At 61.1% G+C, this 115,343-nt stretch carries 93 protein-coding genes and 3 pseudogenes (2 of these 96 only partly in view); 46 read left to right on the top strand and 50 right to left on the bottom strand.

The genetic code is table 11. The features are described 5' to 3' along the window. The 4 genes in view from ACR30Z_RS07725 to ACR30Z_RS07740 are tightly spaced (at most 27 nt apart) and all read right to left on the bottom strand, a layout consistent with a single transcriptional unit that may run on beyond the window. Positions 1-128 carry the 5' end (the start) of an ATP-binding cassette domain-containing protein gene (locus ACR30Z_RS07725; protein WP_434371929.1) on the bottom strand. It extends 1,474 nt beyond the left edge of the window, so only the first 128 of its 1,602 coding nucleotides appear in the window; it begins with the start codon at positions 126-128; its stop codon lies beyond the left edge, outside the window. Beyond that, positions 121-966 (bottom strand): ABC transporter permease, encoded by an 846-nt coding sequence (locus ACR30Z_RS07730; protein WP_434371930.1) that lies wholly within the window; start codon positions 964-966, stop codon positions 121-123. The genes ACR30Z_RS07725 and ACR30Z_RS07730 overlap by 8 nt, the downstream gene beginning before the upstream one ends. After that, entirely contained in the window at positions 950-1,891 is a 942-nt protein-coding gene (locus ACR30Z_RS07735) for an ABC transporter permease (protein WP_434371931.1), read from the bottom strand. The genes ACR30Z_RS07730 and ACR30Z_RS07735 overlap by 17 nt, the downstream gene beginning before the upstream one ends. Positions 1,892-1,918: 27 nt before the next feature. Then, positions 1,919-3,367, bottom strand: a complete 1,449-nt coding sequence (locus tag ACR30Z_RS07740) for an ABC transporter substrate-binding protein (RefSeq protein WP_144648129.1) — start codon at positions 3,365-3,367, stop codon at positions 1,919-1,921. A 288-nt stretch (positions 3,368-3,655) separates the two neighbouring features. Between ACR30Z_RS07740 and ACR30Z_RS07745 the strand changes: the two genes are divergently transcribed. Next, positions 3,656-3,850, top strand: a complete 195-nt coding sequence (locus ACR30Z_RS07745; protein WP_434372168.1) for a hypothetical protein — start codon at positions 3,656-3,658, stop codon at positions 3,848-3,850. Between the two features lie 45 nt (positions 3,851-3,895). On the opposite strand, the pseudogene ACR30Z_RS07750 reads toward ACR30Z_RS07745, so the two are convergent. Beyond that, positions 3,896-4,159 (bottom strand): annotated as a pseudogene (locus tag ACR30Z_RS07750) (SDR family NAD(P)-dependent oxidoreductase); the annotation flags it as partial. 77 nt (positions 4,160-4,236) lie between these two features. Here ACR30Z_RS07750 and mtr point away from each other — a divergent pair. Next, a complete protein-coding gene (mtr, locus tag ACR30Z_RS07755; RefSeq protein WP_144648113.1) occupies positions 4,237-5,688 on the top strand; it encodes a mycothione reductase in 1,452 nt (483 codons plus the stop codon). A 184-nt stretch (positions 5,689-5,872) separates the two neighbouring features. Next, complete coding sequence (locus ACR30Z_RS07760; protein WP_434371933.1) at positions 5,873-8,593, top strand: carboxypeptidase regulatory-like domain-containing protein; 2,721 nt, start codon at positions 5,873-5,875, stop codon at positions 8,591-8,593. 98 nt (positions 8,594-8,691) lie between these two features. Here the strand turns inward: ACR30Z_RS07760 and ACR30Z_RS07765 are convergent, their stop codons facing one another. Continuing rightward, positions 8,692-9,630 (bottom strand): LysR substrate-binding domain-containing protein, encoded by a 939-nt coding sequence (locus ACR30Z_RS07765; protein WP_434371935.1) that lies wholly within the window; start codon positions 9,628-9,630, stop codon positions 8,692-8,694. A 235-nt stretch (positions 9,631-9,865) separates the two neighbouring features. Between ACR30Z_RS07765 and ACR30Z_RS07770 the strand changes: the two genes are divergently transcribed. The 15 genes from ACR30Z_RS07770 to ACR30Z_RS07840 all read left to right on the top strand — a co-directional run bounded on the left by ACR30Z_RS07770 (position 9,866) and on the right by ACR30Z_RS07840 (position 24,393). Next, positions 9,866-10,978 (top strand): PrpF domain-containing protein, encoded by a 1,113-nt coding sequence (locus tag ACR30Z_RS07770; RefSeq protein ID WP_434371936.1) that lies wholly within the window; start codon positions 9,866-9,868, stop codon positions 10,976-10,978. 12 nt (positions 10,979-10,990) lie between these two features. Then, on the top strand, positions 10,991-12,439 hold the full coding sequence (locus tag ACR30Z_RS07775) for an SLC13 family permease (protein WP_144648109.1): 1,449 nt from the start codon (positions 10,991-10,993) through the stop codon (positions 12,437-12,439). A gap of 223 nt (positions 12,440-12,662) precedes the next feature. Continuing rightward, complete coding sequence (locus ACR30Z_RS07780; protein WP_144648108.1) at positions 12,663-13,355, top strand: MSMEG_4193 family putative phosphomutase; 693 nt, start codon at positions 12,663-12,665, stop codon at positions 13,353-13,355. A gap of 24 nt (positions 13,356-13,379) precedes the next feature. After that, positions 13,380-13,931, top strand: coding sequence for a DUF3090 domain-containing protein (locus ACR30Z_RS07785; protein WP_434371937.1), 552 nt, complete (start codon positions 13,380-13,382; stop codon positions 13,929-13,931). Further along, positions 13,931-14,698, top strand: a complete 768-nt coding sequence (locus ACR30Z_RS07790) for an SCO1664 family protein (protein WP_144648106.1) — start codon at positions 13,931-13,933, stop codon at positions 14,696-14,698. The genes ACR30Z_RS07785 and ACR30Z_RS07790 overlap by 1 nt, the downstream gene beginning before the upstream one ends. Positions 14,699-14,897: 199 nt before the next feature. Continuing rightward, on the top strand, positions 14,898-15,677 hold the full coding sequence (locus ACR30Z_RS07795) for an isocitrate lyase/PEP mutase family protein (protein WP_144648105.1): 780 nt from the start codon (positions 14,898-14,900) through the stop codon (positions 15,675-15,677). A gap of 4 nt (positions 15,678-15,681) precedes the next feature. Then, positions 15,682-15,831 (top strand): hypothetical protein, encoded by a 150-nt coding sequence (locus ACR30Z_RS07800; RefSeq protein WP_434371938.1) that lies wholly within the window; start codon positions 15,682-15,684, stop codon positions 15,829-15,831. Positions 15,832-15,900: 69 nt separating this feature from the next. Next, complete coding sequence (locus ACR30Z_RS07805; protein ID WP_144648104.1) at positions 15,901-16,179, top strand: hypothetical protein; 279 nt, start codon at positions 15,901-15,903, stop codon at positions 16,177-16,179. A 242-nt stretch (positions 16,180-16,421) separates the two neighbouring features. Then, a complete protein-coding gene (locus tag ACR30Z_RS07810) occupies positions 16,422-17,099 on the top strand; it encodes a GAF and ANTAR domain-containing protein (protein WP_434371939.1) in 678 nt (225 codons plus the stop codon). 9 nt (positions 17,100-17,108) lie between these two features. Continuing rightward, positions 17,109-17,822, top strand: coding sequence for a GAF and ANTAR domain-containing protein (locus ACR30Z_RS07815; protein ID WP_144648102.1), 714 nt, complete (start codon positions 17,109-17,111; stop codon positions 17,820-17,822). Between the two features lie 84 nt (positions 17,823-17,906). Continuing rightward, a complete protein-coding gene (locus ACR30Z_RS07820) occupies positions 17,907-19,277 on the top strand; it encodes an APC family permease (protein WP_434371941.1) in 1,371 nt (456 codons plus the stop codon). Between the two features lie 1,294 nt (positions 19,278-20,571). After that, positions 20,572-20,883, top strand: coding sequence for a hypothetical protein (locus ACR30Z_RS07825; RefSeq protein WP_434371943.1), 312 nt, complete (start codon positions 20,572-20,574; stop codon positions 20,881-20,883). A gap of 409 nt (positions 20,884-21,292) precedes the next feature. Next, positions 21,293-22,549, top strand: a complete 1,257-nt coding sequence (locus ACR30Z_RS07830) for an ABC transporter substrate-binding protein (protein WP_244296442.1) — start codon at positions 21,293-21,295, stop codon at positions 22,547-22,549. 144 nt (positions 22,550-22,693) lie between these two features. Then, positions 22,694-23,536 (top strand): carbohydrate ABC transporter permease, encoded by an 843-nt coding sequence (locus tag ACR30Z_RS07835; RefSeq protein WP_434371946.1) that lies wholly within the window; start codon positions 22,694-22,696, stop codon positions 23,534-23,536. A 302-nt stretch (positions 23,537-23,838) separates the two neighbouring features. Further along, positions 23,839-24,393: a carbohydrate ABC transporter permease gene (locus tag ACR30Z_RS07840; RefSeq protein WP_280115938.1), complete on the top strand. Its 555-nt coding sequence runs from the start codon at positions 23,839-23,841 to the stop codon at positions 24,391-24,393. Between the two features lie 437 nt (positions 24,394-24,830). Here ACR30Z_RS07840 and ACR30Z_RS07845 read toward each other — a convergent pair whose 3' ends face one another. From ACR30Z_RS07845 to ACR30Z_RS07885, 9 genes are all read right to left on the bottom strand, one after another. Beyond that, positions 24,831-25,304 (bottom strand): VOC family protein, encoded by a 474-nt coding sequence (locus ACR30Z_RS07845; protein ID WP_144648098.1) that lies wholly within the window; start codon positions 25,302-25,304, stop codon positions 24,831-24,833. Between the two features lie 50 nt (positions 25,305-25,354). Beyond that, a complete protein-coding gene (locus tag ACR30Z_RS07850; RefSeq protein WP_434371948.1) occupies positions 25,355-26,104 on the bottom strand; it encodes an SDR family NAD(P)-dependent oxidoreductase in 750 nt (249 codons plus the stop codon). A 136-nt stretch (positions 26,105-26,240) separates the two neighbouring features. Beyond that, on the bottom strand, positions 26,241-27,227 hold the full coding sequence (locus ACR30Z_RS07855) for a Gfo/Idh/MocA family protein (protein WP_144648096.1): 987 nt from the start codon (positions 27,225-27,227) through the stop codon (positions 26,241-26,243). Between the two features lie 132 nt (positions 27,228-27,359). Then, positions 27,360-28,727: an MFS transporter gene (locus ACR30Z_RS07860; protein ID WP_434371950.1), complete on the bottom strand. Its 1,368-nt coding sequence runs from the start codon at positions 28,725-28,727 to the stop codon at positions 27,360-27,362. 97 nt (positions 28,728-28,824) lie between these two features. Beyond that, a complete protein-coding gene (locus tag ACR30Z_RS07865; RefSeq protein WP_144648095.1) occupies positions 28,825-29,817 on the bottom strand; it encodes a Gfo/Idh/MocA family protein in 993 nt (330 codons plus the stop codon). Further along, positions 29,817-30,716 (bottom strand): sugar phosphate isomerase/epimerase family protein, encoded by a 900-nt coding sequence (locus ACR30Z_RS07870; protein ID WP_144648094.1) that lies wholly within the window; start codon positions 30,714-30,716, stop codon positions 29,817-29,819. The genes ACR30Z_RS07865 and ACR30Z_RS07870 overlap by 1 nt, the downstream gene beginning before the upstream one ends. A 4-nt stretch (positions 30,717-30,720) precedes the next feature. Beyond that, positions 30,721-31,287, bottom strand: a complete 567-nt coding sequence (locus tag ACR30Z_RS07875; RefSeq protein ID WP_144648093.1) for a VOC family protein — start codon at positions 31,285-31,287, stop codon at positions 30,721-30,723. Then, positions 31,284-32,279, bottom strand: coding sequence for a LacI family DNA-binding transcriptional regulator (locus ACR30Z_RS07880; protein WP_434371952.1), 996 nt, complete (start codon positions 32,277-32,279; stop codon positions 31,284-31,286). Before ACR30Z_RS07880 ends, ACR30Z_RS07875 begins: the two co-directional genes overlap by 4 nt. After that, positions 32,272-33,174, bottom strand: coding sequence for a Gfo/Idh/MocA family protein (locus ACR30Z_RS07885; RefSeq protein ID WP_434371954.1), 903 nt, complete (start codon positions 33,172-33,174; stop codon positions 32,272-32,274). The genes ACR30Z_RS07880 and ACR30Z_RS07885 overlap by 8 nt, the downstream gene beginning before the upstream one ends. 225 nt (positions 33,175-33,399) lie before the next feature. Between ACR30Z_RS07885 and ACR30Z_RS07890 the strand changes: the two genes are divergently transcribed. From ACR30Z_RS07890 to ACR30Z_RS07915, 6 genes are all read left to right on the top strand, one after another. Next, positions 33,400-34,047: a bifunctional 4-hydroxy-2-oxoglutarate aldolase/2-dehydro-3-deoxy-phosphogluconate aldolase gene (locus ACR30Z_RS07890; protein ID WP_144648090.1), complete on the top strand. Its 648-nt coding sequence runs from the start codon at positions 33,400-33,402 to the stop codon at positions 34,045-34,047. Beyond that, on the top strand, positions 34,047-34,589 hold the full coding sequence (locus tag ACR30Z_RS07895; RefSeq protein WP_144648089.1) for an AAA family ATPase: 543 nt from the start codon (positions 34,047-34,049) through the stop codon (positions 34,587-34,589). The genes ACR30Z_RS07890 and ACR30Z_RS07895 overlap by 1 nt, the downstream gene beginning before the upstream one ends. Positions 34,590-34,902: 313 nt before the next feature. Continuing rightward, positions 34,903-36,321, top strand: a complete 1,419-nt coding sequence (locus ACR30Z_RS07900; protein ID WP_434371956.1) for an MFS transporter — start codon at positions 34,903-34,905, stop codon at positions 36,319-36,321. 115 nt (positions 36,322-36,436) lie between these two features. Beyond that, the gene (locus tag ACR30Z_RS07905; protein WP_434372160.1) at positions 36,437-37,249 is read left to right on the top strand and encodes a sugar phosphate isomerase/epimerase family protein; all 813 of its coding nucleotides are present in this window, start codon (positions 36,437-36,439) and stop codon (positions 37,247-37,249) included. 112 nt (positions 37,250-37,361) lie between these two features. Continuing rightward, the gene (locus ACR30Z_RS07910) at positions 37,362-38,159 is read left to right on the top strand and encodes an SDR family NAD(P)-dependent oxidoreductase (protein WP_144648087.1); all 798 of its coding nucleotides are present in this window, start codon (positions 37,362-37,364) and stop codon (positions 38,157-38,159) included. Between the two features lie 225 nt (positions 38,160-38,384). Beyond that, complete coding sequence (locus ACR30Z_RS07915; protein ID WP_167510397.1) at positions 38,385-38,711, top strand: competence protein CoiA family protein; 327 nt, start codon at positions 38,385-38,387, stop codon at positions 38,709-38,711. A 252-nt stretch (positions 38,712-38,963) separates the two neighbouring features. On the opposite strand, the gene ACR30Z_RS07920 is transcribed toward ACR30Z_RS07915, so the two are convergent. The 3 genes from ACR30Z_RS07920 to ACR30Z_RS07930 all read right to left on the bottom strand — a co-directional run bounded on the left by ACR30Z_RS07920 (position 38,964) and on the right by ACR30Z_RS07930 (position 42,254). Further along, on the bottom strand, positions 38,964-39,191 hold the full coding sequence (locus ACR30Z_RS07920; RefSeq protein ID WP_434372162.1) for a hypothetical protein: 228 nt from the start codon (positions 39,189-39,191) through the stop codon (positions 38,964-38,966). Between the two features lie 353 nt (positions 39,192-39,544). Further along, positions 39,545-40,774, bottom strand: a complete 1,230-nt coding sequence (locus tag ACR30Z_RS07925) for an amidohydrolase (protein ID WP_434371958.1) — start codon at positions 40,772-40,774, stop codon at positions 39,545-39,547. A 25-nt stretch (positions 40,775-40,799) separates the two neighbouring features. Beyond that, complete coding sequence (locus ACR30Z_RS07930; RefSeq protein WP_144653364.1) at positions 40,800-42,254, bottom strand: MFS transporter; 1,455 nt, start codon at positions 42,252-42,254, stop codon at positions 40,800-40,802. A gap of 102 nt (positions 42,255-42,356) precedes the next feature. On the opposite strand from ACR30Z_RS07930, the gene ACR30Z_RS07935 reads away from it, so the two are divergent. The 3 genes from ACR30Z_RS07935 to ACR30Z_RS07945 all read left to right on the top strand — a co-directional run bounded on the left by ACR30Z_RS07935 (position 42,357) and on the right by ACR30Z_RS07945 (position 45,802). Then, complete coding sequence (locus tag ACR30Z_RS07935; protein ID WP_244296961.1) at positions 42,357-43,361, top strand: Lrp/AsnC family transcriptional regulator; 1,005 nt, start codon at positions 42,357-42,359, stop codon at positions 43,359-43,361. 45 nt (positions 43,362-43,406) lie between these two features. Then, positions 43,407-44,300, top strand: coding sequence for a LysR family transcriptional regulator (locus ACR30Z_RS07940; protein WP_144653362.1), 894 nt, complete (start codon positions 43,407-43,409; stop codon positions 44,298-44,300). Between the two features lie 131 nt (positions 44,301-44,431). Beyond that, positions 44,432-45,802, top strand: a complete 1,371-nt coding sequence (locus tag ACR30Z_RS07945; protein WP_434371961.1) for an L-serine ammonia-lyase — start codon at positions 44,432-44,434, stop codon at positions 45,800-45,802. Positions 45,803-46,321: 519 nt separating this feature from the next. On the opposite strand, the gene ACR30Z_RS07950 is transcribed toward ACR30Z_RS07945, so the two are convergent. Next, positions 46,322-46,618, bottom strand: a complete 297-nt coding sequence (locus ACR30Z_RS07950; protein WP_434371963.1) for a hypothetical protein — start codon at positions 46,616-46,618, stop codon at positions 46,322-46,324. Positions 46,619-46,812: 194 nt separating this feature from the next. After that, positions 46,813-47,043, bottom strand: a complete 231-nt coding sequence (locus ACR30Z_RS07955; RefSeq protein ID WP_434371965.1) for a helix-turn-helix domain-containing protein — start codon at positions 47,041-47,043, stop codon at positions 46,813-46,815. A gap of 98 nt (positions 47,044-47,141) precedes the next feature. On the opposite strand from ACR30Z_RS07955, the gene ACR30Z_RS07960 reads away from it, so the two are divergent. Both ACR30Z_RS07960 and ACR30Z_RS07965 read left to right on the top strand, forming a co-directional pair. Then, positions 47,142-49,163, top strand: coding sequence for an alpha/beta hydrolase (locus ACR30Z_RS07960; protein ID WP_434371967.1), 2,022 nt, complete (start codon positions 47,142-47,144; stop codon positions 49,161-49,163). Further along, the gene (locus ACR30Z_RS07965) at positions 49,160-49,675 is read left to right on the top strand and encodes a hypothetical protein (protein ID WP_434371968.1); all 516 of its coding nucleotides are present in this window, start codon (positions 49,160-49,162) and stop codon (positions 49,673-49,675) included. The genes ACR30Z_RS07960 and ACR30Z_RS07965 overlap by 4 nt, the downstream gene beginning before the upstream one ends. Before the next feature lie 637 nt (positions 49,676-50,312). Here ACR30Z_RS07965 and ACR30Z_RS07970 read toward each other — a convergent pair. Next, positions 50,313-54,806, bottom strand: a complete 4,494-nt coding sequence (locus tag ACR30Z_RS07970; protein WP_434371969.1) for an nSTAND1 domain-containing NTPase — start codon at positions 54,804-54,806, stop codon at positions 50,313-50,315. Positions 54,807-55,026: 220 nt separating this feature from the next. Next, positions 55,027-56,301: a hypothetical protein gene (locus tag ACR30Z_RS07975; RefSeq protein ID WP_434371970.1), complete on the bottom strand. Its 1,275-nt coding sequence runs from the start codon at positions 56,299-56,301 to the stop codon at positions 55,027-55,029. 341 nt (positions 56,302-56,642) lie between these two features. On the opposite strand from ACR30Z_RS07975, the gene ACR30Z_RS07980 reads away from it, so the two are divergent. Beyond that, on the top strand, positions 56,643-58,925 hold the full coding sequence (locus ACR30Z_RS07980) for a CHAT domain-containing protein (RefSeq protein ID WP_434371971.1): 2,283 nt from the start codon (positions 56,643-56,645) through the stop codon (positions 58,923-58,925). A 677-nt stretch (positions 58,926-59,602) separates the two neighbouring features. Then, positions 59,603-60,634 carry a DUF4192 domain-containing protein gene (locus ACR30Z_RS07985; RefSeq protein ID WP_434371973.1) on the top strand — a complete coding sequence of 344 codons (1,032 nt, stop codon included), beginning with the start codon at positions 59,603-59,605 and terminating at the stop codon, positions 60,632-60,634. Positions 60,635-60,674: 40 nt separating this feature from the next. Here the strand turns inward: ACR30Z_RS07985 and ACR30Z_RS07990 are convergent, their stop codons facing one another. Both ACR30Z_RS07990 and ACR30Z_RS07995 read right to left on the bottom strand, forming a co-directional pair. Next, positions 60,675-61,565, bottom strand: a complete 891-nt coding sequence (locus tag ACR30Z_RS07990; RefSeq protein ID WP_434371975.1) for a nucleoside hydrolase — start codon at positions 61,563-61,565, stop codon at positions 60,675-60,677. Positions 61,566-61,622: 57 nt separating this feature from the next. Then, on the bottom strand, positions 61,623-62,234 hold the full coding sequence (locus tag ACR30Z_RS07995) for a TetR/AcrR family transcriptional regulator (protein ID WP_434371977.1): 612 nt from the start codon (positions 62,232-62,234) through the stop codon (positions 61,623-61,625). Between the two features lie 188 nt (positions 62,235-62,422). Between ACR30Z_RS07995 and ACR30Z_RS08000 the strand changes: the two genes are divergently transcribed. The 4 genes from ACR30Z_RS08000 (at position 62,423) to ACR30Z_RS08015 (ending at position 68,560) form a co-directional block, all read left to right on the top strand. Continuing rightward, on the top strand, positions 62,423-63,757 hold the full coding sequence (locus tag ACR30Z_RS08000) for an MFS transporter (RefSeq protein ID WP_434371978.1): 1,335 nt from the start codon (positions 62,423-62,425) through the stop codon (positions 63,755-63,757). 39 nt (positions 63,758-63,796) lie between these two features. Beyond that, entirely contained in the window at positions 63,797-65,068 is a 1,272-nt protein-coding gene (locus tag ACR30Z_RS08005; RefSeq protein ID WP_434371980.1) for a glycoside hydrolase family 1 protein, read from the top strand. Between the two features lie 59 nt (positions 65,069-65,127). After that, on the top strand, positions 65,128-67,410 hold the full coding sequence (locus ACR30Z_RS08010; protein WP_434371982.1) for a family 78 glycoside hydrolase catalytic domain: 2,283 nt from the start codon (positions 65,128-65,130) through the stop codon (positions 67,408-67,410). 82 nt (positions 67,411-67,492) lie between these two features. Beyond that, positions 67,493-68,560: a quercetin 2,3-dioxygenase gene (locus tag ACR30Z_RS08015; RefSeq protein ID WP_434371983.1), complete on the top strand. Its 1,068-nt coding sequence runs from the start codon at positions 67,493-67,495 to the stop codon at positions 68,558-68,560. A gap of 119 nt (positions 68,561-68,679) precedes the next feature. Here the strand turns inward: ACR30Z_RS08015 and ACR30Z_RS08020 are convergent, their stop codons facing one another. The 10 genes from ACR30Z_RS08020 to ACR30Z_RS08065 all read right to left on the bottom strand — a co-directional run bounded on the left by ACR30Z_RS08020 (position 68,680) and on the right by ACR30Z_RS08065 (position 81,142). Beyond that, positions 68,680-69,936 carry a DUF3500 domain-containing protein gene (locus ACR30Z_RS08020; protein WP_434371985.1) on the bottom strand — a complete coding sequence of 419 codons (1,257 nt, stop codon included), beginning with the start codon at positions 69,934-69,936 and terminating at the stop codon, positions 68,680-68,682. Further along, positions 69,914-71,638 (bottom strand): FAD-dependent monooxygenase, encoded by a 1,725-nt coding sequence (locus ACR30Z_RS08025; protein ID WP_434371986.1) that lies wholly within the window; start codon positions 71,636-71,638, stop codon positions 69,914-69,916. The genes ACR30Z_RS08020 and ACR30Z_RS08025 overlap by 23 nt, the downstream gene beginning before the upstream one ends. After that, a complete protein-coding gene (locus ACR30Z_RS08030) occupies positions 71,638-72,495 on the bottom strand; it encodes a fumarylacetoacetate hydrolase family protein (RefSeq protein WP_434371987.1) in 858 nt (285 codons plus the stop codon). Before ACR30Z_RS08030 ends, ACR30Z_RS08025 begins: the two co-directional genes overlap by 1 nt. Positions 72,496-72,586: 91 nt before the next feature. Beyond that, the gene (locus ACR30Z_RS08035) at positions 72,587-73,444 is read right to left on the bottom strand and encodes an alpha/beta hydrolase fold domain-containing protein (protein ID WP_434371989.1); all 858 of its coding nucleotides are present in this window, start codon (positions 73,442-73,444) and stop codon (positions 72,587-72,589) included. 94 nt (positions 73,445-73,538) lie between these two features. Then, on the bottom strand, positions 73,539-74,528 hold the full coding sequence (locus ACR30Z_RS08040) for an alpha/beta hydrolase fold domain-containing protein (protein ID WP_434371990.1): 990 nt from the start codon (positions 74,526-74,528) through the stop codon (positions 73,539-73,541). After that, entirely contained in the window at positions 74,525-75,511 is a 987-nt protein-coding gene (locus ACR30Z_RS08045) for an alpha/beta hydrolase fold domain-containing protein (protein ID WP_434371991.1), read from the bottom strand. The genes ACR30Z_RS08040 and ACR30Z_RS08045 overlap by 4 nt, the downstream gene beginning before the upstream one ends. Positions 75,512-75,540: 29 nt before the next feature. Further along, positions 75,541-76,548: an oligopeptide/dipeptide ABC transporter ATP-binding protein gene (locus ACR30Z_RS08050; protein WP_434371992.1), complete on the bottom strand. Its 1,008-nt coding sequence runs from the start codon at positions 76,546-76,548 to the stop codon at positions 75,541-75,543. Next, a complete protein-coding gene (locus ACR30Z_RS08055; protein WP_434371993.1) occupies positions 76,545-78,584 on the bottom strand; it encodes a dipeptide/oligopeptide/nickel ABC transporter permease/ATP-binding protein in 2,040 nt (679 codons plus the stop codon). The genes ACR30Z_RS08050 and ACR30Z_RS08055 overlap by 4 nt, the downstream gene beginning before the upstream one ends. After that, the gene (locus ACR30Z_RS08060; protein WP_308196368.1) at positions 78,581-79,534 is read right to left on the bottom strand and encodes an ABC transporter permease; all 954 of its coding nucleotides are present in this window, start codon (positions 79,532-79,534) and stop codon (positions 78,581-78,583) included. The genes ACR30Z_RS08055 and ACR30Z_RS08060 overlap by 4 nt, the downstream gene beginning before the upstream one ends. Positions 79,535-79,585: 51 nt before the next feature. Beyond that, positions 79,586-81,142, bottom strand: a complete 1,557-nt coding sequence (locus ACR30Z_RS08065) for an ABC transporter substrate-binding protein (RefSeq protein WP_434371994.1) — start codon at positions 81,140-81,142, stop codon at positions 79,586-79,588. A 235-nt stretch (positions 81,143-81,377) separates the two neighbouring features. On the opposite strand from ACR30Z_RS08065, the gene ACR30Z_RS08070 reads away from it, so the two are divergent. After that, entirely contained in the window at positions 81,378-82,202 is an 825-nt protein-coding gene (locus ACR30Z_RS08070) for an IclR family transcriptional regulator (protein ID WP_434371996.1), read from the top strand. A gap of 559 nt (positions 82,203-82,761) precedes the next feature. Here ACR30Z_RS08070 and ACR30Z_RS08075 read toward each other — a convergent pair. Then, complete coding sequence (locus ACR30Z_RS08075; protein WP_434371997.1) at positions 82,762-83,382, bottom strand: TetR/AcrR family transcriptional regulator; 621 nt, start codon at positions 83,380-83,382, stop codon at positions 82,762-82,764. Positions 83,383-83,501: 119 nt separating this feature from the next. On the opposite strand from ACR30Z_RS08075, the gene ACR30Z_RS08080 reads away from it, so the two are divergent. From ACR30Z_RS08080 to ACR30Z_RS08095, 4 genes and pseudogenes are all read left to right on the top strand, one after another. Beyond that, the gene (locus tag ACR30Z_RS08080) at positions 83,502-86,276 is read left to right on the top strand and encodes a family 78 glycoside hydrolase catalytic domain (RefSeq protein WP_434371998.1); all 2,775 of its coding nucleotides are present in this window, start codon (positions 83,502-83,504) and stop codon (positions 86,274-86,276) included. Between the two features lie 63 nt (positions 86,277-86,339). Continuing rightward, positions 86,340-87,641 carry an MFS transporter gene (locus ACR30Z_RS08085; protein WP_434371999.1) on the top strand — a complete coding sequence of 434 codons (1,302 nt, stop codon included), beginning with the start codon at positions 86,340-86,342 and terminating at the stop codon, positions 87,639-87,641. Between the two features lie 43 nt (positions 87,642-87,684). Beyond that, positions 87,685-88,092 (top strand): annotated as a pseudogene (locus ACR30Z_RS08090) (family 43 glycosylhydrolase); the annotation flags it as partial. A gap of 182 nt (positions 88,093-88,274) precedes the next feature. Continuing rightward, positions 88,275-89,090 carry a DUF4192 family protein gene (locus ACR30Z_RS08095; protein ID WP_434372164.1) on the top strand — a complete coding sequence of 272 codons (816 nt, stop codon included), beginning with the start codon at positions 88,275-88,277 and terminating at the stop codon, positions 89,088-89,090. A 17-nt stretch (positions 89,091-89,107) separates the two neighbouring features. On the opposite strand, the gene ACR30Z_RS08100 is transcribed toward ACR30Z_RS08095, so the two are convergent. From ACR30Z_RS08100 to ACR30Z_RS08110, 3 genes are all read right to left on the bottom strand, one after another. Continuing rightward, complete coding sequence (locus ACR30Z_RS08100; RefSeq protein WP_434372000.1) at positions 89,108-90,562, bottom strand: MFS transporter; 1,455 nt, start codon at positions 90,560-90,562, stop codon at positions 89,108-89,110. A gap of 481 nt (positions 90,563-91,043) precedes the next feature. Then, entirely contained in the window at positions 91,044-92,414 is a 1,371-nt protein-coding gene (locus tag ACR30Z_RS08105; protein ID WP_434372001.1) for an MFS transporter, read from the bottom strand. 309 nt (positions 92,415-92,723) lie between these two features. Further along, positions 92,724-93,401 carry a GntR family transcriptional regulator gene (locus ACR30Z_RS08110; RefSeq protein ID WP_434372002.1) on the bottom strand — a complete coding sequence of 226 codons (678 nt, stop codon included), beginning with the start codon at positions 93,399-93,401 and terminating at the stop codon, positions 92,724-92,726. A 149-nt stretch (positions 93,402-93,550) separates the two neighbouring features. Here ACR30Z_RS08110 and ACR30Z_RS08115 point away from each other — a divergent pair, with 149 nt between their 5' ends. The 4 genes from ACR30Z_RS08115 to ACR30Z_RS08130 are packed head-to-tail and all read left to right on the top strand — an operon-like array spanning position 93,551 to position 100,408. Continuing rightward, positions 93,551-95,767: an alpha-ketoacid dehydrogenase subunit alpha/beta gene (locus ACR30Z_RS08115; protein WP_434372003.1), complete on the top strand. Its 2,217-nt coding sequence runs from the start codon at positions 93,551-93,553 to the stop codon at positions 95,765-95,767. Positions 95,768-95,793: 26 nt separating this feature from the next. Continuing rightward, positions 95,794-97,107, top strand: a complete 1,314-nt coding sequence (locus ACR30Z_RS08120; protein ID WP_434372005.1) for a dihydrolipoamide acetyltransferase family protein — start codon at positions 95,794-95,796, stop codon at positions 97,105-97,107. A 60-nt stretch (positions 97,108-97,167) separates the two neighbouring features. Then, complete coding sequence (locus ACR30Z_RS08125) at positions 97,168-98,853, top strand: thiamine pyrophosphate-dependent enzyme (RefSeq protein WP_434372007.1); 1,686 nt, start codon at positions 97,168-97,170, stop codon at positions 98,851-98,853. 52 nt (positions 98,854-98,905) lie between these two features. Then, complete coding sequence (locus ACR30Z_RS08130) at positions 98,906-100,408, top strand: NAD-dependent succinate-semialdehyde dehydrogenase (protein ID WP_434372008.1); 1,503 nt, start codon at positions 98,906-98,908, stop codon at positions 100,406-100,408. 93 nt (positions 100,409-100,501) lie between these two features. On the opposite strand, the gene ACR30Z_RS08135 is transcribed toward ACR30Z_RS08130, so the two are convergent. From ACR30Z_RS08135 to ACR30Z_RS08175, 9 genes and pseudogenes are all read right to left on the bottom strand, one after another. Then, a complete protein-coding gene (locus tag ACR30Z_RS08135; protein ID WP_434372010.1) occupies positions 100,502-101,041 on the bottom strand; it encodes a nuclear transport factor 2 family protein in 540 nt (179 codons plus the stop codon). A 148-nt stretch (positions 101,042-101,189) separates the two neighbouring features. Continuing rightward, a pseudogene (locus ACR30Z_RS08140) lies at positions 101,190-101,918 on the bottom strand (NADPH-dependent F420 reductase); the annotation flags it as partial. 99 nt (positions 101,919-102,017) lie between these two features. Then, positions 102,018-102,530 (bottom strand): NUDIX domain-containing protein, encoded by a 513-nt coding sequence (locus ACR30Z_RS08145; RefSeq protein WP_434372011.1) that lies wholly within the window; start codon positions 102,528-102,530, stop codon positions 102,018-102,020. A gap of 35 nt (positions 102,531-102,565) precedes the next feature. Further along, a complete protein-coding gene (locus ACR30Z_RS08150) occupies positions 102,566-103,105 on the bottom strand; it encodes a flavin reductase family protein (RefSeq protein ID WP_434372012.1) in 540 nt (179 codons plus the stop codon). Positions 103,106-103,119: 14 nt separating this feature from the next. After that, complete coding sequence (locus tag ACR30Z_RS08155) at positions 103,120-103,869, bottom strand: SDR family NAD(P)-dependent oxidoreductase (protein ID WP_434372014.1); 750 nt, start codon at positions 103,867-103,869, stop codon at positions 103,120-103,122. Positions 103,870-104,214: 345 nt separating this feature from the next. Next, positions 104,215-105,978: a flavin-containing monooxygenase gene (locus ACR30Z_RS08160; RefSeq protein ID WP_434372015.1), complete on the bottom strand. Its 1,764-nt coding sequence runs from the start codon at positions 105,976-105,978 to the stop codon at positions 104,215-104,217. A 96-nt stretch (positions 105,979-106,074) separates the two neighbouring features. Further along, positions 106,075-107,223 (bottom strand): FAS1-like dehydratase domain-containing protein, encoded by a 1,149-nt coding sequence (locus ACR30Z_RS08165; RefSeq protein ID WP_434372017.1) that lies wholly within the window; start codon positions 107,221-107,223, stop codon positions 106,075-106,077. After that, the gene (locus ACR30Z_RS08170; RefSeq protein WP_434372019.1) at positions 107,220-109,346 is read right to left on the bottom strand and encodes an acetate--CoA ligase family protein; all 2,127 of its coding nucleotides are present in this window, start codon (positions 109,344-109,346) and stop codon (positions 107,220-107,222) included. Before ACR30Z_RS08170 ends, ACR30Z_RS08165 begins: the two co-directional genes overlap by 4 nt. Next, positions 109,347-109,820, bottom strand: coding sequence for a VOC family protein (locus ACR30Z_RS08175; RefSeq protein ID WP_434372021.1), 474 nt, complete (start codon positions 109,818-109,820; stop codon positions 109,347-109,349). Between the two features lie 228 nt (positions 109,821-110,048). Here ACR30Z_RS08175 and ACR30Z_RS08180 point away from each other — a divergent pair, with 228 nt between their 5' ends. Then, positions 110,049-110,870, top strand: a complete 822-nt coding sequence (locus ACR30Z_RS08180) for an IclR family transcriptional regulator (protein ID WP_434372022.1) — start codon at positions 110,049-110,051, stop codon at positions 110,868-110,870. Here ACR30Z_RS08180 and ACR30Z_RS08185 read toward each other — a convergent pair. The 3 genes from ACR30Z_RS08185 to ACR30Z_RS08195 all read right to left on the bottom strand — a co-directional run bounded on the left by ACR30Z_RS08185 (position 110,856) and on the right by ACR30Z_RS08195 (position 114,812). Then, a complete protein-coding gene (locus ACR30Z_RS08185) occupies positions 110,856-112,421 on the bottom strand; it encodes a CocE/NonD family hydrolase (RefSeq protein WP_434372024.1) in 1,566 nt (521 codons plus the stop codon). The genes ACR30Z_RS08180 and ACR30Z_RS08185 overlap by 15 nt on opposite strands. A 42-nt stretch (positions 112,422-112,463) precedes the next feature. Next, positions 112,464-113,720, bottom strand: coding sequence for a M24 family metallopeptidase (locus ACR30Z_RS08190; protein WP_434372026.1), 1,257 nt, complete (start codon positions 113,718-113,720; stop codon positions 112,464-112,466). A 264-nt stretch (positions 113,721-113,984) separates the two neighbouring features. Then, the gene (locus ACR30Z_RS08195) at positions 113,985-114,812 is read right to left on the bottom strand and encodes a crotonase/enoyl-CoA hydratase family protein (RefSeq protein WP_434372028.1); all 828 of its coding nucleotides are present in this window, start codon (positions 114,810-114,812) and stop codon (positions 113,985-113,987) included. 173 nt (positions 114,813-114,985) lie between these two features. Here ACR30Z_RS08195 and ACR30Z_RS08200 point away from each other — a divergent pair, with 173 nt between their 5' ends. After that, positions 114,986-115,343: the start of an isocitrate lyase/PEP mutase family protein gene (locus ACR30Z_RS08200; protein ID WP_434372030.1), read on the top strand. 518 nt of this gene lie beyond the right edge of the window; the window shows 358 of its 876 coding nt (coding positions 1-358); its start codon is at positions 114,986-114,988; the stop codon falls past the right edge of the window.

Here is a 115,343-nt window from a genome sequence, read left to right on the forward strand (position 1 = left end):
CCGGACCCTGAACCACCCACCAATGCCACGAACTCGCCCTGTTGCACGGAAAGACTCACCCCGGCCAGGACCTCCCGCTGGGCGGCTGTGTTGCGAACGGTCAGGTCCTCGATGACGAGTTCAGGCATGCTGCCCCTCCATCACGAGGACGTCGACTGGATCGGCCGCCCTGCGGGATGCCCGCTGGCCAATGAGGGTCACGCACAGGGCAACCAGGAAGATGGCCAGCCCCGGGGCGATGATGCCCCACGGCGCCCGCTCAGCGTATGGCTGCGCCGCAGCAAGCATGGATCCCCAGTCGGATTGCGGGGGCTGGACGCCGAGCCCCAGGTAGGACAAAGCACCCACGCTGATCAGGAGCTGCCCGAAGCGAAGCGTCGCCTGCCCCAGCATCGGGGCGGCCAAGTGCGGCAGGATGTGCCGAAAAACAATGAACGACGGCGAACACCCCACCACACGTGCCGCTTCAATGAAGCCGCGCGAGGACACATCGTAGGCAAGAGTCCGGGCAAGCCGGGCAAAGGGCGTCCATCCCGTAACAGTCAGGGCCACCAGCAACGACGTGAAGCCAGTACCCATCGCCGCCACAATGAAGAGCGCCACCACCATCTCCGGCAGGGCCAGCAGGACGTCATTGGTTCGTGTAAAGAACTCATCCAGCCAACCCTTGCGGCGGGCACTGAGCACGCCGATCGCCAGCCCAAGGATTCCGGTCAGCACAGTTGCCAGTGCCGCCACCAGCAAAGAGAAGCGTCCGCCGTCGAGCAAGCGGCTGAGCGTGTCCCGTCCCAGGTGGTCCGTTCCCAGCCAGTGGCGGCCGCTGGGCGGCGCAAGGCGGTCGGCGAGGTTCTGGACATCAGGCGGGAAGGGCGCCAGCCAAGGGGCAGCCGCTATGGCGGCCACCATCAGGACAAGAACGACGACGGCGGCGTGGTCGATCGCTGACTTGTTACGCAAGGGAACCACTCACCTTAGGGCTGAGAATGCGGTGGAGGAAGTCCGCGAGGGTGGTAATGGCAACCGCGAGTGCAACCACAACCACCACGCCTCCCTGCGCCAAGGGGATGTCGCTGTTAACCACCGCGTCATACAGGAGGCGTCCCATTCCCGGGATGGCGAAAATGACCTCGACAATCACCGATCCCCCCAAGAGACCGGCGAACCATACGGCGAAAAGGGTGGACAACGGTACCAGTCCGTTGGGAACGACATGCCGCCACACGGTTTGTCCGCGACCCAGGCCCCGGGCCCTTGCAGCCTGGATGTGCTCCGCTTCGAGGGCGTCGATCATGCCTGCACGAACAGCCGACGTGAAAAAGCTGATGGGCCGTAACGCCAGCGTCAGGGCCGGCAAGACGATGGAGGACGGTGTGTTCCATCCTGCGGACGGGAGCAAGGACAGCTTGAGCGCAAAAACGAGGACCAGGAGCGGTGCGAGCCAGTATTCCGGCATGGCGATGAAGGACTGGGTAACAGTAGTGATGAGCTTGTCGGCTTTGCCGCCTTGCCTCAACGCCGCCACTGTTCCCAACGGGAGGGAAACCACCACGGCGATACCCAAGGCGACCAACACCAGGCTGAGGGTGATGCCCAGTGCAGGCATGACTTGGTCAACCACGGGCGTGCGGCTGATGTGCGAAAGTCCCATATCTCCGGTGAAGAAGTCCCCCAGCCAGCGCAGATACTGCACGGGAAGGGCGTCCTGGAGCCCAAGGCTCTCACTCAGTGCCTGGACGGTGGAATCGTCCACGATGTCCCCGGCGACGCGGGATCTGATGATCTTTCGGACAGGATCGCCAGGAGTCACGTAGGGAATAAGGAAAACGGCGAACGACGACAGCAGGACGGCGGCCACCAGGGTCGCCGTCCGCTTCGCAAGGAACGTGATCATGCGGGTTGGTTCGTTCGTCTCAGATCGCTAGGAACCGGATTTGGCTGTTTGGGCCGTCAGGACGTACCGGGACAGGGGATCCTGGGCGTAGGAGAGCACGTTGCTGCGGATGGCGTCCGTTGCTTGTTCGTTGACCAGCCAGAGGTTGACGGCCTGGTCGTCCAGGATCTCGCCCGCCTGGGCATACAGCTTGTAGCGTTCCTCGGTGGTGGAGGTCCGGGCCGCTTCGGCGATGAGTTGGTCGTACTTCTCGTTGCAGAAGTGGCTGAGGTTATACGTTCCCTTGCAGGTGTAATCGGCGGTGAGGAACCCGATCGGGTCTGCGATGTCGATCAGCCTGTTCCGCTGGCTCAGGATCATGTCGTAGTTCCCGGCAAGCACGTCCGGCTCGGCCGAGGCGTATTCCTTGGCCTGGATGCTCACCGGGACGCCGATGCCCTTCAGGTTGTCCTGGATGACTGTAGCGACGTCGGCGAACTCTGCCCGCTCCACAATGGCGATGATCTCCAGCGGGCGATCCGCGGAGTACCCGGCGTCAGCCAGGAGCTTCTTGGCTTCTTCCACGTTCTGCTTGGGTGAGCTTGCCCCGGCTGAGGCCCACGGTTCCGACGGCGCGAAGGGCCCAGCCGCGGGAACGGCAGCGCCCTCGTAAACGCTTGCTGCCAACGCTTGCAGGTCCAGTGCAGACCGAAGCGCCTTCCGGAAATCGACGTTGTTGAACGGCGCCCGGCCGTTGTTCATGTAAAGCGTCGCCGTGCGGGGAGAGTCGGCTTTGAGGACGGAAACCTCGGGCGCGCTCTGCAGGGAGGACAGAGAAGAGGCAGGGATGGAAAGTGAAATGTCGGCCTCGCCCGTTTGGACCTGGGCCGCACGCGTGGCGCCGTTGGTGATGAAGCGAACCTCGGCACCGGCAAGCTTCACCTCGCCGCCCCAATAGTTAGGGTTGCGGTCGAGAGTCAGGGACTGCTTGGCCTTCTCCGAGACCGGAGTGAACGGGCCGGTGCAGTGACCGAACGGGTCGACTGTTGCGCCCTGGTATGCGGCCGGCGCGAGGATGCCGGTGTTGACACTGGCAAGGCGGAACGGGACCAGTGGACTCTCCGTCGTCGTGGTCACACGGACGGACTTGGCGTCCGTGGCCTGGACGCTGCTCACAGTGCTCGGACCGAACGCCCTGGCAGGGACCTTCGCTTTGAGCACGGAATTCAAGGACGCTGCCACTGACTCCGCTGTGAGTTCAGTACCGTCCTGGAACTTGACCCCATCGCGGATAGTGAAGTCCCACTCGAGGGGTGAAACCTGCTTCCATTCGGTGGCGAGGAACGGCACCACTTTGCCTTGCGCGGCATCGTATTTGGTCAACGTTTCCAGGCAGCCGGACAGCGAGAGGATGTACGCGGCGTCGGACTCCAACGCCCAGTTGGCCACAGGGGCCCGGAAGTTGTCCACCACGATGCGCTGATTGGTATCTGCCACTTTTTCGGTGGCGCTGGGCTGGCTCCCGCTCAGACCGCAACCGGTAAGGGTAAGGAGGGCCGCAAGCCCTATCGCGGGGAATGGGCTGAGTTTGCGCAAAGGAACCGCCTGCTGAAAGTGCCCGAACGGGAGGGCTTGGGGAAAGTGAAGACCATTTAGGTTAGCCTTACCTCTTTGCGTGGAGAAAATGCTGCTCCAGAGTCCCCGTAATAATGTGTTCGGGCGCACAGGCCGCTGTTCAGAGCGTTGAAGCATCCATGGCGACGGCGACCGTGCCAGTATGGGTCCATGGCCTCGACTCCGGCGCATGAGTTCTTCCCAGCCCCGAACCTTGATCCGTGGACGAGCAACTTCATGTGTTGCTTGCGCGTCGCTGACGTGGATGAACTCTACGGCGCCATGCTCCGATCCGGCGTGCCGGTCGCCGCGGCCCAGCCCACACTGGTGGGTACCGAATGCGACGTGGCCGCAATCGGCGGCTAGAGAGAAGCGCCCCCGCAGATGACGTAGTTCTGGCCCCATCAGCGCGGCCTTGGTGGCCGCGTATTGGCTCTTTCCCGGCGACCCTGTGGAGGTGCGGCTGCCTAACAAAACGATCCTGCCGCCGTCGGGCATTGAGGGCGCCAGCGTGTTGGCCAGCATCGAAGCTGCCGCCACGTGCACGGCGAACATTCCAGCGAAGGCGTCAGGGTCCAACTCCCCCAGTGGCGCGGTCCATCGAAACCCCGCGGCGTGCACCAGGGCGTCCGCGGGCCGCAGCCCAGCGACGGCGGACGTCAAAGAACCTGGCACCGAAAGATACCTCCCGTCCTGTGGGGTCCCGCCCAGTTCAGTAGGGTTGGGAAAGACCCCGAGTAAGGACTGCCCCTATGGACATCACTGCCAGCAAAACCACCGTGGATCGGCACTACGACTTGGTCATCATCGGCACCGGGTCCGGAAATTCCATACCCGGACCGGAGTTCGAAGACCGGTCGATCGCGATCATCGAGGAGGCCTCCTTCGGCGGTACCTGCCTGAACGCCGGCTGTATCCCGTCGAAGATGTACGTACATACGGCCGACACCGCGCTGCACACCCGCAGGTCCGGACGGCTGGGTCTTGAAGCAGAAATCAACTCCGTGGACTGGCCGGGCATCGTCAGCCGAATCTTCGAGAACCGCGTCGACCCCATCGCCGCAGCCGGTGAGGAATACCGCCGCGGTCCACGGACCCCGAACATCGACGTCTACGACCAGCACGCCGTCTTCGTCGGCGAACGCACCTTACGCACCGGCCAAGCCGGCCGCCAAAGAATCATCTCCGGTGACCAGGTGGTCATCGCCGCTGGCTCCAGGCCGTCCATCCCCGAGGCCATCGCCGCCTCGGGCGTGCGCTATCACACCAACGAAGACATCATGCGCCTCCAGCAGCTGCCCAAATCCCTGGTAATCGTCGGTGGTGGCTACATCGCCATGGAGTTCGCGCACGTGTTCGACGCCTTGGGCGCGGAGGTCACGATCATTACCCGCTCCACGCTCCTGCGGAACCTCGACAATGACCTGCACGCCCCGTTCAACCACCTGGCCGCCGATCGCTTCGATGTCCGGTTCGGCCGGACCACCGTCGGCGCGGAACAGACAGACAAGGGCATCACCGTCCGGCTCGACGACGGCACCTCCGCTACAGGAGAGGTACTGCTGGTAGCTACCGGGCGCATCCCCAACGGGGACCTGTTGGACCTGCCCGCCGGCGGGATCGAGACAATCGGAAGCGGACGCATCAAAGTCGATGAGTACGGTCGGTCAACCACTGCCGCAGGCGTCTGGGCACTCGGCGATATCTCTTCGCCTTACATGCTCAAACACGTCGCCAACGCCGAAATGCGCGCCGTGCGCCACAACCTGCTGAACCCGGAAAACCTGCAGGGAATGCCACACGACCACGTCCCCGCCGCCACCTTCACCCATCCCCAGATCGCCACCGTCGGAATGACCGAAGCCCAAGCGCGCGAAAACGGCCACAACGTGACCACCAAAGTCCAGGAGTACGGGGACGTCGCCTACGGCTGGGCCATGGAAGACACCACCAGTATTTGCAAACTCGTCGCCGACAAAGACACCGGGAAGCTCCTCGGTGCCCACTACATGGGACCCCAAGCATCAACTCTGATCCAGCAAATGATCACCGTCCTGGCCTTCGACCTCGACGTTCGCCACTTCGCTGCCAAGCAGTACTGGATCCACCCGGCGCTACCCGAAGTCACCGAAAATGCCCTGCTCGGCCTCGCATTCAACCAGCCGGATCACCCCAAGAATGCTTCTGCGCACGCCCCGATGTAACCCACGCACACCCACAACATGTCGAGGTGACCACGGCCTTCAAGCGGGGTGCGGCCGGCATCGGTTCTTTTGGCGTTGATGGACAGGACAGAACTCCCCATGGCACTGATGACAGCCGCCACCTACGATGACAGAGGACCGCTCGGTCCCTTCAGTCACTTTTTTGGGGAAAAGGACCTTACCCATGCCGTTGCCACGACCCACTTCCGACCATCCGCTTCAACGTTCGTGGCGAGGGGCGTGGGCCATCCTGGCGGCCGCCGTCCTGGTGGCCGCGGGCTTGTTCGCCGGCGCCGCACCCGCCTCGGCGGCGACATACACCTTCAAGGGAGTTGTCAAAGGAAAACTGACAGCCACCGCAACGGCCACTGCGCTGGGCAACGTGTGGGTGGGGGCTTACACCAATGACGACCGGGCCTCCTACGTAGCCGGTGCATGGTCTGCGGCGGATGGATCCTACAGTTTCACCGTGCCGGCCGCCGGTAGCTACAAACTGTGGACCACCTGCAGCACCGGACCCTGCTCCGCCACCTATGCCGACGAGTGGAACGCGAACAAGTCCAGCTCCTATGGTTCGACGCCGGTGGCTGTCACCGACGCTGCCCCAGTTACGACCTACAACCCACAACTGGAAGCCTTCGGCAGCATGAGCGGCCGAGTCACCAACAAGGCCGGCCAAGCGCTGACAGCAGTGTCCATCTCGGCCTCACCCAGTGGCGGCGGACAAGTCAGCAGCACCAAACCCGATGCCAACGGCTACTTCACCCTTACCAAGATCCCGCCCAACCAGGCGTACATCAGTGTCAGGGACGAATCAGGCCAGCGCCTCTACCTGGAGCAATACTGGAACGGTACCGGCACCGTAGACGCCTACACAGCTGCCACCGTCCCGTCCGGAGTCAAGTGGACCAACGTGAACTTCGTCCTCAAGGATGAAACCATCATGGAAGCAACGGTGACCAACCCAGCGGGCGTACCGATCGCCGACGTCGGATACATCCCTTATGTGTATAACGACGCAACGGGAGCCTGGGACGGCCCGCAGATGGGCCCCCTCACCTCCGATACGCAAGGCAAGATCTACTGGCGTATGGCCGTGGGCAAGAAGTACAAACTCTGCGTGTCGGACACTTTCTACGAGGGCGCGCCACGCGAAAAGCGCTACAAGCCCGAGTGCTACGACAACACTCCCACCAAGGACACCGCCACTGTCCTGACGGCAACTGCGGCCGGCCAGCGCGTCAAGTTCACCATGCAGTTGGACGAGGCGGGCCTGTCCTTGGCGCCCGGCAGGCCTTACGTCTACGGCTCAGCCCAGGCAGGGAAAACCCTTACGGTTGATCCCGGCGTGTGGGGTCCAGCTCCCGTTGTCCTTGCCTACCAGTGGCAGCGTTCCACGGACGGTACAGAACTGCAGGACATCGCGGGTGCCACGGCCACTACCTACGTACCCACCGCTGCTGATGCCGGGTATGACATCTGGGCAAAAGTCACAGGTACCAAAGCCGGATACGCCCCGCATTACGACACGGTGCACGCCGGTAAGTCAGGTGCCGATGCGGTTACGGCCTCCAAGCCATTCACCATTCTGGGCACGCCAAGTGCCGGGAACACCCTGACCGTGGACCACGGCACTTTAACTCCCGCACCTGATTTCGGCCCCTACTACGACTGGTTCGTCAACGGCGTCCCTGACTACAGGTCCAATGGTCCAACTTTTCTCCTGCAAGCCTCGGACGCCGGCAAGAAAGTCACCGCCCGGCTCAGCGTCCATGACTGGCCGCTCCAGCCCTATTACGGACAGGCCTCTGTCACTGTTGCAGCGGGTACGTTGACCGCACCGGTTCCCACGGTTTCCGGAACAGCGAAGGTTGGTTCGGTGCTGACGGCTGTTCCAGGGGCTTGGGGTCCGGCTCCGGTGACGCTGGCGTATCAGTGGTTCCGGAGCGGTGTTGCCGTGACGGGTGCTACCTCGGCCACGTACACCTTGGTTGCGGCTGACCTCGGCAAGACCATGACGGTCCGGGTGACCGGCTCCAAGACCGGATTCACGACGGCGGCGAAAACCTCCGCTGCGACCGCCGCCGTGGCAGTGGGCACGTTGACTGCACCGGTTCCCACGGTTTCCGGAACAGCGAAGGTTGGTTCGGTGCTGACGGCTGTTCCAGGGGCTTGGGGTCCGGCTCCGGTGACGCTGGCGTATCAGTGGTTCCGGAGCGGTGTTGCCGTGACGGGTGCTACCTCGGCCACGTACACCTTGGTTGCGGCTGACCTCGGCAAGACCATGACGGTCCGGGTGACCGGCTCCAAGACCGGATTCACGACGGCGGCGAAAACCTCCGCTGCGACCGCCGCCGTGGCAGTGGGCACGTTGACTGCACCGGTTCCCACGGTTTCCGGAACAGCGAAGGTTGGTTCGGTGCTGACGGCTGTTCCGGGAGCTTGGGGTCCGGCTCCGGTGACGCTGGCGTATCAGTGGTTCCGGAGCGGTGTTGCCGTGACGGGTGCTACCTCGGCCACGTACACCTTGGTTGCGGCTGACCTGGGCAAGACCATGACGGTCCGGGTGACCGGCTCCAAGACCGGATTCACGACGGCGGCGAAAACCTCCGCGGCGACCGCCGCCGTGGCAGTGGGCACGTTGACTGCACCGACGCCCACGGTCTCTGGCACCAAAACGGTGGGCAGCACACTCACTGCGACCCCCGGAACGTGGGGGCCAGCTCCAGTCACGCTGACCTATCAGTGGTTCAGAGGCAACACAGCTATTTCGGGCGCCACCGCCCAGACGTACAAACTGGTCGCAGCAGACAAGGGAAGCGCCATCAAAGTGCGTGTCACGGGCACCAAAGCCGGGTACACCACCTTGGCCCGTTATTCCGCGGCCACTTCCCTGATCGGCTGACCGGCCAACGCGGGAAAGACGCCCAACAGCATTGATGGGAAACGCCGGCCCCCTTCCTGGACTCAGGTTGGGGGCCGGCGGCGTTTCGTGAACTTTCCCTATAGATAGTCAGCGGCCCTGTCTCGAGCGATCTCCAAAAGAGTGGTGTGGAAAGCGACTTCTGCGGGGGCGTAGACCTTGTCCTGGCGCTGTGCCAGCAGGACGCGCCGCAGTGGAGCTGCTGAACCAAGGCTCAACACACGCACGTCGGGATGCTGCAGGGCCACAGCCGTCTTTGGCACCATCGCAACGCCCATGCCGACACTCACCATGGCCTGGGCTTCCTGATAGTCGTTGGCCAGGAACCCGATACTCGGCTCAAAACCGGCATCGTGGGCAGAACGTTGCAGGACCTCCACCACCGGATGCGCCTCGGCGCGAACTATCCAGGATTCCTTCCGCAGTTCACTCATCGATACTTCGTCGCGGCCTGCCAGAGGGTGGCCTTTGGCGACGAGGATGACAGTGCTCTCTTGGAAGACCTCAGTGACACGGATGGCATCATCATGGAAGCGATTCCACGGATAGTCCCAGAGCAGGCACAACCCGGTAACGCCGGATGAAAGGTCCCACACCAGCTCGTCGAAACGGGCACTGCGCACCGACAGGCCAATGGCCGGGTAGCGCTTCTTGAAGGCCCTGATCACGATTGGCAGGAACGAGCCTGCAAGCGTGGGAAAGGTACCGACGGTCAGGGAGCCGCGCCGCAGCCCCGCAATCTGGTCCAGATCCGCTTGGGCTGCACGGATCTGTCCGACGATTTTGCGGGCATGCCCAGCCAGTACCTGACCGGCTTCAGTCGGTACGACTCCGCGGGAGCGCCGGTTGAGAAGGGGCTGTCCCACCTCCTGCTCCAATTTCCGCAACTGCTGCGAAACCGCTGACGGTGTGTACATCATGGTGTCGGCTGCTGCGGTGATGGATCCCTGCTCAACCACCTCCACCAGCAACGCAAGCCGACGTATGTCGTATAAATCCTGGGCTTCACTGTTAAGCAATGGTTTACCCTTCTGTGCCTTTGGTTCATTCTATATAAGCGCACGAATTTTTCGGTGATTCCAGGCCGATCGAAGCACGGCTCTGAGAGAAATAGGGGCCTTCTTGCGCTCATAAACACCCTGATTGAAGTATTCCTACATCCCCTCTCACTAATCCAACATTGTCTTCATATGTGATGCGGCTCATTCTGAATACAGGCCCCGAGGAATGAGCGGCAAAAGGAGATGTAGGGACATGAACATTGAGGCAGAGTGGATGCGCGGAGGCACCAGCAAGTGCTGGGTCTTTGAAACCCAACACCCACAACACAGCAGGACGAATTGGGACGAGCTGCTGCCGCGGCTTTTCGGCAGCCCGGACTCCCGCCAGATCGATGGTGTAGGTGGGGCCACCTCGACTACCAGCAAGGCCATGATCCTGAGCCGGCCGGAGGACGACGCCGTCGATGTCGAGTTCACCTTCGCGCAGGTTGGGATCGAAGAAGCCGCCGTGGACTGGGGAAGCAATTGCGGGAACTGCTCCGCCGTCGTCGGCCTTTACGCGATCGAGAAGGGGTGGGTTATTCCAGACGGAGACTCCACCCGCATCGTCACCCGAAATACCAACACGGGTCAGATCATCATCCAGCGGGTGGACACACCTGCCGGCGCCCTGCCGATCGTTCCGGACGCACAGATGCCTGGAGTCGTTTTTCCCGGTTACAAAGTCGGCCTGGGCTTCCAGGATCCGGCGGGCAAGACCACCGGACATCTGCTGCCCACTGGGGCGCCAGCCGATGTGATCGCAGCGGGCGGCACGCGCTGGAATGTTTCAATGATCGACGCCGGAGCGCCAGTCGTGATTGTCCGTGCCGAACAGTTGGGGCTGGACACCGCCCGCTACGACACGTGGAAACCCGGCGTCGAGCTGCAGTTGGAAACCCTGGATGTTATCCGCCGCGAGGCAGCGGTCCGCATGGGCATGGTTTCCACGCCCGGAGAGGCCGCGCGGGCGGTTCCGAAGCTCGCGATCGTTGGCCCGCCCACCGGACCGGAGTGCGATGTCAACGTGATGATGCTTTCGATGGGAAGGCCGCATCCGGCTCTTGCCATCACCGGCAGCATCGCCCTGACTCTCGCCGCCCGGACCCCCGGCACCATACTCAACGCCATCACCGGCAGCACATCAGAAGCAGTCCTGAAACTCAGGACGCCGGCTGGTGTCATCGAAACCTGGAGCGAGGAACACGAAGGAACCCTTCTGGTCGGCGTCGACCGAACGGCCCGCACCATCGCCACCAGCATCATTCACCTCCCGGAGACTCTCGGCAACGCCGTCGAAGCCTCTCTAGCCACAGCCACTCGATGAGGAGACACCACCATGGCTAAGACTATTTACCAACCAGCTCCCGAGGCAGAGGGCGACATCCAGGCAGAACGTTCCGCGCAGCCCAACAATCGCCGCCGTATCCTGCTGATTACGGTTGCCGCTTCCGTCATCCTGGGTCTGGTTGCCATCCTGTTCGGGGGTGCCATCTTCAACCCGACGGCAACCCCGGAATCGGAGCCGACCATGACCGCCACCCAGATCATCCCGCTGGTCATCCTCGTGGTGATGTTCGTCGTCGCCACCAAGTGGCCGCTGAACATCGGTGTCATGGGGCTGGTAGCCTCGTTCGGCGTCGGATACTTCATGCTCGGCATGACTGACAAGGAAATCCTTGCCGACTTCCCGGCCAACATTGTCATCACCATCATCGGCGTCACATACTTCTTCAGCATGGCCCAGCGAAACGGGACCGTCGACATCATCGTCCAAACCTGCGTCCGGCTTGTCCGGGGCAAGACCCTCCTCCTCCCCTGGGTGTTCTTCCTCCTCGCCGCGTCGCTGACAGCTCTGGGCACCTTCTCCCCCGCCGCCGTGGCCCTGTTGGCCCCCGCAGCGATTGGACTGGCCTACGAATCGCGCATCCACCCCGTCCTGATGGGCGCCTTCATCATCAACGGCGCCCACGCCGGCGGATTCTCCCCACTGTCCGTAGCCGGCGTCCTGGTTCACGACATCGCAGTGAAGAACGGCTTCCCCATTTCCCAAGGCGCGCTCTTCGGAGCAAGCTTCGCGCTGAACCTCATCCTGTCCGTCCTGACCGTTGTGCTGTTCGCCCTGCTCGGCAAACTCCGCGACGGCGCGGCCGGCCAGCACGCCGACCTTGACACCACGCGCACTACGCGCCCCCACGGCCAGCAGGTCCTCACGCTTGCACTGATTGCCGCCATGCTCGTCTGCGCCCTGGGTTTCCACATGCCCATCGGCTTCGTCGCCCTCTCCGCCGGACTCCTCCTGGCTCTGGTCAACATCAAGGAACATCGGACCTTCATTGGCGGAGTTTCCTGGTCCACCGTCCTGCTGGTCGCCGGCATGATCACCTACGTCTCCCTGCTCCAGCACGTCGGCGTCATCGATACCCTGGCCGAGCAGGCCCTCGCCCTTGGCGCACCACTGCTCATTGCCCTCGTCCTCTGCTACGTGATCGGCGTCGGATCAGCCTTCGCTTCCTCCACCGCACTGCTTACCGCGTTCATCCCCCTTGCCGGACCCCTGCTCGCAACAAGCTCACTCAGCGCCTCCGGCACCGTTGCTGCCCTCGCCATCGCCGCAACCGTCGTGGACGTATCGCCCTTCTCCACTGACGGCGCCCTTGTAGTAGCCAACGCCCGCGAAAATGACCGCCAACGCGTCTACAAGCAGCTCATGATGTACGCCGGCGGAGTAGTCCTCGTTGCACCCGCCCTCGCCTGGGCACTGCTGGTACCCACAGGCATCATGTAGATCTTGCGAGCACATCGACCGCCGACAAACAGTTCGGCCGCGTCAGGGTCGGAATCCTGCACTCCATCGCAACAGGAAGCCCGAAGGACGGGCGCAGGACCGGACCCACGCAACAACGGCAGGACCACCTTCAAGGTGGCCCTGCCGTTGTTTACGCTGATGAGGCAAGCAAACGATCCAGCACGGTGTCGGGCATCATTGAACAGGTGGTTAGGCTGGGTGGATGGCGACCCTTATTCTCGTGCGGCATGGCCGCACTACAGCCAATGCCACCGGGCTCCTGGCCGGACGGGCAGTCGGCGTCACCCTTGACCAACTCGGGCGCGATCAAGCAACTCTTGCCGGTGATCGGCTTGCGGTCGTACCGGTAGTTGGCGTGGTATCGAGCCCTCTCGAGCGTTGTCGGCAGACTGCCCAGCTCATCCTCGATCGCCAGGCCGGCACACCGCCCACGACTGTAGAGCCTGACCTCAACGAATGCGATTACGGCCAGTGGCAGGGGCGCAAGCTCAGTGATCTCGCCACCGAGGATCTGTGGCCTGTGGTCCAATCGCAACCATCCGCCGTCGTCTTTCCCGGCGGCGAATCCATGGCCGCCATGCAGGCGCGGGCGGTGGCGGCCATTCGCCGCCACGATGCAGCCTTCGAAGCCGAGTACGGGCCTGGGGCCGTGTGGGTAGCCGTGAGCCACGGTGACGTCATCAAGTCAATCCTCGCCGATGCGCTCGGAATGCACCTCGATCTGTTCCAGCGTATAAACGTGAGCCCCGCCTCCGTATCCATTGTCCAGTACAGCGCCACTCGGCCGAGCGTTTACGCGACCAACACCGAAGCGGGTGATCTGTCGTGGCTGTCGAAGGGCATCAGATCCGGGGATGCGCCGGTGGGAGGCGGTGCGGGGCAGGAGACGCCTTGAACCACGTGTGCCTAAGATACTGACATGCCCACACGCGTTCACGAATTTGCCTGGCCCGATCGGGTTGTCATCGGCACCATTGGCCTTCCAGGTAACCGCACGTTCTATCTGCAGGTGCGGGCAGGGGCACAAATCGTGAGTATCGCCCTTGAAAAGCAGCAGTCGGTTCTGCTCGCGGAGAAGATAGACGAAATGCTCGATGAACTCAGCACCGTCGAAGGCAACCCCTTCAGCGTTCCCACGGTTACTCCCATAGAGCTCGTCGACAATGACCCCATAGAGGCTCCTCAGGAACAGTTCCGCACCGGCGCCATGAGCCTGGGTTGGGATCCGACCACGGCCCAAGTTGTCGTCGAGGCTTATCCCCTTGCCGATATCGATACTGATGACAACGACGACCTCCAAGTACACGACGATGACGAGCCGGAAATGATGCTGGTCCGAATGCCGGTGGGTACTGCGCGCGCTTTCGCCAAGCGCACCCGTGAGATCGTGGATGCCGGACGGCCCATATGCCCTCTGTGCGGTTACCCCATAGATGCCGACGGACACACCTGCACCCTTCCCGGGGCCTAATGCCGGCTCCGGACTTAGTGACTGCCGAGCTTACGCTCACAGGCCGCATCACAACGGCTTCGAACGCTACCTTTCTGGGCAGCATCGGCGACGTACAGGTCGTCTACAAGCCGATAGCAGGCGAAAGCCCGTTGTGGGATTTCCCCGACGGCACTCTCGCCCACCGCGAAGTGGCCGCCTACCTGGTCTCGCAAGCCCTCGGCTGGGACATCGTGCCGCGCACCTGGCTGCGCGATGGGCCCCTGGGCGAAGGCATGGTGCAATTCTGGCAGGAACAAGACCCCACCCAAACCGCCGTGGACCTGGTCCCAACAGAGAATGTTCCAGAGTCAGGCTGGAAGCAAGTTCTTGAGGGACACGACGAGAACGGCCGGACGGTCGCCCTTGTCCACGAAGACTCACCAGCCTTGAGACGCATGGCTGTGTTCGACCTGCTCGTCAACAACGCTGACCGCAAGGGCAACCACATCCTGGCCATGACCGACGGACACCGGCACGGCGTTGACCATGGACTCACCTTTCACAGTGAGCACAAGCTGCGCACGGTCATATGGGGATGGGTTGGAGACGCCTTGACTGCGGACGAATGCGACGGAGTAGACCGTGTCAGCGAGGAATTGCACCGTGGGCTGGGCCGAGATCTGGCGAAACTGCTCACGTCCGAAGAAATCGCCGCACTCGGCGCTCGCTGCGCCCGGTTACGCCGCGAAGGACGCTTCCCGGCTCCGAGCGGGGCCGTGTCCGCCGTGCCATGGCCGCTGTTCTAAGGGAATCAGGGACACCGCCTCCAGAGGCTCTGCCACGGCATAATCGGCCGGCAGCGGGTTCCGGCAGGCATAGGGCTGCGCACTATGGCTTCTGGTGGCCGTCCCGTTACGCTTTTTTCACCCGCCTTGTCATGGAAGGGCACCATACGTCTAGGCTGACTTTAGCCAGTGATTTCAACCATGACCACGGAGGACAACCATGACCGATTCCAACATTCGTGCCCGGGCAGAGAAATTGAAGGCTCTGCATGAGGCACCGGAAATCCTGAGCGTGGTCAACGTATGGGACGCCATCAGCGCCTCGACCGTTGCAGCCCTTCCTGAGACGAAAGCCATTGCCACCGCCGGGCATTCGATTGCGGCTGCGTATGGCTACGCCGATGGAACCATGCCCCTGGATGTCGCGCTGGATGGCGTGAAAAGGATCGTCAATTCGGTTGAACTTCCGGTCACCGCAGACCTCGACGACGGCTATGAAGACCCAGCCGAAACCATCCGCCGGGCGATTGGTATCGGCGTCGTGGGCGCCAATGTCGAAGACCGCTTGCGTCCTTTCGATGAAGCTGTCGCCCGAGTGAAGGCGATCATCGACGCCGCCAACGGTGAGGGCATCGCGTTCCAGCTGAACGCACGCACCGACGCCATCGCGAAGGGCGGCGACCGTCCGATCAAGGACAGCATTGAGGACGCTATTGCTCGTGGTCGCGCCTTCCTGGATGCAGGCGCGGCCTTGGTCTTCGTCCCTGGCGCCCTGACACGCGACGTCATTGAGCCGCTCGTCGCAGGCCTCGGACACGGCAAATTGTCCGTGATCGGCGCCCCCGGAGCCCTTCCCGCAGCCGAACTCCAGGAACTGGGTGTTGCGCGTGTTTCCTACGGTCCCTTTACCCAGCGGGTCGCCTTGCGCGCCCTCCAGGATCTCGCGGCCGATCTCTACGGTTCCGGCGTCATCCCCAAGGACACCCCGGCCCTGAACTAAACCAATGAAGCCGGGCCTGCAGCAACGCGCCACGAAGTTCACCCTGTTCTTCGTCCCCGTCTTCACGACGTCCACGTCCTACAACATCAACTGCACCCGCTGCGGCCGGCCCTCGACCATCAGCACGCGGCAGAAGAACGCGCTATCACGCTAGCTAAAAGCGCCCCAGCCGAGCCTCGGATCAGGCATTGTGCCGCAGGGCGCCTACTTCTGGATTTGACCCATGACAGACAGCGAGCTGGAGGAAGGATTTGATCGCCTGAACCGGCTGATCACGTCGACCGATGACCTCAAGGGCTTCCTTCAGGGCATGGCTGGGCTCGCTTCGGAAAAGTTGTCCCAGGTCACGGGAACCACGATCAAATGCGCGGTAGCGCTGCACCGTCGCAAGCACCGCACCACAATCGCCGGCAGCAGCGACATCGCCGTCTGGTTGGATCAGATCGAACAGCGCCTCGGTGAAGGACCTTGCGTGGAAGCGCTGAGGTGGGACACGCCATGAAGTAGCCGAAAGGATAGTCCAGCGGGTCACCGCGGACCACACGTCAACCTCCTTCGAGAAATAGCGGTTCCCCGCGAAAGGGGGTGAGTGCACCGTGGTGAGAGCCGCCGTCGAGAGTCAACATGGCCGCCGGGCTTATGGTTGAGGAAGCAGTCAGGATCCGACTGCCTTGAAGAAACAGAAATGGTGGTCGTTGGTGCAGCCAAGCCATCGCGGGAGAGCTCTGATGAACGGTGCCTGAGGTGAGCGCAGCGGCCGCTTATGGTCCCCACGCCGATCTATGTGCTGCTTTCCTCCAGGAACTGCCCATCGATGGCGCAGCTGTTTCCATTTTCGGCGGCTCCGCGGCGGAAACGTTGATGTGCGCGTCCGACATCACAGCCGCCCGGCTCGATGAGCTCCAATACGATCTCGGCGACGGACCACGATGGGACGTTTTCCGCACCCACCTGCCGGTCACGATTCCCGATCTCAGCGCGGCCGGAGTCCGGTCATGGCCGGCCTTCGCCGAAGCCGCAGCCACGACAGACGCAGCTGCGTTCTTTGTGTTCCCATTGCTCGCAGGTGGCCTGGTCATCGGGGTAGCCGAACTCTACTGCACCTCACCGGGGGAACTCAGTGCCGCCCAAATCAGCCGGGCCGCGCAACTTGCCAGCCGGACCGCCTGGACCTTGCTGCGCGGATTGATGCCGGACAACGAAACCGGATCAGCCTTAATTCCGCTGGCCCGGCGTGAAATCCACCAAGCCACCGGCATGGTGCTGGTCCAAACCGACAGCACCGCCGACGAAGCGTTGCTGTTGCTGCGCGGCCATGCCTTCGCCAGCGGACGATCATTGCAGGACACTGCTCTGGACGTCGTCAGCCGCCGACTCGATTTCACCCCGGCCACGGGCGCCGCCGATACTGGATCACAGTAAAATGCAGACATGGTAAACAAAAGCAGGGCCGAACGTCTCAGCGATACGTTCGTGAAGCTTACCGACACCCTCGTTGCCGACTACGACGTCCTGGACCTGCTCCACACCCTCGTGGAGGATGCCGTCGATCTACTCGACGCCGCCCAAGCCGGCCTACTGCTCTCCGACGCCGACGGCAACCTGCAACTACTCGCCTCCACCAGTGAGCAAAGCCAACTCGTGGAACTGCTCCAACTCGAAGCCGGAGCCGGACCCTGCGTGGAGTGCTACCACACCGGAACGGTCATCACCGTTGATGACATCAGCGCCCTTGGTGACCGCTGGCCGGCATTCCAGCAGATTGCTTTGGACATGGGCTTCAGGTCAGTGCACGCTGTCCCCATGCGCGTCCACACCAGGGTCATCGGTGCCATGGGCCTGTTCGGCGCCGAAACCGGCGCCCTGACCCCCGAAGACGCCGCCATCGCCCAAGCCATGGCAGACGTCGCAACCATCAGCCTTCTCCAGGAACGCACCATCCGGGAAGCAGGCGTCCTCAACGACCAACTCCAACGCGCGCTCACCACCCGCGTGCTCATCGAGCAAGCCAAAGGCGTCATCGCCCAAACCAAGAACCTCGACATGGACAGCGCCTTCAACGTACTACGCGCACACGCCCGCTCGACCAGACAAAACCTCCACGACGTCGCCGAAAGCATCGTCACACGCACCCTAAAGATCTAGCACTGCCACCGAAGTGCCTCCACCGATTCCGCCAACGAACGTCCACAGTTAGTAAGGCTCCTTACTTCCTGTAGGGTTTCGTTCATGAGCACCCCTGCGAAACCCCAGAGTCCACGACTCAAACAGTCGATTACCGGGCCTCTCCTTTTCCTGTTCATCCTCGGGGATGTTCTTGGCGCCGGAATCTACGCACTGGTGGGCAAGGTTGCCGGCGAGGTAGGAGGGGCCATCTGGATCCCCCTGGCGTTGGCGCTCTTTCTGGCCATGCTGACAGCCGGCTCCTACGCTGAGTTGGTCACCAAGTATCCGAAGGCGGGCGGTGCAGCCGTCTTCGCTGAACGGGCCTTCAAAGTACCGCTGGTTTCATTCTTGGTAGGTTTCTGCATGTTGGCCGCTGGAGTCACCAGCGCCGCGGGGTTGAGCCTGGCGTTCGCCGGCGATTACCTCAAGCCTTTTCTGGACGTCCCTGCGACGCCTGCGGCTCTGGTGTTTTTGCTGCTGATCGCACTGCTGAACGCCCGCGGGGTCAAGGAATCCGTCAGGGCCAATGTCGTTATGACGGTGATTGAGGTATCCGGACTGGTGCTGGTCATCGTTCTGGTCGGCATGATGTTCGCCCGCGGCGACGGCGATGGATCCCGCGTCCTGGAGTTCAACCCGGAGGTCTCCCCCGGCGCTGGTATTCTCGCCGCATCGTTGCTGGCGTACTACTCGTTCGTCGGTTTCGAAACCTCCGCCAACGTAGCCGAGGAGGTACGGGACGTCCACCGCGTCTACCCCAAGGCCCTCTTCGGAGCCCTCCTTACTGCAGGAGGCATCTACGTCCTGATCGGCCTGGCATCATCGATTGCGCTGCCCCCGAGTGATCTCAGCAGTTCCTCCGGGCCCCTGCTTCAGGTTGTCCAAGCCAGCGGATTCGGAGTTCCGGATTGGCTCTTTGGTCTCATAGCCCTCATTGCGGTTGCCAACGGTGCACTGCTGACAATGATCATGGCGAGCCGCTTGGCCTTCGGCATGGCCGAACAATCCTTGCTGCCATCCGTCTTGGGCCGGGTCCTTCCCCAAAGGCGCACACCGTGGGTCGCCATCGTGGTGACCACCTTGGCCGCCATGGCACTGACCGCCAAGGGCGACCTCGGATCGCTCGCCGAAACAGTAGTCCTGCTGCTCCTGTTCGTCTTCATCAGCACCAACGTCGCCGTCTTGGTCCTTCGGAAAGACGATGTGGAGCACAAGCACTTCCGAGTACCCGTAATTATTCCGTGCCTCGCCTTGGTTTCCTGCGTCGTCCTGATGTTCCAACAAGGTGCGGACATCTGGATGCGTGCTGCCATCCTTCTGGGAATAGGACTGGTGCTCTACTTCGTCTCACGGTGGATCCGTGAGGGGAAACGATCCGCCACTCCTCCACACCATCAGGCGACACCGCCACAGAAGGAACCGCTGGAACGCTAAGCACCACGCTGCACGCCCCTGCACTGGCCCAGCGGAGACCCAACGGCAGCAAGTCAGCCAGCAGCAGCACACAGGCCCGTTCCTCCAGACTGAATCTCCACGAAGTTACCTGGAGCATCACGAAGCCCACATCGAAGACCAGCCCTTACGGGTGCACTGTTCATAAAGGAAAGTTCCGCGGGGACCCTTTCCTATGGACTAGCGGGGTGTTTCGTGCCTACGGTAGTGCTGTTGCCCCAGACCTCGGCAGCGCATTTCCGGCGCGCACGAGGAGGCAATATCTTGTCGCTCATCAACCAGCTCCCCACCGGTCGTGCCCATACGCAGGCCATGCCCTCCACTCCTACCGTGAAAGGAAGCCTGTCTTTCACGAAGCAGGACCGGTAACCGTCATGCCCAACGACCCTTCTCCCTCGGATGGGACGTCCCTGCCCCAAGGGGCGCCAATGTGGTGCCCGAAGTGCCGGACCGACGACTACTTGGTGCTGCACGCGATTGAAACAGCACAGGCCCACACAGTTGGCCTCACCGTAGATGTCTCCTACAGCTGCACCGGATGCGGTTCCATACTCTCCCACTACACGCCATTCCGTGATGTTGCCGCAAAACTGAACACGGCAACAAATCTAGAAGGGCTCATTCTCTTCGGCGACACCTACCTCCATTGCAGCGAGCCCATGGCCAAGGTCCCTCTGGAAGTGCGGCGAAGCATGAGCGCGAACACCGTTCTTGGAGACGACCTGGCTCAACTTCTCGACGTCCGGCTCAGAACCATAATTCTGCGCTGTGCGAGTTGCGGCTTCAGGCTGGAATTGCCAGCTTAAGGCGGCCACGCAAGACTAATTATGTTCCTACGTAAATACTCCCGCCCTGCAATGGGCCCTCTGCGAGCAGGCCAAGGACCGGCTAGCCCAGCCTCCTTGCCCAAGGAACGAGGCGATACCGTGTCCCAAACGGGGAAATTGAGTCCAGCCGCAGGACGCGGAGCCTCTTCACTGAGATCGACAGAGCCAATCGAAATTCCAGCTTCAGAAGCAATCAGGGGCTTACCGGCAACAGCAGTCTGCCAACCGCATTCGAGCTCGAAAGGAACACCGAAGCAGCACTTGTTCCCGGACGCGGCGGGCACCTGGTATATGGCAATGAGGCCGGGGAGCATTCCTTCGACCCAAGCACCGATCTGTGTCAGCGAATTCCCCATGAAAAGTTCTCCTCGTTGAGAATGCGACTACGCTGAGCCTATTCGATGCGGCTGCGCTAAAAACTGTAGACAACGACGAGACTTGCGTGCGGCGTGGTTCGATCCGACAAAGTGCTGTTCTCGCCGGCGGCCACGTCGGGCCGTGTATATGCCGAGCAAAGTAGGCTTCGGTCATCGAGAGTGGCCCTTAATTGGGCGGCCGAGGACGAGACCCGACAGCGTTTTGTCGCTCGGGCAATTTTGACCACCATCGGCCGCATCGACACCGACCCCGGCTACCGCTTCGCCCGCCTCGCCGACCACATGCTCGGCGCTGGCATCGTCGCGGGCTGGAGCACTGACAAGACCACCGCCTACAAAACCAACCTCGACATGCCCTGGGGGATTTTGCATAACGGCGTGTGATCTGGCCTGATCCGAAGGAGATACCCGTGCCTGATGATCAGCCCTGTGAGTGGCGATCACATCTGAAGACTCATCGTGATGCGTGCGGGCATAAACGAGTCTGTGGGAGCCACTTTAGATCCGGAGAGACGACAGGTGGACCACCTTAGCTCCTTGTCCAATGCCGAAATCCGGACGTCCAAACTGCCACATCAAAACTTTCCTTGACAGAGACATCCTTCGGCTCTAAATTTAGTGCAACCGATCTCAGCAACCGATCTCACTGCTATCTTCGATAATGCAACCGATCTCAAAGGAGAGACTCGATGACCAAAACGACTTCTCCTGACCGTCGGTGTCCCGCACTTAGCACGCGTCGCTTGAGCACGGCATGCTCCCGCATCAGCAAATCCGTTCACAGGAGAAATTCATGATCAAAAAGCGATGGGGCTTGGCGCTCGTAACAGCCGTCGTAGCCAGCCTTGCCCTCAGTGGCTGCTCACCCTCAGCTTCGGAACCCAAAGGGCCCGTGACTTTGAGCTACTGGGACTTCCTCGATCCCAGTCAGGCCAATCCGCGTTCAAAAGCCTTGAAGGAAAATATTGCCAAGTTCGAGGCGGCTAATCCGGACATCAAGATCAACCTCTCCGTTGTTTCGCTCGGTGACATGTTGAACAGACTGCCTCAGGCCGCGGCAGCAGGTCAGGCACCTGACGTCTTCAAGATGTTCACTCCAGTCGTTCCCCAGATGGCATCTGCCGGCGTCTATTCCCCGCTGCCTGACACTGCTTCGAAGGTCACCGACTGGCTGCGACCCACCGACACCCTTGCGGGCCCCGACGGCAAGCCGGTTGCCGTTCCGTATGAATACCGAACCTGCGCCCTCTACTACAACGAAAAGATCCTCAACCAGATCGGCGCGACAGTTCCCACCACGTACGACCAAGTAGTCGAAGTTGCCAAGAAGGCTGCTGCCGCTGGTTATACCGGCTTTGGGACCGGCTTCTCGGACACGGACAACTCGGCCATCATCAGCACATTCTTTAACTGCTTCATGTCACAAGTGGATCAGGAAATCTGGAACAAAGATGGGCAGGCGGATTTCGCGACCGCCAAAGGAAACGAGTTCGGTGACTTCCTGGCCAAGCTCAGGGACGCTAAGGCTCTGGGCAGCAACGTCGTTTCTGACACGTACGGCACCGTAGCTGACGGCATGGCGAGCGGCACGGTTGCCATGGCAGTCTTGGGCACGGAACGAGCGGTTTCCTTCGGCTCGCAGAACAAGGACCTCAAGTGGACGGCCCTACCCAAAGCGAGTACCGGCGATACGACAGGTACCACCATTGGGTGGACCTTGGGCATAGGCAATGGCAGTAAGAATACCGAGGCCGCCTGGAAGTTCATTGAGTACATGACCGGGCCGGAAGCCGGGGCTTTGATGGCAACCGGCGGTGAGGTACCCACCCGTGCGGCCACCTACCAGCAACCATTTTTCTCCACTCCGGAGGCAAAGACCGTCAACGACATCGCCGCCTACGTCAAGACCAACAGTGAACCGCGGACGTATTCCAACACATGGACCGCGCTTGCCACTGGCCTCTCCCAAGCCGGGCAGAAGCTGACTCTCAACGGTTCATCAGGCAACGACTTCATCCGTTCCGCGCAGGATGCGGCCAACAAGAAATAGCCGCTCGCGATATCTGGGGGCCTGAGAAATCAGGCCCCCACGGAAGGGACAGAAATGTCTACAAAAAGCCCCACCCGCAACCCACGCAACACCGCAACGTCTCCCTTGGGCGCCCCAAGTTTTCGCCGGGTCCGTAGGGATCGAATGGTATGGCTCTACGTCCTCCCGGTCAGCGCCGTCTTCCTCTTTGTGTTTGTGGGACCGCTCATCTACACAGCGTGGACGGCCCTCCACGAGACGTCGTACTACCAGATCGGCAAATTCACGGGCCTGAATTCCTTTGTCCGACTGTTCTCAGACTCCGACCTCCCGAGCCGCATCTGGACAACCTTGGCATTCTCGCTCGGCGCCTTGGTTATCGCACTGCCGGCGGGGCTGCTTTCTGCAATCGTGCTCAACAACCTTCACCGCTTCAAGCGTTCGGTCCGGAGCCTCTTCCTCCTGCCTTGGCTCATGTCACAGGCCACTGCAGGAACAATCTGGCTCTGGTTCCTCAACCCCAACTACGGTCCGGCATCAGCGATCACCAAGTCCCTCGGGTTCGGTCCCACTGACGTGTTCTCATCTCCGACCAGTGCGTTGGTTGCAGTAACTCTGATGACAGCCTGGTGGTCCTACCCGCAAGCCATGCTCCTCTTCTTGGGCGCCCTTCAAACGATTCCCGAGGAGCTCCGCGAAAGCCTCAAAATGGACGGCGGCGGCATCTGGCACCAGTTTGTGAATATCACACTGCCCTACTTGCGCAACACCATCGTCTCCGTTGTGGTCGTCCTTCTCATGCTTTATGTGCAAATGGTCACCATCATCCTGGTCACCACAAGAGGAGGCCCCATCGGCTCCACAGAAACCTTATCCATGCGGGTCTACAACCAGATGTTCGACAAGTTTGATCTCTCGGGAGCCTCAGCAACGGCAATCCTGCTTTTCGCCGTCAACATCGCCCTTACCCTCGTCGCCATCCGCTTCCGACGGAAGGAAAGCCTGTGAGCATCACAACCCCACGCCGCCAACGACGCTTGGGCAGTTTCATTCGGGCCGTTCCGGCCTGGGCGTACATCATATTTTCCGCAGCGGTGGTACTCCCCCCGGTCGCATGGATTGTGTCCACGTCGCTTAAGACCGCTTCTGGCACGCTGGAATTCCCGCCTAGGTGGATACCAGACCCCTTCTCATCCGAGGGCTATGTCGGCCTTCTGACATCGACCAACATCCGATTCTTCGTAAACTCCCTCATCTATGCCGGCGGCTCTATCGTCCTCGCTCTGGCCATCTGTATCCCTGCGGCATATGTGGCCACGAGGTATCGGAGCCGCCGCATGGAAACTCTGATGACTGGGATTCTGGTCCTCTCCATGGTCCCGGCGATCGTGGTCTTTATCGCGCTGTACTCCATGTTTGTCAAAACCGCATTGATCAACACATACCCCATGATGATCATCGTCTACACGGCAATCATCTGTGGACAAACCATCCTGTTTCTGCGCAACTTCATCGAAAATATACCCGTCGAAATCGAGGAAGCGGCGGCAATTGATGGCTGCTCCCGCATGCAGATCTTGTGGCGCATCATCCTCCCGCTCATCCGGCCTGGTATCGCCGCCGTAGCCATCTTCATCTTCGTATTCGTTTGGAACGACTTCCTCGTGGGCACCGTCCTCGCCACCACAGAAGACATGAAGACCGTGCAGAACGGCATAGTGCGATACATAACCACCGGCTTCGGCAGCTTCTGGGGACTCTTCGCCGCATTCATCGTCGTAGCCTTCATCCCGGTTCTCTCAATCTTCCTGGCATTCCAGCGCTGGTTCGTTGCCGGCATGACATCCGGCGGCGTCAAGGGATAGCTGAAGCAACCGTTAGCCGCACTCTCAGTCAACGCAAAAGGCAGGCCCCGTGACCGCATCAGGCGGTCAACGGGGCCTGTCTTTTGCGGGCCACCATGCAAGTCCGACTCGCTGAGTGCGCCCTCGAAGTCCCTCAGGCACAGGTGCCTGACCCGATATAAGTCGACACCTGGAATTTCCTTCAGTCGGTGGTCGGCTCAGCCCACCGGGCAACTTGATTGCCAGCGAGGGGCTAATGGCCACCGAGTTCACTTCGGAGCGCAAAGTCTCGGCAGGCGAGCTAAACGCGGTCTGGGACCTTTAGGCGTTCTGCGTGTTGAAACAATGGATGCAGTGTGGGCGGGCAGGTTGCAACCTGCCCACCCACACTGCATCTTGTGCTCCAGAGACTCAAGCACACTCACAGTTGACTGACTTTCACTCAGCGCGCGAGCGACTTATGAGTCCTTGCTCGGGCGCCAGTCTGGCGGTTGAATCAGCTCCACGCGATTTCCGTCTGGATCGAGGAGGTAAACCAGCCACCCGCCTGCGATGGGTCCGGAGGTCGGGGCAACGGGCTCTGATACCGCGCTGTAGCCCAGCGCTGTCATCCTGGTGTAAACCTGTCGCACATCAATATCCGTGAAGGCGAGGTGAGCGGTGCCCGGTTGCGCCTCTGATGGATTGACGGCTGGCAGTAGCGGCTCAGCATGGGCGAGTTCCAGTCGAAAGGATCCGTCACCGGTTGCGAGCAGCATGGCTCTGACCTGTACGTTGGGACGGCCGTAGAGGTCGCCGATATAAGGTCCCGACGTCCACGCATCCAAACGCGTTAGTCCGAGGCCATCCACATAAAACCGTTCGCTGCGCTCCATATCCGTAACATGCAGGGCTGTGTGATGATGTCGCATTAAATCTCCTTGATAGATCATGAACGCGTCTCTGCGGCATGGGCGTTCAATGAGAAGCCCTGTCGCGTGTTTCAGGTTCCGATTCCCAGGTGGGCTCCGCCGGCCACATCGAGAGACACTCCAGTGATGTAGCGGTTGTCGGGGTCAGAAAGGAACAGGATGGCCCGGGCGACTTCCTCGGGTTCGGCAAACCGGCGCATCGGCAGTTGTGCTGCCCTCTTCGCTCGGTTCGCTGCCGCGTCGGGGCCGGAGTCCCGGGCAAATTGCGCCCACATGGGTGTGTTCACCGGCCCTGGGGCGATCGCGTTCACGGAGATGCCGTTTGGTCCGAGCAGTTCGGCAAAGGACCACATGATGTGGAGGACGGCGAGCTTGCTCGCGTTGTAGGGCAGGTAGTTGAGGCGTGCCTCTTTGGCCGCAACTGAGGACAGGACCACGATGGCCCCGGCAGTGCCGGTCTCAAGCATGGATTTTGCGGTTTCCCGGACCATGGTGAAGGTCGCGGTGGCGTTGATCCTCAGGATGGAGTCGAACTCTTCAGTGGTTGTTTCCATGATATCCGGCGTGGGGCCAAGCACTCCTGCTGCATGGATAAGCACATCAACACGGCCGTGCTCGGCTTGGATGTCCCGTATGACCGTGGCGCATTGCTCTTCTGAGGTGATGTCGAGCGGGTAGAACGCCTGAAGGGCCTGGTCCGCTTTGGGGGAACGGTCGGCGCCGATGACCCTGGCTCCTGCGGCTATGAGTGCGGTGACTGCGGCGTCGCCGATTCCTCCGCTTGATCCGGTTACCAGAACCACCTGGTCTTTGAGGCTCATCGGTTCTCTCCGTTCTGGGCGCAGTTTGCCTGCAGTTCTCCTGCGGTCGGAGCGTGGGGTGCTGTCTTCATGTTCGTTTCCTTACTCGAAATTGCCCGGTTCGGCCGGTCCTCGTTTGCTTGGATTTCGACGATGCTTACGGGGTGAGCGCCTCCCGGGCGCCGGGGGCCGCCGCTGTCCGGACTGCATCGGCGATTTCCGTAGCGCGGAGCGCCTGGGTGAATGTAACGGCAGGCGTTTCACCCGCGCAGAACCTTAGGGCTGCTTCTGCCTGGCGGAGGAAGAGGTCGGAGGGTGCGAAGTTTTTCTCGTGTTGTCCGCCGTCACGGGTCCACACGTGGAGGGAATCGTTCGACCACAACATCCGGCCGCCAGTGGCCAGAACATCAATGGTGAGGCTCCAATCCCCTTGGTTGAGCCCTTGGGGTTCCTGCCAGGGAGACCAGTAGCTCTGCAAGGAAAATACCGCTCCAGAGGGGAATTCGAGGGTGGAAACGACGTGTTCCGGCACCGGAGACCCGTACAGGCTGCTGCTGGCGTTGGTGGCCAGGACTCTGGGGTCTCCCTCAAACCACGAAGAGACCAGCTCGATGGCATGGATTCCGTTCACTACCGCAACCCCACCCTCTTTCGGATCAGCACGCCAAGAGCCGATGGTCTCCTTATATGCGACGGATCGAACGTTGACAGCGATCACGTCGTTGTCCTTGATCCACTGAGAGACAAGCGGGACGGCCGGATGCTGGTGGAGTGTGTAACCGACCATGAGTCGTTGGTTCACTCCCGAAGCGGCGGCCATGATGGCAGCACTCTCGGCATCTGCAGCTACTGGCTTTTCCGTCAGCACCCGAAATCCTCTGGTCAGCAGATCCGCACAGACATCCGGTTGCAGCGTGGTGGGCAACGCGACGACGACTAAGTCCAGTTGATCAGAACGAAGCTCCTGGACGCTGGGCACCACCTGAGCTCCCAGCTCGTGGGCCAACGAGACCGCCCGCTCGTCTTTCTCCACCAGGTGGGTGACATTCGCACCCACCTTGGTGAATGCTCGTGCATGACGGGATCCTGCCCACCCGGCCGCCCCCACCACGGCGACGCGCTGGGACTGTGCCGCCGTCGTCATGATGCTGGCCCCTCGAAGATCAGGCCGAAGTTGAAAGAGGTGTTCATGAAATCTCTCCTTTGAGTTAAGTAAGAAATCGATGAGATCAGTTGTGTAGATCGGGGGCACCAAACATTGGTGTCCCCAAGGCCTTCAAAGACCAGGCATTTTCGGATCCGGAGGTCGGAAGTCTCCGGCGTCAACGCCGGCCTCCGTTCTGCGGCTTGCTGCGGTTGGACCCTGGAAGGGCAGTAATTCTCCGGGAGCCAGCCCCGGTATCGGCGAGTGATCTTCGAGCATGCGTGGCTTGTTGACCATGACGGCCCCTGCCAGAAGCACCACGAGCCAGGCACCGAGCATGCCGAACGAGGCCAGCCAGCCATCCCCCGGGCTGTGCAGAAGTGCGAAAAGGAACGGGCCGACACTCGCCAGGGCGTAGCCGGTTCCCTGGGCAAACGCGGACAGACGTCCTGAGCCGGACTGCGTTCGTGTTCGCTTATTGATCATGGTGAACGCAAAGGAATAGGACCCTTGGCCCAGTCCGGCAATGACCACCCAGACCGCCGCAGAAGCTGGTGGCGCGAAGATGATGCCTCCGTAACCTATGGCGAAGGCGACCACAAACAGGACGGCCACAGGTAGCGGGCGGGACATTCCAACAACAACCATGGGCACCATTAGAGCGACCGGCAAAGCAAGGATTGAATACAGCGCCAGCATGGATCCAGCAGTTTCCTCGCTGAGTCCTCTATCAACGAGGACAGCCGGGAGCCACGTGAGCGCCGCAAAAGTATTGCTGGAACAGCCAGCAAAAACCAATGCCGTGCCCCAGCCGATTGATGATCTCCAAGGTCTAACGCTGTTCGCAGGAGGCGACTGCTGATCGTTGGCTGGTGTGCAGGCAACGATCCGTCTGGTTGTAAGAAGAATCAGCCACGGGACCGCAGCAAGCGCACTGAGTACGGCCCAGATACCAATGGAGAACCGCCAGCCATAAAGAGTGCTTAGAGGATTCGCGAATTGGGCGGCCACCGCTGTGCTGACACCCAGGAGGGTGACGTGGAGCGCCGCGAGGCCCCCGAATCTGTCGGGAAAATACGTCATCAAGAGAGGCGGCGCGACGACGTTGATCAGACCAATGCCGAGCATGGCGATGCACGTGAACCCCAAAAATGCCAACACGTCCCAACCCACTGCGCGGCCGAGCTGACCCAACGTTGTCAGCAGAAGCGCAACCAGTAGGAGGTGCTCAAGCCGGATACGGCGCAGCAGCGGCAGCGCAAGGAAGCCCATCACCGCGAAGCTGGCGGTCGGCAGCATCCCTAAGGTCCCTGTGGCCACAGCGTTAAGGTGGAGGTCTGCGCCTATTTGGCCAAGAAGCGGCGACACCGCCGAAACCGCCTCTCTTGCGCTGAAGGCAACCAGCAGGATGCCCGCAAGCGCGGTAAGTCGCCCGCGCAACGGCCGTCTCCCGGCTTCCTTGACTCGCATTTCATGCTCGGGTAGGCGACGTAGAGCCACGGTGGCACCTCCCTATATCCGACAGGCCTGCTCAAGACACCAGTTTCAAGGAGCCCGAATCAGACACCCGTGCACCTTCGGCAGATGGGCTGGTAGTTCAGCTCGCGTTAACTGCGTGGCTCGCCCATTCGCGCCCGGTTTGCTCCTCTGTGGGCAGGCCGGCCGCGGCGAGAATCTGGTCCAGCAGGCGCTGGGTGCGAACAGCTTCGCGGCCTGAAGTAAGCGGCTGGGCTCTGTCGGCCACCCGGTCCAGGAAGTGGTGAACGGCGGCCGAAAATCCCAGCGTATCTGTCGCAGTAGCCCAGCCGTACGCTTCGGCGCTGAGTTCCCGTGAAGTGGTGACGCCGTTGATGGTGGTGGAAACTGTCTCGGGCGCCCTGACTTCGACGGTCTTCCCGTCACCGTAGGCGTCCAGTTTCTCGTTCCATGCTCCCGCTGTTCGGGCTGCCATCAGGACACCGGTGTTACCGGTGCTGAAGCGGATGGTCGCTGCGATTCCGTCTTCTTCCCAAGGATCTTCACCGGCAGCGTGGGCGGACACGTGCTCAGGTTCGCCCCCGCAGTACCAGCGCAGGAGATCGACCATGTGGATGGCGTTCTCGAACGTTGCACGGTATTCGGATCCAGGGCGGTTCTTCTGGGCAACGCAGAAGGTGGCGCCTTTGTCGCCAAAAGCCTCCCGGCCGGCCGTGTAGACGGGTGCATAGCGCCGGTTGAAGTCAACCATGAGTATCCGTCCCCGCTCGTCGGCGAGGTCTGCCAGATGTTCTGCCTCCTCTGTCGCTGGGGCAAGCGGTTTCTCGCAGAACACGTCCACGTCTCGGTTGAGGCAAAGCTCGACGGCATGGGCGTGCTCGGAGCGCGGGGTCAGCACGAACACTGCATCCAGTTCCTGCGCGGCCAGCATCTCCTCCACGCTCTTGTAGGCGGCGTTGAAGCCCCAGCGCCGGACCAGGCTGCTGGGATCTTCGCGCCGGGAAACCAAGGCGGCCAACTCGACGTCGTCCCGCTGTACGAGGGTGGGCAGCTGCGCAATGGTGGCGATGTTGCCAGCGCCGATAACTCCGACGCGGAGGCGGTTGGTGTTCATCAGGCGTTCCTAACTTCAGCAAGATCAGTAAGCATTGAGCGCAGGACGGAGGCCGATTCCCGGAATCCGTCCTCGGGCGCGGGCAGGTCTTGGGGGTGCCAGCGGTATTCAAGCTCGATGCTCAGCACGTCGTCGTAGCCGTGTCGCAGCAGTGCGGCAAGGATTGGGGACCATGGAACAACGCCGCTTCCGACGACGCGTGAACGGACTGCGCGTTCGGAGGCGTTCACCCGAGCCGTTTCCGTAGCGCGGAAGGCCGCGTTGGGGTTTGTGAAGACGAGGTCTTTCACGTGGACGTGGCCAATCAGGTCGCCCTGGACAGCGAAGGCTTCTTCGTAGCTTTCGTCGTGCGTGAAGGTCAGGTTGGCCTGGTCGTAGAGTACGCGGACGGACGGCTGGGCAATTTCCCGGACCAGGGCCGCGGTGTCCGCTGCGGTTTGGGTCATGGTGCCGAAGTGGTTCTCCACGCAGAGGCGGACGCCAGCTTGATGGGCTTCGGGTGCGAGGGTCTCCAAGGCTTTGCGCAACTGCCCCCACCGCGCAGCGTGGTCGGTGTCTCCGGGGTGCCAGGAGCCGGCATAGACACGGACCCGGTCAGCCCCGAGCAGTTGTGCGGTATCTATGGCCCCACGGAATTCGTCGACGGCTTTGCGCCATTCGGTATCGTCCAGTGAATTGATGGCGGTGGTGTACGGCGTTAGGCCCACGATGGGTATGCCTTCGCCTTCGGCCGCTTTGAGTGCTTCCATCGCGGAGTGCCGGTCCCCTAGGGGCAAGCCGGACTTGTAATCATCTTGGTAGATGACTTCTGCTGCATCGAGCCCTGCGGCCCGGAAGAGACTGAGTGCTTGGGGAACCGTGTGGTTCGGGGTGCCTAGTGTGTGACCCGCTAGCCGCATTTTTCTATGTCCTTTCTGAAGTGTTTGGAGGTGCTGTCCAGTCCGTGGGACCGACCAGCCGGGGAGGGGCCGGGACGCGGGATCGATCCACGATTTCCATCAGCAGGCCCCACGGGGTTATGAAGTAGGTCCAGCGGTTGCCGGCTACGCGCGGGCTATCGCCGGCGACTTCCTTGCGGTCCCCGAGTACACGTACACCGGGTGTTTCCTGCAGCACGGAAATGGCTTCATCGACGTCATCCACAACGAAGCACAGATGGTGCCCTCCAGCGTCGCAATGCCTTGGCGGTGTCTCTCGCCGTTCAGCGCTGCTCCACTCGAAAAGTTCGATGTTGAGGTTCGGTGGCAGGCGGAGCATGGCGAGCGTGAGCTTGGCATCGGCAGGGACTTCGAAGTTTGTGGGCATGAATTCTTGGTCTGGCCCGCGTTCGGAGCGGTATAGCTCTTCAGCTCCAAGAACGTCGACGAAGAAGCGAATGCCTTCTTCAAGGTTGGGAACCGTCAAACCGACGTGGTCCGTGTGCTGGAGCCCCGGCAGACGCCGAAGCCTCTGCTCCTGCGCCCCGCTCATTTGCGAGGCTCCGAGGTGGAGCCACGGACCAGAAGCTCGGGTTCGAGGACGATGTGGTCCACGGAACCGTCAACATTTTGCTTCTCGGCAAGTTCGATCGCTATGTGTCCCATATCAGCGATCGGCTGCCGCACAGTTGTCAGTGGTGGGTTGAAACGGGCACCTAGAGCGAGCCCATCGAACCCGATGACCGACACGTCTTCCGGTACCCGTAGGCCACTTCGGCCGAGCGCCGAGATCACAGCAAAGGCCACCATGTCGTTGGCCGCAATGATCGCTGTGGGCGGATTTTCCATCTCCAGGAAATGCTCGGCCCCACGCGTACCGGCATCAAGGTCTGACCCGCTGTCGAGCACTACAGGTGTGCTGCCGCTTTGGGCAGTGAGCTCCAGATAGGCGTCCATCCGGTCCTGGGCGGTGTGTGTCCCGGCGATACCGGATACGTATCCGATTGAGGTGTGTCCCAAGGAATGAAGATGATCCAACGCCAACATGATGCCTTTGCGGCTGTCCACGGTAACCGTAGGAACGGAGTCGTCGCCTTCTACGCGGTCAATCACCACCACCTTGTGGCCGAAAGCGAATCGCTTCAGAGCCTCGGTGTCCACCTTTGTGGAGGGCGCCACAATCCCGAACGGGGCGTACATCGCCTGCATGGCCGTAAAGTACCCGTCGGATTTGGCCGGGTCGCCGTTGGTGACGCAGAGCATGAGCTGGTAGCCGCGCTCGTCAGCTGCCTGTGTCATCGTCTTGGCAAGTTCTGCAAAGAACGGGTTGGTAATGTCCGGAACGATCAGAGGGATGATGTTGCTGGTCTTGCGACGAAGCGCCTGTGCCAATGGACTCATGGTGTAACCGAGGCCCTCGGCGACCTTAAGGATGTGCTCGCGTGTTTCGCTCTTCACCGCCTCAGGGCGTGAGAACGCCCTTGAGACCGTCGACCGGTGGACACCGGCGGCTTTTGCGACGACGTCGATACTCAAGTCAGGCATGTTCGTTTCCTCCGTGCTGGTCGTCATACGCCTGCCAAATGGGGCGCATGACATCTTCGAGCTGGGCCAGCGTTGGCAGGCCCCGGAATCCATCTTCCAGTGTCCGGGCGACGCTGCGCACAAATGGATCGTAGAGAGGGTCGCTGTCGACGTTGATCTTGTCCACTTCCGTGGCGCCGTCCATCGACGTGAAAGTAGCCGTACCGTCGGAATCAACAGTGGCGAACCCTGACTCTCCGGCGGAGGTAAAGCTGCAATACCGCTTCAACGGCGAGCTAGGGAATGCGTAGCCCACCTCCACAATCGCTTCCCGGCCTTCCGGCGTTGTGATGATCAGGCTGGCGTGGTCCTCGATAGCTTGCCCGTGAAGAACCGATGAGAGTCGGGAATCGACGCGCGCTGCAGCCTCCCCGCTTCCTCGGAGGAACAGGTCGACAAAGTGCGGGCCCAGGTTCGCAAGGCAGCCTCCGCCCGCTTTGTCCGGCTCGAGCATCCAGGGATTGGCATTGTCGAGATACCGGGCCGGTGGGCCGGCAATGAATGAAGCTCGCTGGTAGGTGGGCCTGCCTGCCTTGGACAGCCACTTCTCTGTAGGCCCGCCGCGCTGAACCAAGGGCACAGTGGCCGGCACACCAGCTGCTTCGGCAGCTTGTCGCACGGCAGAAAGCTCGCTGAGGGAAGTGCCCAATGGCTTCTCCACCACGAACGGAATTCTCCGCTCGATCAGGGCCATGCACTTCTCTGCCATCCCCTCGTGGGGACCAAACACATAGGCGAGTCCGACGTCGGGCAAATCCACCAGCTTTCGCCAGTCAGCTTCAGCCGGCGCTCCCCAGTGGGCGGCCAGTTTCTGCACCTGCACCCGGGAAACATCATCGTCGCCTACTGCAATCATGTCGTGCTCTTCGGCCATGGCCTGTGCACAGAGCGGAACATGCCAATGGGACGCCCCAAGAATAATCGTTCGTACATGAGTCAACCGCAATACCCCCTTGTATGAGATCGGTTGCTGAGATCGGTTGCAATAACACTATGGATGGTGGGAGAGTTTGTCAACGAAACATCAAGAGAGCCAGGGTTGGCTGGAGCAAAAGAGCCACCCGGCCAGAGAGAGGCCATCATGAACAAAAAACTTCGCACCCTGCAGACCATCGACGAGTCAGGAGCTGTTCTTATCGTGCGGCTTGAGAGCGCCGAAGTCGCAGAGAAGGTCGCTGAGGCTGCCATCGAGGGCGGCTTCCGGGCATTGGAGATCACCCTGTCGATTCCCGGTGCCGTCGAGGTAATCCGCCGCCTGGCAGCAAAGCACGGGCACAACGGCGTGGCCGTTGGTGCAGGAACGGTTCTTGACGAGCACTCCGCCTACGAGTGCATCCGTGCTGGCGCCGAGTTCCTCGTCAGCCCGCAGCTGAACCCCGCGATGATCCGGACCGCGAACCGCTACCAGGTGCCAACCATCAGCGGAGCCTTCACACCCACGGAATTCGTTGAGTCCGCCGAGGCAGGTGCTGACATCCTCAAGCTCTTCCCCACCGAGGCTGGCGGGGTGGCCTATGCAAAGGCAGTGCTGGCACCCCTGGCGCATCTGCCGATCATGCCTGCAGGTGGCGTCACACTGGAAAATGTTGGCGAGTGGTTCGCCGCAGGCGTGGCGGGCGTCGGCGTGGGCAGTTATGTCACCAAGGCATGGCAGCCTGACGGGGACTTCACCCGCGTCACCGAAGCAGCCCGAGCCTTCCTCGCAGCAGTAGCAGAGGCCCGCGGATAATGTCTCCCCAGGTCTTCATCGTCATTGGACCAGCCGGCTCAGGGAAAACAACCATCGCTCAACAAACGGCTGAGAAGCATCAAGCGGCTTACCTGGACAAGGACCGAGTGAGCGGCCGCTTCGTCGAATTCGCACTGACCGCCACCGGGCATGACCCGACCGACCGCGAATCCAACGATTACTACCGCGCCAATCTGCTGCCCCTTGAGTACGAGACTCTTATGGATGTGGCAGGAGTAAACCTGCGCCTCGGCCGCTCCGTAGTCCTCGACGCCCCCTTCGGGGCCTATTTTGACGATCCGGACTACCTGACCGGAGCGGCAAACGACTTCCACTGGCCCTCTCCCGAGATCACCGTGATACGAGTCCGGGTGCCTCAAGACGTCCTGCGTTCGCGACTCATCCAGCGCGGCTTGGAGCGCGACAACTGGAAACTCGCACACTGGGATGACTACTGGGCCACCTACGGCCGCCTGGAATGCGCGTGGTCCGGCGTGCAGTTCCAGGACTTCAACAACGAGGCACCGCTTTCCCTCGATTGATGCTCGCTCGCGACGGGCTATGAGTGGCGTTGGCATGGGGCGAAGCCTCGCTACTGCACATTGACAAAGATCACATTCCATCCGTATCGTTGAATGCAACCGATCTCAGCAACCGATCTCATTCGGAAACCTGGGGGGTTTGTGAAAGCTTTTCTTCGCTTATTAGCGAGCAGCGCGGCCCGCCCCGCACCGGCCGTCTCCCTTGGGATTCGTCATCCGGTCGGACGCTTTTACAGACGGCCGCCCCCACACACCAGGTGCCCAGATCCAGCACTATAACCACAGCGCCAAACGTGAAAACATGGAGAGTTCAATGAAGACCTCAAAAGAAGCAGTCGGCAGTCCCGACACTTCGGGGCGTCCCGAAACGTCCAAACATCCGCGCCGCACCCTGAACCTGGTGGCAGGCACCATCGGCCACTTCGTAGAGTGGTACGACTGGTACATCTACGGGCTGCTCGCAGCGGTATTCTCGTCACAGATATTCCCCAGCGACTCTCCGTTCGCCTCCCTGATCGCCGCACTCCTGACATACGCCGTCGGGTTTGTTGTACGGCCACTGAGCGGCATCATCATCTCGCCACTGGCTGACCGTTTCGGACGGCGGCTCATCCTGACACTATCCGTCTCCGGGATGGCACTCGGCTCGCTCATCATCGGCCTCACCCCATCATTTGCGAGCATCGGCTATGCGGCACCCGTCCTCTTCCTGGTTGCCCGCGTCATCCAGGGCATTTCGGCCGGCAGCGAGGGCCAAAGCGCCATCGCCTTCATGGTCGAACACGCTCCAGCGAACAGGCGAGGCCTGTTTGGTTCCTTCACCAACATGGCAAGTGGCCTCGCAACCCTGGCAGCCACCGGCGCAGCAGCAATGGTGACGTCATCGTTCTCCACCGCCGATCTCGCCGCATGGGGATGGCGCATCCCCTTCGTTGTTGGCGGCTTCCTCGGCATCGTCGGCCTGATCCTGAGGGCCCGGGCTGAAGAAACCCCCGAATTCGAAGCAGAAGCCCTGGTCGACCAGAAGTCCGCTGCGGCGCGCCTGAAGGACCTGCTTCGCGAACACCCCAAGGCCCTGCTTCAGGCAGCTGCACTCTCCGCACCAGCCGTGGCCTACTACACCTGGGCAACCTTCCTTCCCACGTACGCCAAACTCACCAGCGGCCGGGACCTCTCGTCCACACTCGCAGGAAGCGTTATCGGACTGGCCCTGTTGGTGATTATCGTACCGACGTGCGGCGCACTCTCTGATCGACTCGGCCGGCGTAAAATCTTCCCCATCATGGGCGCCATCGGCATGATCGTTCTCTTCTACCCCTTGCTCCTGCTCCTCAACCAGCCGGGCTTCTGGGTATACGTCCTGGTATCGGCCTCCGGGTGGGTAGTTCTCGGCATCTGGCAGTCGGTCTATCCGACCATCCAGGCCGAACTGTTCCCGGCCTCCGTCCGGGTATCAGGCATCGGCTTCGCGCATCAGATCGTGATTGCCGTCTTTGGTGGAACTGCACCTCTGATCGCTGCCGCATTTGTCGGAGCCGGGCAGCCGATGCTCGTCGCTGTCTACATGATCGTCGTCGTCGCCTTGTGCCTCGTCGTGTACTTCACGCTGCCGGAGACCGGCAACCGCGGCGACCGTTCCACGGTGGCACTCGCAGACCCTGAGGTACTCGAAGGCGAAAAGTTGGTTTCGGGCACGACCTCGATGGTCGACGTCTCCCGGCACTCCAAATAGACGGTCGGATCGGAGCTGCGGCAGCTCGGCCGCAGCTCAAAATTTATAGTGCGTTATGAAGGGAAGCCTTTTCTCCATGGCGCGGAACTGAGAGGACTTCTCCTACGTGAACAGCATGATTATCAATACGTTTTCATATCTTTGGTCAGCGACGGCGATCGATGCGATAGCCGAGCTTGTCGACAACGGCTCCAAAACGTTCGAGGTTCCAGTCAGTTCTCCGCACTGCTGGCCGGACGAGCTACCAACCTCCGAACGCACGGCAATCCAGGACAGGCTCAGCCGGTACGGTGCGAAAATACGGTCCTTGAACGCTGGCGGATATGACATCAACCTGGCCAGCCCCGGGGCCAGCATGCGCCGCAAAAGTATCGACCACATCAAGTCGGTCATCGACTTGGCTGCCGCTTGGGACGTACCCGAGGTTGTGATCTCCCCCGGCACCCGCCGCCCCATGATCTCCCCCTCGCTCGAAAGCGTCCACGGATGGATGTATGAAAGTCTGGAAAGTCTCATCCCGGTGGCCAAGCAGGCTGGCACTCGGTTGCTCTTCGAAAACACCCCATACTGCTTCACTCCCACAATTCAGGACTTGGCAGGTGTCGTCAGCACGATCAACGACGATTCAGTCAAGATCGTCTACGACGTCGCCAACGCCGCCTACATCGGAGAAGATCCCGTCGCTGGTCTGCGGGAGCATCACAAGGCCATCGGACTGGTGCACATTTCCGACACCGGCGTGGACACTTGGGGTCACGACCCCATCGGCACGGGAGTCATTGACTGGGCTGGGCTGGGCGACGCCGTCAAGGACACATGCGGCGTCGGGAATGTCGTTCTGGAGATCATCCGTGAGGACAATCCGGTCCACGAATTCGCGAAAGCAATGCAGGACCTCAAGAACCACGGATGGGAACTGGAGAGTTAACTCCTTACGCCGAAAACCGGGCGCCACCAAGAATTTATTCAAGCATGGAAGAAACAGGCATTGTTGAGATCCAATCTTCAATGCGAATCAACGTGAAAGAGGAGTTTGTGTAATGAGGGCTTTGGTCAGCGGCGGAAGCAGCGGAATCGGCGCAGCAGCATCCCTGAGACTCACGGAGGCAGCCCTTTCGCGCGGGGAGCAGCCAATGATTGCAGTCTGCGGACACGAATCAAACAGCAGCCAAGAGCAGGTCGTTCGTTCAATCCAGGCCATGGGAGGCACCGCCATCGCACTGGCCGGTGATCTCGGCGACCCCAACGTGCCAAGCCAGCTGGTCAAAGCTGCAGTTGCAGAATTCGGTGGCTTGGACGCGTTGGTAGCCAATGCCGGAATCGCCAACCCCGGACCCATATGCGACGTCTCCCTTGAAGACTGGGACGCAATGTTCTCGGTCAACCTGCGCGGCTCATGGCTTCTCGCCAAAGCAAGCTACCAGCACCTGAAGGACAGCCACGGCGCCGCCTGTTTCACCTCGTCCATGTCCGGTCAACAACCACACGCGGGATCCGGCGCCTACAGCCCAAGCAAGGCCGCGCTGACAATGTTGGCCCAGACACTCGCATTGGAATGGGCACCCGACGGCATCCGCGTCAACGTAGTCTCCCCCGGCATGACCCATACTCGGATGACCGAAAAAATGTATGAAGATCCCAAAATCAAGAAGGCCCGGGAAGAAATTATCCCGCTTGCAAGAATAGGAGATCCGATGGACATCGCCAACGTGATCGAATTTCTCGTAAGCCCACTATCCGGCTACGTCACCGGTCAAGATATCTGCGTCGATGGCGGCTTCTCTAAGTCCATCCTTAGCCATATCCCCGGACGACCCAGCTCGAAAAAACAGGCCTGAAGGCCGGACATGGGCCGCAGGGGCTACCTGCGGCCCATGACCAACAGAGCGCCGAATCGTCTCCAGAACAAACACAGCAGGCAATGAGGTGCCGAAACTTATCCCGCCCAAGCTGGTGACTGGCACGGACTCGCGGGATACAGGCGTTCGCGAGGTGGCCGGCTGCGGAGCTTATTGATGGCCGTTCGAACTTCAGTTGGCAATACACGAGGAGGCACCTTGTATATGGCAAAAAGCATATTGGATGGCACGGAATGGACCGCAACAGAATTTGCAGAGCTACTCCCGGAAGAACAGAGAGCAACCCGCCAGGAATTGGCATGCCTTTCTTGTGACGGACGGGCGGTGTTCCGAGCGGGACAGCAGCGTCAGCCATCGTTCGCAGCCAGACACCGGCAGGACTGCCGATTGGTTTCCAGGCCGTGGAGCGCCTTTAGATTCCTTGCAGAAGCAGGACGAGGTACTCAACGTGCCGTACGCATGGTTCCACAAATTGATCACCACACTTCGCCGGCTGTTTCGAGCACTGATGGCTTGTCACGGACACCATGACGAGTTTGAGCCTGGGCTCGAGCAAACCCTGTTCGCCTAGATCAATTCAGCTTCGTTGCTTGGAGGCGCCACCAGCTCGGGGGCTGCCAAGCGGGTTGTCCCGGACTTCGGTCCCTACCGCCAGCGCGTCTGCCCTCCGCAGGGGGCTGCTCTCGCTGTTTGGCACTGTCCTGGCGGCTAGTTGCTGACCTACAGAGGTGCTCATCACACGTGTGCATATCGGCTTTAGACGGCCCCCTCTATGGTGATAAGTCAAGCCTTGAGCGTCCGGAGTTGGCGTGCGCTGAGGCGTTGGAGGCAGTGGCAGACTTCCCTTAGTCTCCTGCCTTCTGCGGTGCGACGCTCGATGTAGGCACGGGTGGCGGGGTCTGTGAGGCTTCGGGTCCGGGCGACGACGTCTAGCTCTAGCGCCCGGTTGAGTTGCCGGTCTCCGTACCGGTTGAACTGGCGCCTGGCCTTGTTGCTTGAAGATGGCGGGATGGGGCTGGCGCCGGCGAGGGCTGCGAAGGCCGCTTCCGAGCGGACCCGGCCGTGGTGAGCATGCGGCGAGTAGAATCGCCGCGGTCACCGGGCCAACCCCGCGGACGTCCAGGACTCTCAAGGCCATGAGCTCGGCATGCTTCGCCAGGGCGCGCTGGTTGCCCTCCAGCTCCGCGCCGAGAGTGAGGACGGCATCCAATCGGCCCGGGGGGTTCGTTAACACGGCACGGCAAGCTCGTATGTCTTGCGGCAAACGCCCACCCCCTCTGTCGCGCTGAGCATGGACCCGACGCGACGAGGTGGCGCCCCTTAGCGTTTCGACTAAGAGACGCCACCGGTCAACCTTCCGGAAATCAGGCTTCCAGCGTGACCGTAGTGGCCCCGGGGACCCGCGCAGTCTGAAGTTCAAGCAGTTCGGCCCGGAGTGAGGTGTCCAGAGCCGCATCCAGAACCGTGAGTGCCAGGACGGTGGCGCCGTCGAGGATGGCTTCGTCCGCCTCCGGTGAGATGGCGGCGGCGGTGAAGTCCGGGTGGTGCGGGACCGCGGTGCTGTTGCGGACCACTACCATGCCGTGCACGGACGGGATTACTTGGGAGACGTTGCCCATATCGGAGGAGCCGCCGCCGAAGATGGGCGACGTGTCCACGGGCCTTCCGACAGCTTCCATGTTGGCGTCCCATGCTTCACCCAGCCCGGCGTGGGTATTGAGCGGAGCGTAGGGGTGTTCGGTCTGCCGGTGCGTCCACGTGCATCCGGTGGCGATGGCCGCACCTTCGAAGCACGCGAGGACTCGCCGCTTGAGGTCCCGCCACACGTCGACGTCTCCTGCGCGGACTTCCACCTGAACTGTGGAGTCGCCTGCGATGACGTTTGTTGCGCCGCCGCCGTGCGAGATGAACGCGTTGGTGTTTGCGTTCTCCGGCAGGTGCTGCCGCAGGACGGCCATGTTCATCAGCGCCAGGCTCGCCGCCGCACCGGCGTTGATGGCCTTGTCCGGGGCGCCGGCTGCATGGGCTTCGCTGCCTTTGAACTGGACTTCGAAGCGCTCGACGGCGGCCATGCCGATGGCCGCAGCGCTCCGCTCAGTGCCCGTCATGCCATGCACCATGAGGGAGAACGCTGCGTCCTCCCACGCTCCTGCCTGGAGCAGTGAGACTTTTCCCCCGCCGTGTTCTTCCGCGGGGGTGCCGAGGAGTTTGATCCGTAGTCCGGCGGCGTCGGCCACGGGCTTGAGGGCCAGCGCGGCGCCCACACCGGCTGCTGCGATCATGTTGTGTCCGCACGCATGGCCGACTTCGGGGAGGGCATCGTATTCGGCACAGATGACCACGGTCAGTTCGCCGCTGCCGTAGACGGCCTCGATCGCCGTCGGAACATCATAGGCGCGTTCGGTCACTTCGAAGCCGCCGTCTCGGAGGACAGCGGCCACGGCCGCTGCTGAGTCGTGTTCTTCCCAGGAGATCTCTGCCAGTGCGTGGACCTTGTGGCTAAGTTCCAGGATGGAAGGCCCGACGGCGGCAGCGGACTCGCGTACGGTGTCGCGCAGGGTGTCCTGGGAGGTGGTGTCGATGGAAACGGTCATTGTTGATCCTTCGTGTCGAGGTGAATTAGTTGGCAGGTTCGAGGACGTCGTCGACATTCGATGACGATGTGGTTGATTCGACCGGTGTGGTCCGGGCTTGGCGGATGAAGAGCACGGCCACGGCGAAGAGGACGCAGACTCCGGCGCAGATCCACCAGACGGCGTGGAAGGACAGTTCGGTGGCGGCCCGCGTTCCGTTGGCGGTTGGTGTGGTGAGTGCTGCCATCAGCAGCGCGAAGAGTGCACCGGCGACTCCTCCGGCGGCGGTGCGGGCTGTGTTGTACAGCCCCGAGGCGATCCCTACTGAATCGGCTGCTGCGCGCTGGACCACCAATGTGGGGAGCGTGCCGCTGACCAGCCCTGCGCCGAGCCCGGCCATGACGAGCCACGCCGAGAAGGTCACCAGGGTACCCGGCGCCAGGATCATCAGGACATACGCGATGGCGCTGAGCCCTCCTCCAAGCGCGACACTCCGCGGGCCGCCGATCAGCCGGGATGCCCGGTCGCTGAGCGAGGCACCCAGGAAGGCCGCAAGCGCCATGATGCTGAGCATCGTTCCAGCGGCAGAGGCTGCAGCGCCGAAGCCGAATCCCAGCGTGGCCGGATCGGAGCGCAGGTAGACGGAGATGGGTGCTTGCGCGCCGAACAGTTGCGCGCCGTAAAGGAAGGCGACGACAATCGGGAGACCAATGCCGCCACGAAGGAGCATGGTGAGGTCCACCAGGGGGTGTTCTGTCCTGCGGGCTGAAACCACCCAGCCGGCCAAGAGGGCAATGCCGACCACCATCGCGAGGGCCGTGGTCAGCGGGGGCCACGTTGAGAGATTTGAAGCGCCTCCCAGGAGAGCCGCCAAGCCACCGCCAAGCAGTGCAGCACCGAGATAATCCACCCGGCCTTTGCTCCGCAACGGGCTTTCCTTGACGAAGAACGCGATGCCGGGGACGCACAGGGCCATGAAGATCGCTGGCATCAACAGAGTGATGGAAAGGCTCTCAGTCACGTCCAGGACAAATCCGGCCAGGAAACCGCCGATCGTCGCGCCGAGGGTCAATGCCGCCACGAGCCTGCCGATGCTTCGCCCGGAGCGTTCAGAGTCGCGTTGATGGACGATGGCGAATTCCAAAGGGAGGAAAACGGCCAGCGGGGCTTGGATAGCACGTCCCAGAAGGAACAGTTCGTAGTTTGGGGCGAAGGCAACCAAGACGGAAGCCGCGGCAACGATGGCCGTGGAGATCATGAGTATCCGCTTGTGGCCGTGGATGTCACCCAGTTTGGACAGCAAAGGGACCACCAACACTGTCGCCAGCAAGTAGGCGGCGCTGATCCAATTCAGCGATGCTGCCGAGACTCCATGGTGTTCACCAATGGAAGAGAACAATGGATTCAGCCAGCCCTGAAGGATGCCACTGCCAAGCTCCATGACCACCAGGAAACCGACGGCTCCTGCCGCCGTGGTGGATTTCTGCGCCGTTGTACGCATGTGCGCTCCGATGTGATGAGAAGTGAACGGGATCACAACATCATGGAAGTGCCGTGTTTCCAATTGATGAAATTGCAGCTTTCCATGGATACTCTGTTTTCTATGCCGGAAAACATGCTTGATCCCCTCGAGGAGCGTCTCATCCATGCTCTTCAGATCGAAGGCCGGGCGCCATGGAGTGAACTCGCCCCCATGATCGGAGTCGACGCCGTAACCCTCGCCAGGCGCTGGGACTCCCTGAGGGAACGCGGGCTCGCATGGGTCACCGGTATCTTCCCCGACGGAGCATCGGCACTGGTGGACATCACGTGCAAACCCCAGCAAACGGGCGAAGTGGCACGCCAACTGGCACAGATCCCGGAAGTGATGACCCTCGACCACACCTCCGGCGGACGGGATCTGTTGGCCACGGTCCTCGCCGACACCCCGCTCTCCATCTGGGACACAGTCACCAACCGCATCGGAGGTTTGGAAGGCGTCAGGAATACCCAGACCCACCTCGTTACCGAAGTAGTCATGGAGGCCTCCGATTGGAGACTCCGCGCCCTCACAACACAAGAGGCAGCAAGGGTCCCCCGCCCCCGCCCACCACGGGCAAGGGCGCCGCGGACCGTGCACCCGGACGTCGAAGCCGCGCTCCGCCATTGCCTGGCCGAAGATGGGCGGCGCCCCGTCAGCCGGATTGCCGCAGAACATGGCCTAAGCGAGCAGCGCGTCGCGGATGGACTGGCCCGCATGCGCGCCGATGGCATGCTGCGGATACGCACGGACGTCGCGCGGACGGTCACGGGTTGGCCCGTGTACGCCTGGTACTTCATGCGGACCGCCGCCAAGCACGTTCAGCAGATGAAAGGGCTCATGGCTAAGATTCCTGAAGCCCGAACGGCGCTGGCCGTCGCGAGCCAGTACAACCTTGTGGTGGCCGTTTGGCTGAAGGAAATGTCCGATGTCATGCGCTTCGAGGCTGCGATGGAAGCTGCAGTGCCGAGCGCCCGCATCGTTGACCGCAGCGTGGTGTTCAGGATGAGCAAGCACCTGGGCCGGCTCATCGATGAACAAGGGGCCGCGACGCTGGGATTCGTCCACCCGTCGTCGGAAAGTAGCTGAGACCGCAGTTCTGAGGTTAAGTGGTCCTAAACCCTGGGAGGTCCCGTGCTCGATATCCGACGCCTGCAAATCCTCAAGACCCTTGAGGTTGAGGGAACCATGACGGCCGTTGCCGCCAAGCTCCATATGACAACGTCGGCGGTCAGCCAGCAGCTGGCCGTGCTTGAACGGGAGGCCGGGCTTGCGCTCCTGATCCGTGCCGGCCGGAAAGTGCGGCTGACGGAAGCCGGAGTCATGCTGGTGAAGCATTTTGGCCGGATAGCTGCTGAAGTTGAGGCGGCCGAGGCGAACTTAAAGAAGCTTCAGACAGATGTCCGTGGACACCTCGCCATCAGCGCTTTCCCCAGCTTTTGCAGCACGGTGCTCCCCGCCGCCGTCATGTCCCTTCAGGCCAGCTACCCGCGACTCGACATCACCGTGTCCGACCTCGAACCATTCGAAAGTGTGGCCCAGTTGAGGGAAGGGCACATCGATGTCGCAGTGGTGGATGACCTGCACGACATCCAGGATGAGGGGCTCGTGAAGACTATTCTGGCCCGCGATGAAATCATCCTCTGCCTCCCCCAGGACCGGGAGGCACCGGTTGCTGCGACGCTGGCCGACTACGCCGATGAACGGTGGATCCTGGACCAGGAAGGCAGCGTCTTTGAGCAATTCGTCCTGCAAACCTGCCGCGATGCTGGATTCGAGCCGAACGTCATAGCCCACTGTCGAAACCTGATGGCCACTCTGGGATTGGTCCGTGGTGGCCTCGGGGTCGCCTTGATGAGTGAACTGAACCTCGGCCGGGAAACGGAAGACCTGGTGGTGCGTCGAGTAGATCCAAGCTGCGGCCGCAACATCATTGTCTTGCACCGGGCGGCCAGCCGGGAATCGCCGGCAGTAGCCGCCGTCGTCGACGAACTGCGGAAAGCGACCGACGCCCGCCCGAAAGCTTGACGCGCGTTGGCGACCAGGCCAATTGTTAAGTTTTGCTTGACGTTCCGTTCAAAATTTTCCGATAGACGCTGATCGAGTTCGCACCCAAGCTGGTAGGACACCCCACACCAAACCTGCTTCGGAGGTATTCCATGGCTTTGAGTGCCCTTGACCTTTTTTCGATCGGAATCGGCCCCTCGTCGTCCCACACTGTGGGGCCAATGCGCGCCGCCCGCTCGTTCGTCGAAGAACTGGAGAGGGAAAGAAAGTTCGACGCCGTTGATCGCGTTCACGCTGGACTGTTCGGTTCCTTGGGGGCTACCGGACGCGGGCACGGCTCGGACAAGGCGGTCATCCTGGGATTCATGGGCGAGTCGCCGGAAACCGTAGACACATTGACGGCAGACAATGTGGTTAACGAAGCCACTAAGGCCGGGAAGATACTGCTTGCAGGGCGCCGAATGATCACGTTCAACAGAACCAAGGACGTGGTGCTCCACCTGCGCAAGTCATTGCCTGCGCATCCCAACGGAATGCGGTTCCAGGCTTTCGACAACCAGGGAACAGTGCTGAGCGAACGCGTCTACTATTCCGTGGGTGGCGGATTCGTCGTTGACGAGAATGACGTTGGGAACTCGCATCCCGAGACGATACAGCTCCCCTACCCGTTCTCAAACGCCCAGGACCTGTTGGCCCACTGCAAGCGTGAAGACCTGTCCATCAGCGACATCATGCTCGCCAACGAAAGCGCTTGGCGCAGCGAGGAGGAAACCCGCGCGCAATTGATGCACATCTGGGAAACCATGAAAGAGTGCGTGTCACGAGGCTGTAGCCGATCGGAAGAACACCTGCCCGGGAACTTGATGGTCCGCCGTCGTGCGCCCCGACTGCTGGCGGACCTGCAAGCGAAAGACGACACCAGCGATCCTTTGCGGGCGGTGGACTGGGTGAACCTCTTTGCCCTGGCGGTGAACGAAGAGAACGCCACGGGTGGGCGCGTCGTCACCGCCCCCACCAACGGCGCTGCCGGAATCATTCCAGCGGTATTGCACTACTACATGATGTTCACGCCTGGAGCCACCGAAGAATCGGTGATCCGATTCCTCCTCACCGCAGCTGCCATAGGTGTCCTGTTCAAGCAAAACGCCTCGATCTCGGGCGCCGAAGTGGGCTGCCAAGGGGAAGTCGGCTCAGCCTGTTCCATGGCAGCTGGCGCACTATGCGAAATTCTGGGCGGCACACCCCAGCAGGTGGAGAACGCCGCCGAAATCGGGATTGAACACAACCTTGGCCTTACCTGCGACCCCGTTGGTGGCCTGGTCCAGATCCCATGCATCGAACGCAACGCCATGGCCAGCAACAAAGCCATCAACGCTGCACGGATCAGCCTGCGCGGAGACGGCGTCCACCATGTCAGCCTCGACACCGCCATCAAGACAATGCGAGAAACAGGTGCCGACATGAAGAGCAAGTACAAAGAAACGTCCCGGGGTGGCCTCGCCGTCAACGTGATCGCTTGCTGAGGCCCGCGGTGGCCTCCCTTACGGAGTGGACTGGAGGACTTGTGGATGGAGGGAGCTTATTGGAGATACTTGAAAGCGCTCCAGGGGCGGGCACTACACCTCAGGCACAACGTTGTGCCCAGTAGAGTCTCGAGAGACACACCAGCAGCACACTGACGACCCGGATCCATCACAGCACGCAAGTGACGTGGTTTCTCGCGGGTGTCCGCGGTGTCATGGCGTGTTAGCCATGACACCGCGTTTGTTCTACCGTGCAGTGGCCGGCGTCTCTGACGCCCGTGGATGAGCAAAGCCAAGCCCTGATTAGGGTCGCGAGGCGGAGGCCTAAGGCCTCCCCCCGCCCAGCCATGTTCAGTTCTGAAGTTGATCCACTTCGGCCGATTCTGATTCGGTCGTGACGTCTTTTACTCGGAGACTTTGTGCCACAACAGAATTCCGGCGTCCGTATGCGAGGTAGATGCCAGCGCCGAGCTGGAGCCAATTTCATGGTTGACGATCGACACTGAGTACCACGTCGTCTCACCGCTCGCTCATGCAGGCGGCCGCCGTGTTGACCTGCAGCGTCTCACCGACAACGGTCACAGTCTTGCCTAGTTCGACTCCACGGCGTTCATCACCGTGGATGGAAGCGTGCCTGAAAGTTGGGAGGCCCGCATCCATGAGGGCGTCATGCCGGTGTTCCCACCCGCCACCTGACAGGTGCCCGGGTTCTGGGAGGACTAGTACGACGGCGACCCCGCCGCGGCAGAGGCGGTCAGGCAGGAACTCTGGAAGATCATCGGTGGCACGCCCTTTCCGAATGTGCGTGACCTGCATGGTCCCCTGACCTCACTGGAACTATGCTCCGCCGCGGAGCTCATCTTGGGAAATTCCGGTACAAAATTCGCCCGGGCCCTGCTGTGCATGTTGGAACCGCTGGGTGACGAGGAAGCCGGATCCCAACACAGCCGACTGATTCGCCGGAGTCGTTTGGGACATCTGGTGACATCGCTGATGGATAGGCCAGGTACTCATTCCGGCAGCTCGCCGGCGGCAATCCGCTCGGCGGTCAGGGTGTACGCCTCAATGATGTAGTCCTCGACATCCGCGGCAGCAATGCGCCAGATGTTTCTACCTCCAACCTGGATGCCGCGCAGATCCCCGGCTTTCGGCAGCGTCCTGATCTGGCTCACGGAGACATTGAGTTCCTGGGCGACCTGTTCAATAGTCAGGCACCGGCGCTTCTTCTTTTTGTCGGACACCCGCCCATCCTTAAAACCGTCCGGCTGCGTAGACCCTCAAGAGAAGCAATCAACAGTTATGCTAGTCGTTGGATTTATTGTCTTGTTGGGGGGCAGGCGTGGGGATTGCTTTTGACGATGGAGCAGCCGATGCGCTGATCCGTGCCGCGAACTCCGCCGACGAGGTTCTGCGCGCCGAGGGAGGCTTCCTGTACGGGGCCGTGGAGCAGGCAGTGCAGGACTTCAACGGCGGCTACGGGCGTCTGTTCAAGGACGCCTGCGGCATCAGGTCCGATGATCGCGGCAAGCTTGCGGGTGTCCTCGCGGTTCTGGCCGAGGACGTCGGCGAGGCCAAGCACAGGGCCCAGCAAGAGAAAGCCCGGCAAAAGAACATAGACGCCTGGCAGCAACGCGACAATATCCGCAAACAGCAACTGCTCTCCGGTGACATCGCGGAGGCATCCGCGACAGTCGCCACCATGATCCTTGACCCGATGCCCGAGAGCACGCCGGTCCCGGCACCGGCTGTTTCAGCTGTGTTTTCTGCGCGGGACCGGCCCCGGTTCGCCGGCGGGCCGGGAACCGGAACCACCTCAGCTGATCCGGGCAAACTGCGCGGCTTCGCGTCGGTGTCCCGGACGGCCACGAACACCCTGAGCTCACACTTTGTCGCAGTCCGGAATGCCTGGAACAGCTTCACAGCATCCTGTTCCTGGGCGAACATCGAGACTGAATCCTTTGTCGCTGGTTTTGAGCGGCTCCTCGCTGCCAACGCGGCAGACGCCGATTGGATAGAGCAGGTCGCCACCGCATTCGAAACAGCAGGCAGCGGCGCTATAGCCGACAGCATGCTCAACGGCCTCTTCATACAGTACGCAGCGCCAAACCAAGTGGGGCTGAACGACATCGCGGGCCTGAACGCCGCGCAACTGAAGGTTTGGCTCGGTAGCGGTGGCACGGCCCGGCTGCGGGAACTCCTGACCCAACCAGGACTGGACCCCGTAGCCACGGCCACGTGGTGGTCTGGCCTCGGCCACACCGTCGAGCCTGCCACCGGGAATGTCACCGTTGGTGAAGAACAGCACCTTCTGATCGATGCACTTCCGGACGTTATCGGGAACCTGAACGTTGTTACCGCGACCGCCAGGGACCTTGCCAACCGCAAAAAGTTGCTGCAGATGCACGACTACTGGAAGAAGTACCGCGAAGAGCACGGCGGAGAAGTTGATGAAGACTCCCAGGAAGGCATGGTCAACAAAGTCTGGGAATCGCTCTACGACAGCGAGGGCAACGAAAAAGTCGTCGATACGGACGACGCGTCGTCGATCTTTCAACTCGTGAGCTTCGTTCCCTTTGGCCGGGGGCAGGGATCGGAGACCGGGTTCGGTGCATCTATTTCCGTGGGAGACCTCGACGCCGCCAAGCACGTCACCTACCAGCTCCCCGGGCTGAACACCACCATCAGCAAAGACACGGCATCGAAGGCCCTGCAAGCGGCTGACCAGCGTCTTGATCAACGTACGCTCGCTTCACGTCACGGGCTTAATCCTGACCGGATCGCTGTTGTTGCCTGGATTGGTGTTGAACCGGCCCAGGGTCTGGGTGTGTTCAGCAATGACCAGGCAAAAGTCGTAGGGGCGGCCCTTAGCAACGACGTGACAGGGTTCAACGCCGTTCACCAAAACCTCAACAACGCAGCCATGACAACAGCCGTTGGACATTCCATGGGATCCCTCGGGGCCATGGAGGCAGCAAAAACCGAGCTGCCTGTCGATAACCTCGTGCTGGTCGGTGACGTTGGTGCCCCTGATAGCGTGACCTCCGTGAACGATCTCCACCTGAACCCCGGCGGCACTGTTTACCGGGGAAGCTACGACTGGGACCACGTAGCTGAAGTCGGGCATGGGCTCGGATGGCAGCGTAAGAGTACCGAAGACCCCGGATTCGGTGCCATCACCTTTGGAACGGACGGCACCACCGCACCCGATGGCACCATTGAGCAGCCCACCAAAACCCACGACGGACAAACCGGCGGCAGGGACGGCGTCTATGGCTATTTTGATCGCGGCACCGAGTCAAGCAGCAACCAAGCCAAGATCGCCTTGGGCTTGAGTGACCAACTCACGAATGTGAAACGATGACCACCATGTCTTTGCGAAGATTTCTCATCCAGGGCCTTGTTGTTGCCATACTCGCTGTTCTCACGGGGTGCGGAACAACGCCGAGCACCAACACACCTACCAGCACCGCGGAGCAGACTATGGGACCAGAACAAGCCCGCACCGAATACCTCGACATCTTCACGGCAGTCCAAGCCCTCGCCCCTGGAGACTGGACGAAAACTACACCCGATAAACCCGGAATGGCGTGCCCCCTCCCGGACGGGACCGAGGGCACTCGGTTCAATTACGACAGTACACGCAGCGTGATCTCAGAAGATCAGGCGGAAGAAATACATAAGACGGTAAAGGAAGTCTTTGAGAGCAAAGGGCTAAGAGTTGTACAAACCCAGCCCTCGGGAGCGAACCGAGACCAGACGACCACAGGCTTTGGCGATGGCAAGTTCTCCATGCAGCTTGGAACGAGCAGCTTCGGAACCACACTCGGCGGCAACACCCGATGCGCGCCGGATCCCGAGGGCAAATTCCGGTAGGAATCAGTGACCCCGACAAGGATTGCGGGATGTACCCAAGTATCTCCGCGGTTTTCATCGACGCTGAGATGAGACCGTGCAAGTTCCTAATTTTTTTCGGTGAGCGTCCCTTGGCCATCATCGACTTCACCCAGTAGGCGATCAGTCGGTAGTCGAGCTTGTCGACGGGTACGTGCCGACGACCTTCTTCACCTGGAGCTCAAGCATCGTCTGGTAGGTCTTCACGGTCCCGATCGAAGGCCGGATCAGGAGGTCGATGTGCTCCTGAATAGCTTCCCCTGAGCTGTGACAATACAGTGCCCGAGGTGGGACTCGAACGGGATTCCAGGCCTTGCAAACACTGGGAAGTGGCGGAAACATGCGGAATCCGGGCCGGTCCGGTGGCTGTACGAGGCAGTTCGAGGCGGAAGGTGTGGACATTGTCCACGCGTCCTTTTTTACCTCCAGTTGGCTTCCGCCGAAACACCTTAACCGACGCCGAACAAGACAGGCGTAGCCTAGCTGCAAGAATGCTGGTTCGAGGTCGAAAACACACGCCAGCCCACCAAGTATCCATTAGGTTCCCTCCTTTCTTAAGTTCATCGCGAAGACGAGCTCAAGCGACATGCCCAGCAAACAAATTGCTCGGAACTGACGGTTAGCGGCGTTCAGCAAGCTCGATGGCTTGGTCGACGCCGTAAACGCCGAGTTCCACCAAACGATCGAGAATGTCGAGAAGTGCGGAGATTCGCTTTTTGTCAGGGGCCTGCGCCAAACCTCGAACAACTAGATCCGCGATATAGTGTGCGTCGCCAGCAGCACCAGTTCGGATGTCCCCAACGTCGCTGCCGTAAACGTCGAGGAATCGATGCGCGGCTAAATCAACCAGGTCGTCGACCTTATCGGGGGCTTCTTGCAGAGCGATGAGAAGTTGTGGGGTGGCGTGGGCGTAGGTCGGAGACGCGATCAGGTCCGAGAGGAAATCAACGAAGGGACGCAAGGCCTGACCCCTGAGATGGCGGGCGAGCGCACCCACCTCCTTGCGAACGTCATCGGCATCGTCGTGCATAAGTTGGCTCAGGGCTGCCAGGACAAGTTCTGAGTTTGCGGCCCGGTCGACCCTGGAGCTGCACACAAGGGCTGCGCCCGCCCGAGTCGCGTTGTCCCCAGCAAGCGCTCGTTGCATGAGTTGAGGTCGTTCCCACTGGAGGGCTGCAAATGCAGCCATGGACCCGCCCGCTTGCCGTACTTCTTCCTCTCTTGATTCGAGCATTCGGTCGATGACTGGGTCGATTCGTTTGGGGTCGACGTTGCCGATGTACATCATCAGGTTGCCGACGAGGTCGGCGGCAAGCAGAGTGTCGTCTGCGGCGATGAGTCGCTCGAAAGCTTGATATGCCGTTGGCCTTGCATGTCGCAAGCAAGCCGCGATGGTGTGGGCTACACACGACCGTACGCTCAGGGCCGGGTCGCTGGCGAGGGCTAGCATGTACGGCTTGACCAGCGCCGTCCGCTCGCCGTGCACGTCATGGACCAGGAGGTCGCCGAGTTCTTCGGCGAGACTGCCTCTCGCCGTGTTTATACCGTTCTGGCGCAGGTCGCGACCACGGTGTTCTTTATTTTGCGGCTTGAAGACGGGTGAGTCGTCTTTTGGGTCTGGTGCGTACTGGGCACGTTTTCTGACTAGGTCGACGATGTCGAGGGGCGTCTCGTCGAGGACTCGCCGGACGGACCATCCGAGCCAGCGGTCACACTCCGTGAGACCGAGGCTCATGATGTGTCGGATGGCATCGAATACCGTTGGTTGCGCGTTGGATGGGATTGTCGCCTCACCGAATCCCCAAAGGATCGCGCTGGGGTAGGCCGGATTGATCGTTGGTGTCATTTGGAGGGCGAGGGCGGCAAACCTGTGCGGGTTCTCTATAGTGCGGTTCTTGAGGACCTGCGACAGTTCGTGGGCGCCACCGACCGAGGTGCCCCGATCGCGGTCGTTGTCGTATTTGGCCATGGCGCGAAGCCAGTGCTTGTCCGACATCATCGCCGCCGCTGAGTCGCCGATGGGAGAGCCGACCGTGTAGCTGATGATGCCAGTCGGTGGCGGAGGGGCCTTCAGTCCGAATTTCCTTTGGTACTCAGCAAGTCGTCGTTTGCCCAGTGCGCTGAGGCGGCGGTAGTCCAAGGCCGACAAGAATTTGAAGGCCGTATATCCGAACCACTGGAAGCGTTCATATGGGTTACGGAGGTCTCTCAGTTCATCTTCGAGACGGACGTGAACCTCGTCGGCGATGAGCGGTGCGATAGCTTCGACAACCTCTCTTGACAGCCAGTAACTGTCTGAGAGGTAGCCGCTTTTAAGACGGTTGCCGCCTTCGAGGATCAGCTCGGCTGCCCAGTCGCTGAAGTGCGCGGGACTGGCGATGAACGCACGGAACAATAGCGCTTGCGCGGAGTCATGCTCGTTTGCCGCGAGGGTCCGAAGTATAGGCGTGATTGCTTCTGGGGCGGTTGACGCCAACTTCATAAGTGCACTGGCGGCTCCGTTGTAGAGAGCGTCGTCAACGTCGTCAATGCCTGCCGACGATGGAAGACGGAGACTAAAGTGTCGGTCGTAAAGTAGGTCCTCGCTGTGCCGCTCTTCGGATGTCACCTGCATAACGGCGAGAAGGTATGGAACGACTGTTTCGGTGAAGGCCAGAGGTTCGTGCCTAATTGTCTCTTTGATGAGCTCAGTGGCACTGTAGTCGTGCAAAGCGAGATTACTGACTTTGCCGTCCGTGCCTGTGACAAGCGCCGAAGGACTGTCGATAAAGCAGGCGCCCAGCAGGTCGATCGCCCAAAGTGGTTCGCGCGCGGCCAGGTCATGAGCGGACAGCCAGAGATTCTTGTCAGCCGGGTCGAGCTCTCCGGCTCGCACCGCACTCAGCATGAGATCGAGAAGGGGCCGGTTCTCGTGGAGATCGGCGCGCAGCGTGAGCCGTTGGAGCCACATCGGGTAGTCGGGCGCATCTCGCCTCGCCGAGAGAAGTTGTACGGCTAGTGTGCCGTGCTCCGTTCCGGCGTTGGTGAGCCAAGTGATGCCTCGTTCGCGCATCGTCTGATCTGAACTGTCGAGCCACGTCTCGACGAAACCGCGGCGGTAGACGACTTCAAACCAACTCGGGCGGGCTATTTGCTGCCATAGACGTCTCATCAGCGTTGAGTCTCCCTCGTCGAATCGGAGAACGAGGTCCAAGTCTTCATCCGTCGGGTCGCTTACATTGGCGAAAACGATCATGACCGTCTCTTTGATATGGATTCGGATGGACGATTCAGCCAGTATCGCCTCGACTTCCGTGCGGAAGCGTGCGGGATCACGTTCACGCAGCAGTCCAAGAATCTGACGCACCTGGGCCCGCCGAAAAAGTTCTTGCTCCTGCGCGCAGAGGAACTCGACCATTGACTGCTGCCGGGACAACCATTGCCGCGCGAACGTGTAGTCGAAGAACGTTTCATGGAAGAAGGAAACGCGATCGCCATCGATAGCCAATATTTGCTCAGACGCCAGCACCTGGGCATCTTTAATGTAGTCCTCGGCATCGAGGATCTCGATACCAACGGAAAGAGCCTGTTGATCGCTTGCGGCGTTAGCAATGCGAGCAAGCACGTCATTAAAGCGAACCTCCGGACGATAGTCGTTGATAGTCTGCCGCTTGCGCTGCCAAAAGGCCTCGAATAGCGATCCGCGCGAGGTGAAGTTAAGCGCTCCGGGTTGGCCCGCGACGCTTTCGAGGAGAACGAGGTTTAGCGGCGACCTTAGCAGCTCCTTTTGCGACGACGTGAGCGCGGCGGCGTCTAGATCCATCGCCTCTAAGGCAACAGTGACGGCTTCCTCGGGCAGTGGCCCGATCGTGAGCCGCTCAACGTCCATCCGGGCATCGAGCTTGCGAATGCGATGATCGTTCTCCACGTCAAAAAGGCGGCAGGCCAGGATGACCTTTACCCCCTCAACTGCCGTAGCCTCGTGGATCAGATCCTCGATGACGTCATAGCGTTCGGACAGTCGTCCCGATACGAGTGAAACGGCGTCGAGCTGATCGATGACCAAGAAAGCATCTCGCCCGTCGGCGGCCATTCTCAGTGCCGTCACAGGCGAGCTCGTCAGGCCGAGCTGTGCCCCCAACTCGGCAGTCGAACTGAAGGCTCCGCGGCGGTCAAGTCGGAAGGCCAGTACCTCAGCGCCTTTCGACTCAAGGACGCTCACAGCCTGATAAAGGACCGAACTCTTGCCACCGCCACCGGTGCCTACCACTAGCGCCAAGCGCGTTCGTCCCAAAAGGTCGACCAGATCAACGGACTCCGTGCGGGGGATGGATGGGGTGAGTAACTCCCGCTCTACGGTCCGCCGCCAACTCGTCGTTGCAGCGTGGACCTCGTCATAGGCGGTTCGTTTCGCTGCTGTCTGGCGGGCGTAGATGCCATAACTGGCCAGTCCATCGAGCAATTCGCGCCTTGTGAGGCGCTTACGGAGGTTATTCAGAAGCACTGCGCCGACTGCGACGGGTAGCAGCGGCTCCGCGGCGCCCTCCAGCACCGTTGCGGCGAACATAGCGTTCGTCTTAACGAGCTGCTGTTCGTCACCGACTTCGAACCACATGCCTCGAATCACCTGCCACGCGCCCTCAGCGCTGCCAAAGATGTCGGGAGCTGAAAGTTCGTCGAATGCCGGGCCCAACTGATCGGTGAGTTGGTGGTTTATGAATTGGTCCACGTCCGTGGACTGTCGTGCCCACTCGCTAAGCACGCGTAGCCGGCCGCACGGCGTCATTGAGCTGAAGTGATACTCCCGACCGTTAGTGACATGCCTCGCTGCGGCCGCGAAAATGCCACGACTCCGCAGGGCTGCGACGGTCCAGTGGTCGTTGATGCTGTGCTGACGTTTCACCTGAGTCACGACAACGGTGCCCCGTTCATCGACGAAGGTGAACTCAGAACCGTCGGAAAGGTCCGGATCGAGATCCTCGAGGGTGATAGAGCGCCGCTCGTCTTGGATGCACTGCAACGCGTGGTGGACGGCCCAGGACAACTCATACGTGTTGCCCAACTTGTCGGCAACCCCGCCGCCGGCGCTATTTCTACGCAGCGCCTTTGCTGGTGCCTTGTCCTCATCCTTCATGAACACCATTCTCGCTGCTGGACCCATTAGATCAGCGACCTGACGCGTCGGACTCGCCGCTCGACCGATATCTAGTACAGCGCTTCCGCCCTGAGACTGCATCGCTCGGCGGCAACCTCGGAATGGTCGCTTCTGGATCCCGGCCACGGCTTTCGCCTTCCAGAATCTCGACCCCACCACCTGAAGATGGCTATTGGCAGTCATTGCGCTGTTCAGTGCATTACATGCCGATCGAGGCCTTTATCGCGGCACTAACGACTGCAGCCCCCACGTCCTCGGCAATAGAGAGCACCCAGTTCCCTGCGCGGGCGAGATGACTCATTGCAGCGGGGCCGTCACCCGCCTCAGCAGCCCTTTGAGCTTTACCGGCTTCAGCTGTGGCATCATCCTCTTCTGGAGATGCTGCAGTCGCTCGAGCTTTGGCCCTAACTAGCTCGAGTTCGCTTGCCAGCGTTCCGAGGTCCAGTCTGTCCTTCTTTTGTAGCCAGAGCTGGTTGAAACTTACGTGATGGACGTGGGCATTAGGGCCAACTGCTGCTGCCTGACCACTAACCTCATATTTGTCTCCCACCACTACCTCCGTAACTCGTTCTCGCGTACTAGGTCCATAATGTCCATCTAGCTCTATCAATTGTTGAGAATATCGGGCAACCTCACCCTGATCGTCCAAGTCCAGAAAATCTTGCTCGAGAAGCGAAAACTCCTCGATGAGGACGGGCTGCAATGCTTCGAATTCGAAGGACTCAACTTGACGTGGACGATACTCCACAGGTATCGACGAAGCGACTGCCGCAGACTTATCTGTAGTGAGAACAATTAATGGTCGAAGGGCGCCGCGAACTGCGCCCAAGGCATATGCGTCGCTTGCACTTGGATCGCCCGCTTCTAGGGCAACGGCGACATCCGCATGCGAGATCGCGTCCCACCAATCGGACTCCAGGACTGGTGGCCCCTCCGTCGGGTTGAGAACCAGCGGCTCATATCCTAAGTTGCTATCCAAAAACTGCACAAATGCATCACGCTGCGGCGAGTTATGGTCACCAAGGACCAGGCAAGACCTCTTAGACTCTGATGACTGGTAGCGAGGCCCGGGTTGTTCGCCTAGATACGCGCGGAGCGTTCGAAGAGCTTGTCGATGCTCCCTGGCCTGGCGAAGGAACGACCTGTGAGAAAATCTCTGCTGCAGGACCCGATGAGGAACGACACCCGTGGGCAACGTATCTTCAACAAAAACAAGCAGCGGCCGACGCCCACGTATAGCCAACGAAATTTCGAAGTCTATGTACGGAGAAATTTTCGATCCTCGGTCTGTTAGCACGGCGACCATACCGTCGCTATAGTTGAGGTGCCTTTCCAGTTTTGCGCCGTTAATCGCATCCGAAGGCGGATCTAGACTTGGCACAAGGTTCTCACTCTTCATGAGGCGAGCAAAATAATCGTTGACAGGCACATCCCGCGACCTATAGCTGTGCGAAAAATAGACTATATTGGGCATTGGCCACCATTCCGGCTGAGTGTAATCTGAAACTTCATGGGCACAGACTACCTTGCGACCGGGGCTCTGGCTCTAGGCGTCAACGCTATCCCAGTGCTTTTTCTACGCCCGATTCACTGGGATGACGCAAATCCACAAAGTTGCTTAGCTGATCCGCTATACTATCGATTGAATGGCAAGATGGGTCCATGAGTTCATCGTTACTAGCCGAATTCGAAGAGGGCCGCCTAAAGTGGCTTGAGTCGATAGTCGCTAGGATCATTGACAGCCGTCTCGAGGGAACATTCGCAAACAACGAGGCGAACCTTTCGCCAACTGAGACAGCCCTCCTAGTAACACACGTGGGGCTTAGCCACGTTTACGGGATTGCAGACTCCGACACAGCCGTACAGGACTATTTACCTGAACAAGTAGTAGTCACATTGATTTCCAAGCACTGGCGAGTTGGTCATTTCCCCGCTGAGCTTGCGCCGTCTTTGGAAAATCTTTGGGCGTGTTTGTACCGGCTGGGCCTGGACACTGAAACAGTACGTGCCGAAGTGGCAAAAGCGCTTTTGAACTCGCAGCTGGGGCGTCGAATGCAAGGAGAAGCCCTTCATCGGCTTGATCCAGACTCGGTGGATCGAAACGTACTCACGTACTTAGAAAAGAACCCACTTACGCCATCTAACCTTGCGTCCTTGGGCTCTTTTGCTCTGGACGCTCCGAGCAGTCACCTCCCCATTGTTCATGCGTTGTTAATGGACCAAGAGCTTGAGGCCGCCCATCTCGTCACGATGCTGGAGCTAACAGCCTGCCTTCCAGACAATGCACAAATGGCGTGGAACACCGTCGCTCTCACTACAGCCAGCAGGCAAATCTTGATGTATTCCAGCATGCCGGGCGGATGGCCAGGACCCGGCCAGGACGACGTTCCCGATTGGGTTAGAGACTGCGTCACCGTAACGGGCGCACGGATGACCTACGCTTCTGCTGGCTTCGTACCCGGCTGGCTGTTTGTCGCAGAGTCACAAGATGAATTGAACGCAGTACGTCGGTGGGCTTACAACACTCAGGGCTCCTTCTTCGCAGGCTTAAACGACTCGGGTGACCTTGTCATCGGCTTCGAGATGACCCTTCCAAGTGACGGTGAAACTGTTCAGACTTCTTGGTTGTATCCGCTTGATGATGCACTGAGTCTCTCTAGAGTCAAGACCATGGCGGCTATGGGTTTGATTCGCATAGATATTTACCGGATTAGCTCCAACGCGGAACTTGAGTATGTCTATTCTTACGGATGCTCCCTACCAAGGGTACTGGTTGATGCGCTTTACAATCACTTGGCAGCTCATGAGCTACCGCATGAAAGGGTGCGCACCATTTCGCCTTTGTCTGCCCCACAGCGACTCTTGATGATGGCCCAGATAGAGCAACATGCATTCGACGGCCTGCATGACAATCTTTCCGCGGATGTGAACAGCCGACTCGGTATAGCATTCAAACGGTACCTGGAAATCGTGGACGCTTCTACCGCGGCTGCCTTCAATGGCCACCCTGTAGACACGCAAGCCTACGAAACCGCGCGCGAAGTCCTGCGACAGACCATCGGCTCATCCAGGGAGCGATTCACTGAGCCAATCGATCTGAAGGAACTTGGTGAAGACCGCGCCTATGCTCAGTTCCGATTTGCCAAGGATTCTCCGAGACGGCTCGTGGCGGATATTGCTTATCTTGATGAAAGTGGTGCGACCGTTGTCGACTCCCATGAGCTGGCAGGAGCGTATAGCGCGGCATGGAGTATCGAGCGCCAGAGCGCCGCCCTGGCTGACGGGTTTCACGATATCGCGAGTTTGTTGGAACTGGGCATAAGCAAGATGGTAGTGAACCCTCATTCCGTTATCTACAACTTGCCTTACCACGAGGCCCTGCTTCGCTTGGGATTTGATCAAGTTTCGTACTGCCATAGGGCAGGGACACTGACCCGCAGACGTTCCACTGAGTCGACCGGTTCAGTAGTCCATGGATACGCGGGAGAGGGAAAACGACACATCAGGGCCGTGGACATCGAGCTACAATTCATAGGTGAGTTGTATGAGTCGGCTCATAATGAAGTGTTTCCGACTAGATTGCCTGCCGTCGCGCATTTCGCTGGCCATGGACACTCAGGCACCAGGAATTACGAAGTAGGCATCGAAATCGATGCTCAGGAGCCACCCCTGTCTTCGGCGCGAGTACTGATGGAATTTGATGCTGTCGACACAGATTTGGTCTACCTGTCGGCCTGCTCAACTGGCCGTGGATCATATGGAACGCTTCAACTCGCCGAAACAGTTCCTCTGGATGTTGCATTCATCGAGAAAGGGGCACGTTCGGTCCTCTCAACAGCCGCCCCCGTGAACGATGCCGTGGCGTGCTTCTTTGCATGCGTCTTCCATCATTTGAGGAGGAGCGGCGATGACATCTGGAAAGCTTACGTGTTGGCACGCGAGGCGACACGAGACCAGAGGACACCATACGACCGGTCAGGCTTGGACGAGATGCTAGACCGAATCTGGCCGAATTGGCGAACAGATCTTGCCCAAGGCTCTGCGACTTACCCTGACGACTGGCAGCTTTTCCGGCTATCGGGAAGGCACTGGGACTAACAATCTCATTGATTCAGTCGGGAGTTGTTTTATGGGTCAAAGGGACAGGTCTCTACAGACCCAAAAAGGATAGCTGCCGCGCCTCAGCCGATTCCGTGCTCGAATTTCGTGCCGGACGGGACGTACTTGTAGTTTGTTACAGCCGTCTTGGTCAGAGACGGGAGGGCCTGCCTCTGGCTGCACCCTAGAAGGGAATCAGCACAATAATCCCGCACTCGTCCACTGACGGGTCGTCTCGTTGGCATTAATGTAATGGATGGCTCCAGCCAGCTGCTGGAGAGTGGTGACATTGTCACCCTCGGTCCAGCGCGTTCTTCGATTCGAGAAGCGTCTTGACCACGCATGCCCCAACGCCGGAGCCTACGCAAGCGCCCATAACGGCGCATATGTCGGGACTGGAAGCAGCCCTCGGCCGACCCGGCGCAGGAATCCCGCCAAGCGATGGCACACATCGAAGAATAGGGCAGCTCACGTCATGGCGCCGCGCATCAGCCTGCCCATGAATGGGCAAAAGCAACAACGCTGTTTGTCATTCTGATATCCCGATCACGGCTGGACGGTACTCTTCCTAGCCAGGGCGCTGACGCGGCGGACCCGGTCCTTTGAGTTGCACTTCGGCCCCTATCAGAACGGCCCACAAGACCAAAGACGCAACGCACGCGCAAAGGAAAAGGGCAATGAATGCGCTCACCATCAAAGATCCGTCAGACCTGCTCAGCTTCATCGGGCATACCCTAGGGTTCTGGCCCCAGGAGAGTCTCGTCTGTATCACCCTGGACAAAGGCAAGGTCGGCGCCACCCTCCGCATCGACCTGCCCCGCCAACCCGGCACGGAACTCCCCTATGCGCGCACCGTCAGCAGCTACCTCACCAGCGACACCAGCGCGACGAGCATCGTCTTCGCCCTCTACACCTCAGCCCGCAGCGAACCCGGCCAGCCCAAACCACATGCAGCGACCATCGCCGCACTCACCGGAGTCCTCGCAGAGAACGACATCACCATCCGCGACGGAGTCTTCGTCGGAGGAGACACCTACTCCCCCTTCGACAGCGAACCCGGTCAAGACATCAGCCTGCCCCTCAGCACCACTGAATACAGCCGCGTTAACGCCGAGTTCATCTACCGCGGCAGCACCATCGAACCCACCAACCGCATCATCCTCCCCACACCGGCCCACGAAGCAGACGACGCCACCGCCGTCGAAAACCGCATCAACACCATCCGCACCCAGGCACCTCAACAAGCGGCACTGCAAGCCAGCCAGATCTGGACGGGCATGCTGGAGTCAAACGGCTTCCCGACCGACGAGGACTGCGACGCACTCATCGCGAACTTCCAATTCCCCCACATCCGCGACCGGCTCATGGCAGACATCCCCGGCCTCGACGAACCACCCCAACACATCCTCTTCGCCCAAACCAAGACCGCGCCGAAGTGGTCACGAATCGAATGGGCCCAACAACTCCTCATCCACGCCTACACCAGAACCAGCCCACAATACGCAGCACCCATCCTCACTACCATCGGCTACATCAATTGGTGGGAAGGCCGAGGATCCAAAGCACACCAATACCTCCAACTCGCCCTCGACACCGACCCCGGCTACCGCTTCGCCAGGCTCACCGACCAAATGCTCGGAGCCGGAATCATCGCCGGCTGGAACACCAACAAAGACACCGCCTACAAAACCAGGCTCGACATGCCATAAACCACTTTTTTCGAGTCCGAACACATCTACCGAAGGTCCGTTACAGGTAAGCGGCTGCAGAGTTCGAGTCACCGGGCAGTCGTCGCGGGTCTTGTTGTGCCTGCAACCGAAGACTGGCAAGAAAGTCGGCAACGACCAGCCTCGCATCAACCCGGTTGCACATTCGCCGGCGCGGCGTGGCGCTCGTAGTGTCGAATGTACTGGTCACTTCACTGAGCCCCGTGACAACCAATGGTGCGCTGTCACCCAGGCACCACAACGGACCGAACTTGATGAAGTCCGGGACTTCCAAGCCACGAAAGTGATCCCATAGCCACGTACCGACCCGGCCGCAACCCCTTAGCGCTTCGTCAAGCTCTGCAACGGAAACTACGACTCGTTGATAGGCCTCTAAAGGAAACTGGTCAATGTCGAGCTGCTGATTCGCGAGGACGAACTGGGCAGCCATTGGGTCAGTGAAGTAGTTGTACTCGTCATGATCCGTTCCCGTGGAAGATCCACCGACCCACGCCAGCTTGAACCGTGGTGCGATGTCCGGGGCCTCAAGGAGGGCATCAGCCACGTTTGTGAGCGGACCTGCGCACACCAACGTCAGCGGCAAATCGTCGTCCGCGCGCACTGCGTCAATGATGGCTTGGGCCCCCAGGTTTCTGCGGAGCCGACCTGTGAATGTCGAATCTGGCCCGGCTTGCACGGCTGAGGGGACCGGGTGCTCCAGAGTTTGAAGTAGGTCCAGTGCTAGTTGTGCTCCGGCCTGCGTCTTGCCTTCCGGCGGCCCAAACATGGGGTTGGTCAGCGAACTTGTGATTGCTACGATCCGATTAGCAGGTGCCATGGCATGGTGGGCCAATGCGACGAGTCCGTCGGGATCGCCGGCCCAGTCGTTGTCCAGGACCACTCTGCTCGTAGCTGCGATTTCTACCATGGGCATGTAAATTTGAGCCTCTCCTGAGTGGGACTGCGAAGGTCGAATGTCGCGGAAAGACGCTTAAGGGGCCTTGATGAGGTCCATGAAGCCTTGAAGGTGCTCGGCCATGTCTACCGACTCATCGTAGAGCCAGGCCAGCTGGATTCCCTCCACGAGCGAGGTGATCTGACGGGCCACCACGATGGGCGAGATGCCATCCCGTAGGCGTCCAGCCGCGAGTTCACGGTCCAGTTCAGACCTCACCGAGTCGACAAAGTCCTGGCTGCGGCGGAACAGGAAGTCATGGGCCGGGTGGTCTGAACTGATGGCCTCCGCCCGCAGCGTCGCGTCAAGATGGATCACCCCCCGAATTCCCGCATTGTGCCGCATAACGGCAGGCACGGTTTCAAGGAGACCTTTGTCGCTGATCAACTCCGTCCTCCATGGCCCTTCCCGCTCTTCGCGGAGGACAAGCACGGCCTCCAGGAGTGCTTCCTTGCTCCCGAAGTGGTGAAGAAGCGCAGTGTGACTGGTGCCCACCGCCTCCGCTATCTGGCGGATCGACAGGCCCAGGTAGCCCTTTTCAGCGAATACCTGGAAGGCTGCTTCAACCAATTCAGCACGCTTCTTGGCCCCGTTGGCGTAGGGGGCGCGCTTACCTGTGCGGGCAGGCCCGCGGGTTTCCTGATCCATGTGTGGACCTCCTCTGAGAAGAGGCTACCAAGTTTCTTTTCCACTTTGGAAAAGAAATCTTTGGGAAAGTATTCCAATGTGGTCTAAGTTTGGTTAGCGTTGCTAGAAAGGTCCGGCGGTAGCCGCTCGGAGCCTGCATCACCGGTCACAGGGAGCCAACGGTGGCTCTGGTCCAAAGGAGGATTTTCATGGGTGACCCCACTACCCCGGCGCAGGTCATGGAACCTGCCGGGAACGCAGCCATTCACTCAACAGCCGCTGCAACGCCGACGTCGGGCACCGCGGCGCAGCAGCCAATCGCGCAGCAGCCGATGTCGCCCCGGAAAACCATGGCATTAGTCCTCACCGCTGCTTTGGGCATGTACATCATGAGCCTGACGCTGGGAACGGCACTCTCGCTCCGTCTGGCAGTCGTCGATCCGGCGAGCAAAGAGACGAGCTATGGCATGGCCGTTTCCATCAGTTCTTTGCTTCTGATCGTCACCATCCCGCTCACCGGCGCACTATCCGATCGCACCGCGGGCCGGTTCGGCCGGCGTCGTCCGTGGATCATCGGCGGGTTGGTCCCCGCTCTGCTCGCCGCGGCTGTCATCGGCACAGTGCCGTCAACTCCCGTGATCATCGCCGCGTATGTCATCGCCCTGGTTTCGGCGCAAGCCGCCTTCAACGCCTACGCCGTGATTCCCATCGAGGCCCTCCCAGACAACAAGCGGGCACGGGTCATGGGTGCCATGGGCATGGCCGGCGCGCTGGCCATGTCAGCGGGGTCCTACATTGCCGCTTGGCTGGTAGATGCCCCGCTGCTCATGATGTGTGTACCCGTTCTGCTGGCGATCGTCTGCAGCTTGCCGCTGCTGGTCCTCTACAAGGACCCCGCAAAGACCCGCGCTGAACTGCCGGCCTTGGACCTCAAGGGATTGGCGAAGTCCTTCCTTGTTGATCCGAGGAAGCATCCGAACTTCGCATGGGCTTGGGTTTCACGGTTCCTGGCCGGCATTGCCATGACGGCACTGTTTGCCTACTTCATCTTCTTCCTGATGGATGGACTCCACATGCCGATCGCCGAAGCCGGGAAGAGCGCGGGCTTGCTCACCCTGATATCTGCTCCGGTCAGCATACTTTTCTTCACGGTCTCGGGCTGGCTTTCGGACAAGATCGGACGCCGCAAGCCGTTTGTCATTGCCGCGGCTCTCCTCATGGCAACGGCTCTGGTGCTCGGTGCCACGGCAACGTCCTTCGAACAATTCGTTGTGGCATGGATTGTGTTCTCCATGGGCCAGGCGATGTACCTCACCGTCGACCTCGCCCTGTGCGCAGCTGTCCTCCCGGACGCCCGCGACACCGGCAAGGACATGGCCGTCTTCAGCCTCGCCCTCAGCATCCCCAACATCATCGTTCCGGCAGCCGCACCGGCCATCCTCGCCATCGGCAGCGGCCACAACTACGGGCTCCTCTGGTTCGCCGCCGCTGCACTGTGTGCCTTGGGCAGCATCACCGTCACGTTCATCAAGGGCGTCCGCTAAACAGCGGCTGCCGTCACACAAACTTCGATAAGGAAAACCATGACAAAGCCCCAAACTTTCCCCGGCGATTTCCTCTGGGGAGTCGCCACAGCTGCCCACCAGGTCGAAGGGAACAACGTCAACAGCGATACCTGGTTCCTGGAGCAGTTGCCCGGCACGATCTTCGCCGAACCCTCCGGTGACGCGATCGACCACTACCACCGCTACCGCGAGGACATCGCCCTCATTGCCAGTCTCGGCTTCACCACTTACCGCTTCTCCCTGGAGTGGGCGCGGATCGAACCTGAGGAAGGTCAGTTCTCGACGGCGGCACTCAACCACTACCGTCGCGTCCTGGAGGCGTGCCACGAGCACGGCCTGACGCCAGTGGTGACGTTCCATCACTTCACCTCGCCGTTGTGGCTTTTGGCCGCCGGAGGTTGGGAAGATGCAGCCACGCCGGAACGGTTCGGTCGGTACTGCGATCGCGTCACTGAGCACCTTGGCGATCTGATCGGGGTTGCCTGCACACTGAACGAGCCCAACCTTCCGTGGCTGCTGAAAGAGATCGGCATTGGTGGCGGTCCCGCAGAAAGCCGCGGTCAGGTGCCGGTCTGGGCCGCCGCAGCCGAGCGCCTCAACATCGAGGCAGCGAAGGTGGCTCCTTTCCAATTCACCGTGTCTGAAGCAGGCTTCGACGTGAAACTTGCAGCGCACCATGCCGGCCGCGACGCCATCAAGGCCCGCTACCCCGAGCTGATGGTGGGCTGGACCCTGGCCAACACGGACATTCATGCCGCACCAGGCGGAGAAGTCAACGCAGACCGTATCCGCCGGGAGGTCAACGAGCGGTTCCTCGAAGCCTCCCGGGGAGATGACTTTGTGGGAATTCAAACGTACGGACGCACGGTGTTTGGAGCTGAGGGCCTTGTCCACGCCGAGGATGGAGTCCCCACCAACCAGATGGGTGAAGAAATCTACCCTAAGGGCTTGGAGGCGACCATCCGCGAGGCAGCCGGCATTGCCCGGGTCCCCGTCATCGTCACTGAAAACGGCCTGGCAACCGAAGACGACACCCAACGCCTGAACTACCTCCGCACGGCGGTCGCCGGTGTCGCATCCTGCCTGGCGGACGGCATCGATGTCCGCGGCTACATCGCCTGGACTGCCTTCGACAACTTCGAGTGGGTATTTGGCTACGTTCCCAAGTTCGGCCTGATCGCGGTGGACCGAACCACCCAGCAGCGTACTCCCAAGCCAAGCGCCCATTGGCTGGGTGGTGTGGCACAGAGCAATGGTGCCGCCCTGGACCTCGCAATCCAACCGGCATAGGCCGGCCTGATCCTGCCCGTACTGCAATCGAACCCGCAAGAACTTTGGAGATCACCCTGATGACTACCTGGCACGCCCGCATGATCGCTGCGGACAAAGAATATGACGGTGCACCCCTGCTGCGCGGCCAATTCACGCTCGACGAAGGCCATGGCGACGTCGTGTCTGCCACCTTGTTCCTTTCCGCGCTTGGCGTAGTGGAGGCTTGGGTCAACGGCCGGCGCGCCTCCGAGGACCTGCTCACTCCTGGTTGGTCCAGCTACGAATGGCGGGTCCGGTACAGCGAACTGGACGTCACCGAGCTGATCGACACGACGACGGTCATTGGACTGGCGCTCGGCAACGGCTGGTACCGCGGGCGGCTGGCGTGGTCGGGCGGTTCAAAGTACTACGGTGAGGAACTTGGCGCTTTTGCCGAACTCCGGATTCGGTTCGCGGACGGTCACGAGCAAGTTGTCGGTACGGACTCGTCCTGGATGGCCGGGCCGTCGGCCACCACCGCCAACGATCTCTACGACGGGCAGTCAATCGATGCCCGGCGTTTCGATGACGAATGGCTCGCTCCCGGGTTCAGCTCCGCCGAATGGTCGGCGGTCCGCGAACTCGACGACGACCTCAGCCGCCTCGAGCCGTACATCGGGCCTCCCGTCCGCCGCCAGTTGGAGTTGCAGCCGGTGAAGGTGTGGACTTCGCCAGCTGGCAAGGTTTTGGTGGACTTCGGCCAGAACCTGGTGGGCTGGGTGCGGGCGTCAGTAACCGGTACTGCCGGCAATGTGGTGACCGTCCGCCACGCGGAGGTACTGGAGCATGACGAGTTGGGCACCCGGCCCCTGCGCTCGGCAGAAGCGACAGACCGGTTCACGCTCTCAGGCGCGGCAGACAGCTTCGAGCCGACATTGACGTTCCATGGCTTCCGTTACGTGGAAGTTGAAGGCTGGCCCGGAGGCGCCGAAGCCCTTCAGGACCAAGGCCGCCTGACCGCCGTCGTGATCAGTTCGGACATGAAGCGGATCGGCACCTTCCAGACGTCCGATCCACTCTTGAACCGCCTGCACGAGAACGCTGTGTGGGGCATGCGCGGCAATTTCGTGGACGTTCCCACCGACTGCCCGCAGCGCGACGAACGTCTGGGCTGGACCGGTGACCTCTCGGCCTTCGCACCGAGTGCGGCGTTCCTGTTCGACAGCCATGACTTCCTGAGGGACTGGCTGCGCGACCTTGCTTTGGAACAGAGCCATGATGAGGATCTGGTGCCTTTCGTCGTCCCCAATGTGCTCAAGTACATCGAACAACCGGCCGAGTTCGGAGCCCCGGATACGGCTGCGGTGTGGAGCGATGCTGCCGTGTGGGTACCCTGGGCACTGTGGGAGGCCTACGGTGATCGACGGGTCCTCGAGGAGCAATTCGAGTCCATGACCGGCCACGCCCGGCGGCTCCGCAGCAAGCTCTCGCCCAACGGTTTGTGGGACACCGGCTTCCAGTTTGGCGACTGGCTCGACCCCGACGCCTCGCCTGACCAGCCGTGGGCGGCCAAGGCTGACAAGCATGTGGTGGCAACACTGTGTGCTTTCCGTTCTGCTTCCTTGGTGGCTGCTGCCGCCGAGGTGCTCGGGGATCACGCTGCATCCGCAGAACTTGGCGACATGGCGCAGGGACTGCGGTCGGCGTTCAAGGCTCACTACGTTGGCGACGACGGCGTGATCACCAGTGACTGCACCACCGTCTACGCCCTGGCCATCGTCTTCGGGATTCTTGGCGAGGGCGACCGTGACTTCGCTGGCAACCGGCTCGCCGAGCTGGTGGAAAAGTCGGGCTTCCGCATTTCCACCGGCTTTGCGGGGACACCATTCGTAACCGACGCACTGACAGACACGGGCCACCTCGATGCGGCATACCGGCTCCTGCTCCAGACCGAAAACCCCTCGTGGCTCTACCCGGTCACCATGGGCGCCACCACCATCTGGGAACGCTGGGACTCCATGCTTCCCGACGGCAGCATCAACGCCGGCGAAATGACCAGCTTCAACCACTACGCCCTTGGCGCGGTGGTCGACTGGATGCACCGGACCATTGGCGGATTGTCGGCGCTGGAGCCAGGCTACGGCCGGATCCTTGTTGCACCGCAGCCAGGCGGCGGACTCCATTGGGCAGAAACCAAGCTGGAGACACCTCTGGGGATTGCTTCGGTTCGATGGGAGATCGTTGAGGGTCGGCTTAAGGTTGCCGCCACGGTCCCGGATGGCAGCGAGGCCGTACTGCGGCTACCAGGAATGGACGACGAGATTGTTGGGCCGGGCCAGCACGTCCGGAGTGGCAGCGCCGCCGAGCTCTCCTTCCAATGATTGAAAACGCAGCCCTGCGCCGCAGGTGAAATGAGCAAAGCTAAGAAGAGGCACAGAGCCCCATGAAGGAAAGAAGGATCAAATGTCCCTCAGCGTCGAGGAAATCACCAAGACACAGCCCCTGGCCAACACGCTCCCAGGTGACGCCGTTCCCTATTACATGGCTTCCGGCGAAGGTGCCCGCTACGAGATCAACGGCCAACTGATCACTGTCATCGCCCGCGCGGCGGACACGGGCGGCATCTTCAGCGCAGCCTACATTTCGGGCGGCATGGGAGCCGAGTCTCCGTTCGTCAGCCACGCAGTCGAACACAAGACCCTCTACGTGTTCGACGGTATCCTGCATGTCTGGTTGCCCGGTGAAAGCCGCATCCTGACGCCCGGTGATTCCGTGGTTATTCCGCCGGGGACTCCCCACGCCTACCGTATGGCCAGCCACTACACCCGGTTCCTCAACTGGATGACTCCCGGTGGCGCCGAGGCCTACTATCAGCGTGTCGGTACTCCCATTGACTCGCACGTCCCTCCAGCCCGCGCCGGCCACCAGCCTTCGCCCCAGGAACAGGCAGAGATCGGTGCTGAATTCGGCATCACGTTCCCGGACGTCGAACGTGTCCAGCCGGGACTGCAGCAGAACGCGGGCCTGCCGTCGACGCTGAGCCCCTACTTCCTCAGTGCGGGTGAAGGAGAGCGTCTGGTCAGCTATCAGACCATGTTCTCCTATCTGTCACGGCCGCAGAATACCGGGGATAGCTACTTCGCGGTCCACACCAAGGGCGCAAAATCCCCGTACATTCCGCTGCATTTCCACTCGGAACACACAGAGAACTTCCTGTGCACTGAGGGACGAATGTGGCTCTATGCGAACGGCCGCGAGATGCTCCTGACCAAGGGCGATTTTGTCCACGCCCCGGCCGGCACCGTTCATTCCTTCGCGTTCGATGCACACAACACTCAGATGGTGGGCTTCCTGACCCCGTCAGTCTTCAATGGTTTCTTCGAGTACTTCAACAAGCCCACTGAGGACTACATCTACACGGAAGGTGGCGAGCCCTACATGGACATGGAAGGTTTTGGCCGGGCGCAGGCGGAGCTGGATCTGACCGTCGTCGGTCCGCCGCCGCAGCGGCGTGTTGCGTTGGATATCTAGGCTGAACTACAAAGGGTCCGGACTCCCATGGAGTCCGGACCCTTTGTAATTGGTTGGGTTTCCCTGCAACACATGCTCGTTGTGCCGCAGGCCACAAAGTGCTCCGCCGTGAAGCGTCGTCATCTATCTTTCCCGGCCATATGGCCGACCGCTTGTCCAAGCAGCGCCCGTCCATAGTCGTTACCGTTGGGTGTCCGCACTACCGTGTGCATGTGGAAAGGCGCCGGGGTGTCGTTGTTGAGGAAAACGCCGGTGTGATGGTCGAGTTCCAGGATGACTACAGGGCTTTGGATCCGGAAGTAGAAGGCTTCCTCGCCTCGCCAGCCGCCGATCCATGAGAACCAGGTGTCCTGGTAGTGTCCTTGGATTTCCCGGAGGCGGGCAGCGCGCGGTCCAGCAGGCAGGTAGGCAATGGAGTCCTCCACGAGTCTGTCCAGGAGGGCCAGGGCGGCAGGGGGCATGGACGGGACTGGAATGCCTTCATAGGGAATGACCCGGTTGTCCTGGAAGCAGCCTGCCAAGTGCCGTTCGTCTCCGGAGTGCAAACGCCCCTGCGGCATGGCGGGGTCTTGCATCTCTTGGTACACGGTCGCTTCGTCGCGAAGGTCAGCCGTGAGGGCGGACATCAGCTCCCGTGCCCACTGGATTCGTTCTTTGAAGACCTTGAGGCCTTGGAACGGTCCATCGTCAATGGTGTCTGGTTCGGCGCCGAGGAACACTGGAGAGATGACCATTTGGCTGCCCACTACCAGGCAGTTGAGAGCGACATGGTGGCCGAACAACTGCCAGCCCCACGGCTCCGTTTCCGAGGGAGTTCCGTACAGGGCAAAGTTGTAGCTGTACTCGTTCATGAGCAGCGGCAGGTCCACCAAATCGCCCAGGAAACCGTTGATGCGCATGAGGTTGCGGGTCAGCGCATACCCTTCCGGGCTGAGGCTGGCCTCCACCACGGCCAGGGCGGCATCGCGGACTGGGCCGTCGCATTCATCCAGGCGAAGCCCGGTATCGTGCTGCATGAATTCCGGGTTGGCCCAGCTCTGCCACTCGTGGGCGTCAACGGCGTAGCAGAGGCGGTCCAGCTGCGCGGACGGCAGCAGGGCCAGCAGCTTCCCGGCCGCGGCAACCATCCCCGACGTCGGAGCCTCTTCCCCGGGCAACGCTTCAGTCAGTGTGAACAGCCCTTTACGGACCACGCCATCGTTGGTCACGCCGACGAAGGGTGCTGGATACAGCTTCTTCCATCCCTCGATCATGGGGCCGGCAAAGGAATCGGCTTTGGCGGCTTCGGCATAGGCCCGCGCGTCCAGGCCGCGGAGTTTCGCTACGCGGGGGTGGTCCGGGGTGTACAGGTAGTCACGAAATGACGGCGTCGACATGGGTGGCCTCCTCGGTGTCCTGGCTTTCGGTAGGTGCCCACCCCGCGGCGATGCGGAGGGCACGTGCTGCTGAGGCAGCGGACGAACCCCGCCACGCGATGTGTTGATCGGGGCGGACCAGCACAGCGTCGGCAGCCCAGAAGTCGGACATCGTAGTCCCCCGGTTGTCAGGTCCTACTGCCACCACCGTCACGGGTACGCCGAGTTCGGCAGCGGCGATCAGGATCGGCGCGTACGTGTTTTCGACGTCGCCACCCGGGTGGGATCCGGCGTCCACCAGCAAGGAGAACCCAGCCCCCAGGTGGTCGTAGATGGAGGTGGAGTCCGGCAACCATGCGTGGGGAAGCAGGGCTCCGGGGCTGGCGGTGGGAACGTACCGGATGGGATCTTCCGCTGGCACGGGTGACCCATCCGGGACGACCAGTGAAGAGGCGGTGTAGTTGTAACCAAGCACCAGGCCCAGGGAATCGAACTCGCTTTGCTTGACACTGAGTGCTTCGTGCGCGCGGGCCCTGGCAGCTGCGCCGTCTGCGCCTTCAAGCTCCAAGGCAGGGTCCGCGAAATGGTAAGCCAGCGCCTTTCCATTGGCCGCGGCGTCGTTGATGGTGCGTTCGGCCACGGGGCGCCGTTCCAGGCCGTAGCTGTCCAGCAACGCCGGACCCGCCCACCCCTCCAAAGCGGCTGCAATTTTCCATGCCAGGTTGGCGGCGTCTCCGATGCACGTGTTGAACCCATGGCCACCCCACGGTGGGTTCTGGTGTGCGGCATCGCCCACCAGAAACACGCCGTCGTGACCGTAGGAGGGCGCCAGGAGCATGCGGGCAGTCCACGGGTCGGTGGCGATGACGTCAACCTCGACGTCGGCACCCACCAGGGAGCGCACCATCGCCACCGGGTCCAGTTCCTGCCCTTCCGGGGAGACGTCGACGCCTTGGATAATCGCCCACCAGGTCTGGTCCAGGTTCATGCGGCCGACCATGCCGGCTGTTCCGGGGCCGAGGACCCAATACTGAACAGCAGGATCCAGGCTGATGGTCCCGGCCAAGTCGCTGGAGCGGAAGAGGATGCTGATGTTGGAGAGCGCCGCGGATCCGCCCTCCAATCGGATCTCCAGGCCTCGGCGGACGGTTGACGAACCGCCGTCCGCGCCGGCCAGGAATTGGCACCTGACTGGCCGGCTGTTGCCTGCCTCGTCAGCCACGGTCACGTACTGACCACCGTGCGCGTGGGCGGCAAACTCCTCCACGCGCAATCCTGTCAAGAGACTGGCGTGTGGTGATGCGGCCACGGCTTTACGGAGCACCGTCTCCAGCACCGGTTGGGGTACCTGCTGCCCGCACTCCGGCTGCGGCCCGTACCGGCCTGTCTCAAGTTGGAAGGCATTCGGGAAACGACGTATTTCGCGTCCGGTCAGGGACGAACAGAAGATGACGTCCTGGGCGAAGTCCACGGGCAGCGGCGCCGCTTCCCGCAGCTGTGACGCCAGGCCGAGCCGGCGCAGGTGCGTCATGGTCCGGGCATTCGTTGTCTTGGCGCGCGGACGGTCTTGGTCGATGCTTGTGCGGGGCTCAATGACCACGCTTTGAATACCGCGGTGAGCCAGATCCAGGGCCAGGAAGAGTCCGCTGGGACCTCCACCGGAGATCAAGACTGGGACCTCGTGCGGAAGGTCAACCAAGCGCGCCTGGTTGATGGCGTTCATCAGGCCCTCGCCCGGAGTGATGGCTCACCGATGGGGGTCACCAAGGTGCCAAGCTTCTCAATCTCGACCTCGACTATGTCTCCTGCCTGGAGCAGCCACTGCGGGGTTCGTGCGTATCCGACTCCCTCGGGTGTTCCTGATGCGATCACATCGCCGGGGTGGAGGGTGAGAGTTTCACTGATCAGCGAGATGATGGCCGGGACGGAAAAGATCATGTCGCGGGTGTTGCCGTTCTGGACCTCGGCGCCGTTGACCCGGGTGCGGAGCTGCAGGCCCTCGCGAAGGTCACCGACCTCGTCGCGGCTGACCAATGGACCCAAGGGGCCGGTGAAGTCGCCGTTCTTGCCGAGTGTCCACTGGGACGTGAGTTTCTGGGCACGTCGTGCAGTGATGTCGTTGAAAGTGGAGTATCCAAACACAGCTTCGGCGGCTGTAGCCTCGTCAGCGGACTCTACGCGTTTGCCGATGTACGCGGCTACCTCGCCTTCCCAGTCCAGGCCCGCCTCGCCGCCCGGAACCGGGACGGGAACGTGGCTCACGGAAAGGGACGCCGTCCACCGGCCAAACAGCGTGGGATACGGCGGGAGCTCCTGGTCCTTGTAGCTGCCTTCTGCGGCGTGGGCCTTGTAGTTGAGACCCACGCAAATCACTCGTGCCGAGGCAGGGACCAGTGGCACTTCGGTGACGTCAGTTCGCTCGAAGCCCGCGCTGGCGTCCGTGACGATCGCCGATGCTTTCTCGTGCCAGCGGGCTGCGTCGGCCCAAAAGTCCGTGACGGCCGCCAGTGGAAAGACGGAACTTCCGCTGAGGGCTGCTACCCAGGTGCCGCCGTCGTGGTTGATGCCTATGTACTGCATGGTGGGCCTTTCAGCTTCGCCCGGAGGCGGTTATTGGTAGGAGGGCACGGCAAGGAGACCCCATGGGGTGCTGCCGGGCTGGGTTGGATAATTAGAGGCTGGCCGCTTGTTGGCGGAAGAACGCGACCGTGGCGGCCAGCGCCTTCTGCGCAGCTGCCGGACTTCCGTCTTTGAGCGACCACATGTGGTCGGCGTCGTCGATGAGGAGAAGTTCGACGTCGGCGCCTGCCTTCTGCAGCGCGGAGGCCAATGACTCCGATTGGGCGGCAGGGACGAAACGGTCGGCGGTGCCGTGGATCAACAGGAAGGGCGGAGCTTCGGAATGGACGTAGCTGATAGGGCTGGCTGCTGCTGCCTTGTCGGGGTTCGCCGCAAGGACTGCACCCACCAGCAGCTCTTCGCGGGATCCGGGATCGCTGGCGCGGGCGATTGCGTCAGGCAGGGCTTGTTCCCCCATGCGGGTCAGGTCTGTTGGCGGGTACCAGGCGGCGACTGCCGCAACGCCGTTGATGCCCTCTCCCCTGAGCCCAACCAAGCCGGCAAGGTGACCCCCTGCAGAGTCACCCCAGGCGTAAATACGGTCTGGATCCACACCGTACTGGTCTGCGTGGTCCCTGAGCCACTTCACTGCGGCGAGCGCATCCTGGAGCTGGGCCGGGAACAGCGCTTCGGCGCTCAAACGGTAATCGGCTGATGCCACCACGAACCCGGCATCGGTGAGGGCGTCGAAAGGCGCCAGACCGAAGGCGTCGCATCCGGGGCCCAGAGAGGATCGCCCGCCTACGCGCCAGCCGCCACCGTGGAAATGGACGACGGCGGGACGGAGGTTTTCGTGGCCGGTGTCCCTCGGCGGGGACTCCGGCAGGTAGAGGTCGAGCAAGAGCGGGCGCGAGCCGTCATCGCCGGTGCGGGCAAACTCGACGCCCTTTAAGTGGCGACCGTCCGTCATCGTTGACTCCCTCTGCTTCGTTGGCCGGATCCTCGATGTTCCGTGCCTTCTCTTCAAGGATGTCGAACTCGGGCCCGGACCAGAACCGTCAATTTCAATCATTGGAACCGCCAGCGGTCGCAAGCTCTGTTGCCAGGAAAGCCAGCCCTCGCTGGACGATGCCCAACGCCGCGGAGTGGTTGAGGTACCCGTGGGTGGCTCCCTCCTCGAGCCGGAACGCTACATCGATTCCCGCGCCTCGAAGGCTTGCGGCATACAGTTCAGCCGAGGGACGGAGGTCGTCGTATGCGCACGCAAGTATCGCGGCAGGCGGCAAACCTGAGGGATCTGAATTCCCGGGCACGGCATACGATGATGCCATGCCGGCGGGCCCGCCAATGTAGTTTTCCATCATGGCCGTGCAGTCTTCGGCTGAGAAGCGCAGGATGGGCGGCAGTGAAGCCATTACGGCAGATGCTTTCTTGAGCGGCGGCACCGTCGAGTGCAGGAACGGGTAGGCCAGCAGCATCTTCGCCGGCAGCTGCTTGCCGATGTCTTTCAGGTACATTGCGGCTCCGCCGGCCAGATTGGCTCCTGCGCTGGCCCCGCCAAGGCACAGCTTGTGGGTTTCGATGCCAAGGGCCGGGGCCTGCTCAACAGTCCAAAACCACGCAGCGAGGACATCCTCGTGCGGCACGGGAAAGTGCACGCCGTCCCTGGCAAGCCGGTAGTCAACGGACACCACCACGCCGCCTGTCCTGGCCACGAGCTCGCGCGCCAGCTGGTCGGCTTCGCGCATCTGGACGTCACCGCCGCCGAAACCGCCACCGTGCAGCCAGACCAGGCCGGGAACACCGCCGTCGAACGCGTTCCCCCGAAGCGGGCCGTAAACGCGCAGCGGGCCGTACACACGCAACGGAACAGGGCCGTTGGGACCTGGCGCATGGGTGACCACCATAGGGACGTCGGGAGGCACATACGGGAGACCGGCACCGCTGAATGCCTCAAGCCGGTTCACGCCCGAAGGATCTGCCAGAAGCTCGGCGAAGGACGAGGCGCCTGCCACCGGCTCCATCAGCGCACCGAGTTCGGCGTCGAGGCTCATTGCTGGCCGAATTCACGTCGGAAGAAGTCAACGGATGTCTCCAGGATCCAGTCAATTTGATCTTCCGCGAAGAAGAAACAGTGGTCGGCGCCGTCGATGGTGATGAGCTGGTTCTGTACTCCTTCGCGCACCAGGGCGTCGGCGAGAAGTTCGCTTTGGGAATGCGGCACCAGACCGTCCCTGTTGCCGTGAATCAGCAGGAACGGAGGGGCTCCGGCTGTGACATATCCAAGGGGGCTCGCGGCGTGCAGCAGGCCCGGATCCGGCGAGCCTCCCACCAGCATCGTTCCGGGATCAAGGGAAGCTCCTCCCGGGACCGCCGCCAGCAGCGGACCGCTCAGGAAAGACTCCACTCCTTGCTGTCGCGGAACACCGTTGAGCGAAGAGACGCCGTAGAAGTCCACGACGGCGCCAATAGCGCTGGACTGGCCCTGCACGCCGAGGCCGCCTTCGAGGTCGTCCCGGGAGCCGGTGAGCCCGAGGAGTGCAGCGAGGTGGCCTCCGGCCGATTCGCCCCAAGCACCGATCCTGTCGGCATCGATACCGAAGACGGCCGCGTGGTGCCGCAAATACCGGACGGCTGCCTTGATGTCGTGGAGCTGGGCTGGAAACGGCGCTTCCAGGGAGTGCCGGTAGTCCACCGTCGCGCAGGCAATTCCGGCTTCGTTGAGGCGGCGGAACACCGAGTTCGGCGGGAACGTCGGCGGCAGCTCCCGACGGTCGCCCAACTGGAACGCTCCCCCGTGGATCCACACCACCATCGGGACAGCGGCCTCGGCAGCCTTCCGGGGCAACCACACGTCCATGGAAAGACGGCGGAAGCCGACGGTGATGGCGTAGCTTAGTTCCCGGTGCAGCAGCGACTCCTCCGACACCTCTTCAGGCTTCCCGGGCGCCTGGAAGGCTGGAAAGGGCGGCGGGGTGGGTACGCGGTGTGGATCGATGCTGATCTCGGCAGTCTCTGCTGGTGTTTCAAGGGTCACTGGTTGCTCCATGAGTCTTGGGTAGAAAGTCAGGCGTAATGGCAGGCGACGTCAGCTTCGCCCACGCGCCGGAGGGCGGGTCGTTCGGAGGCGCAGAGTTCGGTGGCCAGCGGGCAGCGTTGCCGGAAAGGACATCCACCCGGGGTCGCTGCCACAGCCGCGGCCGTTTTAACTCCCAGGGACTCACGAACAGCACGGCGCTCAGCTTGCTCGGCTGGGCGCGGCACCGGTGATGCCGCAACAAGGGCCTGGGTAAACGGATGCTTGGGTGATTCAGTGACTGCTGCGGTTGGACCGGATTCCATCACCTGCCCGCGATACAAGACCACCACCCGCTGGGCCAGGAACTGGACCACGGAGATGTCATGGGCGATGAACAAGTAGCTCAGACCGCGCTCGTCGCGCAGATCAGCCAGAAGGTTCAATACTTGCGCCTGCGTTGACAGGTCCAATGCGCTGACCGCCTCGTCGCAAACCACCAGCTGTGGTTCGCAAATGAGGGCGCGTGCCACCGAAATACGTTGCCGTTGGCCACCCGAGAACTGGCTCGGGTAGCGGTCCACGGCTTGGCGAGGCAAACCGACCCGTTCCAGCATGTCCTCTGCCTTGGTGCGGGCCTCGCCGCTGGCGACGCCCCGGACGCGCAAGGGCTCTGCCAATGACGCACCAACGGTCTTCCGGGGATTCAGCGAAGAGTTGGGGTCCTGGAACACGGCCCTGAGCTCACTGCCGATGGCCCGGCGTTTGCCCGAACCGGCATGAGTGATGTCTTCACCCTTGAATTCCACGGAACCGCCGGATACCTTCTGGAGGCCCAGGACCGCTTTGCCAATGGTCGATTTGCCCGAGCCGGACTCCCCCACCAGACCCACCGTTTCACCGGGATGAATGGTCAAGCTGACACCGTCGACAGCGGGCGGCGCGGCAGCGGCCTTCCGTCCCCTGCCGTAGCGGACCACGAGGTCCTTGACCTCCAGCATCGGCTCCGGCCGGACGCTCCCGGGCGATGGGCTCAACAGCGGGGTTTCGATGCTCATGCCATGTCCTTTTCAACGATGTCCAGTCTGTGCCGGGCGGGTATGTCAGCCGGAACCGAGTGTTCTGATGGGATGTCGGTGGGCACCCACGCCAGTCCTTCCATGGCCAGTTCGTCGGCCTTGACGCAGCGCACCAGGCCCGATTCCGTTCCCGAGGGAAGGAGGGGCACCGGGACCAGGCAGGCGGAGCCTGCGAACTGGCAGCGTGCCGCGAACCGGCAACCCGTGGGCCAATCCTTGGGCTGCGGGACCTGGCCCCTGATGGTGGCCAGTCGCTCGGGCATGTCGTGCGCCGTGTTCGCGTGGGGATCAGCGGCAAGGAGCGCCAGGGTGTAAGGATGCCGTGGGCTGTCCAGGATGCTGGCTGTGCGGCCGTTCTCCACCACTTGGCCGGCGTACATGACTGCAACCTGGTCGCAGATGTCGGCCACCACGCCGAGGTCGTGCGTCACCATGACCACGGACATGCCAGTGTCCCTCACAAGCGTCCGAAGGAGCGACAAAATCTCAGCCTGGACAGTGACGTCGAGGGCGGTGGTGGGTTCATCAGCCACCAGCAGGCGTGGATTACCGGACAACGCCAGGGCAATGGCGACGCGCTGGGCCATGCCGCCCGATATCTGGTGCGGGTAGGTCTTGAGGATGCGCTTGGCGTCCACGATGCCCACCTTTTCCAGCAGGCTCAATGCCTCCGCATTGGCTTGGTTCTTTCCCACCGAGCGCAATCTGCGAATGGCTGACGTCAACTGGTAACCAACGGTGAACATGGGATCGAGTGCCCGCATGGGCTCCTGGGAGATGAGGGCGATGTCGCGCCCCCGGATAACTTCCATGTCCTTGTCCGTGGCAGCGGCAAGGTTCATGCCGTTCCAGAGAATCTGGCCGTCAGTCACAGCCACGCCGGACGGCAGCAGCCCCATGAGCGAGAGGGCGGTCATCGTCTTACCGCAGCCCGACTCCCCAACCAATCCCAAGACGGTGCCGGGTTCGACGTCGAAGGAGACATCCGTGACCAGTGGAGTTCCGCCGTCGACGCCTACGGAGAGGCCGCGGACGCTGAGCTTGCCGGCCTCAGGCGCATCCTGAACAGGAGGGGCGGCTGCCGCTGCTGCAGCAGCTTGGACAGAGCGCTTGCGGCGGACCGCTGCCGAGGGCAGGTGCGAGGCCGTGGCGTTGGGGGCCTTTCCCAGTGCGTTGCCGATGGCGTTGGCGGACAGCACTGTCAGTGCCAGGACGACGCCAGTGGGAACCATGAGCCAAGGGGCGTCGTAAACGTGCTGGGATGCGCTCTGGATCATGCCGCCCCAGCTGGGCTGCGGGAGCGGCGGACCGAATCCGATGAACGCAAGCCCCGCCTGGATCAGGAGGCCCACCGCGAAAATCAGCGCAGATTGCACCACGATGGTGGTGGCCAGACCGGGCAGTACATGGCGGGCACTGATGGCGAGCGGGCTTAGCCCATCCACCTTGGCAGCATCAACGTACAGCTGGTTTTGCAGGGACTTTGCTTGGCCGAGCATGACCCGGTAGATGCCTGCCGAGATCAGTACGCCGAGGATGGCCATGATCAGGGGGATGTTGGTACCGACGGCGCCAATGACGGCGAGGATAATGACAGTTCCAGGCAACGACATCATGATTTCGGTGACCCGGCTGATGACTCCTTCGGACCGCTGGCTGTTGGCAGCTGCCAGCGCCAACAGGGTTCCGAGTCCGACGCCGACAATCACCGTGATGAAGGACGTCCCCAGCGTTTCGGCCGCTGAGGCGAAGATGCGGCTGAGGATGTCACGGCCCAGTTCATCCGTGCCCAGCCAGTGCGTGGCAGTGGGTCCGGAGAGCACGGCGGTGAAGTCCTGGTCTTCGGTCTTAAAGGGCAACCACCATGGCGCCGTGAGCGAAGCGACAACCATCGCGGCCAACCAGAGCGCCCCGGCGACGCCCCCTGGTGAGGTGAGCAGCCGGTGCCCTGAGAGCTTCGTCAAGGCCGTCCTGCGCAGGGATGCCGGCGTTGTTGCTGGAAGTGTGGGAATCATGAGGCACGCAACTTCGGGTCAAGGAATTTGGTGGCGAGTTCGAGCACCAGGTTCACGGCCACGACAACAACCGTAGCGATGACCACCACCCCCTGAACGGCCGGGGCGTCGTGGGTGCTGACGGACGTTTGAACAGCCTGGCCAAGCCCCGGCATGGCAAACAATTGTTCCGCGATCACGGATCCGCCGAACAGGCCGATGAACTGCAGGGCGATGCCTGCAACGATTGGCAGGCTCGCATACCGGAGGGCATGGATGTAGAGAATTTTCCACGTGGGAGTGGCTGTGGCCCGGAGGGTCCGGATGTGTTCCTGCTGCAACGCCTCAAGCATCGAAGCCCTGGTCTGCCGGGCAATGAACGCACCGCCTCCAACGGCCAAGGTGATGACCGGCAGGGCGAGGGACATTGCCCAATCCTGCGGGGAGACTTCGAACGGGACGTAGCCGGTCGCCGGGAACACGGAGGACTGGACGGCGAAGAGATAAACGAAGATCACGCCGATCCAGAAGGCCGGCAGTGCCACGAGTAATCCAACAAACCCGCCGATCATTTGATCCAGGAAACCACCACGAACAGCTGCGGTGACACCGAGGATGATGCCGAAGACTGCGCTGAGAACAGTGGCGCCCGCGGCGAGGGAAGCCGTGACGGGAAGTCTGTTGGCAAGATCGGCGCTAACGGACCGGCCGTCGATGAGGGAGTTTCCGAGATTGCCTTGGACGGCATCACCCAACCAACGGAAGAACTGGCTTACCAGCGGATCATTCCAGCCGAGCGTTTGGTTCAACTGGTCGATGGCCTCTTGCGAGGCTCCCGCCCCGAGAGCTACCGCACCTGGGCTGCCGGGCATCGCGTGGACCAGCAGGAATGCCAGTACCGCCACCACCAGCACGGTGGCAAGCGCCATGAAAAGGCGCTTGGTGACGAACATTGCCATGGTGACCTCCATTGGTCGGGCCGGGTGCCAGTTCCGGAGAATTGGCACCCGGTCGTTGGTGGATCAGTTGGTGGGTGCGTAAGAGGACAGCAGCGGGTACACGTTGCTTCCAGCGAACTTCACCTGCTGGACCTTCTTAGTGTTGTAGCCCTGGTTGGTCAGGGACTCATAGAGCGGGATCATCCAGCCGGACTCCACCAAACGGGTGTTGAGCTTGGTGAGCGCGGCCTTTTTGGCGGCATCATCCTTGGCAGCGGCAACCTCTGCGGTCGCTGCGCTCAGTTGCTCGTCCGCTGCTTTCTGAACATTGGTGAAGCCATTCAGGATTGCGCCGTACATGAGGCCCACCGGGTTGTCCCAACCCAGCGGGGAGTACCCCAGCGGGGTAGTTGCCACAGCGGCAAAAGCCTCATCGGTGGAGGCTGCCAGCTTCACGTTCATGGTGATTCCGACGGCTGCCAAGTCCTTCTGCACTGCTTGAAGATCCGTTTGCGTCTGGGCTCCGGCAATGATGGTGAATTCAAAGCCGCTGCCATATCCAGCTTCTTCCAGGAGGCTCTTGGCCTTCGCTGGATCGTAGGCATACTTGGTGTTCAGCTCTTCGGTGAACCCTGCCGAATCCTTGGGCAGTGCGTTCCACGCCGGGATATCGCCCTTGTGGAGGGCATCCACCAGAGCTTGACGGTTGATGGCGTACTGGAACGCCTGGCGGACCTTCTCGCTCGCAAACGCCGGCGCGGTCTTCCCGGTCTTGTCGAAGGAGATCATCGTCTGGACGGTGCCGCCGATCTGGGACACCCCAACGCCCTTGGACTTGGCGAAGTCAACTGTGGGCGAGGTCAGGGATGCGACGTCCGCCTGGCCCGAGACCAGCGCGTTGGCACGGGCCTGCGGGTCCATGATGACGCTGAACGTGATCTTGTTGTACGGGTACTTGGCGGCGTCCTGGTTCTTGTCGTTCTTGGTGAAGACGTACTTGTTGCCCTTGACGGTTGTTGCGCCGTCCAGCGTGTAAGGCCCAGAGCCATCAGGGGTGGTAGCCAGGCTGGCGGTGTCCGCAACGCCGTTCTTACCGACAATCATCCCCAGGGTGGACGTGAGGTTCTTTTCGAACCCCGGCTGGGCTTTGGCGAAGGTAATCGCCACCTGGGTGGGGCTGACCACGTCAACGGAGGTTACCTCCTGCGCTCCGCCCTTGGCGATTGCTGAGTAAGCACTGAGCGCGGCGTCACTCCGGCGATCTAGGTTTGCCTTGACCAATGCCGCGTCCAAGGTGGAGCCGTCGGTGAAGGTAACACCTTCCTTGAGAGTCAGCGTGAGGACGGTGTTATCCGCGTTGTAACTGAACTCCTTCGCCAGGCCCGGACCCACACCGCCGTCCGGCTGCAGTGTCATCAGGTTCTCGTACAGGCCTTCGAAGAACTGCCGTTGGGCATCCGAGACACGCAAGGGGTCGTAGCCGAACGAAGCGCTGTCGCTGTCGGTGGCAATGGTCAGCGTGCTCTTGTCCACCGTGGACGTGGCAGCTGTACCGCCGCCGCAGGCTGTCAGGGATCCGAGAAGGAGCGCCCCGGCCAGGACGGCCGCGCTCCGACGTGCAGGTGAGGTGAGGAGATTCATGTGCTGCGCCTTCGCATTCGTGATGGAATCGTGAGTCGAGATGTGGGACCGGCGGCCTGAACATTGTCGGCTGTGACCTGTTCGGGCCGATCCGTCGGCGCCCTCTCGTCAGATGGCTTCCGGTAACCGGCTTCTTCAAGAGTCGTAGGCGGGCAGCACTTCCCCCACGTGAATTTCATTGGTTGAAACAGTATTGTGGTGGAGGTCACTCATCTTTTTGAAAGGATTCAGCTCTATGGCGGTCAGCGAGGGGAACCAGGCCGGAAGGCCGCAGCGCGGCAAACGTCCCAAACAGGGCGAACCCGTCATTGACCGCGCCCTGAGCCTGCTCGCCGTCTTCAGCGACCGGCGTCGTGCCTTGACCCTGTCCGACATGGCGAGACTGGCTGACATGCCGGCCCCCACTGCGTTGCGCCTGATCGCCCGACTCGTAGCCTGGGGCGCCTTGGAGCGTCTGGACGACGGCCGATACGTCGTGGGGGTCAGATTGTGGGAGGTAGCGTCGCTGTCACCGCGCGGGCACGGTGTCCGGGAGATCGCGCTGCCATACCTTGAGGACCTCTTCGCCGTGACGCGCCACCACGTACTGCTTGCCGTGCGGGACAAGAACGAGGCCGTCCTGATCGAGCGGTTGTCGTCCAAGGAAGCAACGGAAGTCGCCTATCGCGTCGGCGGACGTGCACCGCTAAGGTCGACGGCGGTGGGCCTGGTCTTGCTGTCCGGCGCGGACGCCGACTTTCAGGAGCTGGTCATCAACCAGCCACCCGACGTCGAAGTGGGCGTCGATTCGATGCCTGAAGGCCAGCTAAGACGCACGTTGTCCGACGTCCGCAGAACTGGCGTGGCCATGATCCGGCGGTCTGCACCGTCGCGTACCGTATCCGTCGCTTCACCAATTTTCGGTGCCGAAGGGTCCGTGGTGGCGGCGCTGTCCATCGTGGTTCCGGACGGTGCAACGCCACCCAATGTGCTGGCTCCTGCGGTACAAGCTACAGCGAGGGCGGTATCACGAAACCTGGGATACAACCCCGGGCCCAGCGAGAGTGTGCGGATGCGCTAAAGGCTGTTGGCTGCGCTCACGTATTCGGGCGTGAGGAGTAAACGTGCCAAGCGCCGGGGGTAGGCCTGGCACCCTGCACCAGGTCGAGGCTTCTACCGGACAACACCCACTGCAGCTGCAACCCATCATGATTTCCCGGGCGCAACCGTCGTGGTATCCGACTGGACGTAACCCCGCTATTGTCCTGAAAACCTATTGTCCTGAAAACGGAAACCGGGTCATCGGAATGGCATATTGGCGCCAGCCCCACCATATGGCGTCCGTTTCAGCCTCCTCCCTGCCACCGCGAGCAGGGGATGTTTTCTGGCGCGAAAGTGATGCAGCAGTCCGCTTTCGCTCGCTCAGTCCGACGCCTGCCGCCACCTGCGACAAGGAAACCCTGCGATACCTCGATGCCCCAAAAAGCCTGGTTGCGACGTCCAGGATTTCGGCGCGCTTGGCACGGGTCAACACTGGCCCTAACAGTCTACGCAGAGGCAAGACACATGGCCGGTATGGGCGTTAAAGTTCCTGGAGTGGTGTTAGTCCATGGGGAGCTTCGCCCAATCCAGTGCCATCATTACCGCGTCCCTGGGGTGAGCTGCTTCTGCAGTCGGTCCATGAAGTCGCGGATCCGCTCCACGATGTCGATTCGTCCGTCTGAGATTACCCACTGCAACTGGAGACCGTCGCTGACCGCGATGCACTCCTGCGCAATCGCCACGGCATCGATGTCCGCGCGGATATCTCCTGCTTCTGCCCGCCGTTGGAGCAGAGAAGCGAGGCTGGAGACCGCCCGGTCGTAGCGATCCGAGAACAGCGCGTGTGCGGGGCTGGCGGGCTCCGCAGCCTCGGACATGACTAAGACAAACAACTGGATAAGGCCGGGCTCCGACACAAATCGTTCCGTCGACGCGATCATCGCAGCGAACGGGTCAGAGTCGCCGACACCTGCCTCTAGTTCCTCCCAGCCTCGTGAGGTGCTCTCGAAGCGACGTTGTGCCACCGCAAGGAGCAGATGCTTCTTCGAGGGAAAGTGGTGCAGCAGCCCACCCTCAGACAGTCCAACATCGCTGGCGATGCGAGTCATCGCGGTGCGGTAGTAGCCAACTTCGCGGAACTTTTCGCTCGCGACATCGAGGATAGCCTCACGTCGCGCTCGCCCAACCGAGTAACTGCCCGTTTTCGCCCGTGTTCTCACGACTCCACCGTAACCCTCAACACTACAAATAAAAACATTGCATCCTCGGTTTTGTGATCTACTGTGTACACGGATCGATCCAGGCACTGCTGCCCGGATCGGCAAGCAAAGGAGACGACATGATCGAGCACAGCTGCACGAGACTGCGCGTGGAGTACCTCGACACACCGATTGGTCTGGGCGAAAAAGCCCCACGCTTCTCATGGCAGATGGAAAGCGCACGTCCCGCGATCCACCAGACGGGCTACGAGCTCGAAGTTCGCGACACGGCCACGGGCGAGCTGATGTGGACGACCGGGCAACGCTCGGGCGCCGAGTCCGTGTCGATTGAGTACACGGGAGCGCCGCTGCTCTCCAACACGGTCTACGGCTGGCGAGTACGGTCGTGGACGAATGCCTCACAGGACGCCAGCGCCTGGTCTGATTCCCACTTCGAAACCGGAATGCTGCAGCCGTCGGACTGGCGGGCGCAGTGGGTCACGCCCACCCAAACCCCCACAAGCACAGAGCGGTGGAGCATGCTCGACTGGATCATGGGCCGCCAGCCCGGCGAACCGGTTACTGAGCGACTCCGGCCGACGCAGCTGCTCCGGCAAACTTTCACACTCGACGGGCGGGTTGACCGCGCCCGCCTGTATGCCAGCGCCCACGGTGTCTATGAGGCGCAGGTCAACGCGACCCCCGCCGACGACCAGGTGCTCGCGCCGGGCTTCGACAGCTACGAGCACCGCACCTCCGTCCAGTGCTATGACGTCACCGAATTCGTCCACGAGGGCCAGAACGCATTGGCCATCACCCTCGCAGACGGCTGGTGGGCAGGCAGGATCGTTTTGACCGGCTCCAGCGCGCAATGGGGCGACACCACCTCTGCGATCTGGCAACTCGAGATCGATTACGCCGACGGCCGCCGTTCACGCGTGTGCTCAGACGAGTCTGTCCTCTCCGCGCCGGGGCCGCACGAGTACGCTGACCTGTTCATCGGCGAGCGTTTGGACCGTCGAGCCATCATCGATGGCTGGGCACTGCCCGACTTCGACGCTGCTGGGTGGAACCCGGTCGTCGAGCTCAGTGACGACACCAGCAGCCTGACACCGTTCTACGGGGAGCCGATCCGGCGCCTGGCGGAACTGGCACCGACATTGATCACGACCAATGCGAACGGCGAGCACCTTGTCGACTTCGGACAGGTGATCACTGGCCGTGTGCGGCTGACGATGCCGCAGCTGCAAGCGGGCACCGTGGTAACCATCGAGCACACGGAAGTGCTCAGCCCTGACGGTTCCTGGTTCCTCAACATCGACGGCATCAACAAGGAGCAGACTGATGTCTACGTGGCCGGCGGGCTTCCCGACGGGGAGACGTACGAGCCGAGGTTCACGTTCCACGGGTTCCGGTATGCGCGCATCAGCGGCCTGCCTGTCTCGCCGACAACTGGGGACATCTGTGCCGTGGTCCTCGGCAGCGACCTTCGGCCCACCGGCTCCCTGAGCACCTCCGACGACCGGCTCAACAAGCTGCACGAGAACGCCGTCTGGAGTCAGCGCGGCAACTTCCTGTCCATCCCCACCGACTGCCCTCAGCGCGAACGCGCAGGCTGGAGCGGTGACATCCAAGTTTACGCTCCCGCAGCTACTAACAACGCCCACGTCGCCGCGTTCCTCACGCGCTGGCTGCGCAATCTCCGCGCGGACCAACTCGAGGACGGCCGGGTCCCGATCTACTCGCCGCGCTCACCGTTCGACCGCGAGCAAGCTGAGTCAGGTCAGGGACTCGGGGGCATCGTCGCGGCCGCCGGCTGGAGCGATGCAGTCGTCATCCTGCCGTGGGTGCTCTACGAGCGCTACGCCGACCGGCGCGTCCTCGAAGAGAACTACCCCGCGATGCTCGCTTGGATCAACTTCCAGACCAAGACCGCGGCGGCAGAACTGCCGCCGCACCTCGACGCATACACAATGACCGCGCGCCAGCGGACAAACCACTCCCTGCTCTATAACACCGGCGAACACTTCGGCGACTGGCTTGCCCCAAGCACCCTCAACGGGAAGCCGCTCCACGAGGGGATCGGTATCGCGCCCCAGTTGACGGGCGAGATTATCGCTCCGATCTTCCAGCTACGCTCCCTACAACTTGCGGCTCGGATCGCTCGCGTGCTCGGTCGGGATGCTGAGGCGGACGTCTTCGACGCCCGCTGGAAGCAAACGCGTGGTGCATTCATCGACGAGTACGTCGGAGCCGACGGGCGCCTAAGCAGCACGCTGCAGGGTCCAACGGTTTTGGCTCTCGCCTTCGATCTGATCCCCGCAGACCGTCGCGACGCCACCGCCGCGCACCTCGCTCAGCTGATCCGTGACAACGGAGATCGCCTCGACACCGGCTTCGTCTCCGTCCCCTACCTCCTCGACGTCCTCCACGACACCGGGTACGCGGACCTTGCCGCACGCGTGCTATGGCAGTCGGAAGCACCTTCCTGGCTGTACGAGGTCGATCACGGCGCGACGACGATGTGGGAATCGTGGGATGCGGTCGCTGCTGATGGCACCGCCCGCGCAGTCTCGATGAACCACCACGCGTTCGGCTGCGTGGACGACTGGCTCTTCCGGCGCATCGCCGGCATCGCCCCTGCAGCCCCCGGCTACCGGGAATTCCTCATCGAACCCGACTTCTCGAGCGGCCTCACTGAGGTCGAGGCGAGCCTCGAGTCTCAATACGGAGCGATCGAGGTGGCCTGGTCCCTCGCCGATGGAACCGCCACCCTCAAGGTCAGTGTCCCACCTAACTCTACGGCCCTTCTGCGGCTACCCTCCGCCACGGAGGTGGTCCTCGACTCCGGCTTCCATTCGCGCTCCTTCGACCTCGACTCTGCATATGCGGCCGTCGAACGCACCCGCGCCTGACCCTCTTCTTCCCCACGTCCCCCCACACTGAACACCCGTCTCATCCGAACAAAGGAGTTCATCATGATCGCCCCCGACCCGGCCGTTGAAGCGGACCATGAGGCCCCCGGGCCACCCGGCACGACCACACTGTCTGCCCCGATTTCGGCCGCCCGCGCAAGGCTCCTCAGCGTCTTCATGATCCTCGTGGCTGGCGCGATATTCTTCGCCGCACTGACCCCGCCCATCATCAGCCTGTCGATCCGCGTCTTCGGACTGGACCCGGAGGGCAAGACACTCGGGCTGTCCACCATCCTGCTGGTTGGTTCCGTGCTCGCCGTCCTCGGGTCACCATTCTTCGGCACACTCTCCGACCGCACCCGAGGACGCTTCGGCCGGCGCCGGCCCTGGCTCGTCGCTGGTGGCTCCCTCATGCTGCTCGGCGGAATCATCACCGGCACCGCCCCGAACCTCGCCACCGTCGCTGTCGGCTGGGCGATCGCGCAATTGGGCTTCAGCGCCACAATCTCGAGTTTTTTCGCTCTGATCCCTGACCTGATTCCCGACCGACTCCGCGGTCGTGTCTCGGGCGGGATCGGAATGGTCACTTCACTCGTCGTCCTCGGCGGCATCACGTTCGCCAGCCAAAACGTCACCAACGCCATCGTGCTGATGACCGCGCCGAGCATTGTCTCCTTCATCGCGATCATCGGGCTCGTGCTCTACATCGGACGCCGCGACGCCTCCCCCGTCGATCTCCCAATGAACCGCTACGGCATCACCGAGTTCCTCGGCAGCTTCGTCATCAACCCCCTCAAGAACCATGATTTCGCATGGAACTGGATCAGCCGCTTCCTCTTGGGCATCTCAATGGTCGGATTGCAAACCTACGCGACCTACTTCCTCATCGATGCCGTGGGATTCGACGTCCAAGGCGCCGCCTCGCACTACGCCACTGTTACCGCGATCAGCACTCCGATCTCAATCGTTTGCTTCCTCGCCTCCGGCTGGCTCTCCGACAAGCTCGGCCGCCGGAAGGTCTTCGTCATCGCCGCCGCCATCGTCTGCGGGGTAGGGTTCGTCGTGGCCTCCATCAGCCCCACCGCCACCGGCTTCCTGATCGCCTTTCTCGTGCTCACCGTCGGACAGTCCTTCTACCTCACAGTCGACGTCGCCATCGCCGCGGCAGTAATCCCCGACCACTCGCAGGCCGCGAAGGCCATGGGTGTCTACCAGGTCTCCACGACCGCCCCCGGCCTGATCGTCCCCATCATCGGCGCCGCAGTTCTCACCACCTCCGCCGCCTACGTCCCCTTTTTCATTTTCCTCGCCGCCGCAGCGTTGCTCGCTGCCGTCACCATTCTCTTCGTCCGACGCGTCCGCTGACAGACACCCGTCACTGCACACTGCACCGAAACTCTAGAGAACGATGTCAGCCTTCCAGAACCCTGTCGTCCGGGGCCACGCACCCGACCCGTCGGTTATCCGCGTCGGAGAGGACTACTATCTGGTGAACTCCAACTTCCGCTACCTCCCCGGAATCCCAGTCCTGCACTCCCTTAACCTCGTAGACTGGCAAACCGTTGGTTTCGCCGTATCCCGCCCGGCCCAGTACCGCCGTGATGGTGAGCCAGGCGAAGTCAACCTGTTCGCGCCTACCCTGCGCTACTACGACGGTGTCCTCTACCTCATCTGCACAAACGAAGCCGACAACCAAGGCAACTTCTACGTCACAGCAACCGATCCTGCCGGACCCTGGTCAGACGCGATTTGGGTGGATCGTGAAGCCTTCGACCCCTCCCTCTTCCGCGATGACGACGGCCAGTGGTACTACCTCCGCCGCTCGCTGGAATTCGGAGCGCCGGACGGGGCGCTCGGCCCCATCGTGCAAGCGAACATCGACATCGAAACCGGTGAACTCGACGAGATGCGCCCCATCACTGCCAACATGCGGGGACAGAACTCCCCTATGCCCGGACGGTCAGTAGCTACCTCACTAGTGACACCAGCGCGACGAGCATCGTCTTCGCCCTCTACACCTCTACCCAATGTGAACCAGGCCAACCCAAGCCACACTCAGCCACCATCGCCGCGCTCACCGGAATCCTTGCCGAAAATGGCATCACCATCCGCGACGGCATCTTCGTCAGCGACGACACCTACTCCCCCTACGACAGCGAACCCGGACAAGATATCCGCCTGCCCCTCAGCACCACTGAGTACAGCCGCGTCAACGCTGAATTCATCTATCGCGGCAGCACCATCGAACCCACCAACCGCATCATCCTCCCAACACCGACCCACGAAGCAGACCACGCCACCGCCGTGGAAAACCGCATGAACACCATCCGCAAACAGACACCCCATCAAGCCGCACTACAAGCCTGCAAGCTCTGGACAGCCATGCTGGACTCTAACGACTTTCCCACTGACGAGGACTGCGCCACCCTCATCGGTTACTTTCAATTCCCCCACATCCGCGACCGGCTCATGGCCGACATCCCAGGCATCGACGAACCGCCCCAGCACATCCTCTTCGCGCTAACGGAGACCGCGCCGAAGTGGTCGCGCGTTGAATGGGCCCAACAACTCCTCATCCACGCCTATACGCGGACCAGCCCGCAACACGCAGCACCAATCCTCACCACCATCGGCTACATCAACTGGTGGGAAGGCCGAGGATCCAAAGCACACCAATACCTGCAACTCGCCCTCGACACCGACCCCGGCTACCGCTTCGCACGACTCACCGACCAAATGCTCGGCGCCGGCATCATCGCCGGCTGGAACACCAACAAAAACACCGCCTACAAAACCCACCCCGACATGCCGTAGTCTCAACGGCCCAGTTCTTATGATGAGATCGTGTTGGCCTTGGCAGCCGCGCCGGGCGTCGTCTTCTCGGCCAATATAGGTGGCATGGCGATAACAGCGACGACGGTCAGTATGGCGCTGACAAGTACGGCAATGAACACAGCAGTAGACGCCGACACGATCGTCTGGGGATCGGACTCCCCGGCTGGAACCCGCGCATAGATCGCATTAGCCACTGCCCCGAAAACGGCGACACCGATGGAGCTGCCGATCGACCGTGCAAAGAGATTGGTACCGGTGACTACGCCTCGCTCGTTCCATTCGACACTGGTCTGGGCGGCAATGAGGCTAGGCGTCGCCACCAGTCCGAGTCCGAGCCCGACGACGAAGCACCCCGTTGCCACGACAAGGACGTTAGGCGCAGCGGCGGTCAGCGCAAGGAAAGCGGTGCCGATGACCGTCACCGTGATGCCCAGCAGGGCCGTGTTCCGGAATCCGATGCGGAAATAGACGCGGCCCGCTTGCGACGCGCTGATTGGCCAACCGATGGTCAGCGCTGCCAAGGCGAGCCCGGCCAGTACGGGGGAGGTTCTAGCGGCTCCCTCAAGGAAGGTGGGAACGTAGGAGGTGAGGCCGAACATGACTGCACCGACGCCGGCAGAGGTTAGCGCAGTCGTAGCGAGCAAACGGCGGGACACGACCCACGGAGGCAGTATCGGTTCCATGGCTCGCCGTTCGACGAGCATGAACGCGGCCAACAGAAGAGCACCGGCGGCAAAGATGGCCACGCTGACGGAAGAGTTCCAGTCCCAGGCCTGGCCACCCCCAAGTGCCCCAAGAATGAGCAGGCTCAGCGCCAACGTCAGCAATACCGCCCCCAAATAGTCGACCCTATGCTTAGTGCGCTCAATATTCTCTTCGAACGATCGAATCAGCATCCACCCAGCCAAGATGCAAAGAGGGATGTTCACCAGAAAGATGCCACGCCAGATGCCGAACGAGGCGAACACACCGCCTAATGTGGGACCAAGGACTGAGGAAAGTGCCCACACACTGGCAAGATAGCCCTGAACCTTAGCCCGTTCAGCCACTGTGTAGATATCGCCGACGACGGTCATGGCCATCGGCAGCACTGCCCCCGCGCCCAGACCCTGCAGTACTCGGAATGCTATGAGGGCAGGCATGCTCCAGGCCACTCCACAGAGAATCGAACCGAGCAGGAAAAGACCGATACCGGTCAGGAGGACTGGTTTACGACCAACGACATCCGAGAGCTTCGCGTATACGGGCACCGAGACGGCCTGCGCCAAAAGATATCCAGAGAAAAGCCACGGAAAGGAACTGAACCCGCCAACGTCATTCACAATCGAAGGCACCGCGGTTGCAACAATCGTCGAATCAATCGCGACCAGACCCGTCGAAAGCATCAATGCAATAAGGATGGGTCCGCGCCGGGACCGAAACCCGATGCCCTCAGCAGTCATTGTCGTCATACAAACTCATTCCCTTTATTGTGTTACCCCTGAGACTCAGAATCTATTTGTCTTTAGCCAGGACAATGCATTCGGCGGTCATGGCAGGCACGTCCGAGCGCAATCCTGCTGTAGAACTCCCCCGATGACCTACGGATCCACCAGTTCATGGTCTTCGTGGTCGATCCGTAGGTACTTTTACACTGAGACAGTAAAGATGCCGGGGCCACCGCGCGCAACAAATATGCCCTGCTGCCACCGTTTGCTTTCCCACAACTGAACGACAGCACTGTCGAACGGGAGTTCTGATAACAGGCAGTGGATTGACGGTCATGCGAAAGTTTGCCGTTAGCCCTCGTTCTCGTTTAAGGCTAATGGATTGCTGCGCGGGCGGAATATAGTTTTCCGCGTCAACAACGCCCGAATACGCGTCACATTTCAGCACTGAAGCCAACTCCGGCAGGCTCTGCCGGCTACTGAACCCGTGGCAGCAGGACGACTGTCAGTGCGTCAGGTCTCGTCCCTTGGTTTCCGTCAGGAAAAACACGCACGCTGCTGTGATGACCCCGGCGGCCACAAGATAGAGAGCGACCGACCAGGAAGCCATCGTTGCCGCATAGAGAGCCGTTGCGATCAGGGGCGAAAATCCGCCGCCGATGGTCTGTCCGAGTTGGTATCCCATTGAGGCACCGCTGTACCTGAACTTGGTAGCGAAGAGCTCACTGATCAACGAGGCCAGCGGTCCATAGATCATTCCGGCCAATATTGTCCCGACTGTCATTGCGACAGTGATCAAAACGGGATTCTTGGTGTCAATAAGGGCAAACATGGGAAAGGCCCAGACGGCGAAAGCTACTCCACCAGAGAGGATGACGGGTCGACGACCAACGTGGTCGGAGATCGCTGAACTGAACCAGTCGCTGAGTCCGTAGAAGACGAATGCAATGGTCAGGGCAATGAGACTTACACCCGCGTCGAGCTTAAGGCTGATGGTGATGTAGCTGAGCAACCAAGTCACCAACACGTATGCGAGCGTACCAAATCCAAAACTGATTCCGGCTGCGAGGAGAAGCTCTTTGGGGTTGGTCTTGATGACTTCCAGGATGGGTTTGCGGGTGGTCTTACCCTCAGCCTCTGCGGCCTTGAACACCGGCGTCTCTTTGAGTCGAAGCCGAATAACCAGACCAGTCACCACGAGAATTATCGACAGCAGGAACGGTACCCGCCATCCCCACGCTTCGAAGGTCTCCGTTGGCATGAAACTCAAAGCGAAAAGCACGCCGGTGGATAACAGCCCGCCGATCGCTGATGATGCTGGGATCAGTCCGGTGTAAAACCCGCGCTTGGCTGGCGGAGCCGTTTCACTCACCATCAGAATGGCGCCGCCGTATTCCCCACCGAACGAGAAACCCTGCACAAATCGCAATATCACGAGGAAGATCGTTGCCCAAAAGCCGATCGCGGCATAGGTCGGAAGTAGCCCGATGGCGGTGGTTGAAATGCCGGCGATGAGCAGCATGGCGACAAGGACCCGTTTCCGACCATGCAGGTCCCCAACATGTCCAGCTACCAAGCTGCCCAGCGGGCGGGCAATGAAACCGACCGCATACGTGGTGAAAGATGCAAGCAGTGCAGCGGTCGGGTCGAAACTCGGGAAGAACAATTTGCCGAAAACCAGAGCTGCCACCGATCCGTACAGGACGAAATCGTATTGCTCGATGATGTTGCCAACGACGCTGCCGGCAACAGTGCGGTGCAGCAATTTCTTTTGTTCTGGTCCGAACTCCGTAGATTCTGCGGTGTGGACAGTTGCCACGGCTTTCTCCGCAGTCGATGGATTTGTCAGCAGGGCCTGCGACTTCGTTGTCCGCATATATTCTCCTGGGTTTTTCGCCGGCAATTAGACATGGCCGGGCTGCACATGACCTCCGGTTCGAGGCTTCTCTTCTGCCATCGCTCCGGTACGCCGACGCTACTTCGCCCAAAACGACGCGTCAAGGAAAATGCTCACATTAATTTAGCTACTCTCGCATTATGCGATTTGTGACACAGGTTCGGCTACAGTGCAACTACCCGCCCATAGGACCAAGGCGCTAAGCGGAGCCTCCCCGTGCCCTACCTGAGAGCGCTGCACCCTATAGTCATAGCGGTCGGCATCACAGTCCCACGCGGCTCCAGGCAGTCATCCCCGACGATCAAATATTTCCGGGTGATCGAGCAGGGCAATGCGCGTTTTGCGGACATGCATCCCCAGCAATTCCTCCGCGGACCGGATGTCGCGCCGGCGGATGGCCGCCAGCAGCAGCCGATGTTCTAAGTTCGTGTCCTCCAGCCCCTCAGGCCCGATTAGCTGCACATATGCGCGCCGGTAATGCTGGGTGGTGTTCCAGAGCCTCTCCACCATCTCCAGCAGCGTTGGCAAGCCAGCATCCTGAAAACTCAGCAGGTGGAATTGGCGATCCAACTCAACAAAATCCTCCACCACTGTGCAATTTTCCATCTCCGCCGACAACTGAGCGAGCCTGTCCATGGTTTCCTGGCTGACGTTGTCGATTGCCTGTCCCAGCGCGAGGGGCTCGATTCGTTCGCGGATGAGATAAGTTTCCTGGCACTCAGCGAGGTTCATGGAGCTGACCCACGCCCCGGATGAGGCGACGAGCGTGACGAGCCCATGTGCTTCAAGAATGCGCAAGGCCTCACGGATCGGAAGTCTGCTGACTCCGAATTCTTCCGCGATCTGCTCCTGGCGGATCCTGGTCCCGGGAGGCAGGTGTCCATCCAGGATCCTTTGGCTCAGTTCGTCTGCGATGCGCTGGCTCGCAGCGCCCGACTTCTTCAAAAGCACTGCTTCGGTTGCCATGCACCCAGCATACGCAAACATGGCTGAATGGATCCATTCAAGGAAGAATGGCGCGCTTTCAAGGGATGTTCTCCTTGAATTGGATCCATTTGCTTGCCTATGGTGAGACGAACGCAAAAGCCATGCACGTACGCCCATGGGAGCCAAAGATGTCAACCACTACGCCCTTGACCTACTCGACAGAGTGCACGGAGCTGAGCACAACCCGTGACGACTGGGATGCGGCAGCTCCCGAGTTGCTCGAATCCATGCTGGTTCACATGCACACCATCCGCATCTTTGAGGAAGTTGTCCTGCAGTTGGCAGCAGAGGGCCTGGTACACGGCCCCGCCCATTCCAGCATTGGCCAGGAAGGCGCTGCCGTGGGGTCCATACTCGCGCTGCAGGGAACGGACGGCGTCAACGGCACCCACCGCGGCCATCACCAGTTCCTGGCAAAAGGTCTGGCCTATCTGTCCCCGAACGGTATGTCAATCATCGACGGCATAAAGAACGACCAAATCACTGAGTTCATCCGGCGGACGATGTCGGAGATCTTGGGTCTCAAGGCCGGCTTCAGCGGTGGCCGCGGCGGATCAATGCACCTGCAGTGGCTTGAGGCCGGTGCCCTGGGCACTAACGCAATCGTGGGTGGCGGGGTGCCACTTGCCGCGGGCAATGCCTGGGCTCAGCGTCATGACGCAGAAGTCCACGACGACGGCGGTCTGGCGAGCAGTATGGGCGTCACGGTGACCTATTTCGGCGACGGCGCCTCAAATATCGGTTCGACTCTGGAAACACTCAATTTGGCCGCTGCCTGGCGTCTGCCGCTCTGCTTCTACATCGAAAACAATCTCTATGCCGTCTCCACCCACGTTGCCGACGTCACCGGGGAACCTCGGCTGGCGGCCCGTGGGCCCGGCTTCGGAATCAGGTCCTGGCGAGTGGACGGCATGGATCCCCTTGCTGTTTACCTTGCCCAGAAGGCTGCAGTGGATCACATGCGCGCCGGCATGGGTGCAACACTCATCGAGGCGGAGACATACCGCTATTTCCACCAGAACGGCCCCTTCCCCGGCAGCGCTTTTGGATACCGGACGAAGGAGGAGGAGAAGCAGTGGCGTGATCGTGATCCCTTGGCCAAACTGGCCACAGAGATGACCCGGCGTGGCCTCCTCACGGACGAACAACTCAGTGATCTCACCTCGCACATCACTGAGCAAATTACGCGAATTGTTGAAGAAATCACGGAGAAGGACCCGGAAAGCGCCAAGGGCGCCCGCCGGATCCGCCCCGCTCTTTGGCCGGATCCCACGTCTGTAGACCGGGATATCAGGAGCGAACCCGCTTTGACTGGCTCAGCGCCCGGCGAAGATGCCGAAGCCGGGACTGTTGAGCGTCGCTTCGTGGATGCCATCGCAGATGTGCTCGGCCGCCGAATGGACCTCGACCCGGGCGTACTTGTCCTCGGCGAGGATGTGCACCGGCTCAAAGGCGGCACCAACGGGGCTACCCGCGGGCTGAAGGATACTCATCCCGACCGCGTCTTGGGAACTCCAATCAGCGAAAACGCCTTCGCAGGTTTAGCAGGCGGCCTGTCCATGACCGGGCGTTACAAGCCGGTCGTGGAGTTCATGTACTCAGACTTCCTGTGGGTAGCCGCTGACCAGATTTTCAACCAGATCGGCAAGGCCCGGCATATGTTCGGCGGCCAGTCCTCCATGCCTGTGGTTCTTAGGTCCAAGGTGGCAATGGGAGCAGGCTATGGCTCCCAGCACTCCATGGATCCGGCTGGCATCTTTGCCAACAACCCGGGCTGGCGCATCGTAGCGCCGTCCACGCCGCAAGACTATATCGGGCTGATGAATACCGCTTTGGAACTCCAAGACCCGGTGCTCGTTCTTGAGCACGTAGACCTCTACGGAACCAAGGGAAGAATTCCCGAAGGCAATCTCGACTATCAGTTGCCGGTTGGCAAGGCAGCCGTGCGCCGAGCCGGGCAAGGCGTCACCGTCCTCAGCTACCTGAACATGGTGGACGTTTCGCTTCAGGCCGCCGAGCAGCGCCTTGACCTCGATCCCGAAATCATCGATCTGCGATGGCTCGACCGAGCCTCCCTGGATTGGGACACGATCGGCACATCAATCCAGAAAACGAACAACGTGCTGATCGTCGAGCAGGGTGCCCGCGGCACTTCCTACGGCGGCTGGCTGGCTGACGAGATTCAGCGCAGATTCTTCGACCATCTGGACCAGCCCATCCAGCGCGTTACAGGCAAGGAAGCTGCTCCGAGCATCTCGAAAGTCCTTGAGGCTGCCGCCAATGCCGATCTTGAGGACGTCCTTGCTGGCTTCGACGAAGTAGCCCGCAATCTCGGCCTTTCCTGAACCGGAACCATCGAAGGACATTCACTATGGCAACCATCATCACCATGCCGGCAGTAGTGGCCGACGCCACTGAGGCAGCTCTTCAAGACTGGCTTGTGAAAATAGGCGACACCATCGCAGCAGGTCAACCGATCGCAGAAATTGAGACTGAGAAGGCCACTGTCGAACTGCAGGCTGAGTTTCCCGGCACGGTAGGCAGACTGTTGATCAGACCCGGAACTTCCGTGGGCGTCGGGGAGCCCATTGCTGTGCTGGTCGAAGCCGGCGAGGACGAAGCTTTGATCGATCAGCAGATTGCCTCGGCCGGCGGCGCATCGCACAGTCTCGCAGAACATCCCGTCCCCGAGGACACTGAAGCGCCAGCTACCCGCCGGGACACCCGGCCTACGGCTCCAGATTCAACCTCGGACCCATCCACCCAAGTTCAGGGTGCGGGCTCGCGGGTGTTCGGCTCACCGCTGGCCCGCAAGCTCGCGAAAGAACTAGGCATCGAACTTTCAACCTTGACAGGCTCCGGACCCAACGGAAGGATCCTCCGCGGGGATGTAGAAGCTGCCCGCATGCAGCGGGCCATTACCCCCGAATCAGCCCCGGGGTCGGGAGAATCCATTCCACGGTCCCCATCGGCCGCGCAGCATGGACAGAGCGTGCAGAACTTCCAGGACGTACCTTTGTCAGGCATGCGCAAAGCCATCGCACGACGGCTTACAGAGTCGAAGACCACTGTTCCCCACTTCTACGTCTCAATCGACGTGGAAATGGACTCCCTCTTGGACCTGCGCAAGCAGATCAATGAGGACACGACTGCTCATGCACAGAAAACAACGGTCAATGACTTGGTCCTTAAGGCCTTGGGCGGTGCCCTTGTGGACGTGCCCGCCGCAAACGCTTCTTGGCAAGGAGGCGCCATCCGCCGCTATTCCACTGTGGATGTCTCTGTAGCCATCGCCACGACGGACGGGCTCCTCACCCCGGTCGTCCGGGGCCTGGACAACCTTTCGATCAGCTCGCTGGGAAAGGTCATGGGCGACTACAAAGAACGGGCCGGCACCGGCCGCATCCGGCAGCAGGAGCTGGACGGCGGGTCCTTCAGCCTGACGAACCTGGGAATGTACGGGGCACGGCAATTCTCCGCAATTCTCAACCCGCCCCAGGCCGGGATCCTGGCCGTGGGGGCGGCTGAGCAACGTCCCGTGGTCCGCGGCGGTCAGTTGGCAATTGCCACTGTCATGAGTTGCACACTCTCCGCAGACCACCGCGTGATCGATGGTGCGGTGGCTGCGCAGTTGTTGGCCGCCTTCAAGAAACGCATTGAAAGCCCGTTGAGCATCCTCCTGTAGTCGCATCCCCACTGAACCTGTCGCGGAAAGACGCGGCATCCAGCGTAAAGGCCCATACTCATGACACAAGTAACGGTAGAGCAAGACGAATTGCCAGGGGAGCTGCTGCAGGCATCCCGTAAGTCCGCTGGGCACGTCATTGTTGACACTCTTGCCTCCCACGGGATCAAGCGGGCCCATGTGGTACCTGGCGAGAGCTTCCTTGACGTTCTGGACGGTCTTCACGACTCCTCCATCGAGACCATCGTGTGCCGCCATGAGGGCGGGGCCACGTATATGGCCGAGGCCGACGGCAAGATGAACCAGCTGCCGGGAATTGCGATGGTGACCCGTGGACCCGGCGCAGCCAATGCCCACGTCGGCCTGCACACCGCATGGCAGGATTCCACTCCCATGGTTCTGTTCGTGGGGCTGATCCCTTTCGCCCACAGGGACCGGGAGGCCTTCCAGGAGTTCGACATCAAAGCGTGGTTCGATACCGGCGCCAAACGTGTGATGGTCCTCGATCACGCCGAACGTGCCTCCGAAATCGTCGCTGAGGCCCTCTTCGCGTCCATGAGCGGAAGGCCCGGTCCCGTCGTCGTCGGACTTCCCGAGGACGTGATCCGCCAGCAGATCCCTGCCGACCTTCATCCGCCCATTCCGGTCGCCACCGGCGGAATGACCACTGTGGACGCGGCCGCACTGGCCGAGGCCCTGGCCGCGTCAAAGAAGCCATTGTTCGTCACCGGCGGAAACGACTGGACCCAGGAAGGTGCCGACCAGCTCACCGAATGGCTCGAAAAACACCAGATACCCGCCGCAGCTGAATGGCGCACTGAAGGCACCATCCCCTTTGGTTCCCCTTCCTACGTTGGCCCCATTGGTTACGGCCGTCCCCGCCCCACCTACGACCTCCTCGAAGAAACTGACCTGCTCATCTTCGTTGGCACGGTTCCCGGAGACGTCATAACCGACGGATTCCTCTGCCGGCAGGACTGGAACAATAAGAACTTCCTGGTCACCATCGACCCATCCCTCCGTGGCCGCTCCGGACCAGTCTCCTACCAAATCCTGGCCAAGCCGGACGTCTTTGTCCGCGACTTGGCCAAGATCGAACTTCCCGTGAAGGACGAATGGGTGAATTGGACGGCGAAGATGCGCAGGGAACAGGAGGCCTTCGCTGCGCTCCCCTCTGCGATGCCGACGGCGGGTCCCGCACGGATGGACACTCTGATGGCCAACCTTGTCCCCACGTTGCCTGCCGACGCCATGATCACCCTTGGCGCCGGAGAGCACACCAACTGGGCACATCGCTACTTCCCAACGCAGCGCTACGCCTCGATGATCAGCGCCCGCAATGGCTCCATGGGCTATTCCATACCGTCCGCCATCGCCGCGTCCTTGGAATACCCGGGCAGGCGAGTGGTGACGATTGCCGGTGACGGGGAATTCCTCATGAACGGCCAGGAACTGGCCACCGCGGCCCAGTACGGCGCCACTCCCCTGGTCATCGTTATGGACAACCAGGAATATGGCACCATCCGCACCCACCAGGAAAGGCACTATCCGCAGCGAGTCTCAGGCACTCAGTTGAAGAACCCGGAGTTCGCGCTCATGGCACAAGCTTTTGGTGGCTTCGGAATCAAGGTAGAACATGATGCAGACGTTCCTGCCGCTATCCAAGCGGCGCTGACTGCCATCGAAGAAAACAACGTGTTTGCCCTCATCCATTTATTGGTTGAGCAGAGAGTCAAGGCTTACTAAACCGTTCCCGGCCCCACTGTTCCATCCTTCTAATTCTTAAGGACTTCCCTCTATGACTGTTTCTGCGCTGTCCCCTGCCGTTTCATCTGAACGCGAAGCTGCGCTTCTCGAGTCTGTTCCCACCGGTCTGTTGATCGGTGGGCAGTGGCGTGACGCTTCCGACGGCGGCACCTTTGACGTCCACGATCCGTCCACCGGCGAGGTTTTGGCTACGCTGGCTTCCGCCACGAGCCAGGACGCCGTAGCCGCCCTCGATGCTGCCGACGCCGTGCAAGCTTCCTGGGCGAGGACCGCACCGCGAGAGCGCGCCGAAATCCTGCGCCGCGCCTTCGACCTGGTCATCGAGCGAGCTGAAGACTTCGCCCTGCTCATGACCTTGGAGATGGGTAAACCATTGGCCGAAGCCCGCGGTGAAGTCACCTATGGGGCCGAGTTCCTGCGTTGGTTCTCCGAGGAAACGGTCCGTGACTACGGCCGGTACCTCACCACGCCCGAGGGCAAGAACAAGATCCTGGTGCAGCACAAACCCGTTGGTCCGTGCCTGCTGATCACGCCGTGGAACTTCCCGCTCGCCATGGCCACCCGCAAGGTCGCGCCTGCGATCGCCGCCGGCTGCACCATGGTCCTCAAACCAGCCAAACTCACCCCGCTGACCGCTCAGTACTTCGCCCAAACCATGCTCGACGCCGGCCTGCCCGCCGGAGTCTTGAACGTCGTCGCCTCCTCATCTGCTTCAGGGATCTCCGGCCCTTTGCTGGCTGACCCTCGCCTGCGGAAGATCTCCTTCACCGGCTCCACCCCGGTGGGCAAACGACTAATGGCAGATGCAGCGCAAAACGTCCTGCGTACCTCCATGGAACTCGGCGGCAACGCCCCGTTCATCGTGTTTGGGGACGCAGACCTCGATGCCGCGGTAGCAGGGGCAATGGCCGCGAAAATGCGGAACATGGGCGAGGCCTGCACCGCAGCCAACCGGTTCCTGGTCCACTCCTCCGTCGCAGCGGACTTCACCCGAAAGTTCGCGAGTGCCATGGGAGCCCTGGTGACCGGCCGCGGCACCGAACCGTCCACCCAAGTTGGTCCTCTGATCGACGCCGGAGCCCGGGACGACGTGCACGCCTTGGTGAGTGCCGCCGTCGACGCCGGTGCTACCGCCCTCACCGGTGGTAAGTCTGTGGACGGTCCCGGCTACTTTTATCCGCCCACCGTGCTGGCGGACGTACCCAATGACGCGGACATCCTCCGCCAGGAGATCTTCGGACCCGTAGCCCCGGTAACCTCCTTCGACACCGAAGACGATGCCATCCGCCTGGCCAACGCCAGCGAATACGGCCTCGCCTCCTACCTCTACAGCCGCGACATCAACCGTTTACTCAGGGTCGCGGAGCAGATCGAATTCGGCATGGTGGGCTTCAATGCCGGCGTCATCTCCAATGCCGCCGCACCCTTCGGTGGAGTCAAACAATCAGGCCTCGGCCGCGAAGGCGGCTCCGAAGGCATCGCCGAATACACCACCACGCAGTACATCGGCATCGCAGACCCCTACGCAGTCTGATACCGCACAAAGCCAAAGCGCCTGCTGGCCCCGTCATGGGGCTGGCAGGCGCTTTGCCATCGGTTCACGGACGGGAGCCGCTGCAGGAGCAGGCTAACGGGAGAATTCGGTCGGCGGACTTTCGATCCAGTCGAGGTAGATCGGGTCCTCCGGATACCAGGCTCCCCAGTGCGAGACACGGGGAACATTCACGACGTCCCAATCGGCGTTGACGGGCCGTACATCGATCCAGTCCCAGATGCATGTGCGATGAAGGATCTTCCACACCCCGTCGCGCTTCTCGCACAAGTCGCGGTAGCGGCCGGCTTGGAACATGGTCACTTCGGGATCTTTGAACGGAACTACGCAGATGAACATGCTCTCGCGCTTGGCGCGGTCCCCGTCGATCTCGGACAGCACATTGGAAATGTGGTGGCTGCAGCTGTGGATTTTATCGTGCCAGGTCATGGCAGCATCTGCCCAGCCGTGGCCGTTTCCAACGTAGCTGCCGTGATCGTCGAAAGAATCAGGCCAGTAGGTGGATCTCATCAGCTCGTGGTCGTGCCGGTCGGCGCCCCTCGCATACAGCATCAGGTTGTCGTGGAGGGCCTGCTTGTCATACAGCTCAGTCAATTGAGCATCTGTCAGGGACATAAATCCAGCTCTTTCTACTCATGCACCGGGCCTGCTTCTTTGCTGGCCCCGCTTGGAACAACGCTAGGAGCTGAAGCTGTAGGGCAAATAGGTATTCCCGTGCCATGAGGTTATGAAACAGCGTCAATCATGGGCGGCCAGCGGTTTTTTAGAACTTTCGCGCTCCAACCCGGACCGGTTCAACATTCTTCAACGCCTCGTTCAGCCGCTCGGCCGAAACGGGTCCTGCTGCGGATTCGAGCAGCTTCTCGTCCGGGGTCGAGGGATCGGCCACGTACAGCCTGGTGTAGGCCGTGGTTTCCGGTTCGAAACGCCAACTCTCAGCCAGCGGACCGGCGTCCACAGTGTCGAAGCCCAGTTGGTCAATGAGTCTGACCACCTTGGCTTTGGCAAAGGCGTCATCTCCCGCAACCGGCAGTGCTGTCCGGTCAGCGGCACCGGAAGGACGCGCCAGTTCGGGGATGTGATGGGCCAGGATGTTGTTGAACGCTTTGGTCAGTCCGGCTCCCGGGAAGTGCCGAAGAACCAACTCACTGGTGGTCAGCCTTTCCTCGTCCAGTTCAGCAACCCTTCCATCCCGGAACGGGTAGTAGTTGGAGGTGTCCAGTATCGCCTTGCCGGCGAGGAGCGAAGCAGGAATGGACGTGTGTGCCGTCAACGGTATGGACAACACGACGACGTCTCCGGCCTCAGCCGCCTGTTCAAGGGAACCTGCGGACGCCAGGGGTCCCAACTCTGCCACTAGGCTGGCAAGACTCTCCGGCCCGCGGGAATTGGCCATTACTACAGGGACGCCAGCGTTTACGGCCAGACGAGCGATTGCAGTGCCAATGTTGCCGCTGCCAATGATTCCAAGATTGGACATATGTGTTTCCTCTAAGTGAGTGGTCGATGGACGGGAACGTCAAAGCTGCGGCCCGATGCGGGCCCGCACATATTGAGGACCTAGAGGTCCGCTTTCCGGGACTTCTGGATCTCATCCTCCAGGAGGCCGCCCCGGGTCATACGCCGAAGCGATAGCCGGGACGTGCCCTGTCGCATCGAGCACGTTGTCCAGCCAGACCACTCTGTTAGCGAACCGCTTGGCCTTGTGCGGAGCTGTCCACCGGTAGGTATCATTTTCCCAGTTGACCTTCAGTCGACGACGGGATGTCAACGCAGTGAAAGTGTGAATGAGCCATGGATTCCCCAAACCGTCTGCCACCACCAGGTCCGGTCCCGGGAGGAGACCGAGGAGATCCTTGGGTTCCAGACCAGTTTCTTCAAACAACTCCTCAAGGGTCTGCTGTTCGGGTGTGGCTCCGGCTTCCATAAAGCCGGTAATGCAATGCCAGAGGCCACTGTCGTGACCGAGATTTCGGCTCCTTCTGAACAGGGCAATTTTGTCCCGCCACTGGACGACGGCCGCTATCACGGTATGACCCAGTGGGATGTCGCGGGCAGCGTGAGAGGAAAAACTAACGCCGGACGCCGTTTCAATGGCGCTCATAACTTCCTTCCATCACTCCACCAGGGTCAACATGGTTAGACGACGTCGATCGACTGAGCGTTAACAAGCTCGCGGAACTTGGCGCCGTGCCAAATGAGCGGTTCGTTGTCGCCGACTCCGAGCTTCTCAACTTCAAGGAGCGCCATCCAGTGGTCGCCGGCTTCTGACACCTCGTGGATCGAGCACTCAAGCCACAATGCCGCGTCTTCTATGAAGACGGCCCCGTTCTCCCCGACGTCGATTGCCACCTGCTCAAAACGTGCGGCGCGGTCCTTGCCTGCGAGCTTTTGGGTCAGATGTCCCTGACCCTTGCCAAAGATCGACACCCCGAGTGAAACTGCATCCTTAATTTGTTCCCAAGTCTCCGACGACTTCTGCACAGCTACGGCGACGAGACATGGTTCGAGCGACACTCCAACCATGAACGAAGATGCCACGAGCGCATGCTTCTCCTCACCGGCTTCGACCGCGAGCACCGCAACACCGGAGGGAAACTGTGCAAAAGTGCTTCGTACCTTCAAAGGATCGTTGCCGAATGAACTGACCTTCGGCCTGGTCAAATATTTCTGGCTCATGGTTGGTCTTCCAGTTATGCAGCGGTCTGTCCACCGTCGATGGGGAGAGCGATACCCGTGATGAACGAAGACTGGTCGCTCGCCAGGAAAAGAACAGCATCCGCGATTTCTTCTGCGGTTCCGACGCGACGCAAGGGCACCATATTGATCAGATAGTCGGCTGCCGCGGGGTTTTCCGCGAGAGCTTCCTCCATCATTGGGGTCCTGATGGGGCCGGGGCAGATGGAGTTTGCCCGGATATTCTGCTCTGCATATTCAAGGGCGATAGTACGGGTCAGCCCGAGGAGCCCGGTCTTAGCGGCACTGTAACTGCCGTACAAAGGCGTACCCATCAGCGCCGCTGCCGAAGCCACGTTGACTATCGATCCACCGCCGCGCTGCGCCATGGCTGGAACGGCGTACTTCATCGTGAGGAATGCGCCCCGGAGATTCACGTTGATCATCTTGTCAAAGTCAGATTCCAGCGCCTCATGGTGTTGCACCATTGGAGCATTGGCACCCGCAATGTTGCAGAGAATGTCCAGTCCGCCAAACTCGCTGACAGCCAGGTCGACCATTGCCTTTGCGTCTGCGGCCTTTGAGATGTCGGCTTGAATCGGCACCGTGCGTTCTCCGAGCTCCACAGCAGTTTTCTCTTGGGCTCCCGAGAAGTCTGCCAACACGATGTTCGCGCCGTGCTGATGAAACAGGCGGGCAGCCGCCAAACCCATGCCTGAACCGGCACCGGTGATGATGGCGGTCTTGCCTTCGAGTATGTTGCTCATTGTCGTTCCTTAATATCCGTGTGGATTGTGGGTGGTCGGCGCCTTAGCGTCGAGGGCCGGATGTGGGTACTGAACTCGACAAGTTCACTGGATCTCCTTTGATGTCAGTGTGTCGGCTTTCGCTGCTTAGTCCGCCCACAATTAACGCTAAGAGCGGGTGGGTTTGCACCGGCATGGCCATCGGCGCCAACAAGGAAGGAAACTGCGCCAAAATAATGCCCCCGTCAGTGCAAGCCGGGTGTGACAGTGACCTGGGCGTCGCCAAATACATGGCAAGCAAGAACAAAAAGTTCCCCGGCAGCCGTACTGGATGACCAGCACGGCTGCCGGGGAGCTCGCGGTGACCTACTTCGCCGTGAGAACGGCGTCTCGGCCCCGGCCCTCAATCACGGTTGGTTCTGGATTGCCAGTAGATAAGCCCTTAGTAAAAACGAAGCCGCGGTAGTCATCGGAGACGACTTCCTCCACCTTCTTGACGTACTTGTCAAAGCCACCGGCGTACGGGATGAAATAGCGCGAACCGTCATATTTGTTGACGTGGACCATGTAGTTGTCCACGGCCCGGCGCAGTAGCGGCGCTGCAATCTCATTGCAGTGATCGCCCCACTCCCGTTCCGCCTCCAAACTCGCCTCAATGCGTGTGGCGTCCTTCTTTTCCGCGTGCGCAATGATGTCCGCCACAAAATCGACGTGCTGGTTATTCCCTACGAAGAAGTTTGCCAGCACACTTGGACTTTGTGCGCCGGTGAGCATAAACAGGTTCGGGAATCCATGGGTCATGACACCCAAATGGGTCTGCGGCTTGTGCTTCCACCGGTCGCTCGGCTGCTGACCGAATTCGTTTCGGACGTTGGCCTGGTCCAAGGCGCCCGTAAATGCCTCGAACCCTAGGGCGAAGACGATCAGGTCAACTTCGTACTCGTTGTTTCGGGTTTTGATCCCGGTCTTGGTGATCTGTTCGATAGGTTCACTTCTCAAGTCAACGAGGCTGACATTGCTCTGATTGAAGATCGGGTAATAGCCGGTATCAATGCACAGGCGTCGGATGCCAATCGGGTAGGACGTGGGCATCAACTTCTCAGCGGTCGCGGGATCATCGATCATGTCGCGGATCTTGCCGCGGACGAATTCTGCGACGACGTTGTTGACGTCGATGTCCGTCCCCTGGTCGGAGAAAGTTCCCAAGAGTGTCTGGCCCCCGAACGCCCATCTGGATTCGAGAATCTGCTGCTGCTGTTCCTCGGAGAAGTCTGAGGCCTTGCCCGCAAAACCCTGCATTACATAGCCGACCGGCGAGTTGTACGACTCGTCGCGCAGTTGCAGAACCTTCTTATTGAGGCGCGCCTTCTTCCGCGTGTCCGCAGGCCCATTGTGTGCAGGAATTGAGTAGTTCGGGGTTCGTTGCAGGACATGGAGTTGCCCGGCAGTCTTTGCGATCTCCGTGGCAGCCTGCACACCCGACGATCCCGTTCCGATGAGTGCCACGCGCTTGCCGGCGATTTCTACGGGTGTTTGGGGCCAGTGTGCGGTCTGATACCACTGTCCTTCGAAGTCATCGAGTCCCGGAAAATCCGGCTTACGCGGCTTGGAAAGCTGTCCGGTTGCCATCACCAGGTAGCGCGCCCATACCGTGCGGCCAGTATTGGTCTTGATGAGGTACTTGTTCTCGTGGGGCTGCCAGTCGGCGGATGTCACCCACGTGTTCAGCGAGAGGTTGCGGCGCACATCGAGGCGGTCCGCCACGTAGTTGAGGTACCGCAGAATCTCGGGCTGTGCGGCGTAACGCTCACTCCAATCCCAACCCGCGTAAAGCTCAGGGTCAAACATGAAGGCATAGCTGTGGCTCTCCAGGTCGACGCGGGCACCCGGATATGCGTTGTGATACCAGACGCCCCCGACACCGTCGGCTCCTTCGAAGCCGTGTACGTTGTGGCCCAGATCGGCGAATCGGTGAAGGGCATAAATGCCGCCCATTCCCGCGCCGATCACGACGACGGAATATTCTTCCGTCTCGCCTGTGGGGTTCTGGACGTGATTTCCTACTTTAGATAAACCCACCGGATCTCCTTTGATGTCAGTGCGTCGGCTTCTGCGCCGATCCTTGTTCACAAATAACGCTAAGAGCCGCCGGTGTTGGACCGGCATGGCAATAGATGCCAATAAGGCGGGAAAATGCGTCAGCTGTTCATATGGTCCACGAATGGGTCAGACGATCCGGGCCTCGGCCAGCGAGACGACCGCGACAGCGCTCGTCGATTCCACGCCCAACTGGTTCATGGCCTTCACTGTGACCTCGGCGCATGCTCCACGATGCTCATCGCGGAACGTACGGGTGACCTCGCCTCCAATCCACTGGGTGTCGCCGAAGACACCCGGCTGTTTTATTCGTACCGAAAGCGAGACGAGATCCGCGTCGTCCCCCATCCAGTTGGTCACGCAGTGTGCCATCCACGACACCCGCTGGTTGCCGTTGTCGTATGCGCCCGGCATACCGATGGCGTGCGCCATCGCAGCATCCTGGTGCCCCAGGCTGGGGAACGGCTCGGAAAGGAAGTGCTCAGAACCCAAGTTTGTTGGCGCGCTTGGGTCCCCGTTCCGCACCCGCTCCTGCTGCCGAACGCGGGTCTCAACACCGCGATAGCCTGCGGTACCGATTGCCCCGGCATAGTATGCGGTCATGGTGATAAGGTCGAGCGGACCCTTCACTACCTGCGGTAAAACGTCGCCAACGGACACGGTCTCTGCAAAGCGAGTTCGCTGCCCACGGATCTCCTCAGCCAGAATCGCGGCGCGAATCTGTTCCTTCTCCTCGTCGGTGTAGACATGGGGGTCCCGAGGCTCGTGCATACGCTGCCCCTCGGAGCGTCGAGCCACACAGACGATGGTGTTGCGAACGATTCCCACAAGCTCCTCGCCAACAAAGTAGTCAGTCCGCCCCACCTGCTCCACCAAGCGACCGGAGCGGCGGCCCACACGCTCACGAACATCTTCGACGAAGGCTCGGGCACGGACACGCTCACCCAGGCGGATCGGCCGGCGGAAGTCGAGGTCAGCACCCAGGTGTATAGCTTGGATGCCCTCTGACATCCCCATCGCAACTTCGGCATCGCACACGGAATAGAGGAATGTAGGGGGTGCGATCCTTATGCCGTAACGCGTTGCCTGCGCGTACGAATCCGACAACCACAGCGGGTTCTCATCCCCTATCCCCCAGGCGTAGTGCCGTATTGAGTCGGTGCTGGCCTCCTCGTTCCATTGCACAACAACAGCTGACTGACCGATGAAGCTCTTCATGTAGGCGACGTCGTCATCGGTAATCTGCCGGGCAGGTACAACAATCGTGGCCGTGGTCATGGTGTTGCTCCTGGCCTGGGGGTGTAAACCGACACGACGGCATCGACAACGGTGACGGTAGCTGATGTCGGGTCGGCAAGGATCGGATTGAACTCGAACTCGTGAATGTTCCCGCGCTGTTCCGCCCAAGCAAGAATGTCCATCACCGTAGTGGTCAGCGTGTCGAGGGTCTGCTCGATGCCCTCACCCCGAAGACTGGAGGCCACCACGCGCGAATCGCCAATGGCTTGACGGACTTCCGGCCGGGACACTGGTAGCGGGAGGATGCTGATGTCGTCAAGCGCCTCCGTCATCCCGCCTCCCGCGCCGATGACCAGGACTGGACCGAACTCTGGATCGCGACGCAGTCCCACCAGGACTTCGGTCTTCCCTGGAGCCATCGCTTGGACAGAAATGGTCGCGGCCTTCCCTTGAATGGATGCGAGCTGGGACCCTGCGGCGCGGGCGCCGTCTGAGTCCTTGACGCCGATGAACACGCCTCCGACGTCTGCCTTATGAAGGATTTCTGCATCATCAATCTTGATGGCAACGGGGAAACCGACCTCCTCGGCAGCCCGCACGACGTCGTCAACATCGCGGACTGCGCGGCTTGCCGGTACAGGAACGCCGGACTTCGCGAGCGATTCGGCCGCCTCCCGCCACGTCAGGTTAGACGTCCCGCCGGTTGGCACACTCTTCAGCACCTCCCCCACCAGATTGCCGCGCTTGGCACGCGTGCTCTGGACCCGCGCCCAGGAGGCGGCGGCCGAAATGGCATCCAGTGCGCGCCCGGCTGTAGGAAGGGACAGGACACCTGCCTTGCGCAGGATTCCGGCCTGGTCTGCCGTAATCCGGTCGTCTTCGGACAACGGGACCACCATGAGGCGCACTCCCGCTGGGATGGTCATCGCAGCGATACCGGCCGCCAGCTCATCGAAGTCGTGCGCAAGCCGGGTGGCCGTGACAATAACCCAACCGCCCGGCGTCGTGCTGAGAACCTGCCCCACAATCCGAAGGTAATCGGCGGTTGTTGACTGTACGCCAACGTCGATCGGATTGCCGAGGTGATTGCTGCCCACGGCCTCGCCTATCGAGCGAAGTGCTGCCGGGTCAAGATCGCGGAACGTCAGGCCGCGGTCGTCGGCGAGGTCATTCCAAAGCCCTACCTGGGCGCCGGAGGTGGTGACGACGGTCAGCTCCTGCTCGCGGTCGGAAAGCCGCCCATGGAAGACGTCGAATGTCTCGGTTAGATCAAGGAGTTCCTCCGGCGAGGTGCACACCATCCCGAAACGGTGGCGGAGGACGCTCAAAGCGACGCGACCGCTGCCGGCAAGCTTGCCGGTATGGGACTGGGCGCTCATGGCTCCTCGTGTGGATCGCCCCAGCTTCAGCACGATGACCGGGATACCGCGGTCCCCTGCCGCAGTTGCTGCGGCCTCCAGGTCATCGTTCGCGCTGAAGCTCTCTACGATGCATGAGAGGACATGCGTGTCCGGATCCGCGCCCAGCCACTGCGCCCAGTCGGTAAAGCCCGTAGAGATCTCGTTTCCGGAGCTCGCCCAAGCGCTCAACCCGCTCGCACCCCGTGCCGCGAGGGACTGCATGAGGGCATTTCCCAGTCCCCCGCTTTGGCTGAAAAGCGCCACGTTACCGGTCGGGATCGCGTTGCGCTGCAGGACCGATGAGAAGGTTGCAGTCAGCGACCGGCCCACGTGCATGAAGCCGATGCAGTTCGGGCCAATGAGTCGCGTGGTGCCCTTGGCCAATTCCGCACGGATAAGCTCGTCACGGTCATGCCGCCCGGATTCGCCGAAGCCGGCTGCAAACGCGACAGCGAAGGGGACGCCGAGCGCAACGCATTCACGAAGATCTTCGATGACCCGGTCGGCGGGTCCTACCAAGACGGCAACGTCAGGTACTTCGGGGAGATCAGAAAGTGTCTCCACAGTGGGGACACCGAGCACTTCCTTGTGCACGCTGCTGACAGCGTAATACCGCCCTTCGAACCCTAGGCGGGAGAGGTAATCAAGTGTCCGCCCTGAGGTTTTCCACGGGTCCCGTGAGGGGCCGACCACGGCCACGCTCTCTGCCTTCAGTGGGTTGTCATTACGCACGGGGCTCACAACGGCTTTACTGTCCAACACTTAAATTCCTCCAGTCCGTCGCACGGTCCCAGGCCTGCGGGTGGCTGGGACCTCTATTGCCTCGACCACCACGCCGAGATCACGATCGGTGTCAAAGTAGGCGAATCCGCCGTCGCCATCCTGCCCATAACCGCGCGCGGTTTGTGTAATGCGGTAACCGGACTCTTCCATGAGCGAGATTGCCGCATCCAGGTTCTCAACGAAAACACCCAGGTGGTGTAATCCGTTGTGGCCCTGCTCGATGAAATCGTGGTAGATGCTAGGGCCCGCCAAAGGCTGAATCAGCTCAACCTGCGGATTGGCTCCGCCCATGGCAAGGCGCATGGCGAAAGTACCTTCCTCGTTGCCATAGCGGGACCATGGCATGAACTCCTTGTCGTAGCGGTAGGAATTCCACTCTTCGATGCCGAAGGCTCGTCCATACAGATCGATGGCTTGGTCGAGGTCTTTCACGAGGATGCCAATCTGCCCCACGCTTCCGATTGGAATTGCACTTTGGATACCTCGTGTTAGTGGCATGTCTGCGGCTTCCCTCATATCAGCAGCTCCGGCATCTTCGCCGCTTCCACCCAATTCTCTTGTTGTGATAGTAGCTTTCATAATGTAATAACTACGCTTCCTTCATCTTGCTGTCAATGGATATTCGTTCGTAGAGACGATGCGAAGCTGGTCCTTCTTTCGCCATGTGCGTATGATTTCCGCATGGCAAGTACAACGAAGGCAACCGATAAATCGCCCGCCGGAACAGACGCACCGAAGGACCTTGTTCAGTCCGTCGCTCGCGCCCTCAACATCGTGGACGTGATCGCCGCAGCCAAGGAGCCGATGCGGGCACAATCGATAGCCAGTGCGGTAAACCTGCACATCGCCACTACGTCGCACTTGCTGGCGACGCTCGTTCATGCCGGCTATTTGGAGCGCAATGAGCGCACCTATAAACTCGCTGCCGGAAAGATGCTTGACTTGAGTTCGCGGGTGGAAGAAGACTGGCGACCCTCGCCCTTTGCCCTAAGTCTTTTGCATCAGGTGGTCGAGGCCACAGGTGAGAGCGCCTACCTTTCTGCGTGGCAAGGAAGCACTGTAACTGTCGTCGCAGTAGAGGAAGGCAGCCATGCTGTCAGGGTGGCCGACCTCCGCGTTGGCGTTTCCGGCGATATTCACGCGCGTGCTTCCGGCAAAGCCCTCCTCGCTTTCGGTCCGGAATCCCAGCTGGATCGGCTTCGGTCCGTCAACGGCGAACTTGCACGGCGAACCGACCACACGATCGCGGCACTGCCGGATTTTCTTGCTGACCTCGAGCTGACCAGGTCCCGAGGTTACGCACTGGACCACCAGGAGTACGTCGCGGGCGTGTGCGCCATGGCAGTTCCCATTTTTGAAGGGTCACAGCGCCCCCGCACTGCCCTGTCCATCACGGTTCCCCTTCATCGCTTCACCAACGAGGAGTATTTCCAACGGTGCCTCGATGCCCTGATGGAAGCTCGCCGCCTGGACGACGAAGAAGGCGGCTCAAGCCAGGCTTAGTACTTCAAGTTCCAATACCGGCCCCCCATCCCCAGGAAGGATGTCCAAGGACGACCGTGGCCCGTCCTCAAGTCGAGGAAAGTCCGAGCTGGCAACGTATATGCACAAACGGCTTCCTTTCGGCAGCCGAACCGCGGTAGAGCCAAGACTCACGGAGACTGGCTTTCCGCTTCCAGCATCAAAATCGCAGTATGACGAGCCCTCGCAGAGCCATTCCGGGGAATCGTCGTCGCCCAAGATTGCCAGCTTGACTACGACGGGTGTCGGGCCATCAACACGCACCTTTAGCCTGCAACTGGCAGTTCCGAGGATCTCGATGTCTTCGGCCAGAGGATCGGAAACGAACATCTGCACGTCATTTCGCACGCCCAAGGCGTCCAGCAAGCGCGGACCGGAATTGGCGCCGACCTTGTAACCCGGGAAAAATGTTCTTCCGCCAATGGTTGGAACCGGAGATTCCAACACTGCCCCGGGGAGGGTATTAGCGCTCATTTGAGTGCTCTCTACTTCGGCGGAATGCAGTTGGAGCCGCAGTCGGTGGGCGTTGTCAGGCGGCCAGCTTGAGAAGTCCCGCCATGCATCAACTCCCATGGAGAAGACGCTCACGGGATGCTTAGTTGGCTTGCGGCCATCGCGAACTTCCTCCAACCAGCGCAGCTGGAGGGATGTCGGGTCCAGGCCATCAAATGAGGATTCCGGACCAAACGAGCGGGCCGGGAACCAGCCGCCCATAAGTCCGTGCGCCCAGGGCCCGATCAGCAGACGGTCATGTGGGTGCTGTGTTCCGGCCGCCCGTCTTCGCACGAAGCTCGCCACTGTTCCTGGAAGGAAGATATCGAACCAGCCGCCGATGACAAATGCTGGTACTTCCACCCTTCCGGCCAGCTCGGGTTCCGCCAGTGAAGTGCTCCGATCCCGCCAGTCCTGCAAATATGGTGCGAAGTCCCCTGTTTCCTCGATCAGCTCGTGGAAGGTGCGGATGCGCCCCTCTGCCACGCTCCGCTCCAAGGCAGCAATCCGGGGACGGCTTTCCTCATCCAATTTGCTGCTGGCGAGGAGGATTGAAATCCAGTGCGCGAGGAATCCCAACACCACGTTCTCGTCTTCATAAAGCCAGCCGGAATGTACATCGTCCGCGGTGACGGCCGGAACAATACCTATCAGTCCTTCAGGTTTTCTCGCCGCTGCCAACCACTGACTGATACCTACGTATGAGCCGCCAACCATGCCCACTTGACCATCCGACCACGGTTGGTCCCGGATCCAGTGGATGGTGTCCACACCGTCGTCGGCTTCGTTGGCGAAGGGTACAAAGTAGCCTCCGCTTCGAAAGCGGCCTCGCACGTCCTGGACCACTACCACCCAACCGCTTTCCACAGCGCGCAGGATGTTGATCCAGGTGTTTGCGTGCGCTGGGTCGTCTTTGCAGTAGGGCGTACGGATGAGCACCGTCGAGTGGGTTGCGCCGTCATGTGGTCGGTACACATCTCCGGAGAGGGTGACGTCGTCGCGCATTGCGATAGGGACGTGCTTTTCGACTATCAGGTTCATGGCAGCCTTCGCTGTGTCTCTTTACTCCTTCGGGTGGGTTCGTCAGCCGGCGGTTTGGACCATGTCCAGGCGTGGATAGTGGTCAAGCAGTTCCGCCCCATTCGCCGTGACGACAACCAGGTTCTCAAGACGTACGCCTCCGACGCGGTGTTCCCCTTCGATGCCTTCGATGGCAATGACCATGCCTTCCCTGATCTCCTCTGGGTGGGCAAGGGACCACGATCGGGTAATGGTGGGCGGGTTGTAGTGGATGGCCCGCGAGCCGGCGTTGACCAAGCCGATTCCATGCCCGAGTTCAATGCTGAAGCACTCCGCTTCGGACGGGAAACCAAGGTCCTCCGCGGGTGCAAGCACGGCTGCTACATCAGCAGTGCTCGCGCCCGGCTTCATGAGTGACATCGCCAGATCCAAGCGGTCCGTCAACTTCGTATAGGACGAGCGCTCGGCGGAAGTTGGTGCGCGACCGACGACGTACTGACGGTAGAGGCACGCCGTGTAACCCATGTAGGAAGTTCCGCACGTCAGCAGGTAAGCGAGATCGCCATGCTCCACAATGCGGTCTCCACCACTGATTCCACGAGGGAATGACAACGGTCCGGAGAGTAGGCGGGCCGCTCCGACCTCGGCGCCGGCGTCTTCAATCGCGCGACGGGCCATCAGCGCGATCCCCGCCTGCTTGGTTCCGGGCCGCAAGGCTGCCCGCGTGGCTTCGAATCCTGCAGTGCTTAAGCTAGCCGCCATGGAGATGCACGAGATTTCATCAGCGGTCTTGATCGTGGAGCACTCGAGCAGCAGCGGGAGCCCAGGGATTGTTTCGATTCCCGCATTGGCCAACGCAATCATGCCTGCTTCATCGATCTCACTGACGGCCAGTTGCTCTCCCGTGAGTGAATGCGCGGCAAGCTCATCGCGAATCTGGGCTGCAAAGACGGCCGAGAGTTCGGCAACGGCCGAAGCGGGTGCCACACCGCCTAGCCAGGAAATAGCCGGGCGCCACTGCTTGATCCAAGGGGCCTGGTCCGGCATTTGTTGAAGTGATCCCGCAGGTGCGAACACGATGGGATCGTCATCTGCGAAAAACAGTGCATAGCCGACTTGGAGCGAAAATTCTCCCCACCAAAAACCCGTCAAATACCGCACATTGTCCGCACCCGTGAGGAGCAAAGCCGGAATACCCTTCGAACGCATGAGCGCCCGCATTCGGTCTGCGCGCTCTCGGCGCATCCGCTCAAGATCAACACCTACGTGAAGTTCCGTACGAGCCGGTCCGAAGTGCAATTTCTGGTGATTTTCGGGCATCGCTTGCCTTGGCCTTTCGTGTTGTGAACCGATGATGGTCCAGGGCTTCCGGTGCCGTCGTCCGCCACGATGCGTGCGAGTCTGCCAAAAGCCATGGCCACCCCGAAACGATCGGGGAAGACCACTGGATCTCCATTGATGTCAGTGAGGCGGCATGGCCGCCGCTCGTTGTTCTCAAATAACGCTAAGAGCTGACGGCCCCTGGGCGACATGGCCAAGAACGCCAGGTACGTGGGAATGCGCGCCAGAGTAGTCGGTCGGGGCTCAGACTGCGGTGTCATCCCGTACGGGCGTCATCCAGGCCGGATCACGCCGCTCGACGAACGCCAGAGCACCCTCACGCGCTTCCGGCCCGCTCCGCAAGGGAGCGACAATTTCTTCCTGAATGGCGAAGCGCTCCTCCGACGCCGCGAACCGCGACTCAGAAATGATGCGCTTGGCAGTTTTCAAGGCAACAGGTCCATTGAGCTGGATCTTTCCTGCGAGCTCGAGCGCGGCATCCAGCGCTTTGCCGGGATCCGTCACCCTGTTAATGAGGCCCAGCTCCGCGAGGCGTGGTGCTGCGATGGGTTCTCCCAACAGGGCCAACTCCATCGCGATGTGATACGGCAGACGGTCCGGCAATCGAAGCAGCCCACCTCCTGCAGCGATGAGTCCACGCTTGACTTCGGGTAGGGCAAACGCCGCTGCAGAACTCGCAACGATCAAATCGCAGGCCAGGGCAAGCTCGAAGCCCCCTGCGTAGGCGTAGCCTTCGACGGCGGCAATGACGGGTTTCGTCGGCGGCCGTCGGGTGATGCCCGCGAACCCGCGTCCCTCAAGGACCGGGATTTCTCCCGCAGCGACCGATACGAGATCGGCCCCCGCCGAGAAGTAACCACCGGCGCCAGTGAGGATCGCGACACTGGCAGAATCATCGGCGTCAAAGGCATCGAACGCAGCCGCAAGCGCAATAGCGGTGGGTCGGTCGATGGCATTTCGCTTTTTCGGACGTGTGATTGTTATGACGCGGACTCCACCAGTGCCGGTGACGTGGACGGTTTGCTCACGTGTGTTGTTATCTACTCCCGCTTGGGGCTTTGTCTGTTGCATGGTTCATCCTTCTGTCTTACTGATGAGGAGAGCACCAGGGCTGACTCCATTGTCATTTTGCGCTATCACATTATGAATGTAACTCGCGTGATATGATAATAACATTGCTACGTTTGGAGTGATGTCTTTCTCGCCGTAGCCACAATTTTCTATGGAAATGAAGGGAAATGCCCATGAAACCCGCGCAACGACTCAGGGAACTGCTCGCGGATTCCAAAATGATCATCGCGCCAGGAGCCTACGATGCACTCTCGGCAAAGTTGGTTGAACAGGCCGGCTTCGATGTGGTCCTCATCGCCGGCGGAACATACTCGAACTTCCATTACGGCGTACCGGATAACGGCTTCATCTCCCAAGGCGAGCTCATCGAAGCCGGGAGGCGCATCACGGCCGCCACTGACCTTCCGCTCATTCTTGATTTCGACGATGCCGGAGGTTCACCGCTCCAAGCATTCCGCGGCGTCCAACTTGCAGAGCAAGCGGGTGTTGCAGCCCTGCTCGTCGAAGACATGATCCCTGCAACCAAGCACT

The organism is Paenarthrobacter sp. FR1, assembly GCF_051106045.1.
Classification (GTDB): Bacteria; Actinomycetota; Actinomycetes; order Actinomycetales; family Micrococcaceae; genus Arthrobacter; species Arthrobacter nitroguajacolicus_A.

Coding starts and splice junctions, on each gene's coding strand:
- ACR30Z_RS08030 (WP_434371987.1), bottom strand. CDS start 72,495: ATGCAGTACATAGGCATCAACCACGACGGCGGCACCTGGGTAGCAGCC.
- ACR30Z_RS08165 (WP_434372017.1), bottom strand. CDS start 107,223: ATGACCACGGCCACGATTGTTGTACCTGCCCGGCAGATTACCGATGAC.
- ACR30Z_RS07950 (WP_434371963.1), bottom strand. CDS start 46,618: ATGCAGGTCACGCACATTCGGAAAGGGCGTGCCACCGATGATCTTCCA.
- ACR30Z_RS08125 (WP_434372007.1), top strand. CDS start 97,168: ATGACACAAGTAACGGTAGAGCAAGACGAATTGCCAGGGGAGCTGCTG.
- ACR30Z_RS08120 (WP_434372005.1), top strand. CDS start 95,794: ATGGCAACCATCATCACCATGCCGGCAGTAGTGGCCGACGCCACTGAG.
- ACR30Z_RS08195 (WP_434372028.1), bottom strand. CDS start 114,812: ATGCAACAGACAAAGCCCCAAGCGGGAGTAGATAACAACACACGTGAG.
- ACR30Z_RS07795 (WP_144648105.1), top strand. CDS start 14,898: ATGACCGATTCCAACATTCGTGCCCGGGCAGAGAAATTGAAGGCTCTG.
- ACR30Z_RS08085 (WP_434371999.1), top strand. CDS start 86,340: ATGATCGCCCCCGACCCGGCCGTTGAAGCGGACCATGAGGCCCCCGGG.
- ACR30Z_RS07835 (WP_434371946.1), top strand. CDS start 22,694: ATGGTATGGCTCTACGTCCTCCCGGTCAGCGCCGTCTTCCTCTTTGTG.
- ACR30Z_RS07910 (WP_144648087.1), top strand. CDS start 37,362: ATGAGGGCTTTGGTCAGCGGCGGAAGCAGCGGAATCGGCGCAGCAGCA.
- ACR30Z_RS07880 (WP_434371952.1), bottom strand. CDS start 32,279: ATGCCTGACTTGAGTATCGACGTCGTCGCAAAAGCCGCCGGTGTCCAC.
- ACR30Z_RS07845 (WP_144648098.1), bottom strand. CDS start 25,304: ATGATCTATCAAGGAGATTTAATGCGACATCATCACACAGCCCTGCAT.
- ACR30Z_RS08050 (WP_434371992.1), bottom strand. CDS start 76,548: ATGAGCATCGAAACCCCGCTGTTGAGCCCATCGCCCGGGAGCGTCCGG.
- ACR30Z_RS07935 (WP_244296961.1), top strand. CDS start 42,357: ATGCCGGAAAACATGCTTGATCCCCTCGAGGAGCGTCTCATCCATGCT.
- ACR30Z_RS07805 (WP_144648104.1), top strand. CDS start 15,901: ATGACAGACAGCGAGCTGGAGGAAGGATTTGATCGCCTGAACCGGCTG.
- ACR30Z_RS07905 (WP_434372160.1), top strand. CDS start 36,437: ATGATTATCAATACGTTTTCATATCTTTGGTCAGCGACGGCGATCGAT.
- ACR30Z_RS08020 (WP_434371985.1), bottom strand. CDS start 69,936: ATGTCGACGCCGTCATTTCGTGACTACCTGTACACCCCGGACCACCCC.
- ACR30Z_RS07735 (WP_434371931.1), bottom strand. CDS start 1,891: ATGATCACGTTCCTTGCGAAGCGGACGGCGACCCTGGTGGCCGCCGTC.
- ACR30Z_RS07850 (WP_434371948.1), bottom strand. CDS start 26,104: ATGAGCCTCAAAGACCAGGTGGTTCTGGTAACCGGATCAAGCGGAGGA.
- ACR30Z_RS07770 (WP_434371936.1), top strand. CDS start 9,866: ATGAACATTGAGGCAGAGTGGATGCGCGGAGGCACCAGCAAGTGCTGG.
- ACR30Z_RS08035 (WP_434371989.1), bottom strand. CDS start 73,444: ATGACGGACGGTCGCCACTTAAAGGGCGTCGAGTTTGCCCGCACCGGC.
- ACR30Z_RS07780 (WP_144648108.1), top strand. CDS start 12,663: ATGGCGACCCTTATTCTCGTGCGGCATGGCCGCACTACAGCCAATGCC.
- ACR30Z_RS08070 (WP_434371996.1), top strand. CDS start 81,378: ATGGCGGTCAGCGAGGGGAACCAGGCCGGAAGGCCGCAGCGCGGCAAA.
- ACR30Z_RS08135 (WP_434372010.1), bottom strand. CDS start 101,041: ATGTCCCTGACAGATGCTCAATTGACTGAGCTGTATGACAAGCAGGCC.
- ACR30Z_RS07820 (WP_434371941.1), top strand. CDS start 17,907: ATGAGCACCCCTGCGAAACCCCAGAGTCCACGACTCAAACAGTCGATT.
- ACR30Z_RS07930 (WP_144653364.1), bottom strand. CDS start 42,254: ATGCGTACAACGGCGCAGAAATCCACCACGGCGGCAGGAGCCGTCGGT.
- ACR30Z_RS08185 (WP_434372024.1), bottom strand. CDS start 112,421: ATGAACCTGATAGTCGAAAAGCACGTCCCTATCGCAATGCGCGACGAC.
- ACR30Z_RS07890 (WP_144648090.1), top strand. CDS start 33,400: ATGAACAAAAAACTTCGCACCCTGCAGACCATCGACGAGTCAGGAGCT.
- ACR30Z_RS07745 (WP_434372168.1), top strand. CDS start 3,656: ATGGCCTCGACTCCGGCGCATGAGTTCTTCCCAGCCCCGAACCTTGAT.
- ACR30Z_RS07865 (WP_144648095.1), bottom strand. CDS start 29,817: ATGAACACCAACCGCCTCCGCGTCGGAGTTATCGGCGCTGGCAACATC.
- ACR30Z_RS07970 (WP_434371969.1), bottom strand. CDS start 54,806: ATGAAGGATGAGGACAAGGCACCAGCAAAGGCGCTGCGTAGAAATAGC.
- ACR30Z_RS08155 (WP_434372014.1), bottom strand. CDS start 103,869: ATGAGCAACATACTCGAAGGCAAGACCGCCATCATCACCGGTGCCGGT.
- ACR30Z_RS08055 (WP_434371993.1), bottom strand. CDS start 78,584: ATGATTCCCACACTTCCAGCAACAACGCCGGCATCCCTGCGCAGGACG.
- ACR30Z_RS08000 (WP_434371978.1), top strand. CDS start 62,423: ATGGGTGACCCCACTACCCCGGCGCAGGTCATGGAACCTGCCGGGAAC.
- ACR30Z_RS07815 (WP_144648102.1), top strand. CDS start 17,109: ATGGTAAACAAAAGCAGGGCCGAACGTCTCAGCGATACGTTCGTGAAG.
- mtr (WP_144648113.1), top strand. CDS start 4,237: ATGGACATCACTGCCAGCAAAACCACCGTGGATCGGCACTACGACTTG.
- ACR30Z_RS08180 (WP_434372022.1), top strand. CDS start 110,049: ATGGCAAGTACAACGAAGGCAACCGATAAATCGCCCGCCGGAACAGAC.
- ACR30Z_RS07790 (WP_144648106.1), top strand. CDS start 13,931: ATGCCGGCTCCGGACTTAGTGACTGCCGAGCTTACGCTCACAGGCCGC.
- ACR30Z_RS07975 (WP_434371970.1), bottom strand. CDS start 56,301: ATGCCCAATATAGTCTATTTTTCGCACAGCTATAGGTCGCGGGATGTG.
- ACR30Z_RS08040 (WP_434371990.1), bottom strand. CDS start 74,528: ATGAGCCTCGACGCCGAACTCGGTGCGCTGATGGAGCCGGTGGCAGGC.
- ACR30Z_RS08115 (WP_434372003.1), top strand. CDS start 93,551: ATGTCAACCACTACGCCCTTGACCTACTCGACAGAGTGCACGGAGCTG.
- ACR30Z_RS07775 (WP_144648109.1), top strand. CDS start 10,991: ATGGCTAAGACTATTTACCAACCAGCTCCCGAGGCAGAGGGCGACATC.
- ACR30Z_RS07900 (WP_434371956.1), top strand. CDS start 34,903: ATGAAGACCTCAAAAGAAGCAGTCGGCAGTCCCGACACTTCGGGGCGT.
- ACR30Z_RS07855 (WP_144648096.1), bottom strand. CDS start 27,227: ATGACGACGGCGGCACAGTCCCAGCGCGTCGCCGTGGTGGGGGCGGCC.
- ACR30Z_RS07995 (WP_434371977.1), bottom strand. CDS start 62,234: ATGGATCAGGAAACCCGCGGGCCTGCCCGCACAGGTAAGCGCGCCCCC.
- ACR30Z_RS08105 (WP_434372001.1), bottom strand. CDS start 92,414: ATGCGGACAACGAAGTCGCAGGCCCTGCTGACAAATCCATCGACTGCG.
- ACR30Z_RS08010 (WP_434371982.1), top strand. CDS start 65,128: ATGACTACCTGGCACGCCCGCATGATCGCTGCGGACAAAGAATATGAC.
- ACR30Z_RS08005 (WP_434371980.1), top strand. CDS start 63,797: ATGACAAAGCCCCAAACTTTCCCCGGCGATTTCCTCTGGGGAGTCGCC.
- ACR30Z_RS07895 (WP_144648089.1), top strand. CDS start 34,047: ATGTCTCCCCAGGTCTTCATCGTCATTGGACCAGCCGGCTCAGGGAAA.
- ACR30Z_RS08100 (WP_434372000.1), bottom strand. CDS start 90,562: ATGACGACAATGACTGCTGAGGGCATCGGGTTTCGGTCCCGGCGCGGA.
- ACR30Z_RS08130 (WP_434372008.1), top strand. CDS start 98,906: ATGACTGTTTCTGCGCTGTCCCCTGCCGTTTCATCTGAACGCGAAGCT.
- ACR30Z_RS07885 (WP_434371954.1), bottom strand. CDS start 33,174: ATGATTGCAGTAGGCGACGATGATGTTTCCCGGGTGCAGGTGCAGAAA.
- ACR30Z_RS07760 (WP_434371933.1), top strand. CDS start 5,873: ATGCCGTTGCCACGACCCACTTCCGACCATCCGCTTCAACGTTCGTGG.
- ACR30Z_RS07915 (WP_167510397.1), top strand. CDS start 38,385: ATGGCAAAAAGCATATTGGATGGCACGGAATGGACCGCAACAGAATTT.
- ACR30Z_RS08110 (WP_434372002.1), bottom strand. CDS start 93,401: ATGGCAACCGAAGCAGTGCTTTTGAAGAAGTCGGGCGCTGCGAGCCAG.
- ACR30Z_RS07830 (WP_244296442.1), top strand. CDS start 21,293: ATGATCAAAAAGCGATGGGGCTTGGCGCTCGTAACAGCCGTCGTAGCC.
- ACR30Z_RS08025 (WP_434371986.1), bottom strand. CDS start 71,638: ATGAACGCCATCAACCAGGCGCGCTTGGTTGACCTTCCGCACGAGGTC.
- ACR30Z_RS08060 (WP_308196368.1), bottom strand. CDS start 79,534: ATGGAGGTCACCATGGCAATGTTCGTCACCAAGCGCCTTTTCATGGCG.
- ACR30Z_RS08015 (WP_434371983.1), top strand. CDS start 67,493: ATGTCCCTCAGCGTCGAGGAAATCACCAAGACACAGCCCCTGGCCAAC.
- ACR30Z_RS07945 (WP_434371961.1), top strand. CDS start 44,432: ATGGCTTTGAGTGCCCTTGACCTTTTTTCGATCGGAATCGGCCCCTCG.
- ACR30Z_RS08065 (WP_434371994.1), bottom strand. CDS start 81,142: ATGAATCTCCTCACCTCACCTGCACGTCGGAGCGCGGCCGTCCTGGCC.
- ACR30Z_RS07965 (WP_434371968.1), top strand. CDS start 49,160: ATGACCACCATGTCTTTGCGAAGATTTCTCATCCAGGGCCTTGTTGTT.
- ACR30Z_RS07800 (WP_434371938.1), top strand. CDS start 15,682: ATGAAGCCGGGCCTGCAGCAACGCGCCACGAAGTTCACCCTGTTCTTC.
- ACR30Z_RS08150 (WP_434372012.1), bottom strand. CDS start 103,105: ATGAGCCAGAAATATTTGACCAGGCCGAAGGTCAGTTCATTCGGCAAC.
- ACR30Z_RS07785 (WP_434371937.1), top strand. CDS start 13,380: ATGCCCACACGCGTTCACGAATTTGCCTGGCCCGATCGGGTTGTCATC.
- ACR30Z_RS07875 (WP_144648093.1), bottom strand. CDS start 31,287: ATGAGCGGGGCGCAGGAGCAGAGGCTTCGGCGTCTGCCGGGGCTCCAG.
- ACR30Z_RS08190 (WP_434372026.1), bottom strand. CDS start 113,720: ATGCCCGAAAATCACCAGAAATTGCACTTCGGACCGGCTCGTACGGAA.
- ACR30Z_RS07985 (WP_434371973.1), top strand. CDS start 59,603: ATGAATGCGCTCACCATCAAAGATCCGTCAGACCTGCTCAGCTTCATC.
- ACR30Z_RS08080 (WP_434371998.1), top strand. CDS start 83,502: ATGATCGAGCACAGCTGCACGAGACTGCGCGTGGAGTACCTCGACACA.
- ACR30Z_RS08145 (WP_434372011.1), bottom strand. CDS start 102,530: ATGAGCGCCATTGAAACGGCGTCCGGCGTTAGTTTTTCCTCTCACGCT.
- ACR30Z_RS07990 (WP_434371975.1), bottom strand. CDS start 61,565: ATGCCCATGGTAGAAATCGCAGCTACGAGCAGAGTGGTCCTGGACAAC.
- ACR30Z_RS07925 (WP_434371958.1), bottom strand. CDS start 40,774: ATGACCGTTTCCATCGACACCACCTCCCAGGACACCCTGCGCGACACC.
- ACR30Z_RS07870 (WP_144648094.1), bottom strand. CDS start 30,716: ATGCGGCTAGCGGGTCACACACTAGGCACCCCGAACCACACGGTTCCC.